This is a genomic window from Caballeronia zhejiangensis (genome assembly GCF_000698575.1).
Lineage (GTDB): Bacteria > Pseudomonadota > Gammaproteobacteria > Burkholderiales > Burkholderiaceae > Caballeronia > Caballeronia zhejiangensis.
On the sequence record NZ_JFHD01000001.1, the window covers coordinates 457,037 to 571,353 of the forward strand.

General features: G+C 63.4%; 115 protein-coding genes and 1 pseudogene (3 of these 116 only partly in view). 55 read left to right on the forward strand and 61 right to left on the reverse strand.

Features of this window, described 5'->3' with window-relative positions; all coding sequences use genetic code 11:
- Positions 1-2, forward strand: a 2-nt sliver of a protein-coding gene (locus tag BG60_RS02030) for an isochorismatase family protein (protein WP_034470174.1). 574 nt of this gene lie to the left of the window's left edge; just 2 of its 576 coding nucleotides fall inside the window; its start codon lies beyond the left edge, outside the window; only part of the stop codon is in view: it crosses the left edge, with 2 bases visible at positions 1-2.
- Positions 1-976, forward strand: the 3' portion of a protein-coding gene (locus BG60_RS02035; protein WP_008346605.1) for a GlxA family transcriptional regulator. 2 nt of this gene lie to the left of the window's left edge; only the last 976 of its 978 coding nucleotides appear in the window; the start codon is cut by the window's left edge — 1 of its three bases falls inside, at position 1; it ends in the stop codon at positions 974-976. The genes BG60_RS02030 and BG60_RS02035 overlap by 4 nt, the downstream gene beginning before the upstream one ends.
- A gap of 277 nt (positions 977-1,253) precedes the next feature.
- On the forward strand, positions 1,254-2,684 hold the full coding sequence (gene leuC / locus BG60_RS02040; protein WP_008346606.1) for a 3-isopropylmalate dehydratase large subunit: 1,431 nt from the start codon (positions 1,254-1,256) through the stop codon (positions 2,682-2,684).
- A gap of 1 nt (position 2,685) precedes the next feature.
- A complete protein-coding gene (gene leuD / locus BG60_RS02045) occupies positions 2,686-3,282 on the forward strand; it encodes a 3-isopropylmalate dehydratase small subunit (RefSeq protein ID WP_008346609.1) in 597 nt (198 codons plus the stop codon).
- 36 nt (positions 3,283-3,318) lie between these two features.
- Positions 3,319-4,389, forward strand: coding sequence for a 3-isopropylmalate dehydrogenase (leuB, locus tag BG60_RS02050; RefSeq protein ID WP_008346610.1), 1,071 nt, complete (start codon positions 3,319-3,321; stop codon positions 4,387-4,389).
- Between the two features lie 107 nt (positions 4,390-4,496).
- Complete coding sequence (locus tag BG60_RS02055) at positions 4,497-5,522, forward strand: ABC transporter substrate-binding protein (protein ID WP_008346612.1); 1,026 nt, start codon at positions 4,497-4,499, stop codon at positions 5,520-5,522.
- Positions 5,519-6,373, forward strand: a complete 855-nt coding sequence (locus BG60_RS02060; protein ID WP_008346614.1) for an ABC transporter ATP-binding protein — start codon at positions 5,519-5,521, stop codon at positions 6,371-6,373. Before BG60_RS02055 ends, BG60_RS02060 begins: the two co-directional genes overlap by 4 nt.
- Positions 6,354-7,160, forward strand: a complete 807-nt coding sequence (locus tag BG60_RS02065; RefSeq protein ID WP_008346615.1) for an ABC transporter permease — start codon at positions 6,354-6,356, stop codon at positions 7,158-7,160. Before BG60_RS02060 ends, BG60_RS02065 begins: the two co-directional genes overlap by 20 nt.
- Positions 7,161-7,188: 28 nt before the next feature.
- Complete coding sequence (locus BG60_RS02070; protein WP_008346617.1) at positions 7,189-7,944, forward strand: SDR family NAD(P)-dependent oxidoreductase; 756 nt, start codon at positions 7,189-7,191, stop codon at positions 7,942-7,944.
- A gap of 13 nt (positions 7,945-7,957) precedes the next feature.
- On the forward strand, positions 7,958-8,800 hold the full coding sequence (locus tag BG60_RS02075; RefSeq protein WP_008346620.1) for a fumarylacetoacetate hydrolase family protein: 843 nt from the start codon (positions 7,958-7,960) through the stop codon (positions 8,798-8,800).
- 50 nt (positions 8,801-8,850) lie between these two features.
- Positions 8,851-9,876, forward strand: coding sequence for an ABC transporter substrate-binding protein (locus BG60_RS02080; RefSeq protein WP_008346622.1), 1,026 nt, complete (start codon positions 8,851-8,853; stop codon positions 9,874-9,876).
- Positions 9,877-9,892: 16 nt separating this feature from the next.
- Positions 9,893-10,816, forward strand: a complete 924-nt coding sequence (locus tag BG60_RS02085; RefSeq protein ID WP_008346624.1) for an SMP-30/gluconolactonase/LRE family protein — start codon at positions 9,893-9,895, stop codon at positions 10,814-10,816.
- Here the strand turns inward: BG60_RS02085 and BG60_RS02090 are convergent.
- The 9 genes from BG60_RS02090 to BG60_RS02140 all read right to left on the reverse strand — a co-directional run bounded on the left by BG60_RS02090 (position 10,807) and on the right by BG60_RS02140 (position 20,815).
- Positions 10,807-11,718, reverse strand: coding sequence for a LysR family transcriptional regulator (locus tag BG60_RS02090; RefSeq protein WP_008346626.1), 912 nt, complete (start codon positions 11,716-11,718; stop codon positions 10,807-10,809). The two genes, BG60_RS02085 and BG60_RS02090, sit on opposite strands and share 10 nt — an antisense overlap.
- A 93-nt stretch (positions 11,719-11,811) precedes the next feature.
- Complete coding sequence (locus tag BG60_RS02095; protein ID WP_034470177.1) at positions 11,812-13,059, reverse strand: enolase C-terminal domain-like protein; 1,248 nt, start codon at positions 13,057-13,059, stop codon at positions 11,812-11,814.
- Between the two features lie 3 nt (positions 13,060-13,062).
- On the reverse strand, positions 13,063-14,382 hold the full coding sequence (locus tag BG60_RS02100; RefSeq protein ID WP_008346630.1) for an MFS transporter: 1,320 nt from the start codon (positions 14,380-14,382) through the stop codon (positions 13,063-13,065).
- Positions 14,383-14,395: 13 nt separating this feature from the next.
- Complete coding sequence (locus BG60_RS02105) at positions 14,396-15,163, reverse strand: SDR family oxidoreductase (RefSeq protein ID WP_008346633.1); 768 nt, start codon at positions 15,161-15,163, stop codon at positions 14,396-14,398.
- Between the two features lie 100 nt (positions 15,164-15,263).
- Positions 15,264-16,358: an FCD domain-containing protein gene (locus BG60_RS39470; RefSeq protein ID WP_008346635.1), complete on the reverse strand. Its 1,095-nt coding sequence runs from the start codon at positions 16,356-16,358 to the stop codon at positions 15,264-15,266.
- A gap of 351 nt (positions 16,359-16,709) precedes the next feature.
- Positions 16,710-17,690, reverse strand: coding sequence for a glycosyltransferase family 2 protein (locus BG60_RS02125; RefSeq protein WP_008346637.1), 981 nt, complete (start codon positions 17,688-17,690; stop codon positions 16,710-16,712).
- Positions 17,691-17,911: 221 nt separating this feature from the next.
- Entirely contained in the window at positions 17,912-19,183 is a 1,272-nt protein-coding gene (locus tag BG60_RS02130; RefSeq protein ID WP_008346639.1) for a TRAP transporter large permease, read from the reverse strand.
- A gap of 10 nt (positions 19,184-19,193) precedes the next feature.
- A complete protein-coding gene (locus tag BG60_RS02135) occupies positions 19,194-19,727 on the reverse strand; it encodes a TRAP transporter small permease (RefSeq protein WP_008346641.1) in 534 nt (177 codons plus the stop codon).
- A 53-nt stretch (positions 19,728-19,780) separates the two neighbouring features.
- Positions 19,781-20,815 carry a TRAP transporter substrate-binding protein gene (locus BG60_RS02140; protein WP_008346643.1) on the reverse strand — a complete coding sequence of 345 codons (1,035 nt, stop codon included), beginning with the start codon at positions 20,813-20,815 and terminating at the stop codon, positions 19,781-19,783.
- Between the two features lie 327 nt (positions 20,816-21,142).
- Here BG60_RS02140 and BG60_RS02145 point away from each other — a divergent pair, with 327 nt between their 5' ends.
- From BG60_RS02145 to BG60_RS02175, 7 genes are all read left to right on the forward strand, one after another.
- Positions 21,143-21,568 carry a MaoC family dehydratase gene (locus BG60_RS02145; RefSeq protein WP_033535795.1) on the forward strand — a complete coding sequence of 142 codons (426 nt, stop codon included), beginning with the start codon at positions 21,143-21,145 and terminating at the stop codon, positions 21,566-21,568.
- A gap of 4 nt (positions 21,569-21,572) precedes the next feature.
- Entirely contained in the window at positions 21,573-22,385 is an 813-nt protein-coding gene (locus tag BG60_RS02150) for an enoyl-CoA hydratase/isomerase family protein (RefSeq protein ID WP_008346647.1), read from the forward strand.
- On the forward strand, positions 22,382-23,545 hold the full coding sequence (locus BG60_RS02155; protein WP_008346648.1) for an acyl-CoA dehydrogenase family protein: 1,164 nt from the start codon (positions 22,382-22,384) through the stop codon (positions 23,543-23,545). The genes BG60_RS02150 and BG60_RS02155 overlap by 4 nt, the downstream gene beginning before the upstream one ends.
- Positions 23,546-23,575: 30 nt before the next feature.
- Entirely contained in the window at positions 23,576-24,769 is a 1,194-nt protein-coding gene (locus tag BG60_RS02160) for a CaiB/BaiF CoA transferase family protein (RefSeq protein ID WP_033535816.1), read from the forward strand.
- Positions 24,766-25,239 (forward strand): MaoC family dehydratase, encoded by a 474-nt coding sequence (locus tag BG60_RS02165; protein ID WP_008346652.1) that lies wholly within the window; start codon positions 24,766-24,768, stop codon positions 25,237-25,239. The genes BG60_RS02160 and BG60_RS02165 overlap by 4 nt, the downstream gene beginning before the upstream one ends.
- A 134-nt stretch (positions 25,240-25,373) precedes the next feature.
- A complete protein-coding gene (locus tag BG60_RS02170) occupies positions 25,374-26,270 on the forward strand; it encodes a helix-turn-helix domain-containing protein (RefSeq protein ID WP_008346653.1) in 897 nt (298 codons plus the stop codon).
- A 118-nt stretch (positions 26,271-26,388) separates the two neighbouring features.
- Entirely contained in the window at positions 26,389-27,609 is a 1,221-nt protein-coding gene (locus tag BG60_RS02175; protein WP_235366153.1) for a glycoside hydrolase family 88 protein, read from the forward strand.
- A gap of 102 nt (positions 27,610-27,711) precedes the next feature.
- On the opposite strand, the gene BG60_RS02180 is transcribed toward BG60_RS02175, so the two are convergent.
- The 4 genes from BG60_RS02180 to BG60_RS02195 are packed head-to-tail and all read right to left on the reverse strand — an operon-like array spanning position 27,712 to position 31,699.
- Entirely contained in the window at positions 27,712-28,782 is a 1,071-nt protein-coding gene (locus BG60_RS02180) for an ABC transporter ATP-binding protein (RefSeq protein ID WP_008346656.1), read from the reverse strand.
- A 19-nt stretch (positions 28,783-28,801) separates the two neighbouring features.
- Positions 28,802-29,593, reverse strand: coding sequence for an ABC transporter permease (locus BG60_RS02185; RefSeq protein WP_008346658.1), 792 nt, complete (start codon positions 29,591-29,593; stop codon positions 28,802-28,804).
- A gap of 32 nt (positions 29,594-29,625) precedes the next feature.
- Positions 29,626-30,564: an ABC transporter permease gene (locus BG60_RS02190; RefSeq protein WP_008346659.1), complete on the reverse strand. Its 939-nt coding sequence runs from the start codon at positions 30,562-30,564 to the stop codon at positions 29,626-29,628.
- Between the two features lie 16 nt (positions 30,565-30,580).
- Positions 30,581-31,699 (reverse strand): ABC transporter substrate-binding protein, encoded by a 1,119-nt coding sequence (locus BG60_RS02195; protein WP_008346660.1) that lies wholly within the window; start codon positions 31,697-31,699, stop codon positions 30,581-30,583.
- A 182-nt stretch (positions 31,700-31,881) separates the two neighbouring features.
- Here BG60_RS02195 and BG60_RS02200 point away from each other — a divergent pair, with 182 nt between their 5' ends.
- A complete protein-coding gene (locus BG60_RS02200) occupies positions 31,882-32,661 on the forward strand; it encodes a DeoR/GlpR family DNA-binding transcription regulator (protein ID WP_008346661.1) in 780 nt (259 codons plus the stop codon).
- Between the two features lie 6 nt (positions 32,662-32,667).
- On the opposite strand, the gene BG60_RS02205 is transcribed toward BG60_RS02200, so the two are convergent.
- Positions 32,668-34,335 (reverse strand): Na/Pi cotransporter family protein, encoded by a 1,668-nt coding sequence (locus BG60_RS02205; protein WP_008346662.1) that lies wholly within the window; start codon positions 34,333-34,335, stop codon positions 32,668-32,670.
- Positions 34,336-34,556: 221 nt separating this feature from the next.
- Between BG60_RS02205 and BG60_RS02210 the strand changes: the two genes are divergently transcribed.
- From BG60_RS02210 to BG60_RS02225, 4 genes are all read left to right on the forward strand, one after another.
- Positions 34,557-35,279, forward strand: coding sequence for a sulfite exporter TauE/SafE family protein (locus BG60_RS02210; RefSeq protein ID WP_008346663.1), 723 nt, complete (start codon positions 34,557-34,559; stop codon positions 35,277-35,279).
- Between the two features lie 260 nt (positions 35,280-35,539).
- Complete coding sequence (locus BG60_RS02215) at positions 35,540-36,268, forward strand: YrzE family protein (protein ID WP_008346664.1); 729 nt, start codon at positions 35,540-35,542, stop codon at positions 36,266-36,268.
- 44 nt (positions 36,269-36,312) lie between these two features.
- Positions 36,313-36,774 (forward strand): YsnF/AvaK domain-containing protein, encoded by a 462-nt coding sequence (locus tag BG60_RS02220; RefSeq protein ID WP_008346665.1) that lies wholly within the window; start codon positions 36,313-36,315, stop codon positions 36,772-36,774.
- Positions 36,775-36,863: 89 nt separating this feature from the next.
- A complete protein-coding gene (locus BG60_RS02225; RefSeq protein WP_008346666.1) occupies positions 36,864-37,718 on the forward strand; it encodes a YsnF/AvaK domain-containing protein in 855 nt (284 codons plus the stop codon).
- Positions 37,719-37,791: 73 nt separating this feature from the next.
- On the opposite strand, the gene BG60_RS02230 is transcribed toward BG60_RS02225, so the two are convergent.
- The 11 genes from BG60_RS02230 to BG60_RS02280 all read right to left on the reverse strand — a co-directional run bounded on the left by BG60_RS02230 (position 37,792) and on the right by BG60_RS02280 (position 48,968).
- Entirely contained in the window at positions 37,792-38,487 is a 696-nt protein-coding gene (locus tag BG60_RS02230; protein ID WP_008346667.1) for a GntR family transcriptional regulator, read from the reverse strand.
- Positions 38,488-38,544: 57 nt separating this feature from the next.
- Entirely contained in the window at positions 38,545-38,943 is a 399-nt protein-coding gene (hpxZ, locus tag BG60_RS02235) for an oxalurate catabolism protein HpxZ (RefSeq protein ID WP_008346668.1), read from the reverse strand.
- Positions 38,943-39,602 carry a cysteine hydrolase family protein gene (locus BG60_RS02240; protein WP_033535797.1) on the reverse strand — a complete coding sequence of 220 codons (660 nt, stop codon included), beginning with the start codon at positions 39,600-39,602 and terminating at the stop codon, positions 38,943-38,945. The genes hpxZ and BG60_RS02240 overlap by 1 nt, the downstream gene beginning before the upstream one ends.
- 4 nt (positions 39,603-39,606) lie before the next feature.
- Entirely contained in the window at positions 39,607-40,605 is a 999-nt protein-coding gene (locus BG60_RS02245) for a formamidase (protein ID WP_008346670.1), read from the reverse strand.
- 14 nt (positions 40,606-40,619) lie between these two features.
- Entirely contained in the window at positions 40,620-42,215 is a 1,596-nt protein-coding gene (locus BG60_RS02250) for an ABC transporter ATP-binding protein (RefSeq protein ID WP_008346672.1), read from the reverse strand.
- Between the two features lie 2 nt (positions 42,216-42,217).
- A complete protein-coding gene (gene biuH, locus BG60_RS02255) occupies positions 42,218-42,910 on the reverse strand; it encodes a biuret amidohydrolase (protein ID WP_008346673.1) in 693 nt (230 codons plus the stop codon).
- Between the two features lie 25 nt (positions 42,911-42,935).
- Entirely contained in the window at positions 42,936-43,862 is a 927-nt protein-coding gene (locus BG60_RS02260; protein ID WP_008346674.1) for an ABC transporter permease, read from the reverse strand.
- The gene (locus BG60_RS02265) at positions 43,855-44,970 is read right to left on the reverse strand and encodes an ABC transporter permease (protein ID WP_033535798.1); all 1,116 of its coding nucleotides are present in this window, start codon (positions 44,968-44,970) and stop codon (positions 43,855-43,857) included. Before BG60_RS02265 ends, BG60_RS02260 begins: the two co-directional genes overlap by 8 nt.
- Before the next feature lie 22 nt (positions 44,971-44,992).
- Positions 44,993-46,090, reverse strand: coding sequence for a BMP family ABC transporter substrate-binding protein (locus BG60_RS02270; RefSeq protein ID WP_008346678.1), 1,098 nt, complete (start codon positions 46,088-46,090; stop codon positions 44,993-44,995).
- Positions 46,087-47,919, reverse strand: a complete 1,833-nt coding sequence (gene atzF / locus BG60_RS02275; RefSeq protein ID WP_034470183.1) for an allophanate hydrolase — start codon at positions 47,917-47,919, stop codon at positions 46,087-46,089. The genes BG60_RS02270 and atzF overlap by 4 nt, the downstream gene beginning before the upstream one ends.
- 206 nt (positions 47,920-48,125) lie before the next feature.
- Positions 48,126-48,968, reverse strand: coding sequence for a formate/nitrite transporter family protein (locus BG60_RS02280; RefSeq protein WP_008346682.1), 843 nt, complete (start codon positions 48,966-48,968; stop codon positions 48,126-48,128).
- Positions 48,969-49,113: 145 nt separating this feature from the next.
- Here BG60_RS02280 and BG60_RS02285 point away from each other — a divergent pair, with 145 nt between their 5' ends.
- The 4 genes from BG60_RS02285 to BG60_RS02300 all read left to right on the forward strand — a co-directional run bounded on the left by BG60_RS02285 (position 49,114) and on the right by BG60_RS02300 (position 53,524).
- Positions 49,114-49,401, forward strand: coding sequence for a DUF6566 family protein (locus BG60_RS02285; RefSeq protein WP_008346683.1), 288 nt, complete (start codon positions 49,114-49,116; stop codon positions 49,399-49,401).
- 138 nt (positions 49,402-49,539) lie between these two features.
- Positions 49,540-50,619, forward strand: coding sequence for a glycosyltransferase family 4 protein (locus BG60_RS02290; protein WP_008346685.1), 1,080 nt, complete (start codon positions 49,540-49,542; stop codon positions 50,617-50,619).
- A gap of 40 nt (positions 50,620-50,659) precedes the next feature.
- Positions 50,660-51,715, forward strand: a complete 1,056-nt coding sequence (locus tag BG60_RS02295; RefSeq protein WP_008346687.1) for a glycosyltransferase family 4 protein — start codon at positions 50,660-50,662, stop codon at positions 51,713-51,715.
- Complete coding sequence (locus tag BG60_RS02300; RefSeq protein WP_008346689.1) at positions 51,716-53,524, forward strand: HAD-IIB family hydrolase; 1,809 nt, start codon at positions 51,716-51,718, stop codon at positions 53,522-53,524.
- 51 nt (positions 53,525-53,575) lie between these two features.
- Here the strand turns inward: BG60_RS02300 and BG60_RS02305 are convergent, their stop codons facing one another.
- The 3 genes from BG60_RS02305 to BG60_RS02315 form a co-directional block, all read right to left on the reverse strand.
- Positions 53,576-54,682, reverse strand: coding sequence for an NADH:flavin oxidoreductase/NADH oxidase (locus BG60_RS02305; RefSeq protein ID WP_008346690.1), 1,107 nt, complete (start codon positions 54,680-54,682; stop codon positions 53,576-53,578).
- A gap of 101 nt (positions 54,683-54,783) precedes the next feature.
- Positions 54,784-55,518 carry an LrgB family protein gene (locus BG60_RS02310; RefSeq protein WP_008346692.1) on the reverse strand — a complete coding sequence of 245 codons (735 nt, stop codon included), beginning with the start codon at positions 55,516-55,518 and terminating at the stop codon, positions 54,784-54,786.
- Positions 55,515-55,886: a CidA/LrgA family protein gene (locus BG60_RS02315; protein ID WP_008346694.1), complete on the reverse strand. Its 372-nt coding sequence runs from the start codon at positions 55,884-55,886 to the stop codon at positions 55,515-55,517. The genes BG60_RS02310 and BG60_RS02315 overlap by 4 nt, the downstream gene beginning before the upstream one ends.
- 373 nt (positions 55,887-56,259) lie before the next feature.
- On the opposite strand from BG60_RS02315, the gene BG60_RS02320 reads away from it, so the two are divergent.
- The 4 genes from BG60_RS02320 (at position 56,260) to BG60_RS02335 (ending at position 57,837) form a co-directional block, all read left to right on the forward strand.
- Positions 56,260-56,766, forward strand: a complete 507-nt coding sequence (locus BG60_RS02320) for a ferritin-like domain-containing protein (RefSeq protein WP_008346696.1) — start codon at positions 56,260-56,262, stop codon at positions 56,764-56,766.
- A 61-nt stretch (positions 56,767-56,827) separates the two neighbouring features.
- Positions 56,828-57,337, forward strand: a complete 510-nt coding sequence (locus BG60_RS02325; protein WP_008346698.1) for a hypothetical protein — start codon at positions 56,828-56,830, stop codon at positions 57,335-57,337.
- A gap of 87 nt (positions 57,338-57,424) precedes the next feature.
- The gene (locus BG60_RS02330) at positions 57,425-57,643 is read left to right on the forward strand and encodes a hypothetical protein (protein ID WP_008346700.1); all 219 of its coding nucleotides are present in this window, start codon (positions 57,425-57,427) and stop codon (positions 57,641-57,643) included.
- Positions 57,640-57,837, forward strand: a complete 198-nt coding sequence (locus BG60_RS02335) for a hypothetical protein (RefSeq protein WP_008346702.1) — start codon at positions 57,640-57,642, stop codon at positions 57,835-57,837. The genes BG60_RS02330 and BG60_RS02335 overlap by 4 nt, the downstream gene beginning before the upstream one ends.
- On the opposite strand, the gene BG60_RS38650 is transcribed toward BG60_RS02335, so the two are convergent.
- Positions 57,826-58,245 (reverse strand): hypothetical protein, encoded by a 420-nt coding sequence (locus BG60_RS38650; RefSeq protein ID WP_034470185.1) that lies wholly within the window; start codon positions 58,243-58,245, stop codon positions 57,826-57,828. The genes BG60_RS02335 and BG60_RS38650 overlap by 12 nt on opposite strands.
- Positions 58,246-58,830: 585 nt before the next feature.
- Here BG60_RS38650 and BG60_RS02345 point away from each other — a divergent pair.
- Positions 58,831-61,029, forward strand: a complete 2,199-nt coding sequence (locus BG60_RS02345) for a hybrid sensor histidine kinase/response regulator (RefSeq protein ID WP_034470187.1) — start codon at positions 58,831-58,833, stop codon at positions 61,027-61,029.
- A gap of 85 nt (positions 61,030-61,114) precedes the next feature.
- Here BG60_RS02345 and catA read toward each other — a convergent pair whose 3' ends face one another.
- Positions 61,115-62,050, reverse strand: coding sequence for a catechol 1,2-dioxygenase (gene catA / locus BG60_RS02350; protein WP_008346707.1), 936 nt, complete (start codon positions 62,048-62,050; stop codon positions 61,115-61,117).
- 181 nt (positions 62,051-62,231) lie between these two features.
- On the reverse strand, positions 62,232-63,434 hold the full coding sequence (locus BG60_RS02355) for a porin (protein ID WP_034470189.1): 1,203 nt from the start codon (positions 63,432-63,434) through the stop codon (positions 62,232-62,234).
- Between the two features lie 343 nt (positions 63,435-63,777).
- Here BG60_RS02355 and BG60_RS02360 point away from each other — a divergent pair, with 343 nt between their 5' ends.
- The 7 genes from BG60_RS02360 (at position 63,778) to BG60_RS02390 (ending at position 71,045) form a co-directional block, all read left to right on the forward strand.
- Entirely contained in the window at positions 63,778-65,130 is a 1,353-nt protein-coding gene (locus BG60_RS02360; RefSeq protein WP_081851805.1) for an MFS transporter, read from the forward strand.
- Between the two features lie 32 nt (positions 65,131-65,162).
- Positions 65,163-66,353, forward strand: coding sequence for an acyl-CoA dehydrogenase family protein (locus BG60_RS02365; protein ID WP_008346712.1), 1,191 nt, complete (start codon positions 65,163-65,165; stop codon positions 66,351-66,353).
- Positions 66,354-66,381: 28 nt separating this feature from the next.
- Entirely contained in the window at positions 66,382-66,900 is a 519-nt protein-coding gene (locus tag BG60_RS02370; RefSeq protein ID WP_008346713.1) for a flavin reductase, read from the forward strand.
- Between the two features lie 2 nt (positions 66,901-66,902).
- Positions 66,903-67,577: a hypothetical protein gene (locus tag BG60_RS02375; RefSeq protein WP_008346716.1), complete on the forward strand. Its 675-nt coding sequence runs from the start codon at positions 66,903-66,905 to the stop codon at positions 67,575-67,577.
- A gap of 44 nt (positions 67,578-67,621) precedes the next feature.
- A complete protein-coding gene (locus tag BG60_RS02380) occupies positions 67,622-68,542 on the forward strand; it encodes a LysR family transcriptional regulator (protein WP_033535823.1) in 921 nt (306 codons plus the stop codon).
- A 129-nt stretch (positions 68,543-68,671) separates the two neighbouring features.
- On the forward strand, positions 68,672-69,982 hold the full coding sequence (locus BG60_RS02385; RefSeq protein ID WP_033535799.1) for an MFS transporter: 1,311 nt from the start codon (positions 68,672-68,674) through the stop codon (positions 69,980-69,982).
- 94 nt (positions 69,983-70,076) lie between these two features.
- On the forward strand, positions 70,077-71,045 hold the full coding sequence (locus BG60_RS02390) for a PDR/VanB family oxidoreductase (RefSeq protein WP_008346721.1): 969 nt from the start codon (positions 70,077-70,079) through the stop codon (positions 71,043-71,045).
- 6 nt (positions 71,046-71,051) lie between these two features.
- Here BG60_RS02390 and BG60_RS02395 read toward each other — a convergent pair whose 3' ends face one another.
- On the reverse strand, positions 71,052-71,972 hold the full coding sequence (locus BG60_RS02395) for a LysR family transcriptional regulator (RefSeq protein WP_034470192.1): 921 nt from the start codon (positions 71,970-71,972) through the stop codon (positions 71,052-71,054).
- A 168-nt stretch (positions 71,973-72,140) separates the two neighbouring features.
- On the opposite strand from BG60_RS02395, the gene BG60_RS02400 reads away from it, so the two are divergent.
- The 5 genes from BG60_RS02400 to BG60_RS02420 all read left to right on the forward strand — a co-directional run bounded on the left by BG60_RS02400 (position 72,141) and on the right by BG60_RS02420 (position 76,043).
- On the forward strand, positions 72,141-73,424 hold the full coding sequence (locus BG60_RS02400; protein WP_008346725.1) for an aromatic ring-hydroxylating oxygenase subunit alpha: 1,284 nt from the start codon (positions 72,141-72,143) through the stop codon (positions 73,422-73,424).
- Positions 73,421-73,921 (forward strand): aromatic-ring-hydroxylating dioxygenase subunit beta, encoded by a 501-nt coding sequence (locus BG60_RS02405; protein ID WP_008346726.1) that lies wholly within the window; start codon positions 73,421-73,423, stop codon positions 73,919-73,921. The genes BG60_RS02400 and BG60_RS02405 overlap by 4 nt, the downstream gene beginning before the upstream one ends.
- Before the next feature lie 78 nt (positions 73,922-73,999).
- Positions 74,000-74,374 (forward strand): tautomerase family protein, encoded by a 375-nt coding sequence (locus BG60_RS02410; RefSeq protein ID WP_008346728.1) that lies wholly within the window; start codon positions 74,000-74,002, stop codon positions 74,372-74,374.
- Between the two features lie 14 nt (positions 74,375-74,388).
- A complete protein-coding gene (locus tag BG60_RS02415) occupies positions 74,389-74,904 on the forward strand; it encodes a nuclear transport factor 2 family protein (protein ID WP_008346729.1) in 516 nt (171 codons plus the stop codon).
- On the forward strand, positions 74,901-76,043 hold the full coding sequence (locus BG60_RS02420) for an amidase (protein WP_008346731.1): 1,143 nt from the start codon (positions 74,901-74,903) through the stop codon (positions 76,041-76,043). The genes BG60_RS02415 and BG60_RS02420 overlap by 4 nt, the downstream gene beginning before the upstream one ends.
- 23 nt (positions 76,044-76,066) lie before the next feature.
- Here the strand turns inward: BG60_RS02420 and BG60_RS02425 are convergent, their stop codons facing one another.
- The 8 genes from BG60_RS02425 to BG60_RS02460 all read right to left on the reverse strand — a co-directional run bounded on the left by BG60_RS02425 (position 76,067) and on the right by BG60_RS02460 (position 84,946).
- The gene (locus BG60_RS02425; protein ID WP_008346732.1) at positions 76,067-77,641 is read right to left on the reverse strand and encodes a sensor histidine kinase; all 1,575 of its coding nucleotides are present in this window, start codon (positions 77,639-77,641) and stop codon (positions 76,067-76,069) included.
- 37 nt (positions 77,642-77,678) lie between these two features.
- Complete coding sequence (locus BG60_RS02430) at positions 77,679-78,059, reverse strand: response regulator (protein ID WP_008346733.1); 381 nt, start codon at positions 78,057-78,059, stop codon at positions 77,679-77,681.
- Between the two features lie 81 nt (positions 78,060-78,140).
- Positions 78,141-78,527: a response regulator gene (locus BG60_RS02435; protein ID WP_008346734.1), complete on the reverse strand. Its 387-nt coding sequence runs from the start codon at positions 78,525-78,527 to the stop codon at positions 78,141-78,143.
- Positions 78,528-78,540: 13 nt separating this feature from the next.
- Complete coding sequence (locus tag BG60_RS02440) at positions 78,541-79,980, reverse strand: ATPase domain-containing protein (RefSeq protein ID WP_008346736.1); 1,440 nt, start codon at positions 79,978-79,980, stop codon at positions 78,541-78,543.
- A 168-nt stretch (positions 79,981-80,148) separates the two neighbouring features.
- A complete protein-coding gene (locus BG60_RS02445) occupies positions 80,149-81,819 on the reverse strand; it encodes an ATP-binding protein (RefSeq protein WP_008346738.1) in 1,671 nt (556 codons plus the stop codon).
- Positions 81,816-83,315 (reverse strand): ATPase domain-containing protein, encoded by a 1,500-nt coding sequence (locus BG60_RS02450; RefSeq protein ID WP_008346739.1) that lies wholly within the window; start codon positions 83,313-83,315, stop codon positions 81,816-81,818. The genes BG60_RS02445 and BG60_RS02450 overlap by 4 nt, the downstream gene beginning before the upstream one ends.
- A gap of 115 nt (positions 83,316-83,430) precedes the next feature.
- On the reverse strand, positions 83,431-84,222 hold the full coding sequence (locus BG60_RS02455; protein WP_008346742.1) for an EAL domain-containing protein: 792 nt from the start codon (positions 84,220-84,222) through the stop codon (positions 83,431-83,433).
- Between the two features lie 136 nt (positions 84,223-84,358).
- Positions 84,359-84,946, reverse strand: coding sequence for a nitroreductase family protein (locus BG60_RS02460; protein WP_008346743.1), 588 nt, complete (start codon positions 84,944-84,946; stop codon positions 84,359-84,361).
- Positions 84,947-85,194: 248 nt separating this feature from the next.
- On the opposite strand from BG60_RS02460, the gene BG60_RS02465 reads away from it, so the two are divergent.
- Positions 85,195-85,833, forward strand: coding sequence for an NADPH-dependent FMN reductase (locus BG60_RS02465; protein WP_033535800.1), 639 nt, complete (start codon positions 85,195-85,197; stop codon positions 85,831-85,833).
- Between the two features lie 97 nt (positions 85,834-85,930).
- On the opposite strand, the gene BG60_RS02470 is transcribed toward BG60_RS02465, so the two are convergent.
- A complete protein-coding gene (locus BG60_RS02470; RefSeq protein WP_008346746.1) occupies positions 85,931-87,262 on the reverse strand; it encodes an LLM class flavin-dependent oxidoreductase in 1,332 nt (443 codons plus the stop codon).
- 183 nt (positions 87,263-87,445) lie between these two features.
- Between BG60_RS02470 and BG60_RS02475 the strand changes: the two genes are divergently transcribed.
- Positions 87,446-88,273 (forward strand): MetQ/NlpA family lipoprotein, encoded by an 828-nt coding sequence (locus BG60_RS02475; protein WP_008346747.1) that lies wholly within the window; start codon positions 87,446-87,448, stop codon positions 88,271-88,273.
- Positions 88,274-88,342: 69 nt separating this feature from the next.
- Here BG60_RS02475 and BG60_RS02480 read toward each other — a convergent pair whose 3' ends face one another.
- Positions 88,343-88,984 carry a peroxidase-related enzyme gene (locus BG60_RS02480; protein WP_008346750.1) on the reverse strand — a complete coding sequence of 214 codons (642 nt, stop codon included), beginning with the start codon at positions 88,982-88,984 and terminating at the stop codon, positions 88,343-88,345.
- Between the two features lie 209 nt (positions 88,985-89,193).
- Here BG60_RS02480 and BG60_RS02485 point away from each other — a divergent pair, with 209 nt between their 5' ends.
- Positions 89,194-89,769, forward strand: a complete 576-nt coding sequence (locus tag BG60_RS02485; RefSeq protein ID WP_008346752.1) for a peroxidase-related enzyme — start codon at positions 89,194-89,196, stop codon at positions 89,767-89,769.
- Between the two features lie 34 nt (positions 89,770-89,803).
- Positions 89,804-91,006 carry an acyl-CoA dehydrogenase family protein gene (locus tag BG60_RS02490; RefSeq protein ID WP_008346754.1) on the forward strand — a complete coding sequence of 401 codons (1,203 nt, stop codon included), beginning with the start codon at positions 89,804-89,806 and terminating at the stop codon, positions 91,004-91,006.
- Between the two features lie 83 nt (positions 91,007-91,089).
- Here the strand turns inward: BG60_RS02490 and epsC are convergent, their stop codons facing one another.
- The 5 genes from epsC to BG60_RS02515 all read right to left on the reverse strand — a co-directional run bounded on the left by epsC (position 91,090) and on the right by BG60_RS02515 (position 94,750).
- The gene (gene epsC, locus BG60_RS02495) at positions 91,090-92,025 is read right to left on the reverse strand and encodes a serine O-acetyltransferase EpsC (RefSeq protein ID WP_008346756.1); all 936 of its coding nucleotides are present in this window, start codon (positions 92,023-92,025) and stop codon (positions 91,090-91,092) included.
- Positions 92,026-92,100: 75 nt separating this feature from the next.
- Positions 92,101-92,403: a hypothetical protein gene (locus tag BG60_RS02500; RefSeq protein ID WP_008346758.1), complete on the reverse strand. Its 303-nt coding sequence runs from the start codon at positions 92,401-92,403 to the stop codon at positions 92,101-92,103.
- Positions 92,404-92,456: 53 nt separating this feature from the next.
- A complete protein-coding gene (locus BG60_RS02505; protein WP_008346760.1) occupies positions 92,457-93,188 on the reverse strand; it encodes an amino acid ABC transporter permease in 732 nt (243 codons plus the stop codon).
- A complete protein-coding gene (locus BG60_RS02510; protein WP_008346762.1) occupies positions 93,185-93,916 on the reverse strand; it encodes an amino acid ABC transporter permease in 732 nt (243 codons plus the stop codon). Before BG60_RS02510 ends, BG60_RS02505 begins: the two co-directional genes overlap by 4 nt.
- Positions 93,917-93,928: 12 nt before the next feature.
- On the reverse strand, positions 93,929-94,750 hold the full coding sequence (locus BG60_RS02515; protein ID WP_008346764.1) for an ABC transporter substrate-binding protein: 822 nt from the start codon (positions 94,748-94,750) through the stop codon (positions 93,929-93,931).
- A gap of 266 nt (positions 94,751-95,016) precedes the next feature.
- On the opposite strand from BG60_RS02515, the gene BG60_RS02520 reads away from it, so the two are divergent.
- Complete coding sequence (locus BG60_RS02520; RefSeq protein WP_034470195.1) at positions 95,017-96,003, forward strand: sulfonate ABC transporter substrate-binding protein; 987 nt, start codon at positions 95,017-95,019, stop codon at positions 96,001-96,003.
- Between the two features lie 66 nt (positions 96,004-96,069).
- On the opposite strand, the gene BG60_RS02525 is transcribed toward BG60_RS02520, so the two are convergent.
- The 6 genes and pseudogenes from BG60_RS02525 to BG60_RS39475 all read right to left on the reverse strand — a co-directional run.
- Positions 96,070-97,272, reverse strand: coding sequence for an acyl-CoA dehydrogenase family protein (locus tag BG60_RS02525; protein WP_008346768.1), 1,203 nt, complete (start codon positions 97,270-97,272; stop codon positions 96,070-96,072).
- 34 nt (positions 97,273-97,306) lie between these two features.
- Positions 97,307-98,995 carry an ABC transporter ATP-binding protein gene (locus BG60_RS02530; protein ID WP_008346770.1) on the reverse strand — a complete coding sequence of 563 codons (1,689 nt, stop codon included), beginning with the start codon at positions 98,993-98,995 and terminating at the stop codon, positions 97,307-97,309.
- A gap of 14 nt (positions 98,996-99,009) precedes the next feature.
- Positions 99,010-99,963: an ABC transporter permease gene (locus BG60_RS02535; protein ID WP_008346771.1), complete on the reverse strand. Its 954-nt coding sequence runs from the start codon at positions 99,961-99,963 to the stop codon at positions 99,010-99,012.
- 20 nt (positions 99,964-99,983) lie between these two features.
- Positions 99,984-100,964 carry an ABC transporter permease gene (locus BG60_RS02540; RefSeq protein ID WP_008346772.1) on the reverse strand — a complete coding sequence of 327 codons (981 nt, stop codon included), beginning with the start codon at positions 100,962-100,964 and terminating at the stop codon, positions 99,984-99,986.
- A 12-nt stretch (positions 100,965-100,976) separates the two neighbouring features.
- Complete coding sequence (locus BG60_RS02545) at positions 100,977-102,575, reverse strand: ABC transporter substrate-binding protein (protein WP_008346773.1); 1,599 nt, start codon at positions 102,573-102,575, stop codon at positions 100,977-100,979.
- Positions 102,576-102,742: 167 nt separating this feature from the next.
- Positions 102,743-102,931, reverse strand: a pseudogene (locus BG60_RS39475) (IS5-like element ISCARN85 family transposase); the annotation flags it as partial.
- A 165-nt stretch (positions 102,932-103,096) separates the two neighbouring features.
- On the opposite strand from BG60_RS39475, the gene BG60_RS36245 reads away from it, so the two are divergent.
- The 3 genes from BG60_RS36245 (at position 103,097) to BG60_RS36720 (ending at position 104,715) form a co-directional block, all read left to right on the forward strand.
- Entirely contained in the window at positions 103,097-103,645 is a 549-nt protein-coding gene (locus BG60_RS36245) for a PAAR domain-containing protein (RefSeq protein WP_152563168.1), read from the forward strand.
- Positions 103,645-104,199, forward strand: a complete 555-nt coding sequence (locus BG60_RS02560; protein ID WP_008346776.1) for a M35 family metalloendopeptidase — start codon at positions 103,645-103,647, stop codon at positions 104,197-104,199. Before BG60_RS36245 ends, BG60_RS02560 begins: the two co-directional genes overlap by 1 nt.
- Before the next feature lie 75 nt (positions 104,200-104,274).
- The gene (locus tag BG60_RS36720; protein WP_160172872.1) at positions 104,275-104,715 is read left to right on the forward strand and encodes an OmpA family protein; all 441 of its coding nucleotides are present in this window, start codon (positions 104,275-104,277) and stop codon (positions 104,713-104,715) included.
- A gap of 42 nt (positions 104,716-104,757) precedes the next feature.
- Here the strand turns inward: BG60_RS36720 and BG60_RS02565 are convergent, their stop codons facing one another.
- From BG60_RS02565 to BG60_RS02600, 8 genes are all read right to left on the reverse strand, one after another.
- Positions 104,758-106,095 carry an LLM class flavin-dependent oxidoreductase gene (locus BG60_RS02565; RefSeq protein ID WP_008346778.1) on the reverse strand — a complete coding sequence of 446 codons (1,338 nt, stop codon included), beginning with the start codon at positions 106,093-106,095 and terminating at the stop codon, positions 104,758-104,760.
- 131 nt (positions 106,096-106,226) lie between these two features.
- Positions 106,227-107,180 (reverse strand): aliphatic sulfonate ABC transporter substrate-binding protein, encoded by a 954-nt coding sequence (locus BG60_RS02570; RefSeq protein WP_008346779.1) that lies wholly within the window; start codon positions 107,178-107,180, stop codon positions 106,227-106,229.
- Positions 107,180-108,508, reverse strand: coding sequence for an LLM class flavin-dependent oxidoreductase (locus tag BG60_RS02575; protein WP_008346780.1), 1,329 nt, complete (start codon positions 108,506-108,508; stop codon positions 107,180-107,182). Before BG60_RS02575 ends, BG60_RS02570 begins: the two co-directional genes overlap by 1 nt.
- A 24-nt stretch (positions 108,509-108,532) precedes the next feature.
- Positions 108,533-108,883, reverse strand: a complete 351-nt coding sequence (locus BG60_RS02580) for a DUF3088 domain-containing protein (protein ID WP_033535827.1) — start codon at positions 108,881-108,883, stop codon at positions 108,533-108,535.
- A 165-nt stretch (positions 108,884-109,048) separates the two neighbouring features.
- Positions 109,049-109,270, reverse strand: a complete 222-nt coding sequence (locus tag BG60_RS02585; RefSeq protein ID WP_033535802.1) for a hypothetical protein — start codon at positions 109,268-109,270, stop codon at positions 109,049-109,051.
- Between the two features lie 141 nt (positions 109,271-109,411).
- Entirely contained in the window at positions 109,412-110,005 is a 594-nt protein-coding gene (locus tag BG60_RS02590) for a c-type cytochrome (RefSeq protein WP_008346784.1), read from the reverse strand.
- Between the two features lie 25 nt (positions 110,006-110,030).
- The gene (gene soxC / locus BG60_RS02595; protein ID WP_033535828.1) at positions 110,031-111,251 is read right to left on the reverse strand and encodes a sulfite dehydrogenase; all 1,221 of its coding nucleotides are present in this window, start codon (positions 111,249-111,251) and stop codon (positions 110,031-110,033) included.
- Between the two features lie 243 nt (positions 111,252-111,494).
- The gene (locus BG60_RS02600) at positions 111,495-111,962 is read right to left on the reverse strand and encodes a RidA family protein (protein ID WP_008346786.1); all 468 of its coding nucleotides are present in this window, start codon (positions 111,960-111,962) and stop codon (positions 111,495-111,497) included.
- Positions 111,963-112,250: 288 nt separating this feature from the next.
- Between BG60_RS02600 and BG60_RS02605 the strand changes: the two genes are divergently transcribed.
- Positions 112,251-113,444 carry a porin gene (locus BG60_RS02605; protein ID WP_008346788.1) on the forward strand — a complete coding sequence of 398 codons (1,194 nt, stop codon included), beginning with the start codon at positions 112,251-112,253 and terminating at the stop codon, positions 113,442-113,444.
- Between the two features lie 288 nt (positions 113,445-113,732).
- Positions 113,733-114,317: the start of an arylsulfatase gene (locus BG60_RS02610; protein WP_008346790.1), read on the forward strand. It continues 1,356 nt past the right edge of the window; 585 of the gene's 1,941 nt are visible here — the first part of the coding sequence; it begins with the start codon at positions 113,733-113,735; its stop codon lies off the right edge, out of view.

Below are 114,317 nucleotides of genomic sequence, written 5' to 3' on the forward strand. Positions count from 1 at the left end.
GATTCCGCCGATATCCGTATGGTTCGTGCTGACGCCGCCCGTGCTGATGCTCGACTATGCCGGCCCGGCCGAGGCGATGCGAATGGCGGCCGAAGCCGGCGGGCCTTTCGCGCTGCATCACTGCGGCCCGCTCGAGCGCGCGGCGACGTCGCTCGGCACCTTCATCGACGGTATCGAACCGTTGCCCGACAGGCTGCCGCGGAACAGTCTCGTCATGGTCGTCGGCAGCACGGAGTCGCCGGAGCCGGGCACGAACGCGCCGTTCGATACGGTCGCGCAGTGGCTTCGATGCGCCCCGGCCGAAGACACGCGCATCGCCAGCATCTGTTCCGGCGCGCTCCTGCTTGCGCGCGCGGGGCTGCTTGCGGGACGGCGCTGCACCACGCACTTCGGACTCGTCGATGAACTCGCGCGCGCGGAACCGACGGCGCGCGTGCAATACGACTGCCTGTTCGTCGATGACGGCGACGTGCTGACGAGCGCCGGAATCACCGCGGGTATCGACCTGTCGCTGTATCTGATCGAGCACTATGCGGGAGCCGAGCGCGCCGCCGATATCGCACGCCGTCAGGTGGTCTATCAGCGCCGTGCAGGCGACGACGTGCAGCTTTCGCCGTGGCTTGCGCATCGGAATCACATGCATCCGGCGGTGCATCGCGCGCAGGATGCCATCGCGCAAAACCCTGCGCGCGACTGGAGCGTCGCCGAACTCGCGCGTGCCGCGCATGTGAGCCAGCGGCATCTGAGCCGCCTGTTTGCGGAGCACGCGGGCGTCACCGTACTGGAGTATCAGCAGAGTCTGCGGGTGGCGAGCGCGCAGCGCTTGCTCGCTCAGTCGGACTACAACATCGAGCGCGTGGCGGAGGAGTCCGGTTTCGCATCCGTCCGGGATTTTCGGCGCGTGTGGCGGCGGTATCACGACGTGTCGCCCGCGCGGTTTCGCAGCGGTTCGGAGCTCGAATCTTCTGTCGACTGAACGCATCGGAACCCGCCGCCGGGCATATCTCGCCGCTTCCAGCCTGCCGTTTTGCCGCTGTCCACAGTCGGAATCTGGCAAGCATGGAGCCGGGGCTGCACCTCGACTATCGCGTCGTCCACCGCAGGGGCGGCCCCGGCATCGCGTTTCACGATGGTGCCTTGCCGAAATAGCACGTACAACGCAGTGCGTCTGGCGCATGATGCTCTCACAACACCGACCCGCCGAGCGTACGCAAGCGTTCGCAAACGGCGCATTCACGGAGTGAGACGAAGCGATGCAACTCGAACAAGGAGCGGGTCGCCCGCGCACGCTTTACGACAAGATCTGGGACCGTCACCGGGTCATGTCGCGTGACGACGGACAGGATCTGTTGTTCATCGACCGCCATTTCATTCACGACGTCACCGCGCAGTCCTTCGATCTGTTGCGTCAGCGCGGCCTGACGCCACGCTCCCCCGAGCGCATCTTCGGCACGGCGGATCACTACGTTTCCAGCGTCGCAAACGACCTGTCCGCGGTGGCCGACCCGGAGCGGCGCGGCATGATTCAGGCGCTTCAGCGCGACGCCGCCGAGTCTCGGATCACGCTGTTCGACATGGACGATTCCCGTCGCGGCATCGTTCACGTGGTCGGGCCCGAGCAAGGGTTGAGCTTGCCCGGCATGACCGTCGTCTGCGCCGACAGCCACACATCGACACATGGGGCGATGGGCGCGCTTGCTTTCGGAATCGGCGCGACCGAGGTGGCTCACGTGCTCGCCACGCAATGCCTGTGGCAACGCAAGTCGGGCAACATGCGCGTCACACTCGATGGCAGGCCGGGCACGGGCGTCACCGCCAAGGACCTGATTCTCGCCGTGATCGCCCGGATCGGCGTGGCCGGCGCCGTGGGCCACGTCATCGAGTACGCGGGCTCCGCGATCTCCGGCCTGTCGATGGAAGGCCGGCTGACGCTCTGCAACATGACCATCGAAGCTGGCGGGCGAGCAGGCATGATCGCACCGGACGAAACCACGTTCGCGTACATCGCGGGGCGTCCCTACGCACCCGATGGCGATGCGTGGGACCGCGCGATGTCGCAATGGCGCGACTTGTTCACCGATCCCGGCGCGCCCTTCGATCGGGAAATACACATCGACGTCTCGGACATCGCCCCGATGGTCACGTGGGGCACGACGCCCGAATACGCCTGCGGCATCGACGGACGCGTTCCCGATCCCGCGCGACAAGCCGACCCGGATCGACGCGCGGCGATGTCGAAAGCGCTGAACTACATGGGGTTGCCTCCGAACGCGGCGCTGGAAGGCGTGGCGATCGACAGGGTGTTCATCGGATCGTGCACGAACGGGCGCATAGAGGATTTGCGCAGCGCGGCGGAGGTGGCGCGCGGCCGTCGCATCGCATCTCGCGTCGAGGCGTGGGTCGTGCCGGGCTCGCACGAGGTACGGGCTCAGGCCGAGGCGGAAGGACTGGACCGCGTGTTCAAGGAAGCCGGTTTTCAGTGGCGTTATCCCGGCTGCTCGATGTGCCTTGCAACCAACGGCGATATCGCCGCGCCCGGGCAGCGTTGCGCTTCCACTTCGAATCGCAATTTCGTGGGCCGTCAGGGACCTGGGGTGCGCACGCATCTGATGAGTCCGGCCATGGCTGCTGCCGCTGCCGTGACAGGGCGTCTGACCGATGTGCGCCGTCTCCTGGAAGCATGAAATGGAAAGCCTGATTCACCTCGATGCGGTCGCCGTCCCGATCGCCGGCATCGATTGCGACACGGACCAGATCCTGCCCGCGCGCTTCCTGCAAAAACCCCGCTCCGACGATTTCGGCCAGTTCCTCTTTCGTGCGCTGCGCTTCGGTCCGGATGGCGCCGAGAAGCCTGAGTTCGTGCTCAACCAGGCGTCGTTTCGCGAGGCGCGCATCGTGGTGGCGAACCACAATTTCGGTTGCGGCTCTTCGCGGGAGCACGCGGTCTGGGCGCTGTATGACTACGGAATCCGGGCGGTGATCGCCCCGAGCTTCGGCGATATCTTCTTCATCAACTGCCTGAAGAACGGGCTGCTTCCGATCGTGCTGCCGGAGAGCGTCGTGCTTCCGCTCCTGGAAAGCCTCGGCGGCAGGGCAGTCAGCCGGATCTCCATTGACGTGCCCGCGCAGACCGTGACGTTACCCGATGGCGCTTCGCATCCTTTCGATATGGAGCCCTTCGCGAAGGAATGCCTGCTGCGCGGCATGGACGAGATCGATTACACGCTTTCGCATCGAGACCGCATCGATGCATTCGAGCGCAATCGTGCCGATGCCTATTGAGGCGCGCGCTTTCCAAAACGACCTGGAGGAGTTCAGATGAAGATTGCAGTCATGCCCGGTGATGGCATCGGTCCGGAAGTAGTGGCGCAGGCGCTCAAGGTGCTGCAAGTCGTGGCGCCCCATGCAGAGACCCAGGAGGCGCATATCGGCGAGGCCGGCATCCGGGCGCACGGCGTACCCCTTCCGCAGCCCACGCTCGACGTGGCGCGCAAGGCCGACGCCATCCTGTTCGGTGCGGTAGGCGTCGCGGACGAAGCAGGGATACCCCGCGAGCGTCGTCCCGGAACGGGTCTCCTGCAGTTGCGCGAAGCGCTCACGCTGTACGCGAACTTCCGTCCGGCCTATATGTTCCCGGAACTGATCGGCGCTTCGACCTTGCGGCCGGAAGTCGTCGATGGACTCGACATCGTGATCGTTCGCGAGCTGAACGGCGATGCCTATTTCGGTCAGCCGCGCGGCTTCGAGACCAACGAGGCAGGCGAGCGCGTCGGCTTCAACACGATGCGCTATTCGGAATCGGAAGTCGAACGCGTCGCGCACGCGGCTTTCCGCGCCGCTCGTCGACGTCACCACAAGCTGTGCTCGGTGGACAAGGCCAACGTGCTGGAGGCGAGTCAATTGTGGCGCGAAACTGTCACGCGCGTCGGGCGGGACTATCCGGACGTCGAACTGAGCCATCTCTTCGTCGACGCCGCCGCCATGATGCTGATGCGCCGGCCCAAGCAGTTCGATGTCATCGTCACGGGCAACTTGTTCGGCGATATTCTGTCGGACGCCGCGGCCATGCTGACCGGATCGATCGGCATGCTGCCGTCGGCTTCGCTGGGCTACGACCGCAAAGGGCTGTACGAGCCCGTGCATGGGTCGGCGCCGGACATTGCAGGCAAGGACATCGCCAATCCGCTTGCTGCCATCCTGTCGCTCGCGATGATGCTGCGCGAGAGCTTCGAGATGGAAGACGCCGCCGAGCGCGTCGAACAGGCCGTGCGGGCCGTGCTGTCCGCCGGCTACAGAACCGCCGATATCCATCAGGAAGGTACGCAAAGCGTCGGCACCCGTGACATGGGCGATGCAGTGGTCGAAGCCTTGCAGAAAGAAGTCGTTTAGGGCGGATCGCGGCCTGGACCGGCTGGCAGCGCGGCGTCACGATCACGCAAGGCCAGCCTTGCAGGGCAGTTTTCGCACCCACATCCCTTGAAAGGGAGGAGACAACCATGAAGCTGAAACTCGCAGTTGCACTGTGCGCAGCCGTGGGACTCGTTTGCGCATCGGCCACGGCAGTGGCGAAGGACACGCCTGAGAAGCCCGAGCTGCATATCGCGGCGGCGTCGACGGGCATCACATACCTGCCGATGCTCGTCGCCAAGCAGCGCGGCTATTTCAAGGACGAGGGGCTCGACGTAACCATCGCCGCATTCTCGGGCGGCTCGAAGACGCTGGAGGCCTTGTTGGGCGGCAGCTCCGATATGGTGGCGGGCGCGTACTCGAACACGATCACCATGGCGACGAAGGGTCAGCACCTCGTCGTGGTGGCCGCACAAGTGATTTGCCCGGGATGGATCTTCGGCGTATCGCAGAAACACGAGACCGACGTCAAGTCGCCCAAGGATTTGAAGGGCATGCGAATCGGCGTGAGCGCGCCAGGCTCCAGCACGCACATGGCGGTCAACTACATCCTGCACAAGGCGGGGCTGCAGCCTTCGGACGTATCGATCATCGGGGTGGGGCAGGCGGCCGGCGCCGTTGCGGCGGTGCGTGCGGGGCAAATCGATGCGCTTATCGTCAACGATCCCAGTGCCACGATCCTGACGAAAGACGGCAGCCTGAGACCGCTCGAGAACATGCGTACTGCGGACGGCAACGTGAAGGTGTTCGGGGCGGACTATCCCGAGTCGAGCGTATTCGCGACGCAGGACTTCATCGACAAGAATCCGAAGACGGTTCAGGCAGTCGCCAATGCGATCGTGCGCGCGGAAAAGTGGATCGCCACGGCGACGCCGCAACAGGTCGCCGACAACGTGCCGCCGCAGTTTCTGGGCGACAACAAGGCGCTCTACGCCGAGGCCTTCACGAACAGCCGACGCTGCATCGCGCAGAACGGGGAAATCACGGCCAAGGGCGCCCAAACGGTGCATGAAGTGCTTGCGGCCTTCGACCCGGCGGTGGCCTCGGCCAAGATCGACCTCGCCACGACCTACGACAATCGATTTGTCAGAAAGGCGGCAGAGGTCCAGCCATGAGCACCGCCGCGTATAGCGTCCCGCTCGACAGCGGACCGGCGGAAGCGCGCGAAGCGTTACGCTTCGACAACGTGACCTGCACTTTTGCCGGCAACGGCAAGAGAGCGCAGACCTACACCGCGGTTTCCGGCGGAAGCCTGACGATACGAGACGGCGAGTTCGTCTCGATCGTCGGTCCTACGGGTTGCGGCAAGTCGACACTGTTGAACGTCGCCGCCGGGCTTACCCGGCCTTCGTCGGGCAGCCTGAGCGTGTTCGGCAAGAAACTGACTCACGGTCTCAACACGCAGGCCGCCTACCTGTTCCAGGTCGATGCGCTCATGCCGTGGAAGACCGCCGAAGAGAACATTGCCATCGGCCTGATCTTTCGCGGGATGCCGCGCGAGGAAGCCTTGAGCGTCGCCCGCGGCTGGCTCGAGCGAGTAGGGCTGCAAGGTCATGGGAAGAAATATCCGCATCAGATGTCGGGCGGCATGCGCAAGCGGGCCGGTCTCGCGCAAGCCCTGGCGCTCAATCCCCGCATCATTCTGATGGACGAACCGTTCAGCGCGCTCGATATCCAGACTCGTCATCTGATGGAAAACGAGCTGTTACGGCTGTGGTCGAACGACCGCAAGTCCGTGATGTTCGTGACTCACGATCTCGAAGAGGCGATCTCGCTTTCCGACCGGGTCATCGTGCTATCGGCGGGACCGGGTACACGACCTATCGCTGAGTTCGAGATCGATCTCGAGCGGCCGCGCGAGATGTCGGAGATCCGCATGACGCAGCGTTTCCTTCAACTGCACACCCAGATATGGGACGTGCTTAGAGGCGAGGTTCTGAAAAGCTATGCGCGCAATCGAGTTTAGTCCAGGCAATCGCTTCACCGTTCTGGCGACGCGGCTCGCAATCCTGCTCGGCGTCCTGTTCATCTGGTGGCTCGGCACGTATCAGAAATGGCTGTCGCCGTTCTTCTTCGGCGATCCGGTAGGCGTGGCGCGTCGCATCGTCGAGTGGTTCGTCACGGGCTCGGTGTTTCGCCATCTGTACACGACGCTGCTCGAAACGATGCTTGCGTTCGCAATCGGCACGGTTCTGGGTTTGGGATGCGGTCTCTGGCTTGCCCTTAGCCCGTTTCTGGCGGTCGTGTTCGATCCGTTCATCAAAGCGATGAACTCCATGCCGCGCCTGATTTTCGCGCCGATTTTCGCGCTTTGGTTCGGGCTGGGCATCTGGTCGAAAGTCGCCTTGGGCGTGACGCTCGTCTTCTTCGTGGTCTTTTTCAACGTGTTCCAGGGTGTGCGCGAAGTGAGCCCGACCGTGCTCTCCAATACGCGGATGCTCGGGGCGAACTCGCGTCAACTGATGAGGCATGTGTATCTGCCATCGGCGACGAGCTGGGTGTTTTCGAGCCTGCACAACGCGATCGGCATCGCGTTCGTCGGCAGCGTGGTGGGCGAGTATCTGGGCTCGGAGAAAGGCGTTGGCTATCTGATTCTGCTGGCCGAAGGCGTGTTCGATATCAACTCGGTCATCGCGGGGATTCTGGTGCTGACCGTGTTCGCGCTAGTGCTCGATACGGCCGTATCGATGATCGAAGACTATCTGCTGCGCTGGCGCCCCGTGGCCGGACAGACCGTTGCCGCCAGCGCGTGAATGCGCGATCCAACCTGAAGGGACTAAATTGCAGACGAACACAATCAATCTGGCGGACCGCGTCGCTGTCGTGACGGGCGGCGCCCAAGGCATCGGTCTCGAAGTCGGCCGCCGGCTGCTCGAGTCCGGTGCGCGACTCGTGGTCTGGGACGTGAATCCTGCTGGCATCGAGCAGGCCCGTACTCAACTGCGCCGGCACGACGTTCACTTCGAGCGCGTCGACATTGCCGATTACGCGAGCGTGCAAGCGGCTGTCGCGGCGACGCTGGAATCGATGGGACGTATCGATATCCTCGTCAACAACGCGGCGATCGTCGGCCCGAATGCGCCTCTGATCGACTATCCGATCGATATCTGGAAGCAGGTCATGGAGATCGACGTGAACGGCACGTTCCATTGCTGCCGTGCGGTGGTCCCGGAAATGGTCCGTCAGAACTACGGCCGTATCGTCAATCTCGCTTCGGTCGCCGGCAAGGAAGGCAATCCGAATGCGGCGGCCTACAGCTCGGCGAAGGCCGCGGTCATCGCAATGACGAAGTCGCTGGGAAAGGAGCTGGCACGTCACGACATCGCGGTCAATTGCGTGACACCGGCCGTTGCGCGCACGCCCGGCGCGATGGAGCAGGCGCCCGAGCATATCGAGTACATGCTGGGCAAGATTCCGCGGGGCCGTTTCCTCGAACTGAATGAAGCCGCGGCGATGATCGCGTGGCTCGTCAGCGAAGAAAATTCCTTCACCACCGGAGCGGTTTTCGATCTGTCCGGCGGTCGCGCCACCTACTGAAGCGAGCATACATATGAAGCTGTTGCGCTACGGTTCACCGGGCGAAGAGAAGCCGGGCCTTCTCGATGCCGATGGACATATCCGTGACCTGTCGAACCATGTTGCCGATATCGCCGGCGACGCTCTGCTGCCGGATAGCCTCGCACGCCTGAAAGCGCTGGACATTGCGTCGTTGCCGCGCGTGGAAGGCAATCCGCGTCTGGGCCCCTGCGTGGGCGGCACGCGCAAGTTCATCTGCATCGGCCTGAATTATTCCGACCACGCAGCGGAAACCGGCGCCACGGTGCCGCCGGAGCCGATCATCTTCATGAAGGCCACGAGTGCGATCGTCGGTCCGAACGACTCGATCGAGATTCCGCGCGACTCGCTCAAGACCGACTGGGAAGTCGAGTTGGGCGTGGTCATCGGCACGACGGCCAAGTATGTCGGCGAGGCCGATGCGATGAACCATGTCGCGGGCTATTGCGTCATCAACGATGTGTCCGAGCGCGCGTTTCAGGCGGAGCGTCAGGGCCAATGGACCAAGGGCAAGTCGGCGGATACGTTCGGTCCGACCGGGCCCTGGCTCGTCACCGCGGACGAAATTCCCGACCCGCAGACGCTGCCGATGTGGCTGGAAGTCAACGGACATCGCTATCAGAACGGCAGTACGGTCACCATGGTGTATGGCGTGCGATATCTGGTTTCATACCTGTCGCAGTTCATGTCATTGCAGCCGGGCGACATTATTTCCACGGGCACGCCGCCCGGAGTCGGCCTGGGGCAGAAGCCTCCGGTCTATCTGAAAGCGGGCGATATCGTGACGCTGGGCATCGAGGGCCTCGGGCAGCAGCGCCAGAACGTCGTGCAGGGTTGAACGCTTCGCGGCACGGTCGCGCGAGAAATATTCGACGGAGACAAACTATCGTGACAGCGCTTTGGCGTCAGGTTTCCATTGCATTGGCAATCTTCGCTGCCGTCTCGACTGCATCGGCCGCGAGCGGCGCGCCTGTGCCGGAGAAGCCGAAGCTGCATCTGGCGGCGGCGGGCGTCGGCTTTCCTTACCTGCCGTTCGTCATTGCGGACAGCCGGGGCTACTTCAAACGGGCCGGGCTGGATGTCGAAATCGGCGTGTTCAGCGGAGGCGCCAAGGCTCTGCAGGCGATGATGGGCGGAAGTGCCGACATCGTGGCAGGCGCCTACTCCAATACGATAACCATGGCCGCCAAGGGGCAGAAGCTGGTCTCGTTCGTGACGCTGGCCTCGTGCCCCGGATGGGTGTTCGGTGCGACGCGCGCGAGCCACGACAAGGTCAAGACTTATGCGGACCTGAAAGGCATGCGTATCGGCGTGAGTTCGCCCGGATCGAGCTTTCATATGGGCGTGAACTATCTGCTGAGCAAGTCCGGCTTGAAGCCCGGCGACGTGTCGATCATCGGCGTGGGTTCATCTGCCGGAGCGATCGCTGCGGCGCGCAGCGGTCAGATCGACGCGTTGATGAGCAACGACCCGGTCGCCACCGTTCTGCAGGGCAGCGGCGATCTGTTTCCGTTGGCCGTGATGCGAGACCCGGCCGGCACGCGCGCGACACTGGGCGGCGACTATCCGGAAGCGGCCATGTACACGACGAGAGATTTTCTCGTCAAGTATCCGAATACCGTGCAAGCGGTGACGAATGCGATCGTCGAGGCCGAGCGCTGGATGGCGCATGCAACGCCCGAACAGGTCGCCGCCGCCGTGCCGCAGCAATATGCGCTGGCCGAAAAGGATGTCTTCGCTCGTGCGTACGCCAACATGCGAAGCTGCATTTCGCGCGACGGCCTGATGACGGACGCCGCCGCGCATACCGTACACGATGTCCTGACCGCATTCGATCCCGAAATCGGCAAAGCATCGATCGACCTGAAGACCACATACGACAACCGTTTCGTCGAGAATGCGGACAAGCGTTGAACCGAGGAGACCAGACATGGAGAGCGACATCCGCATCCTGGCGGAGGGCCTGATGTTCCCCGAGGGACCGGTGGCGATGGCCGATGGCTCGGTCGTGCTGGTCGAAATCGAGCGCGAGACGATCAGCCGCGTATCCGTCGACGGCAGCGTGAGCGTCGTTGCGGAAACAGGCGGAGGGCCGAACGGTCTCGCTGTGGGTCCGGACGGCGCTTTCTACATCTGCAACAACGGGGGATTCCTGTTCCGTACCGTTGCCGGGCTCAATCGCACTCGGCCGGGTATCCATCCAGGCTATACGAGTGGGCGGATCGAACGGTTCGACCCGCGCACGGGCACGCTGACGACGCTCTACGAGCGCTGCGGCGATCATCCGCTGTGCGGGCCGAACGACATCGTGTTCGACCACGAAGGCGGCTTTTACTTCACTGATTTCGGCAAGAACCGGCTGCGCGATCGCGATCACGCGGGTCTTTATTACGCGCGAGCCGACGGGTCGATGATCGTCGAAGTCGCGTATCCGCTTACTACCGCGAACGGCGTCGGTCTGTCGCCCGACGATCGCGTGGTCTACGTCGCCGAAACAGAAACGGCGCGCTTATGGGCGTTCGACCTGGAGGAACCCGGCCGGGCGCGCAAGCATCCGTATCCATCGCCGCACGGCGGACGTCTCGTGTGCGGGCTTCCGGGCTACCAGCGATTCGACAGCCTGGCCGTGGACGCGGCAGGAAACATTTGCGTAGCGACGCTCGTCACGGGTTGCATCACCGTGGTCGCGCCGACCGGCGAGGTGATGCGGCAAGTCATGGTCCCCGACGGCATGGTGACGAACATCTGCTTCGGAGGCGCCGACATGAAGACAGCGTATGTCACGATGTCCGGCACCGGGCGTCTGGGTGTGCTGTCGTGGCCGGAACCCGGATTGAGGCTAGCTTATTCGTGATTGCCGGGCTGCTGCTGCGCGCTTGCGAGCAGGTGTTTGAGGAAGAGCTGGACGGGTGCGGGAAGAGACTCCGCCTCACGCACGCAGATTTTCCAGTGCCGCTCGGCCCACGGTTCGTCCAGCAGGACAGCAACCAGCGGCGCCGAGCTGACGTAGCGCTCGGCGTGATGCTCGGGCACGAGTCCCACGCCAAGGCGCGCTTCGACCATGCTGCGCACCGGCTCGAAGCCATTGACCCGGATAGACAGCTTGAGCGGATGGTCGAGGTCTGCCGCCGCGCGCAACACCAGCGAATTCAGATAGCTTCCTTCCTGAGGCCCCACGAGCGGATATCGCGCCACCTCGCGAAACTTGAGACGGCCGGCACGGCCCAGCGGATGATCGGGCGGCATGATGACCACGAGGCGGTCGCTTCGGTACGGATAGACCTGCAGGCCGGCAGTTACCGTGGTGCCGCCGAATACGCCGATATCGGCAGTGTTTTCGGAAACGGCGCGCACGACAGCAGGGCTCAGGCTCTCCTGAAGGTCGATGCGCAAAGCTGGATGGAGATCCAGGAAATCGCGGATATCCTTGGCGATGTACTGGACGATGGTGGAGAGGCTGGCGTGTAGCCGGATCTGACCGCGAACGCCTTCCGCGTGGTCGAGCAATTCGCTTTCCATCTGCTGGATGTCGCGCAGCAGCGTCCGTGCGTGTTGCAGCAGTGCTGCCGCCGCGACGGTCAATTCCAGCCCCTTGTTGCTACGCACGAACAACGCCGTCTTGAGGATGTCTTCGAGCTGCGACATGCGCTTGCTGAGCGCCGAAGCCGCGATGTTCTCGAATTCCGCAGCCCGCGCGATGCTGCCGTGTTCGCAGACGGCGACGAAAAGCTTCAGCGATTGGAGGTCGAAGCGCAAGTGAATCTCCGGGGACGCGATCGCTCGCGCCGCGACGTTTTCATGACGCGAGAATAGCCATGGAGCCGGCAGGAAGTCAATCGAGCGCAGCCGTCAGGGTGTCTGCAACCCGCCGTCCATCAAGCGCGTCTGCGTCCATAGCGTGACGTTACGCTCGCACGGATACTTCGCCGCTTCACGCTCATCGAGATCGACGCCCAAGCCCGGCTTTTCGTTGGCATGAACGAAGCCGTTGCGAAACTGAGGAAGTCCCGGGAACACATCGAGCAGTGCCTCACGCGGACCTTTCAGTTCCTGAATCACGAAGTTCGGCGGCTCGGTGCCCGACCATTCCTGCACGCCGAAATTACGCGACGCAAGGTCGATATGAATGTTCGCTGCGTGCGCGAGCGGCGACATGTCGCCCGGACCATGCCAGGCTGTCCGCACGCCGAATTGCTCGGCGAAGATCTGCAGTTTTCGCGCCGCGGTGATGCCGCCGATCTGACTCAGATGCACGCGAATGAAGTCGATCAACCGCTCCGTAATCAGAAAGCGCCATTCATACGGATTGTTGAATAGCTCGCCTTGCGCCAGCGGCGTCGTGGTTTTCTCGCGCAACTGGCGCATCCATTCGCCTTCTTCGAGCGCGATCGCATCTTCGAGAAAGAACAACTCGAAAGGCTCGAGCTCGCGCGCGAAGCGAATCGCCTCCACCGGCTTCAGACGCTCATGCACGTCGTGGCACAACGCGACATCGAAGCCGATCTTGCTGCGGATGCCATCGAACAGCTTGAGCGTGTCGCGAATGTACTTGCGGCTGTCGAGGTAAATGCCGTCCGCAGCGCCTTCCGGCGCATTCGATGGCGCGCGGCCGAATGCGCCGCCGCCGTATCCGCCGCTTTGACAGCGAACATGCGTGATGCCCTGCTCGCGATATCGCTGAATGTTGTCGCAGAGTTCGTTGAGATCGCGGCCATCCGCATGACGATAGATCGGCACGCCTTCGCGCACCTTGCCGCCGAACAACTGATACAGCGGCATGTTCGCCTGCTTGCCCTTGATGTCCCACAACGCCATATCGATGCCCGAGATCCCGTTGTTTTCGATCGGTCCATTGCGCCAGTACGCGTTCTGATGCATCAATTGCCAGAGCTCTTCGATCGCCTCGGCATCGCGCCCGATCAGCAAGGGCCGCATGTATTCTTCGATCAGGCACTTGACCGCGAGATGCCGGTACGCGAAGGTCGCGCAGCCGAGCCCATACAAGCCGGGCTGATTCGTCTCGACCCTGACGACGATGAGATTGATGCCTTCAGGCGCGGTCAGGATGACCTTGACGTCGGTGATGAGCGTTGCCATGAGTTATTTCACGAGAAGCGAAGTCACGGAATCGGACTTGCTGCCCGTGCCTCCCTTGGGTGTCGAGCGCTGGCCGGTCTGCGCGGGCACCAGCATCATGAGGACGACCGACGCGAGCAGCGCCGCGGCCATGAACACATACGATGCGGAAGGACTGCCCGTCGCACCGTTCAGATAGCCGACGAGCCACGCGCCGAGGAAGGCGCCGAGCGCACCGCACGCGTTGATGAGACCGATCGCGCCGCCGAGCACATTGCTCGGAATCAGCTCGGGGACGAGCGCGAAGAACGGTCCGTAAGGCGCGTACATCGTGGCGCCCGCGATCACGAGCAACGTGAACGACAGCCAGAAATTCGACGTGCCGACGAGATACGAACCCACGAACGCGACCGTGCCGATCAACAATAACGGCCACACGAAGAGCTTTCGATTGCGCGTTTTATCGGACAGATACGATGCGAGCAGCATCAAAACGATGGCCGCGAGATACGGCACGGCGGAGAGCCAGCCGACCGAGACGATATCGATCGTTTTCGACGCCGACTTCAGAATCGACGGCAGCCACATGATGAAGCCGTACACGCCGATACTCCACAACGCGTGAATGGCGCAGCACTTGAGCACGATGGACGAACGGAACGCCGCCTTGTAGTCCCGCACCGGCGCGATATGCGCCTGCTCGGACTTGAGGATGGCATCGAAATCGGCTTTCTCCTTGTCGCTCATCCAAGGGGCATCGGCGGGACGATCCTTTACCGTGAACCACCACACGATGGCCCACAGAATCGCGGGCACGCCTTCGATCACGAACATTTCGCGCCAGCCGAAGTTGCGAATGAGATAGCCCGACACGATCGACATCCACAACACCGTGACCGGATTGCCGAGAATGAGGAACGTATTCGCGCGTGAGCGTTCCGTGCGCGTGAACCATCGGCTGATGTACATGAGCATGGACGGCATCACCGCCGCTTCGACGATGCCGAGGATGAAGCGCAGCGCCATCAACGTCGGAATGTTGCTCACCATGCCGGTCGCGGCGGCGCATAGGCCCCACAAGATGAGGCTCGCGAAGATCAGCTTCTTGACGCTGTTCTTCTGTGCGTAGATCGCGCCGGGCACTTGAAACAGGCAGTATCCGAGGAAGAACAGCGAGCCGATCAGCGACGAGGTCGCCGACGTGATGCCCAGATCCTTGTCGATGCCCGCGGCCGCCGCAAAGCCGTAGTTCGCGCGATCCAGATAAGCGAGGCTGTACGTGATGAAGATGATCGGCATGAGATGCCACCATCTTTGCGGTGCGACCGTTTTGATGTTGTCCATGATGTCTCCGATGTCAGAGTACGGCGAGCCAGCCGCCATCGACGTAAATGATTTGCCCGTTCACATAGCTCGATGCAGCCGACGCGAGGTACACCGCCGTACCGACGAGCTCTTCCGGTTTGCCCCAGCGTTGCGACGGATTGCTGTTCTTGACCCACTTGTCGAAGTCCGCGTTATCCACGAGCGCCTGGTTCATGTCCGTCAGGATGTAGCCGGGGCCGATCGCGTTCGCCTGAATATCGAATGACGCCCATTCGGCGCTCATGGCGCGCGTGAGCATCTTGATGCCGCCTTTTGCGGCCGTGTAAGGCGCAACGGTCGCGCGCGCGCCTTCGCTCGTAAGCGAACCGATGTTGATGATCTTGCCGCCGCGCTTGCGCTCGATCATGCGACGCGCGGCTTCCTTCGCGACGATGAATGCGCTCGTCAGATTGGTATCGATCACGCGTTGCCAGTCGGCGAGCGCGAGCTCGATCATCGGCTTGCGGAACTGAATGCCCGCGTTATTCACGACGATATCCACTTCGATGCCCTCCGCATCCCACGCGGCGAACGCAGCGGCAACCGACGCTTCATCGGTGACGTCGAATGCGCGGCCGCGTGCGTCGAAGCCTTGTGCCTGCAGACGGCCGACAGCGGCATCGACGGTTTCGGCTTTCGTGCCGTTGACGATAACGCGCGCACCCGCCCTCGCCAGTCCTTCCACGAGCGCGTAGCCAATGCCGCGTGCCGAACCCGTGACGAGGGCCGTTCGGCCATTGAGATCGAACAACTTGTTCATGCGTGTTCCTTATGTGATGCGGTCGAAACGTCGACGCGAGCGCGTCCGCGCAGCCTCTTTGGCGAGGCTGCGTTCCTGGTTGCCAAACGATGATGTATTGCTATGAAGGCGTGTCGTTCACGGTGCGGGCAAGCGCCGCGCGATCGTCGAAGTCCTTTTCCGCGCGTTCGATCAGCGTGAGCACGGCTTGCTCCGCCGCATGTGCGTCGCCTTGTTCGATCGCGATGCACAACGCTTCGTGCATCGGCAGCGAGCGGGCGGGGCCGCCCTCGATCTCCGAGCTCAACTCAAAGCTCGTGCGCAGAATTGCGGAGAGCGCGTTTTGCATCTGCTGAACAAACTGGTTGTGGCATGCCGTGAGAATCGCACCGTGGAACGCGAGGTCCGCCGGCACGTATTCGCCTTGTCCTGCAACGGCGCGCTCCATCGCCTTGAATGCGCGACGCAACGCGATGCGGTCCTCAGGCGTCGCGCGCTTCGCCGCGAGCTTCGCGGCATTCGGCTCGCGTTCGGGCGTGGTCGCGTGTTGCCGCGCTCGCACTGGCAGTTGTTCGGCTCTGCTGCCTGAGTCCGTGGCGAATTCCGAGTGCCAGTCGCACGGGTGTCCGAAAGGCGCGCTGATGCGCGTGCGCGCGTGCGTCGACAAATCGCCGAGGGATTCCACCGCGTGACGCCTGAGATAGCCGGGCGCGGCGACGAGCACACGCTCGAAGCGCCCGACGATCCTGTACGCGTTGCCCGAATCGGGGAGCGCCGCCGCCGCCAGCACCGAGACGTCGAACTGTTGGTGCACGAGATCCGGGATGCCCGGCAGCAACTTCAGATCGACACTCACCTGCGGATGCGCGCGCCGGTATTCCACCACGGCCGACATCAACTGCGCGAGACCCAGGTCCGGCGAAGCATGCACGCGCAGGCGTCCACGCGGGACGGTGGCGGCGTCGCTTGCCTCGGCTTCGGCGCTGTCGATCTGAGCGAGGATCTCCTTGCACTTCTGGTAGTAACGTTCGCCGCTATCGGTGAGGGACACGCGGCGGGTGGTGCGCTGCAAGAGCCGCGTGCGCAAGCTGTCTTCGAGCGAAACGACCGCGCGTGAGACGATTCCGACGCTGCAATCCATGCTTTTCGCGACGCCGCTGAAACTGCCGGTCTCGGCGACGCGCGAGAACACACGCATGCTGAAGAGCTTGTCCATGTCGGCTTTGTCTCCGGGCTGAAATTCAGGCGCGCTCCTGCCGCGCGATGGACTCACAATACGTTCGCAACGCGCTCGACGCCATCAGTCGTGGATACAGTCAGGTCATCCTTGCGTATAGGGTGAAGACAGATCAACTTGAACTCGAAACGCTGCAGGTGTGGCATATGTACTTTGCTCAAGGACGACATTTGAACTTGGGACCTACACTTAAAACTCTGATAATAAAGCTTATGTAAAGTCAGTTAGAAAGGCGGCAGACGAAAGCTGCCGCACACACCGCCGAGGCGCCATGAAGAAAACCGGGATGAGCAGCGACGCTCGCACGGCCCTGCGAGATCGATCCGCCGCCTAGTGCCCGAATCGTCGCACGAAACGATAGAAGATCCACGGATGAATCTTCAGCATCGCCATGACCAGCGACAGCTTCGGCCGATGGTCCGAAACCATGCCGAGCAAGTGCCTGAGACGAAGCCTCTGCGCGACGCTATCCAGAATAGGCTCGGCTGACCGATACGTCGGCGCCTTGATCGCTGCCTGAAACGCGATGGTCCGAAAGCCATAGACATATTTCAGCCTGAAGAAAAGCTTCCGGTAATTTCTTATCGGCATGGACGCCGTGCTCTTCTCTACCCGATCCATGATCGCAAAGATGTCAATGATCTTCGGATTGAATCGTGTCGAGATGCCCGATTCGCGATACATGTACGAATACAAGGTATCAGGCATGAGACGAACGACGCTGGCTTTACCGAGCGTCTGGACCGAAACACAAATATCCTCGTAGATCAGCCCCGTCGGATGCTCGATCGCGAGGAAGATCGAGCGGCGTACTAACTTGTTGAAGCAATACGCCTGCAACGTCAAGTCGAGAATTTTCTCTACGGCTTCAACACCGCTCATGACGGTATCGCCGGCTTCGACGCGATAATTGATCTTGCCGTCCGGGCTAATATTCTCGGCGGCAAAAATTACGATGTCCGCATTGAGCTTCTCCGCTTCTTCGGCGACCCGGCGTATGAGATCGTGATGAACGTGGTCATCGCTGTCCACGCAGAGCACATATTCGCCGCTCGCGGCGAGTGCCGCAATCCTGCGAGTCTCTGCGAGCCCCTTGTTTTCAGCGTTTTTGATGAACTTCCAGCGAATTCTGCTTTGCTGTTCGAGGATGCGTAAGGTCATTTCCCCGGAGCGGTCAGGACTGCTGTCGTCGACGGCGATGATTTCGAAATCGGTGGAAGTCTGCGACAGTAGTGAGTCGAGGCATTCTTCGATATACGGCTCGACTTTGTACACGGGCACCAGCACACTGATTTTCGGCGGTTCTGACATGAAGTTTCGTCCCTATAACTGCACGTGAGTGCTTTATTCAGGAAAACGACTAGTGCCAGAGGAGTTTACCCGATGAGCGGCGTGAATGTGCGGCTTTGGGCGAAGACAGATCGGAGGCTCGAACGTCTCACGTGCCGAGAAGTCGCCTGCACCACGCGCGCGCATGATGTGAAAAAGGGCGCTTTCGCGCCCTTCTTATCCGATGAAGGGCAAATGCTCGCTTACTTCGCCCCCAGCAAATGCGGCAAAAACTGCGGGATATGCGGGAAGAAGATGATCAGCAGCAGGTCGATCACCAGCGCGAAGATGAAGGGAAGAATCGCGCGTGTCGCCTTCTCTACCGACACGCCGCCGATCGAAGCCGCCGTGAAGAGACAGAAACCTATCGGCGGCAGATTGATGCCGATGGCCGAGTTGATCAGCACGATCACGCCGAACACGACCGGATCGATGTGCATCTGCACGACGAGCGGCAGGAACACCGGAATCACGACGGCAATGCTCGAGATCGTTTCCAGCACGGTATGCGCGGCGATGAGAAACAGGTTGATGAGGATCAGCAGCACGATCGCGCTCGTGGTGATCGCGAGAAAACTATTCGCGACGTGCAGCGGAATCTGCGCTTCGATCAGATAGCGCCCAAGCACGAACGCGAGCCCGAGCAGGAACGAGACACGCGTGGTGTTCACTGAAGTTCGCACCAGAATGTCCTTGAAATGCGAGAGCTTCAGCGTCCGAAAGATAAACGCGCTCACCAGCGTCACATAGACGGCCGCGACCACGCCCGCCTCCACCGGCGTGAAGATGCCGCCGAGGATGCCGCCCAGAATGATGACCGGCGTGAGCAGCGCCCAGAACGCTTCGCGGAAGGTCGTCCACAGCTTGCGCCCATCGAACGGCTCGACGGCGCTGTAGCCCTTCTTCACCGCGGTCACGTAATTGACGATCATGAACGACGCGACCACCAGCAGCATCGGAATGATGCCGGCGATGAACATCGTGCCGACCGACACGTTGGCCGTATAGGCATAGACGAGCATGCTCATCGACACGGGCGAGAGCAGCCCGAGCGAGCCCGCCGCCGATTGCAACGCCACCGCGAACGCGCGGTTATAGCCCTTCTTCACCATGCCGGGAATCATCACCGAGCCGATGGCTGCCGTGTCGGCCGTCGCCGAGCCGGAAAGGTCCGCGAAGAACATGCTCGCAACGATCGTCACCTGACCGATGCCGCCGCGCATGAAGCCCACCAGTGCCTGCGAAAATTCGATGATGCGCTTCGACACGCCGCCCGAATCCATGATCGCGCCCGTCAGCATGAAGAACGGAATGGCGAGCAGGCCGACGTTGTTGAGGTTCGAAAAAAGCTGCTGCGGAATCACGAGCAGCGACGTGCCGTTGATCGACAGCGCGAGCGTCGCCGCAATGCCGATGCAGATGGCCACCGGCACGCCGAGCCCGAGCAGCCCTGCTCCAAATGCGATTGCCCACATGATGTTTTTCCTAGAGATGTTCGGACACGCCCTCGACGAGCGTGGCGTCGGTCTGCGTCTGCGGCGCGAGATGCGAGACCGCGATCCGCACCAGCGAATGAAACGCGAGCAGCGCGCCGCACACCGGAATCGAGAGATACGGATAGACCATCGAGATCGGAATCGACGCGGCGGTTTCGGTGCCCATCAGCGCGAGCATGTCCGTGCCGTACAAGACGAACACCGCGCCGAGCGCCAGGATCGCGCAGTCGGTGAAGTCCTTGAGCAGCGGCGCGAACGCAGCCGGCACGCGATCGGCCAGCACGCGCACTTCCGGATGCGCGCGCAGCTTCACGCCGGCCGCGGCGCCGAGGCACGTCAGCCACACGAACAGATACGCCGACACTTCGTCGGACCACGACAGCGAATCGTGCAGCACGAAGCGGAAGATCACCCCGAGCCCCGCGACGATCACCGCCCCGAGCAAAAGGCAGCTACAGACGAACAGATTGATCTTCAGCACGATGCCGTCAACGAACATCAAGCCGCGCGCGAGCTTTTCCATGCGTGTCGCCTCCCGTGGTGCCTGGGTTGTGCGGTGGCCGTCGTTCGCATCCGTCATTTCGATGCGACCGCCGGCGCCTGCTTGGCCGAATTGATCTCCTGATACAGCGCCGGGCCGTCCGGAATCTTGCCGATCAGTTCGTCGCGCGCGGTCTTGGTCGCTTGCGCCCACGGCGCGGTATCGACCGTCGTGACCTGAATGCCCTTCGCTTTCATCGCGGCGATCGCGGCGTCGTATTCGCGCTTGTACTCCTTGAGATCGAAGTCCGCCGCGATCTTCGCCGAGTCCTGGAACGCCTTCTGATCGGCGGGCGAAAGCTTGTCCCACGCGCTCTTGCTCATCGCCAGCACGACCGGCAGATAGTTCACATGCGTCACGTAGAAGTGCTTGGCGACGTCGGAGAACTTGTCCTGAACGAACTGCTCGGGCGAAGTATCGGCGCCATCGACGAGACCTTGCGACAGCGCGAGAAACAACTGGTTGTAGGCGAGCGGCGTCGGATTCGCGCCGAGTGCCTTGTAGCCCGCGATATAGCCGGGACTCTGCATCACGCGCACCTTGAGGTCCTTCATGTCCGCGAGCGACGTGACCGGACGTTTGGTCGTGAACAGGTTGCGTTCGCCGACCGCGAGCCACGTCAGGCCGATCATGTTAACCGGCTTCATCATGTCGAGATACTTACGCCCGACCGGGCCTTGCAGCACGCCGTTCGCCTCGTCCATGCTGGAGAAGAGATACGGCATATCGAAGATCTGCCACTGCTTGATCGTGTTGTCGATCGGCGCCTGCGCGGAGATCATCAACTCCTGCGTGCCGGTGCGCAGCGCTTGCGTCATCTGCACTTCGCCGCCGAGCTGCGATTGCGGGAACAGTTGAATCTCGATGTGACCGTGCGTGCGCGCGGCGACTTCCTTCGCGAACACCTGCGCGGTCAACTGATAGTGATTGTCCGGCGCCAGCGTGTGACCGAGCTTCATCACGACCTTGTCCTGCGCGCTCGCGCCAGACGACGCCGCCACGCACATCGCGGCGAGCGCCGCGCTCATCGCCATGCGCAGCATGCTCTGCGCTCTGAAAAGCGAACTCATGTTGTCTCCTTGCTCGATATGGATACCGCCCGGCGAGTGCGCCGCATCGTTCGGTGCGAGTGCCCGGTGCGAATGCGGAGCCGGCGGGTTGACGCAAGTATTTGTGATCGCGGCGAGGGTGCGTTAGGACCAGTCGTCGAATTTCTTGGACTTTTTTACGCTGCCCTTTCGCATCGCCGGGTCCGATGCAAAAAAGTCCAAAAGATCGCGCGAACCGTCCTACCGGTTGCCTGTAACGCGTCTTTAAAGTGACTTCCAAGCCGGCGATGCAACATCAGCACGCATCGTTCAGCGTTAACCCCAACTCATCCGAGAAGAAACATCGACATGGCCAAACGCCCTCATATGGATTGCTATGCAATCGGCGACACCGCCGATTTCGCCAAGACCGTCTCCGAATACGATATCTACGGCTTTGCCGGCATCGTCGGCGATTTCTACGCCGTGCATCTCAACGAGGAATACGCGAAGGGCACGCGCTTCGAAAAGCGCATCGCGCAGGGCTGCCTGTCGGTCGGCTTCCTTTCCACGGTGATGGGATACATGGCGGCGAAAGCGCCGAGCCCCGGCGCCGTATCGTATCGCTACGACATCACCTTTAACGCGCCGGTGTTCATCGGCGACACGGTGAGCGCGCGTCTCACGCTCGAAGAAAAGGATGAAGAGCGCAACGTGTGCATCTTCGCCGCCGACGTGACGCGCCAGGACGGCGTGGTCGTGGCATCGGGCAAGACCTATCTGAAAGTGCTGTGACGCCATGACGAACGACACGCTTCCCGTTCTCGCGTCGCAGCATGGCGCGCTGCGCCTCCTGACGCTCAATCGCGCCGACAAGCTCAACGCGTTCACGCCCGACATGCTCGCGGCGCTCGAAGCCGAAATCGCCGATGCGCTCGCCGACGACGCGACGCGCGTGATCGCGCTCACCGGCAGCGGCGCAAAGGCGTTCGCCGCGGGCAACGACATCGAGCGGCTCGTGTCGCTCGACGGCGTCTCTGCTTATCGCGACATGGTGGCCGGACAGCGCGCGCTGTTGCGTCTGCATGAAAGCGCGAAGCCGACCATCGCGATGGTCAACGGCTACGCGCTCGGCGGCGGCTTCGAACTGGCGCTCGCGTGCGACTTCATCGTGGCATCGAGCGAGGCGAGCTTCGCATTTCCCGAGATCACCCTGAACACCATGCCCGGCTGGGGCGGCACGCAACTCGCCGTCGCCAAGATGGGGCTCGCGTGCGCGAAACGCTTCGTGATGAGCGGCAGGCGCTTTTCCGCGCGCGAATGCGAGGCGTTCGGCTTCATCCACGAAATCGCCGCGCCCGCGAAACTGTTCGACGCCGTGCGCGCGCTGGCCGACACCCTCGCCTCCTACGATCCGTTCGCGGCCGAGATGGCGAAGCGCGCGCTGAATCGCGCGAGCGACATGCCCTTGTCCGCCGGACTCGACTTCGAGGCCGCGCAATACGCGGTGAATTTTTCGAGCGAAGGCGCGCGCGCGGGCCTGCGCCACTTCGTGGAACGCAAACGCGCACGCCGCGCCGCGCGAGCCGACACCGCACCGGTCACGCCATGACGACAACCTTCAATCAACCTCACTGGCTCGGCGAAGAGCACACGATGATGCGCGAGGCCGTGCGCCGTTTCGCCGAGAAGGAAATCGCACCGCAATCGGAGACGCTCTGGGAGCAGGAAGCGTTTCCCTACGCGATCTGGCGGCAGGCCGGCGAACTCGGCTTCACGGGCTTGCCGTATCCCGATGAATTCGGCGGCGGTGGCGGTGACTGGCTGTCGTTCGTGATCGTGCTCGAAGAACTCGCGCGCGTGGACTGCGCCGTCGCCAATGCGCTCATGGCGAACTCGACCATCGCGAGCCTGTTGAACAACTACGGCACGCCGCAGCAGAAAGCGCGTTTCTTGCGCCCGATTCTCGACGGCACGCAGATCGGCGCGATCGGATTGTCCGAGCCCGACGCCGGTTCCGATGCGGCGAATATCGGCACGCGCGCGGTCTTCGACGGCGAACGCTGGATCATCGACGGTGCGAAGACGTTCATCAGCAATTCGGGTACGGAGATCGGCGGGCCGACCGTGATCGCGGCTGTCACCGGCACGCGACCCGACGGCCGCAAGGAGATCTCCAACTTCATCGTGCCGCAAGGAACGCCCGGCTATGGCAAGGGCAGAAAGCTGCGCAAGATCGGCTGGCGCGCATCGATCACGCACGAACTGTTCTTCGAGCAATGCGCGATTCCCGCCGATCAACTGCTGGGCGAACGCGGCGCGGGCTTGCGTCAGACGCTCGCGCAGATCAGCACGGGGCGCATTCTGATCGGCGCGCTCGCGCTCGGCATCCTGCAGGGCTCGCTGGATCGCTCGGTCGCGTACATGAAGGAGCGCCGCGCGTTCGGACGCGCGATCGCCGAGTTCCAGGCGCTGCAATTCAAGATCGCCGACATGGCGGCCGATGCGCACGCCGCGCGTCTGATGCTCTACGACGCCGCCGCGTCGAAAGATGCCGGCGCGCCCTTCGATGTGCAGGCGTCGCAAGCCAAGCTGTTCGCCACCGAGCACGCGATGAAAGCCGCGCATCAGGCATTGCAGATTCACGGCGGCTACGGCGTCATGGCCGAGTTTCCCGTCGCGCGCGCATTCGGCGATGCGAAGGTGCTGGAGATCGTCGAAGGCACGTCGGAAATACAACGCATGATCATCGCGCGCACGCTGCTCGCGTGATCGCGCGCTGAAACCGAGAGGAGAATGTTCATGCTGGAAGGCATCAAGGTGCTGAGTTTCACGCATTTCCTGCAAGGCCCCGCCGCCGTGCAGATGCTCGCCGATGTCGGCGCGAATGTCATCAAGGTCGAACCGCCCGGCGGCGCGTTCGAACGTAGCTGGACCGGCGCGGACGCGTTCATCGAAGGCGTGAGCGTGTTCTTTCTGCTCGGCAACCGCAATCAGCGCAGCATCTCGCTCGATCTGCGCGACGAAGCCGCGCGCGAGATCGTGTGGCGTCTGATACGCGAAGCCGACGTGCTCGTCGAGAACTATCGTCCCGGCGTGCTCGACAAGATGGGCTTCGGCTACGCGCAGGTGCACGAAGTCAATCCGCGTCTCGTGTATTGCTCGTGTACCGGCTACGGTTCGTCCGGGCCTTATCTGAAACGTCCGGGCCAGGATCTGCTCTTGCAGGCGATGAGCGGACTGACCATGCTGTCCGGCGATGCCGAATCGCCGCCCACGCCGGTCGGTTCCGCCATCGTCGATCAGCATGCCGCCGTGCTCGCCGCATTCGGCGTGGTGGCCGCGTTGCAGGCGCGCGAGCGCACGGGCGTCGGCACGCGCATCGAGAGCAATCTGCTCAACGCCGCGCTCGATCTGCAAATCGAGCCGTTCACGTATTACATGAACAAGGGGCCGTTGTGGGCACGCACGCATCCGCCGATGGGCAGCCGTTTTCATCCCGCGCCGTATGGCGTGTACCGGACGCGTGACGGTTATATCGCGATGTCGCTCACGCCGACGCAGAAGCTCGCGAATGCGCTGTCGTGTCCCGCGCTCGCCGAATTCACGCATCCGAAGGACAACGTGCGAAGGCGCGACGAGATCAATCGCCTTGTCTATGACACGCTGAAAACGCGCACGACCGAGGACTGGATGCGCACCTTCGAGGAACACGATATCTGGTTCGCGCCCGTCAACGACTACGAGCAGGTGGAGCAGGACCCGCAAGTCGCGCACAACGAAATGATCCTGTCGTTCGATCACGAGGAAGCGGGACCGGTGCGCGTGCTCGCGCATCCTGTGCGCTACGACGGCGCGGCGCCGCCCTTGCGGCGGCATCCGCCGAAACAGGGACAACATACCCGCGAAGTGCTCGCGGAACTGGGCTACACGCCGCAGGAAATCGACGGCTATGTCGAACGCGGCATCGCATTGACATCGAGGAGAGAAGCATGAGCGCACAACCGAACAACTGGCCGGCGCTCTTGCGCTTCGACGACGTCGAGATCGGCCGTACGCAGGTGAACGTGCACACGGTCACCGAGGCCGAAGTGGACGCGTTCGGGCACCTGTCCGGCGATCTGAACCCGCTGCACATGCAGCACGCCTTCGCCGAATGCTCGCCGTTCGGACGGCGCGTCGTGCATGGCCTGTTGACGGCCGCGCTGGTGTCGGCGGCGCACACCGAACTGACAGGGCCGGGCTTCGTGTATGTCGGACAGGAGCTGCGTTTTCTGGGGCCGGTGTATATCGGCGATACGGTGACGATCAGCGTATGCGTCGTCGAAAAGAAGCCCGCGAAACACATTCTCGTGATGGACACGACCGTGCGCAATCAACAAGGGCACGTCGTGCTGAGCGGACTTTCCGCGCTGAAGGAACTGCGCTTCGATCATGCGCTGATGGCGCGCAGCGCGGCGGCGTGACATCGCCGCGCGGGCCGCATGGTGTAAATGCCAGTTAACCGGCGGGCGCGGGCACGGCTACACTCGTGCAGTTGCCCGCGCAGCGCGGGCATGCAGGCGGGCGCGAAGACACTCGCCGCCGACGGAGGAGACAGTTGGATACCGCATGTTGCTGTCACGTTCCGGTGATCCGGATCGAGGACTACGAATACGGCGCACACGTCAAGACGCCGGACTTTCATCTCGCGCCGATCGAGGCGCTCAAGTCGACGCTGGTCTATCCGCATCGGCACGACTTCTATCACATGATGTGGGTGCTCGCGGGCAGCGGCTCGCATGTGATCGATTCGGTGCGCTACGACGTGCGTCCCAACACGCTCTACTTCATGGCGCCGGGACAGATTCACGATCTGGATCTTTCGGCCGACACGCTCGGCTATTCGCTCAGCTTTTCGTCGGAGTTTTTCGCGTTCCGCGTGCAGAACCGCCATACCGAAACCGAAGTGCCCGTCTACAACTTCGAGCAGCTCGCGCCGTGCGTCAATCTGAGCGACGCGCAGGTGCGCGAACTGGCGCGCGTGATGGACGGCATTCGCCATGAGTATCAGGCGGAACAGGTCGGCTACACCGACGCGATCTGGGCCTACTTGCACGTTTTCCTGATCAAGGTCGCGCGCATGTGCGACGCCGCCGCCATGCGAGATGCCGCCGCGACGCGCAGCGTGCTGCTGTCGCGCCGCTTCAAGAGTCTGCTGGAAAAGCATTTTCGCTCGGTCAACGAGGCGGCCGATTACGCGCGCCTGCTCAACGTCACGGAGCGCGCGCTCAACGAGGCGACGCGTCAGGCGCTCGGCAGCACCGCGCCCAAGCTGATCCGCGAGCGCGTGATGCTGGAGGCCAAACGGCTGCTGCTGCACTCCGAAGTGAATGTCGCGGAGATCGCCGCGATGCTCTCGTTCGACGATCCCGCCTACTTCAGCCGATGCTTTCGCAAGCACACGGGCCGCTCGCCGATCGACTATCGGCGCAGCCTCGACAAGCTGCACATCTGAGCGTCGTCGTGCGCCGCTTCGGTGCGGAAATGTCCAACAGTTCATGCGTTTCATCCTAACGCGCTCGCGCGGGCGCTTCTTAGAATCGTCCTGCGAATGACGAACTCAAGGAGACGCCGTGTCGAACGCAATGAACCCGCTGTCACTCAGCGAGAACCAGGCAAAGCTGTTTCGCGAAACACTCGATAAAACCGCGCAGAAGGTCGCTTCCGACGAGCTGACCTTCGGCGTCGAATTCCCGCAAGTCACCGGTCCCGATGGTCAATGGGTGCGTCTGCCCGCGTCGCTCTCTGCGGGCTACGACGGCGACGCATGGAGCCACGGCAACTGGTTCTGCGGCTTCTGGGTCGGCTTGCTGCTGAGTTCGTATCTGCACACCGGCGAGGCGCGCTTTCTCGAATGGGCGCGTGCCCGCATGCTGCTCGTGCGCCAGCGCGCGCAGGATCCGAACACGCATGACATCGGCTTTATCTTCGATAGCAGCGCGGTGCCGGGGCATCACATCACCGGCGACGCGTGGTTCGCCGATATCGCGCTCGAAGCCGCGGACAAGCTGCGCGCCCGGCTCGTGACCACGCGCGGCGGCGCCTATCTCGCGTCCTGGGGGCCGATCTCCGATCCGCGCGGCCGCAGCGCCTCCGCGATCGACACGATGGCCAATCTGTCGCTGCTCTACTGGGCCGCCAATCACGCCGACGACGGCAGCTACCGGCACGCCGCGGACGCACACGCCGAGATGACCGCGCGCGCCTTCGTGCGCGTCGACGACTCGACCTATCACGCCGTCGAATACGACGTGGAGAGCGGCGCGCGCAAACGCGGCTACACGTTCCAGGGCGCGTTCGACGAATCCGCATGGAGCCGCGGCCAGGCCTGGGCGATCTACGGATATGTGAACTCCGCGCGGGAAACCGGCAAGCGCGGCTATCTGGACCTCGCCGAGCGTCTCGCCGATTACTACCTGCGCCGCCTCGAAGGGCGTCAGGTGCCGCCGTGGGACTTCGATGCGACCGGCCGCGACGCCGAGATCAAGGACACGGCCGCTGCCGCCGTGGTGGCGTCGGCGTTGCTGGAGATGGCACGCGTGCATCCCGATGCGCACGCTGCGGGCAAATGGCAAGGCCACGGCCTCGCGATGCTCGAAGCGCTCTGCCGCGACGAATTCACACGCGACGGTCAGCACGGGCTGCTGCATAACTCGTGTTACTCGAAGCCGCACAATATCGGCGTCGACGGTGCGACCATGTTCGGCGACTTCTACTTCGTCGAGGCGCTATGCCGCGCCGTGCATCCCGGCAAGCTGCGCCCGCTCGACGACACGCGCATTGCGCTCGCCTGAGGGTGTCACGAAGCCATCGCCGGCAACGCGGCGCGCGCAATCGATAACCCGCGCGCGCCGGATTACCGATCTGCGTGGGCAACTGCTCCTCGCATTGCAAAGCTAGCGCGCATTTTCATCGAGCACGAGAAGGTTGTCGTGAGAAAACCCGAGCGCTACCGGCTGCCCGCGCTCCGGCAGGGTCCTGTTGGGATCGTTGAAGACATCGAGCGATACGACCGCGTTGCTGACCCGCGCACGAATGCGCACCACGGCGCCGAGAAAGCTGATCTGCTCGACGGTGGCCGCGAGCGAATTCCGTCCGTTCGACGGCGGCTCCAGGATGATCGCTTCGGGGCGCAGCGCCAGCAATCGTTCCTTGCCGGCATCATCCGGCGGCAGTGGGCGCGACGTCACGAGCTCCTGACCATCGACCGCGATGCGCCCGCTTCCGGGATCGATCACGCGCCCGGCGAGAATGTTCAGCGTCCCGACGAACGATGCGACGAAGCGCGTGCGCGGAAAATTGTAGATGTCGAGCGGCGAGCCGATCTGTTCCACGCGCCCGTCGTTCATCACGACGATGCGGTCGGAGATCGACAACGCCTCTTCCTGATCGTGCGTGACGAAAATCGATGTAATGCCGAGCTCGCGCTGCAGCGCCCGAATGTCCTCGCGTAATGACACGCGGATTTTCGCGTCGAGCGCGGACAGCGGTTCGTCGAGCAACAGCACCTGCGGCTTGCTCGCGAGCGCGCGCGCCAGCGCCACGCGCTGTTGCTGTCCGCCCGACAATTGCCACGGATAACGCGCGGCGAGTTGCGGCAGCTTGATGAGTTCGAGCATCTCGGCGACGCGCGCGTCGATCTCCTTCTGCGAACGCTTCGCGACCTTCAACGCGAAGCCGATGTTCTGCGCCACCGTCATGTTCGGGAAAAGCGCATAGGCCTGAAACACCATGCCGACGGCGCGGTCGCGCGTACGCATGTGCGTGACGTTGCGTCCATTCAGACGGATCGTGCCGCGCGTGGGCGTTTCGAATCCGGCGATCATGCGCAGCACCGTCGTCTTGCCGCAACCCGACGGACCGAGAAACGTGATGAATTCGCCCTGCTCGATCGTCATGTCGAACCGATGCAGCGCGACGTTCGGCCCGAACGTTTTGTGAAGATCGTCGATTTCGAGAAATGGCATAAGTCGCGGCCTCGTCGGCTCAGGTTTTATGGCCGGCCAGTGCGCGCGCCGATCCGAACACCTGGATCAGGCCCATCGATGCCCATGTGACGACGAACGCGATGATCGCCAGCGCCGAGGGCTCGTATGCGCGATTCGCGCCGATCAGTTGCAGATAAGGTCCGAACGCCGGACGGTCCAGCAGGCTCGCGATCGTGAATTCGCCGATCACGACGGCGAACGTCAGGAACGCGCCGGACAGAATGCCCGAGCGCACGTTGGGAAAGATCACGCGGAAAAGGATCGTCGTCCAGCCGGCGCCGAGACATTCGGCGGCTTCGGTCAGCGAGCGGACGTCGACGGCGCGCATGCCCGCATCGACGGCGCGGTACATGTACGGTAACGACAGCGTGACGTAGCCGAAGACGAGCAGCAGATCGGTCGCGCGCTCGTTGCTGGTGAGCGGCAGGATGGAACTGCTGTTATAGATGCGCAGATAACCGAACACGATCACGATGGCCGGTATCACGAGCGGCAGCAAAGTGATGAACTCTACGACGGGCCGCAGCTTCGGCAGACGCAATTGCACCCAGTACGCGGTCGGCACGACGAGCAGCACGCCGATCACGATGGTGAGCAGGCCCATGAGCACCGAGTAGCCGAACGAAGCCTGAAAACGCGGATCGCCGAGAACGACGCGATACGCGTCGAAGCTGTAAGCGTCGCGGCGCATCCGCAGGCTGAATTCGAAGGTGGCGGCGAGCGGAATCACAAAATACATCGTGCCGACGATCATCGCGATCCAGGCGCCCGCGCGCGATTGCGTCTTCATGCGCGTCTTCATGCGCGTCTTCATGTGCGTCTTCATGCGCGTCCCCTTTCGGCCCTCGCGCGCAACCAGATGTAGCCGCCGTTCGACAAGCCCGTGACCACGATCATGCCGAGCGCGAGCGCATAGCCGAGGTTCTGGTTATGCAGCACGTCGCCGCGAATCTGCGCATACAGCAGAATCGGCACGATGTTGAGCGAGCTGCCCGTCAGCGCATAGGCCGTGGCCACTGCGCCGAACGCGTTGGCGAAGAGCAGCAGCGCCGCGCCGAGCACGCTCGGCCACAGGACCGGCAAACCGACGTATCGCCAGTACTGCGCGGCCGTGCCGCCGAGACAGTCGCACGCTTCGCGCCACTCGCGTTTGAGACCGTCGAGCGCGGGCGTGATGATGAGGACCATCAACGGAATCTGGAAGTACAGGTAGGTAATGGTCAGCCCGACGAAGCTGAGGATGCTGAAGCCGGTCGAATACAGATTGACGCCGAGGTATTTGCGCGCCAGCACCGTGACGAGGCCCACGCGTCCCAACGTGCAGATGAATGCGAACGCGAGCGGCACGCCCGCGAAGTTGGACGCGACGCCCGAGAACGTCATGAGCGTCGGACGGATCCACGCCGGCAGCCGGCCATGCACCGCTGCCCAGGCGAGCAACGCGCCGAACAGCGTCCCGCCGGCGGCGGATGCCACGCTCACCTTCACGCTGATCCAGTAGGCATCGAGCACGGCGGGCTGAAACAGTTCGCGAAGATTCGCCAGCGTGAAGCGTCCCTGCGCATCCTGAAACGCGCCGATCATCAGAAAGGTGGTGGGCAACAACAGAAACAGCAGCGCGAACGCAAAGAATGGCGCGACGCCCGCATACGTGAGCCAGCCCGCGCCGCGGCTCGCGCGGGCGGGGCCGGACTGCGGCGCGGGCGCGGCCGGCGTCAGCAGATCCGGGCCCGAAGCGCCTGGCTGCGGAGATGCGCTCATTCCGGCGAACTCGCGGCTACTTCACGTTCGCGCCGACGACCTGATCCCAGCCTTTGGTGACGGCGTCCTTCGTGGCGTTTTGCTGTTCGAGCGTCGGGAACACGGCGTTGCTGTAAGCCGATGCCGGCGGCAGTTTGGCAAGCAGCGCCTGCGGCACTTTCTTCTGCGCGACCAGCTCGTTATAGCGCATCGGATGGCAGTATCCGGCCAGCCAGCCGAGTTGCCCTTCGTCGGAGTAAAGGAATTCCATCCACAATTTCGCGGCGTTCGGATGCGGTGCGTAGGCGCTGATCGCCTGCACATAGACGCCCGCGACGACACCCGTCTTCGGCACGATCACCTGCACTTTCGGATTGCCTTTGAGCGTGTCGCGATCGGCAAGCGCGTTGTAATCCCAGCGCACGATGATCGGCGTCGTCCCCTGCGCGAGCGACGCGGCCTTGCCGATCACCGGCACGAAGTTGCCGCTCTTGTTCAGATCGGCGAAGAACTTGAGGCCCGCCTGGTCGGCCTTCGACGCGTCGCCCTTCGTCTGCGAAAGGCCCGCCGCATGGACAGCCTGAATCGCCTGATTGGCCGAACGCGGGTCGCCCGCGAGCGAGACCGCGTTGCGATAGTCTGACTTGAGCAGATCGCCCCAATCGGACGGCGGCTTGTCGATCATGTCCGCGTTGACTTCGAACGCGAGCACGCCGTAGTAGTCGCCGTACCAGTAGCCTTCCGCATCCTTCGACGCAGCCGGGATCGAATCCCACGTCGACACCTTGTAAGGCTGCAACAAGCCTTCCTTCTTCGCGGACGGACCGAACGACAGGCCGACATCGATCACATCCGGCGCTTGCGGACCCTTGTTGCCCTTGTTGGCCTTGATCGCTTCGATCTCGTCGCCCGAGCCCGCATCCGGATTCAGCTCGTTGACGTGGATGCCGTACTTCCTCTGGAACGTGTCGATCAGCGCGCCGTATCCGCACCAGTCGTGCGGCAACGCGATCGTGGTCAACTGTCCTTCCTGCTTCGCGGCGGCCACGAGCGCCTCGGATGGCGCGGCCGATGCGGCGTCGATGCCGCCCGCCGCGAGTCCCGCTGCCGTGGAGATCGAAAGGAGACGGCCCGCCCAGATACGCTTCATCGTCATCGCTGTTCCCGAAAGGAAGGTAGTGCGTTGAAGAGAACCGCCGATTGCTGATGCAGGCTAGTTTCAAATCCTCAAATTTGCAAGCTGCCAAAAAAGTACAACTTTCGCTTATGACGGATGTAAGCTGAACAACAGCGTGCCAGCGCAATTCTCATTGTTGCTTCCACCATCGAGCATTCCCTATGTGGCAGAAAGACCGTCATCAGCGCATACGCGCGCTCCTGTCGATGCTCGGCCGTGTCTCGAACGAGAGGATCATGGCGGAGCTTTCCGTGTCGCGCGAAACGGTGCGCCGCGACTTGCTCGATCTGGAGCAGGCGGGTGCGCTGCGGCGCGTGCATGGCGGCGCCGTCCCGTCGAGCGACGAGGCGCCCATCGCCGAACGCGCCCGCGCGAACGTGCGCGCGAAGTCGGCCATCGCGCGGGCGGCAATCGGCATCGTTCACGCCGGGCAAACCGTATTCGTCGATGCCGGAACCACGACCGCCATCCTCGCGGACGAGCTTGCGAAGCTCGCCAATCTCACCATCGTCACGAATTCGGTCGATGTCGCGCTGCGGTTGCGCGGCACATCGGGACCGCATGAGCGCGTGCGCGCGATGAACGAAGTCATCCTGCTCGGCGGCATGCTCAGCGAGCGCGCGGCGGCCACGACGGGCGCGACGACCGTGCTCGACATCCGGCGATACCGCGCCGATCTGGCGATGCTCTCGCCTGTCGGCATCGATCAGCGGCACGGGGCGAGCAACTTCGATCGTGCAGAAGCCGAGATTGCCCGGGCGATGGTCGAGAATGCGGACCGCGTCGCGATCCTCGCCGATCACAGCAAGATCGGCCAGCGCAGCCGCATCACGTTTTGCGCGCCTCGCGACATCGACGTTCTCGTGACCGATCGCAAGTCCGGCGAGGCCGCGGATTTGCGCGCGCTCAAGAAGACAGTGGGCGACCTGGTGCTTGCGTGAGCTGCGTCATTCCTTGACGTGCAGCGTGTCGAGCGAGCGCTTGCGCAGACGCGTGTCATGCAGCGCGCCCGCCGCATCGAGCACGGGATACGCCGTCGAACAGAAGAGCGAGTTCAGCCGTTTCATATTGCCGATGAGATCCAGGTGCAGCGCGCTGGTTTCCACGCTGCGCGAGCTTTGTCCCGCCAGCCGGTCCAGATGCTTGTGCGAGTAGGCGCGCTCCAGATCGCGAAAGCGTTCCTTCTCGGCCAGCAACTGCTCGGCGCATCGCAGATCGTTGTTGAGAAACACCGACAATCCGAGCCGCAGGTTACTGATGAGCCGCGCATGCAGATCGTCGAGTTCGCCCAGGCCCTGTTCCGAGAACGCGAGCCGTTGCGAGATTTTCTTCTCTTCGATATCACTGACGATTCGCTCGATGATGTCTCCCGCATGCTCGAGATTGATCGTCAGCGAAATGATGTCCGTCCAGCGACGGCTTTCCGCCTCGTCGAGCTGCTCGCGGGAGATCAGCGTCAGATAGCTTTTCACTTCCGCGTAGAGCTGGTCGACGTCGTCGTCCATGCGCATGGTTTCGCGGGCGACGGCGAGATCGTTGCGTCTCAGCAGATCGGCGACGTTATCGAGCATGACGCGCACGATGTCGCCGATGCGAAGCACTTCACGCGAAGCATTCGCCAGCGCGAGGCTCGGCGTCACGAGGCCTGCCGGATCCAGGTACAGCGGGCGCAACTCGCCGGTCGCGACCGTGCGATCCGGCAGCAAACGCCGGCTGATCGCAGCGACCCGTTCGACGAGGGCGAGACACGCGCAGCAGCGCACGGTGTTGTAGATCACATGGAAACCGACTACGGCTTCGCGCGGATTGGCGATCAGAACCGGCAATCCGCGTGCGAGCAGCGATGCGAAAGGCAGAATGATGATCGCGCCGGCCAGTTTGAATGCGAAGCTGCCAGCGGAAAGACGCCGTGCTGCCGCGTTCTGCGGCAGCGCGTTCAAGAGCGCCAGGAGCCCGCTGCCCAGATTCGCGCCGACGACGAGGCACAAGGCGACCTTCAGCGAGATGACGCCCGACGACGCCAGTGTCGCCGTCAACAGGACTGCGGCGAGGCTCGAATACGAGAGCATCGCGAAGCCCGCGCCCACGAGCGCGTCGAGCATCGTGTCGCCTGTGAGCGCGCCGAACATGACCCTGACGCCGGCGCCCTGCATCATCGGCTGAGCCGCTTCGACGATGAGATGCAGCGCCAGCAGAATCAATCCGAGTCCGATGATGGTTCGGCCCACCTGCCCCGCCCGCGTCTGCTTGCGGGTCAGGAAAAGCGGCACGCCGAACAGGATCAGGATCGGCGAAAGCCATGACAGGTCGAGCGTCAGCACTCGCGCCATTAACGCGGTGCCGACATCCGCGCCGAGCAGAACCGTTAGCCCGGCCGCGAGCGGCACCAGTCCCTGCGCGGCGAACGATGTAATGATGACGGCTGTGGCGTTGCTACTCTGCACGAGGCTCGTCACGCCGATGCCCGCCAGAAACGCGCGCGTCTTGCTGCCGGTGCTACGGCCCAGAATGGCGCGGAGATCGGCGCCGAGCACGCGGAGAATGCCGGTGCGAACGATATGTGAGCCCCAAACCAGGAGGGCGACGCCAGAGAGCAGATTGAGAAGAACCAGCACGGCGAATCGATTTCCTTTGAATGGACGTGACGCTGACGCCAGGCTGTCGAAAATTGGATTGTGACAATAGTGTTACACAGTTCCCACGGCAATTGAGTGAAGTCAATCTTCCATGCAATGCGGCGTTGCGTGCATGCCGCAACTCGCGCATCCGCTTGGAACCAGCGTCTCGCGGGTTTCGCGTCCGCAGCTAGAATCGGCGCTGGCGCATGGAGACCTCGATGGGATACCTGATCGTATTGAGCGTGGGTTGGATGGCGGGTGTTTTGAGCGGCGTGATCGGCACCGGCTCGTCGATGCTGTTGATGCCCGTGCTCGTGCTCATCTACGGCCCGCAGCAGGCCGTTCCGATCATGGCCATCGCCGCGATCATGGGCAATCTCGGCAAGGTCCTGTCCTGGTGGCGCGAGATCGACTGGAAAGCTTCCATTGCCTATGGCGCGACAGCCGCGCCCGGCGCGATATTAGGGGTTCACACGCTGCTTGCGCTCCCGCCGCACGCGGTCGAGCTCGCGCTTGGTCTCTTCTTTATCGCGATGGTGCCCACGCGCCGATGGCTCGCCCGCCGGGCCATGCGCCTCTCGCTCTTCCAGCTCGCGCTGATTGGCGCACCGGTCGGCTTCCTGACGGGCATCGTCGTTTCGACCGGACCGATCACCGTGCCGGTTTTCATGAACTACGGCCTTGTGAAGGGCGCGTTTCTCGCGACCGAAGCTACCGGTTCGCTGATCGTCTACGGTGCGAAAGTCGCGGCCTTTCAGCAGTTCGGCGCCCTGCCCGCTCAAGTGGTCGCTCAAGGGTTGATTACCGGCGCGGCGATCATGGCAGGCACGTTTTGCGCGCGCGGGATCGTCGCGCGCATGTCCGCTAACACCTTCCGGTTCATCGTCGATGCGCTGATGGTGTCGTCGGGTGTGTCATTGCTATGGGCCGCAGTCCGCTGAAGTGAAGGCGTCGCCGTGAACCAGCGCCTGCGCCCGATGCAAATCCCATCGCATTCCCGCAAGTCATACGTCTCTCGTGCTCTGCTCCACTGACGCACGCTTCCCTCCCGCCGCGAAGTGACGCCCCGAGCAGGCGGATCCATCGTTCAGACGGCGTCTGAATCACTCGCATTTACGCGCCGATTCAAAACTTGCGCGCGGCACAGCGCTTGCGCATCAGTGCCGCGCGCATCGACGCCGCAACTCTTCCTGGAGACATCATGAAACTGCTTACTACTCAAGAAGGCCTGCCGCGCCTGTCGTGGGGTTCGATCATCGCGGGCGTCATCCTTTCGATGATCGTCTATCTCATCATGAGCGTGCTCGGCACGGCGATCGGCGCATCGCTCCTGTCGCCGTTGTCGAAGCCCGATACGTTGCACGGCTTCGGTTTCGGCTCGGGCGTATGGGTAATCGTCACGACCGTGCTCGCGGTTTTCGTCGGCTCCTATTACGCCGGACGCTGCGCGCCCGTCCTCGGATGGCTCCACGGTCTGCTGTCATGGGCGGTGATGACGCTGCTCGTCGTGTTCGGCATGACCTCGCTGATTACGGGCGCGGTGAGCACGGCCGGCAGCATCGTCGCAACCACCGCGCAAGTCGGCGCACAAGCCGGCGCGACCGCCGCGAATCAGGCGGGCGGGAACAAGCAGCTCATCGACTCCGCGAAGCAGCAAGTGCAGGCGGCGATGGCATCGGCGGCGTCGGCTGCATCCTCTCCGGATGCCGAACAGAACGCGCGCCAGGCCGCCGACACCGCCGCGCGTGGCGTCGCTCGCGCAAGCTGGTTCTCGTTCGCGGCGCTCGTCGTCGGCGCGATCATCGCGATCGTTTCGGGCGGCGCGGGCTTTCGTCATCAGCCGCCGGTCGAGGAAGGCGGCGGCTCCGCGCTGGATCGCAAGAACGCGGCCCCTCGCAATCGCACCGTGCAGGCAGGCGCCCGCCTTTGAGCGCGCCCGGCCGACGACCTGACCACGCTTCAACGGAGACGCCGATGAGCGCCGATGACAAGCCCACGACCCCGAACGCGACGAACGCGGACTCGTCCGGCACGTCCGACGAGCTCCGGCTTTCCGCCGTGCAGGAAGAATTGTCCGTCGACGTGAAGCGGACGGAGACCGGCGCCGTGCGCGTTCGCAAGGTGGTGCATGAAGAGATGCAGCCGGTCAGCATGCGCCTGAGCGCCGAAGAGGTGGAAGTCAGGCGCGTGGCCGTGAATCGTCCGGTCGAGGAACGTGCCGAGCCGCGTCGCGAAGGCGACACGCTCATCATTCCTGTGTACGAATACGTGCCGGTCGTTCGCATGCAGCTCACGTTGAAAGAAGAGGTGCATGTGACGACGCGAGAGACGCAACAGGACGTCGTCCACCAGGTTCTTCTGAACTCCGAAGAATTGGTGGTTGAACGCCGCGAAGGCACGAGCGGCAAGTGGAAGCCCGATCCGGATGCCGGCTAGATTCACCCGCACCCGAGGCGGGAACGGCCGTTGCGCATATGGACCGGCGCACCTCTCGATACCCGAATCACTCTCACGGAGATAATGCAATGAGCCAGACCATCATCGGTGTATTCAATACGCTTCAGGACGCGGAACTTGCTCAGACGCGCCTCGAAACGGAAGGCGTCGCCCGCACGAATATGAACGTGCATGCGAACGATATGAGCGCGTCCACGTCCGTGTCCGGCGATGCCACCGACCGTCCCGCCGGCGAGCATCACGAAGGCGCGATGGCGCGCATCGAGCACTTCTTCAAGAACCTGTTCGGCGATCACGATCAGCCCGAGGAAATCGGCCACTATCACGAAGCGGTGCGTCGCGGCGGCGCGCTGTTGACGGTGGATGTGATCGACGAATCGTCGATCGAACGCGTGCGCGACGCGCTCTATGCAGCCGGCGCCATCGACATCGACACGCGCGTCGAGCAATGGCGCAGCACGGGCTATAGCGGCTATGACCGCAATGCGCCGGCTTATACGGCCGATGAGATCGCCGCTGAACGGCAGGCCTTTCCCGTCGTGAAGGAATCCGTCGAAGTCGGCAAGCGCGAAGTGCAGACGGGCGGCGTGCGCGTCTATTCGCGGGTGACCGAAACGCCGGTGAGCGAATCGGTGAATCTGCGTGAAGAACACGCGAACATCGAGCGTCGGCCGGTGGATCGTCCGGCGACGGTGGCGGATCTTAAGGAAGGCTTCGTCGAGATCAGGGAAACGGCCGAGCAGCCCGTCGTGGCGAAGACGGCGCGCGTGGTCGAGGAAGTGGTCGTCGGCAAGGAAGAAACGAACCGCACCGAAACCATTCACGACACGGTGCGCGGTACCGAAGTGGAAGTCGAGCGGACGGCGGGCAACCGGGACGTAGCCGACGGCGCGGTTCCGCCGGCGAAAAAGACGCCGCTGTAACGCGTAGTGAGATCGGCCGCTCCCTGCGGAGCGGCTGATTCCGCACGTCTGCGTCCGCTACATTCCCGTTCGCTCAGTCGACGAAAGGCAGCTTGCGGTCGCGCGCTTCCGTCAGCATGGAAACGGTGATCTTGCGCACTTCCAGCTTGCTTTGCGTGATATGCGCGCGCAGCAGCATCGCCGCTTCGCCGCACTTGCCGCGATCGATGAAGCGCAGCATTTTCGCGTGCTCGTCGTAAGTTGCGCTAGTGCGATGCGGCTTCAAGAAATCCAGCCGCCGCACGATGCGGATGCGCTCCGTCACTTCGTTATGCACGCGCAGCATCTCGCCGTTGCCGCTTGCGCGCACGAGTCCGCGGTGAAAGTCCTCGTCCAGGCGAAACATCGCGACGGGATCGCTTTCCTGCGCATCGGGCGAAACGCACCACACCGACTTGAGCGCATCCACTTCCGGATGCGGTGGCGCGCTGCTCGCGAGTTTGTCGAGCGATGCGGTCTCCAGCACGATTCGCAAGTCATACAACTGATCGAGCTGCGCGAAGTTGATCTCCGACACCTTCCAGCCACGCCTGAAACCGACTTCGAGATAGCCTTCGCGCAGCAGGCGGAACAGCGCGTCGCGCATCGGCGTACGCGACACCCCGTAGTATTGCGCGATGTCGGTCTCCGAGAAGCGGTCGCCGGGAAACAGGCGAAAGCTGAAGATGTCCTGCTTCAACTGCTGATAAACCTGCTCGGCAAGCGGATTGGCGCTCTGAATGGCGCGCACGGCACTGCGCTCCGTGAGTTTGGGCGAGTTGATTCGATGTCTCCGTGTAATGCCTCTTCAGGGCGTTTCGATCAGGCTCACGTGCGCCGCGACGATGGTCCACCCCGCGAACGCATTCGATGCATTGCCGATGCGCGCCCACGTCTGCATCTGACGTCCGAGCAAAGGCGTGGCATCGCTCGTGAATTCGGTGCTGACCGAAGCGTAATCCGTGCCGAAAGTCGTGACCACCGTTCGATGCAAACGCCGCGAACGCGGCACCGGCGCGCACGTCTCGCGCCAGCGGCGAATTTCATCGCCGCCATGCTGCACTTCGGCGATGCCGTATCGTACCGTTTCCGGCGCGTGCCAGAAGAGCGCGTTCATGGTAGCCACATCGTTATCGACGAGCGCCTTCTCATAGGCGATGAACGCGCGCTCGACTTCAGCCACCGTTTCCGGACGATTCAGTTCCATCAATTCTCCAGCACATCGGCGAGCGTGGCCGTCCATCCGACGATGCCGCCCTGCGAGCGAATCATCTCGATGGTCGCAGTCTTGAACGACGGTATGTAGCTCGCCGTCGCGTCTTCTATCAGCACGCATTCGTAGCCGCGATCGTTCGCTTCGCGCATGCTCGTCTGCACGCATACTTCGGTCGTGACGCCTGCGAACACGAGATGCGTGATGCCGCATCGCGCAAGCTCTTCGCCGAGGCGCGTTGCGTAAAAGGCGCCTTTGCCGGGCTTGTCGATGACGATCTCGCCCGTAATGGGCGCGACCGCATCGACGATGGCGTTGCCCGGTTCGCCGCGAACGAGAATGCGGCCCATCGGTCCCATATCGCCGATGCGCGCTCGTGGCGCGCCGCGCAGCCGCTTCGCATCCGGACAATCGGAGAGATCGGGCGCGTGCGATTCGCGCGTATGCACGACGAGCCAGCCGCGATCGCGCGCATGTTCGATCAGCTGCGCGACGGTCGGCACGATCGACGTCAGCAGCGACACATCGTTGCCGAGCGCTTCGCCGAAGCCGCCCGGCTCCACGAAGTCGCGCTGCATGTCGATGACGATCAACGCCGTATGCGCTACATCGAACGTGAACGGAGACGGTCGGGCGCGGGTCAGGGTAGGCATGGCGTCAGCCCTCGTATCGGCGTTCGGGTTTCGAAAAACCGCATGACGTCCCGTCTTTCACGACGACTTCGTCCTCCCACGGCAGACGATATTCGCCACGCACCATGTCCTGCATGAACGTGTAAGGACAATCCTGCGCGCCGCCCTTCACGGCGACATAGCCGCGATGTCCGAACTGATAGATGTTGTTTTCGACGCCCCAGTGAATGCGGGCTTCGCGCACGAGATCGGGGCGCATTTCACAGGTGATGATCTCATCCGGGCGATGACTGCCTTCGACCAACACCGTGCCGTCGAAATCGCAGAACATGCCTTCGCCCATCGAGTCGAACGTGCCGTCGCTGCCGCACAGACACACGCTCGCGGTCTGCGCGAGATTCTGGAATGCGTTCGACTGATTGGTGATTTGCCAGGCATGGCGAATGGGCGCGGTATAGCCCGCAGTGCGCAAGATGATTTCCGCGCCCTTGTAAGCGGCTTCGCGCGCCATCTCCGGAAACATGCCGTCATGACAGATGATGAGCGAGAGCTTCGCGCCCTTCGGCCCGATGCACACCGGCACGCCGAGATTGCCCGGCTCCCACGGCTCGACCGGCACCCACGGATGCATCTTGCGATAGTAGAGTCGCACCTCGCCCCGATCGTCGATGATGATCCCGCTGTTATAGGGATTGCCGCCTGGATTGCGCTCCATGATGGAGAAGCATCCCCAGATGCGATGCTCGATGCACGCCGCCTTGAACGCGGCCACTTCGGGACCGTCGAGCGAGCACATGATGGCATCGTTCGTATCCATCGACAGGCCGTGCAGCATGTATTCGGGAAACACGACCAGATCCATCGACGGATTGTTGCGGCGCGCCTTGCCGATCAGTTCGACGATGCGCCGTGTCTGCGCGGCCAGTTGCTCCGGGGTGGCGACAGCCGGATTCTGCAACTGCACGAGACCCACGACGATGCCTTGCGGCGACTTGTTCAATCCACCGAGACCGCTCGAACTCATTCTTCCTTGCTCCTTTATGCGTGAACGGCGAGCGGCTCTGACGCAGCGCGCGTGGCGCTTTCGACATGACCCGCCATGTGTCTTCCCAACGCGACGCGATCCGCGCCGCTCGCAGCCGTTTCGTGTACCAGCCGCCCTTCCGCGATCACCGCGATGCGATCCGCCAGTTCCAGCAGTTCATCGAGGTCTTCGCTGACGAGCAGCACTGCGGCGCCTGCATCGCGTGCGGCGAGAATGCGCGCGTGGATGTCCGCGACCGATGCGAAGTCGAGTCCGAATACGGGATTCGCGACGATCAGCACATCCACCGCTTGCCCGAGCTCGCGCGCGAGCACGGCGCGCTGCACGTTGCCGCCCGACAACGTGCCGATGGCGCGCGCCGGCACCGGCGGTTTCACGTTGAATTCGGCGATGAGACGTTCGGCGCGTCCGCGCATCGCACGGCGATCGAGACGCCAGCCGTGACGCTTCATCGGCGCACGGTCGAAGTCGCGCAAGGCGAGGTTGTCCGCGATGCTCATGTTCGCGACGCACGCATTGCGCAGCGGTTCTTCGGGGAGCGCAAATACGCGCAGCCGCGTCATCTCTTCACGCGTCGCGCGGTATGGCTCGCCATGCATGCGCATTTCACCGCTTTGCACGCGGCGCTGGCCGACGAGCGCTTCGATCAGTTCCTTCTGCCCGTTGCCCGATACGCCCGCGATGCCGAGTATCTCGCCCGACTTCACGCTGAGCGAAACATCGCGCACCGCCCGATGTCCACGATCATCGACGACGTTGAGACTGGACAGCGCGAGACGCACGGGCGAAGCCGCATCGAGCGGCTTGCGTCCGGGCTGCATTCCGGCGAGTTCGGGATCGTCCTGCTTCGCGGATTCACCGCCCATCATCGACGCGGCGAGCTTGTCGCGGCTCGTATCCGCGACCGCGCTCGTCCCGACGAGCTTGCCCTTGCGCAACACTGTGACGTCGTCGGCATACGCCATCACTTCACGGAACTTGTGCGTGATCATCAACACGGTCAGCTCGCCGCGCGTGGCGAGATCGCGCATCAGGCCAAGCACTTCGTCTGCTTCCTGCGGCGTGAGCACGGACGTGGGTTCATCGAGAATGAGGAAACGCTGCTGCAAATAAAGCTGTTTCAGAATCTCGAGCTTCTGCTTTTCTCCTGCGGCGAGACCGGCGACGGGCGCATCGAGAGGCAGACGAAAGGGCATCGAACGCATGAAGGCATCGAGCGCGGCACGTTCCTTCGGCCAGTCGATCTTCCACGGCAATCGCCCGCGCGCCAGCAGCAAATTTTCTTCGACCGACAAGCCCGCCGCCAGCGTGAAATGCTGATACACCATGCCGATGCCGAGCGCCTGTGCATCGCGCGGCGACGCGATTCTCACCTGCCGCGCATCCGCGATGATCTCGCCGTGATCGAGCACGCCATAACCGACGAGCCCTTTCACGAGCGTACTCTTGCCCGCGCCGTTTTCGCCGAGCAGCGCATGCACGGTGCCCGCGCGCACTTTGAGCGTCACGTCGTCGAGCGCGGTGAAAGCGCCGAAACGCTTCGTCGCGCCGAGCACTTCCACGCTCATCGCTTTGGTCGGTGCGTTCATGGTCAGCGTCCCAGCGTCGCGAGCAAAGCCTTCGAATCCGATACCGTGCCGAATACGCCGCCCTGCATCAGCACCATGTTCAGCGCGGCGTCGTGATTGCCCTGATCGGTCGCGCCGCAACAATCCGCGAGAATGGTGCATTCGAAGCCGCGATCGTTCGCTTCGCGCATCGTCGTGTGAACGCAGACATCGGTCGTGATGCCCGTGAGCACCAGATTCACGATGCCGCGCGTGCGCAATACCATTTCGAGGTCCGTTGCGCAGAACGAGCCTTTGCCTGGCTTGTCGATGACGATCTCGCCTTCGATCGGCTTCAGTTCATCGATGATTTCCCAGCCCGGTTCGCCGCGCACGAGTATCTTGCCGCAGGGTCCTTCATCGCCGATGCCGATGCCGTTCGTGCCCGCGCGACGGCTTCTCCATCGCTTGTTGGCGGGCAAATCCGACAGATCGGGCCGGTGCCCTTCGCGCGTATGAATGATCGTGAAGCCTTGCTCGCGCATCAGCGTGAGCACGTTCCTGATCGGTTCGATGGGCGCGCGCGTCATCGAGAGGTCATAGCCCATCTTGTCGACATAACCGCCGATGCCGCAAAAGTCCGTCTGCATGTCGATGATGACGAGCGCGGTGTTCTCCGGCCGCAGATTGCCGTCGTAGGGCCACGGATAGGGACGTGCTTCGATGAAGCGGCTCATGTGTTCGACTCCATGAAAATAGGGTTCAACGCGTGAGACTCAGTTCGCCGGGCGCACCCGCGAGCGTGCGGTCGGGACGGCAATTGACGATCATGATGACGAGCGTGAGGACGTAAGGCGCCGCATTGAAAAGGTAGTAACCGCTCGTCACGCCGATCGCCTGCAACGCGGGTCCGAGCGCGCCCGCTGCGCCGAAGATCAGCGCGGCCCACAGGCATCGCAACGGCTGCCAGCGCGCGAAGATGACGAGCGCGACGGCCATCAGGCCTTGTCCGCTCGACAAGCCTTCGTTCCAGCTTCCGGGGTACACCAGCGACAGATACGCGCCGCCTACGCCCGCGAAGAAGCCGCCGACCGTCGTCGCGAGAATGCGAACGCGCGTGATCGGATAACCCATCGCGCGGGCGCTTTCCGCGTTCTCGCCGACGAGACGCAAAGCCATGCCCCAACGCGTATGTCGCAAGCCCCATTGCAACGCGAACGCCAGCGCGACGCCGATGATGAAGAGCGGATTGACATGCAACGCGTTATGCAACTGCGGCGACGAAGCCCAAGCACCGAGATCGATCGATGACAACATCGGCGCTTGCGGCTCGATGAACGGCTTGCCGAGATAGAACGCGAGGCCGGTGCCGACCAGCATCAGCGCGATGCCGAACGCGATGTCCGACACGCGCGGCAACGAGCACACGAGACCGTGCAGGCAGCCGAGCAGCAACCCCGCGCAGCCGGCCGCGAGCACGCCGAGCCACGGCGAGCCGGACAGATACGCGGCCGCATAACCGGTCATCGCGCCGGATACGAGAATGCCTTCGAGGCCGAGATTGACGCGCCCGCCCTTCTCCGTCAGACATTCGCCGATGCTCACGAACAAATACGGCGTGCTCACGCGGATGGCGCCCGCGAACAACGACAGCAGCAGCACCGCGACGGGTGAATGTGCGTCAAACATGAGTGCCCTCCAGTCGAACCGACGAGCGCGCGACGGTCATCGCCTGCAGCCTGATGCGCCACGCCGCGAGACGACCGCCCATCGCTTCCCACGCGAGCAGGTTGGCAAAGAGCAGACCTTGCAGGACGAGCGTGGTGGCATCGGGCAGACCCAGGCGGCGTTGCAGAAGCGAACCGCTCGCTTCGATACCGCCGACGAGCACCGCGCACAGAATGATCGCCAACGGGTTCTGACGCGCCGCGAACGCCACGAGAATCCCCGCATAGCCGTAACCCGCCAGCAGCGATGCGTTCGCGCTGCCCTGCACCGCCGCGACTTCGAACATGCCCGCGAGACCGGCCGCCGCGCCGCCCATCGCGCAGGCCGCGATCGCGAGCTTGTTCACCGGCAGCCCGACGAGCTTCGCCGCATGGTTGTTGCCGCCCGCGATGCGCATTGCGAAGCCTTTGGTGCTGTGGCGCACGAAGACCCATGCCGCGACGCACGCGAGCGCCCCCCAGAACAAGCCCCAATGCACATCGAGACCCGGCAACGAACCGATCGAGAAGGCATCGGGAACGGGCGGCGTCGAAGGCTTGTTGAGACTCGCGGGATCGCGCAACGGTCCTTCGACGAGATGCTTGAACAATGCAATCGCGATATACGACATCAACAGACTGCTGATCGTCTCGTTGACGCCGCGCCGTTGCCGCATTGCGCCGACCGCGCCGATCCACACGCCGCCCGCGATCATGCCGGTGAGCGCCATCAACGGAGCGACGACGAACCACGGCATCGCGGCAGGCACGACCGTCGCCACGACCGCCGATGCGAGTCCGCCGAGCGCGAGCGCGCCTTCGCCACCGATCACGATCAGCCCGACCTGCGCAGGCAGCGCGACGCACAACGCGGTGAGCATCAGCGGCGCGGCGCGCAGCAACGTGCTCTGCCACGCGAACGACGAGCCGAATGCGCCTTGCGCGATCAGCACGAGCGCATCGTTGGCGGGCTGGCCCTGCACGAGCAGGAATAGCGAGAACAGCACCAGCGTGCCGATGAGCGCGCACAACGTCGGCAAAGCGGGCAATGCGCCCAGCGCCACGCGCGGTAATAGAGGATAGGAACGCATGCCGGCTCCGCGAAGGAATGAATCAGATCTGCCCGACGACGCCCGCGACGAGATAGTTCATGCTTTCCAGCTTGATATCCGTCTGCGCGTAAGCCGTGCCCGATGCGATGGCACTGCCGCCCTTGTTGTCCTTCATCGGGCCTTTGAAGATCACGTAATCGCCCGCGGCCATCTTCGTCTTGATGGCGTCGGCATTGGACTTCGCATCGGCCGTGACTTTCGCGCCGTAGGGCGACATCTTCACGAAGCCTTCCTTCAGGCCGCCGCGCAGAATGTTGGGCTGCGGCTTGCTGGTCTGCGCATCCGTGACGAGTTCCTTGAAAGGCGTCGCCCAATCCCACTCCGCGCCCGTCAGATAACCCTTCGGCGCAAGCGCGGCCTGACTCGCGTGATAGCCGCAACTCATCGCGCCGCGCTTCTCCGCCGTTTCGATGACGACCTTCGGACCGTCGACGTGACAGGTCAGCACATCGCATCCCTGATCGACGAGACTGTTGGCCGCTTCGGCTTCCTTGACCGGCATCGACCAGTCGCCGGTGAAGATGACGTGCGTGGTGATAGACGGATCCACCGATTGCGCGCCGAGCGTGAACGCATTGATATTGCGCAGCACTTGTGGAATCGGCTTGGCGGCGACGAAACCGAGCTTCTTGCTCTTGCTCACGTGTCCCGCGACGACGCCGTTGAGGTACTGACATTCATCGATATAGCCGAAGTAGCTCGCGATATTCGGCGGATTGCCCTGCTTCCACAAACCGCCGCAATGCGCGAAGCGGACCTTCGGATACTTCGCGGCCATCTTCAGCACATGCGGATCGAAATAGCCGAACGAAGTCGCGAAGATGAGCGTCGCGCCGTCCTGTTCGATCATCGCTTCCATCGTCTTTTGCACGGCCACGGTCTCGGGCACGTTCTCTTCCTCGACCACTTTCACGCCCGGCATCTTCTTGATGATCGCGGCGGCCTGAGCCTGCGCCTGGTTATAGCCGTAATCGCCCTTCGCGCCGACATAGATCACGCCGACGGTGAGATTGCTTGCGCCGAAGGCGAGATCGAAGGGCAGCGCGCTGCCGAGCGCGAGCGCGCCCGCGCCTTGGATGAACTGGCGGCGATTGGTCATGATGTAGCTTCCTGTTTGAGTTGATCGCTGGATGAAGAGACGAGGCTGTGCCGATACGCGCGCCAGCCGCCGAAGGAAGTGATGTCGCGTGCGCCGCTGTCCGGCGCGACGGCGGCCGGTTCGCAGATGAAGCCTTTGACGATGCGGCCATCGGCGGTCGTGACCGTGCCGATACCGAGCGGCGCGGGAATCGCCGCGACGAATGCGCCGAAGGTCCGCATAGGCATCTCCCATATCTCGATGGCGATCGCGGCACCCTCGTTTTCGGTGCGCACGAGTCCGGGCTTCGGCGGCTGCGTATCGGCTAATGCGTAGAGCGTGTAGTGCGGCGACGTCATCGCTTCTTCGATGAACCGCGCGCCCGCCTGCTTCATCTGCCATTCGAGCGGCATGCCGCGCAGATGTGCGCCGACTACGGCGAGCTCGATGCTTGGCTCCTGGATCGGCAGCGGATCGATGCTGGCATCGGAAAGTGCCTGAATCTTCGCGCCCAATGCCGCGAGTCTCCGATCCGCGCCCGCTGGCCCAATGAGCGTGATGCCCGCGGGCAAGCCGTCGGCGCGCGGCGGTCCCGGCACGGCGAGCGCGCACAGGTCGAGCAGATTGACGAAGTTCGTATAGACGCCGAGACGGCTGTTCACTTCGACCGGGTTCGCCTGCACTTGCGCGATGGTCGGATGCGTCGGCGTCGTCGGAACGATCAGGATATCGAAACGTTCGAACAACGCTTCCGCCTCACGCTTCAGCAGCGTGAGTTCGTATTGCGCGTTGAATGCGTCGGCGGCGGAGAATGCGTCGGCCTTGCCGATCACTTTCGCTACGGTCGGATCGATGTCATCGCGGTTCGTGACGAAGAAATCGCCCAGCGCCGCGCGGCGTTCCGCGACCCACGGACCGTCGTACAGCAACGCGGCCGCGCGTTGCATCGGTGCGAAGGGAAACGTCGCGGGTTCGAGTTGCAGACGATCCAGCGTCGCCGCGAAGGCGTCGGCCGCGTGCGTGTCGCCGAAGAATTCCAGCGTGTCGGGAATCGCGACGCGCGGCGCATCCGGCAGCAAGCCGCGCGCTGCGACGCGGCGCGAATAACCGTCGAGCGCATCGAAAGTGACCATCTGCTGCAGCACGATCCAGGCATCGGCGACGTCGTGCGCGAAGATCGATAGCGTATCGAGACTCTTGCACGCGGGCACGACCCCGCGCTTGCTGACGAGCCCCAGCGACGGCTTCAATCCGACGATGCCGTTGAAACCCGCCGGCACGCGGCCCGAACCGGCGGTATCGGTGCCGAGCGAAAACGCGACGATGCCCTGCGCCACCGTCACCGCCGAACCGGAACTCGATCCGCCCGACACATATTCCGGATGACTAACTTGTCGCACGGCGCCATGCGGCGAGCGCGTGCCGACGAGACCGGTCGCGAACTGATCGAGATTCGTCTTGCCGATGAGCATCGCGCCCGCATCGATCAAGCGCTGCACGGCGAACGCCGTTTCGCCGGGCGTATAGGCGAACGCCGGACATGCGGCGGTCGTCGGCAAGCCCGCAATGTCGATGTTGTCCTTCACCGCGAACGGCACGCCGAATAAAGGCTTGCGCTCGAAGATCGCGGGTCCGGCTTCGGCGAGCTCGCGTGCAAGCGACGCTGCCGTCGTTTGCAGATCCGCTGCCGGAACGACGAGCGTCCATGCTTCCGGGCGATCACTCGCTTCGATGCGAGCAAGCGTCGCTACGGCGATTAGCTGCGGGTCGGTATCGCCGCGCGCGTACGCATCGAGAAGTGCGCGAACGGTGAGCGGTGCGTGATCGTCGGCAGATGCGGTCGCGTTCATGAGTTCAATCTTGAATACAAGTTGAACGCACAATGCACTGTCCGTGCCAGTGACAGATTCCGCCGTTAAATCAACGATTTGGCATCAGCGTCGCGACTTGCGGCGACCGGGCGTGATCCACGCCGGTTCAGCAATGACCCAGCCGTGTGCGATAAATCCCGCTGACGGTGCAGCGGTCCACGGCTCCGGTGGCGACAGAGTCCGCGTTACTGCGTGTCGCCGATTTCCGGCGCGATGGCCGCATGGTTGACGATCGCGACCATCGATATCCCGCCGATCATGTTCCCGAGAAGCGTCGGCAGCAGGAACACGCCGAAGTAATCGCCGATGCTCGCGGCGTGCGTCATCACGGCATACGCGGCCTCGGCCGAACTGGCGATGACGTGCGTCAGCTTGCTCACGCCGACGGTGTAAGTCACGAGCAGGATGGTGAGCAGGCGCGCGGACCGCGCGCTCGGCAAGAGCCAGACCATCAGCGCGATCAGCCAGCCGGCGAAGACGGCGCGCACCAGCGTCACGCCGAAGCCGGCGCTGAAAGGCGCACGCGCGACCTCCGCGAGCGCCGCGTTGACGTCGGGATCGAACACGTCCTTGAACTGCAGAAGCGCGGCGAATACTGCGGTGCCGACGAGATTGGATAACAACACGATCGACCATAGGCGCAGCGTTTTACCCACTGTGCGCAAGTCACGCCGCGTGAGCACGGGCAGCACCGCTGTCAGCGTGCTCTCGGTGAAAAGCTGCTGACGCCCGAGGATGACGAACACGAAGCCGATCGTATATCCCAGGCTTGCAATCAGATGCTGCGATTTGGATGCAGGCAGCTCGCTTTGCAGAATCGCCTGAACGAGAAAGGAGAAACCCATCGAAAGACCCGCCGCGAGCCCGGACCATATGAGCGCCGAGGCCGTGCGCTCCATCGCGGTTTCGCCCTCTTCGCGCACGATTTCGTGGATGACGAGCGCATGCGGCGTCGAATGATCCGCGGCTTGCTCGCGCTGATCGTGGTCGAGGTGGGGCGACTCGGCGCCTGCTTGCGATTCGGACATTGACTCTTCTCCTGAGGCCGCTGCTGCGTGCGTCGTGCACGATGCGATGCGTGCTTACAGCAGATTCGATGCCTGTCGGGCATAGGGCCTGCTGCTGCGACCTCGTTCACCCGAAACAACCGATCCAACCGATACAAGACCGACGATGAAAACCGAGACCTTTTCCCTTGGCGGCTACGACGTCGAGGTATCGACGAAACAAACGCCAACCGGCGACTGGACACCCGAGCTGCGCGTCACCCGCAACGGACGGCCGGTCGCTCTGCCTCGAGTCGAGACGGTCGAACCCAACTGGCTGACGAGCGCGGAAGCGCTGCGCGGCGGCGTCGAGCAGGCGCGCCGGCTGATCGATCGATATCTCGCCGGCCACGACAATCAGCACACCGGCGGCGCAATCGGCCATCCGGCGAAGCCCGGCGTCCAGGACAAATGATCTGAATCGCGGCGGCGACGTGCCTGCTTCGAGCGCGACCCGCGATCGTCGCGCGTGTGGCCCTTCGATTGCTCGGCGAGCTTATCCGTCATCCGCAAGCAATCGGGCTTGCAGCGAACGGCCCGCAAGGACCGCAAAATGAAGATCGCACAAGTTGCACCGCTCTATGAAAGCGTTCCCCCCAAAGCCTATGGCGCGACCGAACGCGTCGTTTCCGCGCTGACGGAACAACTCGTCGCGTGGGGTCACGACGTCACATTGTTCGCTGCGGGCGACTCCAAGACCCAGGCGCGCCTTCGCGCGACACATCCGGTGGGACTCTGGCGTGACGAACGCGTGTGGGATACGACGAGCCATCATCTGCGTCAGCTCGACGCCGTCGTACGCCGCTCCGCGCAGTTCGACCTCGTTCACTTCCACGGCGAGCCGTTTCATCTGCCATTGCAGCGGTATATGTCGTGTCCGTCGCTTACGACCGTGCACGGCCGACTGCTCGTGCCCGATCACGGTCCGCTCTACGGGGCTTATCCCGATGCGCCGCTCGTTTCCATCTCGGACAGCCAGCGCAAGGACACACCGCACGCCAACTGGATCGGCACCGTGCATCATGGCCTGCCGCTCGATGCCATGCGCTTCTCTCCGAACGGCGGCGACTATCTGCTTTTCGTGGGCCGCATGATGCCCGAGAAGGGAATCGAGCGCGCCGTCGAGATCGCGCGGCGCGCGGGGCTGCCGCTCAAGATCGCCGCGGCCGTGCATCCCGGCGAACGCGCGTGGTTCAGGGAAGAGATTTATCCGATGCTGGAGGCCTCGCAATCGTTCGTCGAATATCTCGGCGAAGTGGGCGGCGAGACGCGCCTCGAACTCTTCTCCCACGCGCGTGCGTTGATGTTTCCGATCGGCTGGGAGGAGCCCTTCGGCCTCGTGCTCATCGAGGCGATGGCTTCCGGCACGCCCGCGATCGCTTTCCGGCGCGGTGCGGTGCCGGAGATCGTCGAGCATGGCGTGACGGGTTTCATCGTCGACGATGTCGAACAGGCCGTGCGTGCAGTGCAGAAACTCGGCACCATTCGTCGCAACGATTGCCGGCGCAGCTTCGAGCGGCGCTTCAGCGCCGAGCGCATGACGCGCGATTACCTCGCGATTTATCGCACGCTGCTCGCGGATCCAGCGCGAGGCGGCGAGGAATGGGCACCCGGCGACCCGATGCAGGCATGACGATTGCCGTTCCCGGTTGCATTCACTCGCGTAATTGGCCATGCGCATCGCTCAGGTTTCCACTCTTTATGAGAGCGTGCCGCCGCGACGTTACGGCGGCATAGAGCGCGTCGTGTCCTGGCTCACGGAAGAACTCGTGAAGATGGGACACGACGTCACGCTCTTTGCAAGCGCCGACTCGCGCACACGCGCGAAGCTCGTCGCGAGTTCGGACTGCGCCGTGAGACTGCTCGAAGACACCGCCGATCCGCAAGCCTTCCACTTCGCGATGCTCGAGGACGTCGTGCGCGCGTCCGGCGATTTCGACATCGTGCATTTTCATACGGACTACATGAGCTTTCCGTACGCGCGCCGGCTCGATGCCGCGCACGTTACGACGCTTCACTGGCGGCTCGACGTGCCCGGCCTCGACGCGCTTTACCGGCGTTTCGCCGATGTGCCGCTCGTGTCCATCTCCGATGCGCAGCGCGAGCCGATGCCGTGGGCCGGCTGGACCGCGACCGTGCATCACGGCATGCCCGCGGCGTTGCTGCCGTTTCAGGCGCGGGCGGAACGGCATCTCGCGTTCGTCGGACGTATCGCGCCATCGAAGGGACCGGACGCGGCCATCCGCATCGCGCGGCGGGCGAACGTGCCGCTCAGGATCGCGGCGAAGATCGACGAAGCGGATCGCCCCTACTTCATTCGCGATGTCGAACCGCTCATCGAGGCGCCGCACGTCGAATTCGTCGGCGAACTCGACGATCACGGCAAGCGCGGACTGCTCGGCCATGCCCGCGCGATGCTCTTTCCGATCGCCTGGCCGGAGCCCTTCGGCATCGCGATGATCGAAGCGCTCGCGTGCGGCACGCCGGTCATCGCGTTCGGGCGCGGTTCGGTGCCGGAGATCATCGAGCATGGCGTGAGCGGGTTCATCGTGCGCGACGAGGACGAGGCGGTCGAAGCCGTCGCGCGATTGCCGGAGATCGACCGGCGCGCATGCCGCGCGCGCTTCGAGCAGTTTTTCACGGCGGAGCGCATGGCGCGTGCTTATGTCGAGGTCTACGAGCGGCTCGTGCGCGAGCGCACCGCGCGGCTCACATTGACGGAGGTTTGAATGCGCTGCATGGTGCTTGCAAGCGATTACGACGGCACGCTGGCGCAGCATGGCCGCGTCGATGAAGCGACGTGGCGCGCCGTCGACCGGCTGCGCGAATCCGGCCGCCATATGGTGCTCGTCACCGGCCGCGAACTCGACGATCTGCTGAGTCTGTGCGACGGCATCGACCGGTTTTCGTATGTGGTCGCGGAGAACGGCGGCGTGCTCTATCACCCGGCGACGCGCGAACGCACGCTTCTGGCGCCGCCGCCGCCCGCCGCGTTCGTCGAAGCGATGCGGCAACGCGGCGTGAAGCACCTGAGCGTGAGCGAGACGCTCGTCGCCACATCGCGCCCGTACGACGAACAGGCGCACGAAGCGATCCGCGAACTCGGCCTCGATCTGCACGTCGTGTTCAACGGCGACGCGGTGATGATTCTCGCGCCCGGCATCAGCAAGGCGACGGGGCTCGATGCCGCCCTCGATGCGATGGCGTTCTCGCCGCGCAATGCCGTCGGCGTCGGCGATGCGCAGAACGATCATCCGCTGCTGGACGCGTGCGAGTTCGGCGCCGCGGTCGGCAACGCGCTCGATGTGCTGAAGGCGCACGCGGATATCTGTCTCGAAGGCGTCGCCGGGGCGGGCGTCGCGGAACTCATCGACAAGATTCTGGCCGACGACCTCGCACACCTGAGCCGACGCGACGCGCGGCACAACCTGCTGATCGGGCATCGCACCGTAAGCGGCGATGGCGGCGATGAAGACACCGCCGAAACGCTCGAACAGCAAGGCACCGTCGCGCTGCTCGCCGGGCAGTCGGGCGGCGGCAAGTCGACCTTGTTGACCGGACTCATGGAGCGTCTGTGCGCGGCGGGATATCAGTTCTGCGCGCTCGATCCGGAAGGCGATTTCGACAATCTCGAAAAGACGCTCGCCATCGGCAATGCGGAGCACGCGCCCAAAGGCGACGACATCATGAAGTTGCTGCGCCAGCCGCGCCAGCCTGTCGTCGCGAATCTGATGCACGTTGCGTTCGCCGAGCGGCCTTCGTACTGCGCCGAACTGCTCGCCGAGCTGCAATCGACCCGCGCGCTCAACGGGCGACCGCACTGGATATTGTTCGACGAGGCGCATCAGCTTTTCCCGAACGCCGCGAACGCCGCCGACGAAACCCTGCCGGAGCAACTCGGCCCGGCCATCTTCGCGACGGTGCATCCGAACGCGATCTCGCAGCGCGTGCTCGAACGCGTCAACGTGTTCATCGGCGCAGGTCCCGGCGCCTGGGAAGCGCTCGAGGAGTTCGCGCGCGCCGCGGGCATCGCGATGCCGCGCCGGCTATCGGGCGCGCCCGAAGTCGGTCAGGCGCTCGTCTGGCGGCGCGAGCCGCTCAGCGGCGACGCCTGGGGCGATCCGCGCATCGTTCGCGTGGAGCCGGCCAAAACGCAGCGTCGCCGTCATGTGCGCAAATATGCGGCGGGCATGCTTATCCCCGAGCGCAGTTTCTACTTTCGCGGGCCGGAGAATCGGCTCAAGCTGCGCGCGCACAACCTCACGCTTTTCCTCGAACTGGCCGATGGCGTCGATGAAGACACATGGCTCTTTCATCTGCGGCGCGGCGACTATTCGACATGGTTCCGCGATGTAATCGGCGACGCCGAACTCGCCGACGAAACCGCCGCCGTCGAGCGCGAACATCGGGATTCCGCCGAGGAGAGCCTCGCTGCGATCACCCGTCTCGTGCAGGTGCGCTATACGCAGCCCGAGAATCCGGTGTTGCCGAACGTGCTCGCGCCCGGCGCGAAGGGCGGCGAACGAACGCCGCCATGAGAACCGGCTTGCAAGCGTCGCTCCCTTCGAGCGCGCGACCGCATCGCACGATCAGTCTTCTTCGAAGAGATGCCGGTACTGATGCGGCTGCGAGCGCAGATACTGCTTCGGCGCGCGCACCTGTGCGCCCAGCTCCGCCGCGGCGTGCCACGGCCAGCGCGGGTCGTACAGGGCCGTGCGCGCGAGCGCGATCATGTCGGCATCGCCGGTTCCGACGATGGCCTCCGCCTGTTCGATGCCCGTGATCAGCCCGACCGCGATGACCGGCATCCCGACCGCCTGCTTCACGGCGCGCGCGAGCGGCACCTGATAGCTCGGCCCGACCGGAATCTTCTGCGCCGGATGAAGCCCGCCGCTCGATACGTGAACGGCATCGCAGCCGCGCGCTTCGAGCGCTTTGGCGAATGCGACGGTCTGCTCGATGTCCCAGCCGCCTTCGACCCAATCGGTGCCGGACACGCGGATCGTCACCGGCCGCTCGGCGGGAAATGCGGCGCGCACGGCGTCGAACACTTCGAGCGGAAAACGCATGCGGTTCTCGAGCGAACCGCCGTATTCATCGTCGCGCCGGTTCGACAACGGCGACAAGAACTGATGCAGCAAGTAGCCATGCGCCGCGTGGATCTGAATGAGATCGATGCCGAGACGCGCCGCGCGCGTGGCGGCCGCCGTGAACGCATCGCGGATGCGCGCGAGTCCGGCCGCATCGAGCGCGACCGGCGGCGCTTCGCCGTCCTCATAGGCGACGCTCGAAGGCGCTTCGGTCTGCCAGCCATGCGCGTGATCGGCTGAAATCTGGGCGCCGCCTTCCCACGGCACATCGGTCGATGCCTTGCGTCCCGCGTGACTCAACTGGATCGCGACCGGCATGTCCGACCATCGCCGGATGCCGTCGAGCGTGCGCTTCAGCGCCGCTTCGGTTTCGTCGTTCCAGAGACCGACATCCGCATATGTGATGCGTCCCTCCGGCAGCACGGCCGTTGCTTCGATGGTGAGCAAGGCCGCGCCGGACAGCGCGAGCTGACCGAGATGAATCAGATGCCAGTCGTTCATGCAGCCGTCTTCGGCGGAGTACTGGCACATCGGCGCGATCACGATGCGATTGGCGAGGGTCAGATTGCGCAAGCGCGCAGGTTGGAACAGTGCAGGCTGTGACATGGACAGGTTCCTTGGCGGTTGTGACGTCGCGAGGGGCGCGACCCATGCCGTCGTCGCCAGCAATGGCTATTCCGTCGACATTCAAGCCGGGCGCGCGGACATCACAGCAGCTTCGACAACACAGGCAGCAGAACGGGCACGACGAACGCGGTAAACACGCCGTTCAGCCCCATGCCGAGGCCGGCGAACGCGCCCATCTCTTCGCTGACCTGAAAGGCGCGCGCCGTGCCGATGCCATGCGACGCCACGCCGAGCGCGAAGCCGCGCGCCTCGACGTCGGAAACGCGCAGCACATTGAGGATACCCCGCGCGGTGACGGCGCCGAACACGCCCGTCGTGATGACGAGCACCGCCGTCAGCGAAGGCACGCCGCCGATCTCCTTCGCCACGGCCATCGCGATGGGCGTCGTCGCGGACTTCGGCGCGAGCGATGCAATCGACTGACGCGACGCCCCGAGCAAGGCCGCCACGGACACGGCGGATACGATCGCGGTCAGCGAGCCGGCGGCGAGACTCACGAGAATCGGCCACGCGAGTCGCTTCAGATTCGCCCACTGCCGATAAAGCGGCAACGCCAGCGCGACCGTGGCCGGCCCGAGCAGAAAATGCACGAACTGCGCGCCGTCGAAATACGTTTCGTAGGCCGTGCCGCTCGTCTTGAGCACCACGACGACGATGGCCACCGAAATCAGCACCGGATTGGCGAGCGGATTGAAGCGGCACGCCGCGTAGATGCGCTGCGCGATGAGGTACGCGAGCAGCGTGATGGTAAGGCCGAGCAGCGGCGTGGCCGCCAGATAGACCCAGATCGCTCCGAAGTGCGGCACCGGGATCATGTGCGGTCTCCGTGTTCATGGGCGACGCGGCGGCGGCCGCGCAGCATCGCACGCATGACGAGCGCGGTGACGGCGATCGCGAGTGTGGTACTGACTGCAACGGAGAACACGACGGCAAGCACGTCGCCGCGCAGCGCATGCGCCGACACCATGATGCCGACGCCCGCCGGCACGAACAGCAGAGACAGGTGCCGGAGCAGTTCGAGCGCCGTGGGTTCGAGCGTGGCCGCGGCGGCCGGACGCAATGCGCAGTATCCGGCGAGCAGAAGCATGCCGATGACCGGGCCGGGCACCGGCAGGCTGAAGAGATAGGAAAGCCCTTCTCCGAGACACTGGAAAACGAGCAATGTAGCAATTGCGGCGAGCATGGGAAAAACTCCTGGTGCGTGCGATGTTCATGCCTTCTTTCGGCAGCGGACGAAGCGTACCCGAGATGCTCGGGAAGCGCGTGACTCGCCCGCACATCGGGCACGGGCTGGTCGATCCATCTGCCCCGCTCGATGCGACTTTGTGCAAAAAAAAGGCCCGCCTGAAAACGGCGGGCTGAAGCCACGGAAGATAACGCGCCATTCAAGGCGCGCTTGAAGTATCGCGCTTTATTTTCATGTCGCAACAGTACGAAGGGCATCCTAACTATTCGTCGTCATGCCACGAACATGCGCGGCATGACGATTGCGAGTCATCGGGCAGCGCGAAGCGCGATTGCTTCGCTCATCCGTTCACATCGATCCGGGAGACACCATGGCTCAACCGACCGAACACCTGCTCGACTGGCTTCGCGACGCGCACGCGATGGAACAGCAAGCCGAGCAAATGCTGCGCGCGCAGTCCGGGCGCCTCGAGCACTATCCGCAACTGAAGGCGCGTATCGATCAGCATCTGGAAGAAACGCTGGACCAGCAGAAGATCGTCGCCGCGTGCATCGAGCGGCTCGGCGGCAGCACATCGACGGTCAAGGATCTTGCCGCCAAGATGATGGCCTTCGCGCAAGCGGCGGGCGGCATGACGATGACCGACGAAGTCGTGAAAGGCGCCATCATGAGCTATGTATTCGAGAACATGGAGATCGCGTCCTACACCTCGCTAATTGCGGCAGCGACGCGCTGCGGCGATGCCGAAACCCGGGCCGCGTGCGAACGGATCCTGCCTCAGGAGCAGGCAATGGCGCAATGGCTGCTCGAACACATCCCTTCCATCTCGACCGAATATCTCGACCGCTCGGCATCCGGTCAGGAAGCGAAGAAATAAGCCTTGCATAAGGCTTCGACATGTTCGTTCATCCAGTCGTCATACCTAGCCGGAACACACCATGAGCCAGTATCCCGCGACCGACAACCAGCAAGCGAAGGGCCACTCGCTTGCCCGTGGACTCGCATTCTTCAGTCTCGCATTGGGAACCGCCCAACTGCTTGCGCCCCGTACCGTCGCACGCATGTCCGGCCTGCGCGTCAGCCCTGGCCTCGTCAGGCTGTATGGGCTGAGAGAGATTGCCTGCGGCATCGGCATACTTTCGTCGCGCGATCCGTCTCCGTATCTGATGGCGCGCATCGGCGGCGACGCGCTCGATCTGATGACCGTGGCGACGGCGCCACGCGAACGCCGGCAAGGCGCGCACACGCGTGCGCTCGGCGCCTTGCTCAACGTCGCGGGCGTCACCGCGCTCGATGCGCGCGCGGTGACTTCGCTGTCCGATGACCGGGCGCGGCAGCGCAGCGAACGCTCGGAGCATTACGCCCAGCTTTATCTTGACCGCACGGGCTTTCCGCGTCCGGCGGACGAGATGCGCGGCGCAGCGCGAAGCGATGGCAACGGCGCCTGAGTGCGGAGTCGGCAATGCATGCGCTCGTCACGCTGATGGAATAACGCTTGCTCGATCTCACTACCTTCAGCCAATCGAGCGATCACGATGACCCACTTCTTCTTGCCTGCATCGCAGTACACAGCGCGTCTGCCGCTGCTTCAATGGCTGTCGGCTCCCGACGAGGATGCCGACGACGATCTCGACGACGTCCTCGACGAAACCGGCGAGATCACCAACCGCAGCAATGGCAAGAGCGGCACCGATACCACGGCGGAACCCGATCCCAAGCCGGACAACCATCAGGCATCGACGAGGCAATCATGACCGACGAACAGACGCCGCAGCATATCGAAGGGCAGCCGGTGCCGGGACACACCGAGAACATCCCGGCGAACCCGAAGGAGCCGGCGCCGCGCGGCCCCAACGAGGATCGCGCGCCGGACGCCGGTCCCGCTACCAAGCCGGGAACACCGCCGGGCACGCAAAGCGAAGGCGACCGCCTGAAGTCACCCGACTGACATCGGCGCTGCCGGTCGAACGCAGCGCCATTTGACTCGATAAGTCCATGAGGAGCACGCCATGAACCGAACCATCACGATCAGGGCCATGTTGATCGCCGCAGTGACGGCGTCCCTTTGCTTTACGTCGGGCTGCAACCGCAATACGAGCGGCGGAAGCACCGCGGCAAGCGACAGCGCAGGGTCATCCGCGCCGGCTGCCGCCAGCTTCCCGGCGACCGCCGCCAGCGACGCACCCGCCGGTGCGAGCCAGTAAGCGAACAGGTACGACTGGCGAGGCGGCGCCGCGCCGCGCATTGCCAGATCGGCTTCGCCCGCGCCGGGGTTGACCGGCTTCGCCGTCGGTTGGATGCGGTGCGGGTAAGTCGTCGATTGCGGGGTAATTGCATCGGCATCCGAAATATTCACATCGCGAGAACGTCGCCGCCCTCTTCCAGTCGATTACCCGATACCCTATTCTCCCGGTGCCATCGACATATCGGGCGTACCCGCCGACGTGGAACGCGCTTTGGCATCCGTCGAATTTACCTCTCTCGGCATGTCCCCCGGAACTCGATTCCAAGGGCTCGATACCGGCTCACTGTGATACGTCATGCCCGACGTGGCGGCACCGTGAGATCCGCCGCTGCCATTTCCACCGTTGCCATTACCACCTGCAACTGCCGAGCTTGCAGCTAACAACGTCGCGATGGAAACCGACAACGCAAGGGTTCTACGGACATCGAGTCGGTGGAGCATGGGAGTTCTCCAATCTTGTTCAAATTCAAGTAAGTATTACGGCGTCGGCCACAAATCTAGCGACGTATCAGTCAATACGAACGCTCGCCAAACAAAGACGCAGGGCTTCAAGAAAATCGTGCGAGCAAAAAAAGATTCCATGACGCCGTATCTATCCGGCCCTTAAACACGTCGACGACCGCCGCGCCAACGGTAAGTTTGACGTCGTACGAACATCTGAATAGACTTCGCCTTCGCGCCCCGCCCCGAAGTCCCATGATTGCCCATCAGGAAACATCTGTCCCGGACAGCACTGCGCTCGATATCCCCGTTCCGCCACGCGACTTTGGCGTGACCCGGCGCATGCTGCTCGCCGTGCTTGCAGCATCAATCATCACACCATTGCTTTTTCTCGCCACGTACGGTTATTTCGGTTTTCAAACCAGAATCGCGGATTCGACTGAAGGAATCGACAGACTCTCGCGAGTTGCCGAGGAGCAGGCCGTAAAAGTCCTCGACGTGAATCAGGAGGTATCGCTTCGAATAATGGCCTTTCTCGGTGACGACGGGGATGTCCCACTTCGCGCGCGACAGCAATCTGTTCATCGCTTTCTGAGGCAAACCGCCGAGCGGGTGCCATCGGTTTTCTCGATTGCTGTCTTTGGCCGGAAAGGAAATTTGCTTGCCAGCAGCAGCACCTATCCGGTCGGCCTTCAATCGATTGGAGACCGCTCGGATATCTGGTCTGCACGCCATGCCGCTTCTGCGGCAGTTGGCATGCTGCGGCCCGAACAAATATCCGACCCGGCTCGGGACGTTTTCGATGTGACGTTCCCTCGATACGACTCGAGTGGCCAGTATCTCGGTGTCTTGGCCATATCCCTTCGACGCGATTATTTCTCGTCGTTCTACGACCGGCTGACCGCACATGACCGGGCTTTGACGGTGGGCCTTTTCCGAAGCGACGGTACTACGCTCGTTCGATTTCCCGAGCCAAAAGCGCGACGCGCACCGACAAGCAGTCAACCCTTGCTGGAAGCTATTCAGGCTAATCGGCAAAGCGGACGTCTCAAGGGTTTCTCGACGCTCGACGGCGTCGAGAAGCTCCTGGTGTATCGAGAGGTCGGCTCATACCCGCTTTACGTGACCTCCGGAATCCCGGTCTCGACGGTTACATACAGATGGTTGCGACACGACGGTCTTATCGCCATCGCGACGCTGGTTCCATGCGTAGGCATCTGGTTTCTGGTCGTGTTCAGTTTGAGCCGTCTGAAACGTGAACGAACGGCGTGGGACAGATGGAAAGCCGAGTTCGGGATGCGCGTTTCCGCGGAAGCAACAAGCCGTCAGATGAAGCGTATGGGCGCACTCGGCAATCTCGTGGCAAACGTCGCGCATGACTTCAACAATCTCCTCATGGTGGTCAAGGCGAACATGGAACTGGCCCGTCGCAAGCACTTCAACGGACTGGAGAAAGAAGTCATCGCAGTGGAACGGGCTTCCGCTTCGGCGGAGGTCCTGGCAAGGCGGCTACTCAGCGTCGCTCGCAAGCAACCGCTGCGTGAGGAGTTCGTGGATGTCAAAGATTGGCTCGAACGGGAAGCCTCTCTGATTCAGATGTCGCTCAATGAGCGCATCCGCTTTCACATCAGGTCTTCTGACGAAATCTGGCCAATCTACGTTGACCAAACCGAACTTCAATCGGCGCTGATAAACCTTGCGGTGAATGCCAGGGATGCAATGCCCGGCGGCGGCGACTTTACCATTCGCACCAGGAACATCACGCTCGATACTTCGAAAGGAAGCCTGAAGCCCGGTGACTATGTTGTCATCGCTTGTTCCGATACCGGCGTCGGCATGCCGGCATCAGTGATGCAACGCGCCTTCGAGCCGCTTTTTACGACCAAAGCCGCGAACGCTGGCACGGGGCTCGGCCTTGCGCAGGTCATCGCGATGTGCGAGCAGGCGCGCGGAACAGCACGCATCGAGAGCGAGGAAGGTAAAGGAACGACCGTGTCGCTCATTCTTCCCCGTGGCTCCGGGCAGGCCGAAGCCAAAGCCAAAGCGACGACCGTGTCTCCCTCACCACCCGTCACGGTGACGGAGGCGACCAAGGGTTCCATTTTGCTGGTCGAAGACAACGAGGAAGTGGCCGCGGGACTTTCGGCCGTACTGGAGGTGTTCGGCTGGCAATCCCGACACGAACTCACCGGAGATGCAGCGCTAGGTCTGCTGGAGGACGGCGCGAAGTTCCATCTCATTCTCTCCGACATTCAAATGCCTGGGCTCAACAACGGAATCGATGTTGCGGAAAAAGTGCGGCGGAAATGGCCGAAGCAGGCTATTGCGCTGATGACCGGCTATGCCGACGAGTTCGAACGAGCAAAAAACGCCGGTGTAACGATTCTTTCCAAGCCCTTCAACATCGACGACCTTCAGGCTTTGCTGCAGAGCGTAGCACCCGCGATCAGGTGATTCGTCACTCTCGCCCATCGCCGCCAACGCGATGAACATCGTCGCTGCCGCAGCAAATGGAAGCGGAGTCAGCCGCTTCGCCGACTTAAGCCGTCACCGCCGTGCGCTGACGACTGACAAGCTGATTGTCCTTGCCTTCGACGAGGCGAGTCAGCGCGATATCGAACTGAATTTCCTTGTAAGCGTCCGCCTTTAGACCGAGCGCAAAGCCGCCCTTCTTTTCGACGACATGAGGAATCAATTCCTCGCGCGTGGCATACGCGAAGTCATCCCAAATGAGCGGATCGCCCTCGATGTTGATCTGCGTGGTCAGCTTGCGGAAGTTATCGCTCGTCACGAAGAAATGAACGTGTGCAGGACGATTGCCATGCCGTGCAAGCGCGTTCAGCAATTCTTGCGTCGAACCGTGAGGCGGGCATCCATAGCCTACGGGCATGAGCGTGCGGAACTCGTACTTGCCGTCTTGTCCTGTTCTCACCGCGCCACGCAAGTTGAAGTCACTCTGTGCGCCGGTCGGATCGAAATGCGAGTAGAAGCCTTTCGAGTTTGCATGCCAGCACTCCACGACGGCATCCGCGACAGGCTTGCCGTCGGGACCGGTTACGGTGCCGCGAATGACAAGCGGCCCGGCGTCATCGTCCGGATTGAGGTCGATCTTCGCCACACCATCGCGCAACGGTGCGCCCGCCACATACAGCGGACCTTCGATGGTGCGCGGTGTGCCGCCGTGAATGTCCGCGTGACGGTCCTGCGCATCCATGCGAATGTCGAGAAACTTCTCGAGACCGAGACCCGCCGCGAGCAAGGCCGTTTCCCCGTTGCGACCGAGCCGGTTGAAGTAGTTCACGCCTGCCCAGATTTCATCGGGCGTCATATCGAGGTCGTCGATGGCCTTGAACAGGTCGCTTAGCAGCCGATGCGTGATCTGCTTCGCACGTGCATTGCCGTTATCGCTGCCGAGATTGGCGGCGGCCGAAAGCAGGCCCTGAACTTCCTTCGTATCGAATACTTTGACGCTCACGATGTTGTCTCCATAGGTATGGGGGGTACGACACAGGTATTCCGTTCCGCGGTACCACGCGCGGACTCACGCGTCGTCTCGACGACAAATTAGGCCGCACCCGCATATCCGTCAAATAGATCAAATGTGGTTGATGCCATCCGTGAAATGGATGACATCCCGGCGCGAATGTCGGCTGGCTTCAAAACTTGTGGCGGATGCCCACGCGGACCGTGCTTTGACGATCGCTCGTCGACGGCGTGAGGTTGTTGATCGCCGCAACCGCCGCTGTGCCGGTGGAATCGATGCCGGATGCCTTCTGGTACACGCCGATCAGATAGACATCGGTGCGCTTAGACAGGAAGTAATCGGCGCCGAGGGCGCCTTGGTAATACTTGGCGCCGGGATTGTTGCCGGTGGCCGAATCGACGTCACCGCCCTTCGTGTAGTCGAATGCCGCGCCGAGCAGGAGCGCCGGCGTGAGCTGATACCTGAAGTTGACTTCGACGTTATTGAAGTTCGCATTGCCGGAATAGCCGCGCGGATTGGGACCGGAGTTCGCGGTATCGCCGAGGTTCTTGAACTGCACGTTGGAATACGTTGCACCTACCGTGGCCGCGCCGAATCCATAAGCAGCGCCCGCCGCGACCACCTGATAGGTACGAGCCGATGCATAGCCGCTATAGACGGGCGAAGAGATGAAGTTCGCGCTCGCAGCGGGCGGCGTGCTTGCGCCGTTGTCGCCGAAGAAGCCGACGTTCGGATTGCGCGCGTTCAGGTAACCGACGCCCAACGTCAGCGGGCCGTTCGCATAGCCCGCACCGAGCGACCACAATTGGTTGCGCGAGACCGCACCCGCGACGCCGCCCAGGCTGTAGACGCCGCCGAAGGTAACGCCGTAGTAAGCCTTACTGACGAACTTGATCGCGTTGTTCACGCGATACGCGTTGTTGAGGTTATCCAGATCGCCTGGATGCGCGCCGATATATCCCGCCCACTGGGTACCGGACTCGAACGGGCCCACATAATCCACGACCGAATCGTATTGCCGCCCGAGCAACACGGTGCCGTAAGCACTGGACAAGCCCACGTACGCCTGCCGGCCGAACATCAGACCTTGCGTGCTGCCGCGGTTCTTCTGCGCAAGCGAGCCGTTATTCAGGTCGAAGCCGTTCTCGAGTACGAACAGCGCAGCAAGCCCGCCGCCAAGCTCTTCCCTGCCCCTCAATCCCCAGCGGCTGGCCTGCATGACGCCGCTCGACAGGTTGTAGAGATTGTGGCCGCCGGCGTTCGATGTCCAGTTGAAGCCATCGTCGACGATGCCGTACAGCGTCACCGCGCTTTGTGCGTGCGCCGTGCCTGCAACTGCAAGCAGCGCCAGAGAAGTTCCCAAGGCGAGTTTCATACGTGCGTGTTCCATGCGAGTCGTTCTGTTGATTGACGCAATGAAGGCTCATTGCGGTGATGAATGCGATGCGCCACGCAGTCTGCGGCCGCTCGTTTCACGCGGCAAATAAGCCAAAAGCATGACCGGCGATAAGCGCGATCGATATGTCATGCGAGGCAAGGGCTATTCCGTACGACATGCAACGGCACATGCACCAGATTCATGTCGCGCATTTTTGTCTCGAATTTGACCGCGATTATCGAGGCTCATATCGTGGGCCCATCGCATCGCATCGATACGACTCGCACCGCTTCTTGAGCATCAGGGAAGCGGGAACCATCACCTCATGTCTTCCCCAACCATGAACCCTGAAGCTCTGAATTCCGACCTGAGCGCGCTCGCTCAAACCCGATCGGCTCGTCGCCCAAGCAACGTGCGCCGTGCAGTCACGACGGCAGTGCTCGGCCAGATCCTCGAGTGGTATGACTTCTTTCTGTACGGCACCGCCGCCGCGCTCGTCTTCGGCAAGCTGTTCTTTCCGGTCGGCACCGATCCGCTCACGGGCACCATCGCCGCATTCGGCGGCTTCACGGTCGGCTTCATCGCGCGACCCATCGGCGGCGTGCTATGCGGACATATCGGCGACCGTTACGGCCGCAAGGTCGTGATGATGCTGACCCTTCTCACGATGGGCACCGCCACGGTCCTGATGGGCGTTTTGCCGACCTATCAGCAGGTCGGCATTGCGGCGCCCGCGATGCTCGTTCTGTTGCGCATTCTTCAGGGACTGGCCGCCGGCGGCGAATGGAGCGGCAGTATCCTGCTGATCCACGAGAACGCGCCGCAATCGAAGCGCGGCGCGCTCGCGGCGTGGAGCCCGTGTGGCGCGGCACTCGGCTTCGTCCTGTCCACCGGTGCGTTCCTGCTGGTGCAGAACTTGCCGGCGGGCGACTTTCAGAGCTGGGGATGGCGCCTTCCGTTTCTCGCGAGCGCCGCACTCGTTCTTCTCGGCTTGTGGATGCGCCGCTCCGTCGGAGAAAGTGCCGCATTCGCCGAAGTCAAGGCGACGCGCCACGAAAGCCGGATGCCTGTCATCGAAGTGCTGCGCCAATGTCCGCGCGAAGTGCTGACCGTGTTCGGCCTGCGCTTCGGCGAGGGCGCGGCGTCCTACCTCTTCTTCGCATTTTCGATCGCCTACGGGCAGTTTCTGGGCATCAAGTCGAGTTGGGTTCTGAGCGGCCTGTGCATTTCGATGCTGCTGATGATCCCCGTTTCGCTCTTCTTCGGCTGGGTGACCGACAAGGTCGGACGCAAGCCGGTGTATCTCGCCGGCGCAATCGCCATCGTACTGGTCGCGTGGCCGTACTTCGCGCTGCTCGGCTCGGGCGAGTACTGGAAGGTGGTTGCGGCGCTCGTCCTCGCGAACAGCATCACGCTCGGCATTCTCGAAGGCGCGCAGCCCGCGTTCATCAGCGAGATGTTGCCGGTGCACCTGCGTTTCTCGGGACTCGGCATTGGCCGGGAAGTCTCTTCCGTACTCGGCGGCGGCCTCTCGCCGATGATCGCCACCGCGTTGCTCGCCCACTATCACAGCGCCGTGCCAGTCGCCATTTATCTGGGCGTACTCGGCCTGATCACCGTCGTCGCCACGCTGCTCGCACGCGAGACGTATCCCAAAGCGATGCGCGCCGCTGCACGCCGTCAGCCCGAATGACATCGACACACATCGACCGAGAGGTATCACCTATGCAAGCCCTTCGAAGCGAAGCCATCATCGATTCGCAAAACGACTATCCCGAGTACGCCGGACCGCTGCACCTCGATACGCTGATCGAGGAAGTCGAGCGCCGCCGCGACGAGTTCGACGCCCTGTCCCACGTGCCGCGCGATATGGTCGGCAAGATGAAGCGCGCGGGGATTTTCCGCGCGAGCACGCCCAAACGTTTCGGCGGCGATGCGCTGCCGCCCGCGCGCTTCCTCGAGATGCTCGAACGTATCGCGATCGCGGACGGATCGGCCGCCTGGGTCGCGGCGTTCGGCTCCGCGAACACGTACCTGGCTTCACTGCCTGTGGAGACCCAGGCGCGAATCTATGCGGCCGGTCCCGATCAGGTCTTCGCGGGCGGCTTGTATCCGCTGCAAAAGGCCGAGCGCGCGCCCGGCGGATTCCTCGTGTCGGGACAGTGGCGCTTTGCGAGCGGCTGCAAGGGCGCGGACTGGATCGGCGTGGGAATCGGCGGGGCGCCGGCCGGCACCGACGACAAGAACGCCGGCAAGCCTTTTACTGCGGTTTTCCCGGCGAGCGAAGTGGAGATCGTCGATAACTGGAACGTGGTCGGCATGCAGGGCACGGGCAGCCATGATCTGCGCCTGAAGGACAAATACGTCGAGGAACAATGGACCTTCGTGCGCGGCGGCACGCCGCTGATCGATGAACCGCTGTACCGGTATCCCGCCGTCGCGTATCAGGCGCAGGTGCATGCGGCAGTGAACATCGGCCTGGCGCGCGCGGCGCTCGACCTGCTGGCGGGGATGTCCGGCGTGACGAAAACCACGACCGGTGCGCCGCGTCTCGCCGATCGCGCCTACTATCGTTCCGGGCTCGCGCAGGCGGAAGCACAACTGCGCAGCGCGCGGGCGTTCTTCTTCGAGTGCGCGGAAGCATCGTGGCGCACGGTGCTCGCGGGCGACCCGGTGTTGCCTGCCGAAGCAAACTTGCTGCGTCTGTCGGCGACGCACGCCGCCCACACCTGCGCCGATATCGTGATGCAGGCGTACAAGATGGCGGGCATCGGCGCGATCTATCGCGAGAACCGGATGCAGCGTCTGGTACGCGATTCGATCGTCGTCACGCAACACGCCTTTCTCGGCGAAGGCAATTACGACGCATCGGGCGCGATCTTCGTCGGCATTCCGCCCGTTACGCCGTATCCCTGAACCCGCGAATCCTGAAAGGACATCTGCCATGACACACGATCAAGCGCGCACACAGTTTCGCAACGCGATGGCCTCGCTCGGCGCCGCCGTCAACGTCATTACCACCGACGGCCCGCACGGACGCTGCGGTATCACGGCAAGCGCCGTGTGCTCCGTGACCGATACGCCACCCACGATGCTCGTCTGCATCAATCAGTCGAGTTACGTTCACGATGTGTTGCTTGCTAACGGCCGGGCGTGCATCAACGTGCTGGGCGCGCACGCGCAGGAACTGGCGCGCGCGTTCGCGGGCATGGACGGAGGCTCGATGGACGAACGCTTTGCGCGCTGCGGTTCGCGGCCTGGCGCATTGCAACTTCCCGTGCTCGACGATGCAATCGCGAGTCTCGAAGGCCGTATCGTCGACAGCAAGCAGGTCGGTTCGCATTCAGTGCTTTTCGTACAGGTAGAACACATCGGCTCGCGCGAAGACGGCGATGGGCTTGTGTACTTCGGCCGGCAGTTTCATCGGCTCGCGCGCGCGGCTGCTTCCTGCGAGGCGGCGTAAGTATGCAAATCTGCCTGTTTCTGATCGATGCGGGCGGGCAGCGCCCGCTGGTCGATATTGCGCCATTGCAGCGCATCGACGGCTTGCGCAGTCTGGTCGTGCACGAGCCGATATCGCAACACGTCGATCCGCGCATTCCGCCCGCGGCCGATGCGCCATCGTGCGTGCTTCAACTGTATTTCGATGAACTCGCCGCGCTCGAAGCTGCCGCGAGACTCGATGGCCCGATCCATCGCGCGCTTCGAGAACCTTTGATCGCCGGGCGCTTCATGCAGCAAGTCATGGCCGTGCGCGCGCTGGCCTCGCACGCGCCATCCACCCAAGCGCGCATTCAGCGCTGCACCTATCTCGTCGCGTACGAAGGGCCGGCCGAGGACTTCGACACATGGCTCGCGCATTACCTGCGGCATCACGCGCCGTTGATGTCCACCTTGCCGCGATTGCGCGAGCTGGAGATCTACACGCGCATCGATTGCACCATCGGCCTGCCTTGCACGCGCGCGAGTGCGATGCAACGCAACAAGGTCGTCTTCGACGATGCGTCCGCGCTCGCCGACGCACTCGCCTCGCCGGTGCGCGAATCGATGCGGCGCGATTTCCATACCTTGCCGCCCTATCGCGGAGCCACGCCGCATTTTGCAATGCACAGCACATACGGTAATCTCGCCACACATTGATGGCCGCATGGCGCGACCAGCGCTCGTTCGTGAGTCAACCGTGTATGACGAAGCTCAACTCCGGTATCGCCGATCTCAATCTGCTGCGCGTGTTCCTCGCCATCTGGGATTTGCGCAGCCTGACCGCCGCCGGCGAACGTCTCGAACTGACGCAGCCCGCGGTCAGTCATGCGCTACGGCGCTTGCGCACGATCTTCGGTGATCCGCTTTTCGTGCGCACGCCCGCCGGCATGGTGCCGACCGATGCCGCGCATCGGCTGTATCCGCCGCTCGCGCAGGCGTTGTCGATCATCAACGAGGCGGTCCAGCAACTCGCCAGCTTCGATCCCGCGACCGCCCGGCGCGTGTTTCGCATTTCGATGTCGGACATGTCGGAATTCTTTTTTCTGCCGCCGCTCGTCGCGCTGCTCGACCGCGAGGCGCGCGGCATTCGAATCGAAGCGGTCAATGTTCCGGTGGAATCCGTAAGCAGCGCCATGCGCGCCGGAGAAATCGATCTTGCGCTCGGCTATGTGCCGGGTCTCGACGCGGGATGCGTGAGCGAGACGCTATTCGTCGACGAGCATGTATGCGTCGTGCGCGCCAATCATCCGTTACGCAAGTCGCGGCCGACACGCGACGACCTGACCGCCTTGCGCTACGTCTACGCGAGCACCAACGCGACGGGCCATCGCATGGTCGAGCAATGGCTCGACGAGCTGAATTTCAAGCGCGATGTCGCGGTCCGGCTGCCGCATTTCGTCGTGGCGCCCGAAATCGTGATGAACACGGACCTTGCCGTGCTCTTCCCCAAGAGCATCGCGCTGCGCTTCAATCGTAGTAAGGCCTTTCGCATTCTGCCATTGCCTTTTGCGCTGCCGCCCATCGAGATTCAGGTGCACTCGCACACGCAATTCACGAGCGATCCGGGCGTAGCGTGGCTGCGCAATACGATCCATTCGATGTTTCGCCAGCCCGACGCGTGACGCTCATTTGCTGCGCTGATATCACGCGTTCTTTTCGGCGAATTTGACCGGGGTGAGTGTCGCCACGACACTGTTTGTCATGCGAAGCCTCTAGAAGGCTGCAGCCCTTCTCATTCAATGCGAGCAGACATGGCAACAGTTCATACCTCGACCGCCGAAACCAGCGCAGCAATGCCGGATCGCACGCTCAGACGTATCGTCATTGCGTCGGTCGCGGGCAACGCGATGGAGTGGTACGACTTCTTCGTCTACGGAACGGCGGCCGCACTCGTGTTCGGCAGTTTGTTTTTTCCGGCCAATGCGGACCCGCTGATCGGCACGCTCGGCGCGTTCGCGGCATTCGCGATGGGCTTCGTCGCACGGCCGCTCGGCGGTATCGTGTTCGGCCATATCGGCGACCGTTATGGACGGCGCGCGTCGCTCGTCTGGACATTGCTCATCATGGGCTTCGCGACGTTCGGCATCGGCCTGTTGCCGACTTACGATCACGTCGGTCTGTGGGCGCCTGTTGCGCTCGTCGCACTTCGCCTGCTGCAAGGCATCGCGTCCGGCGGCGAATGGGGCGGCGGCGTACTGATGATCAGCGAGAACGCGCCGCCTGAAAAGCGCGGCTATTACGCGGCGTGGAGTCAGCTCGGCGTCGGCGGCGGTTTCGTTCTTTCCTCGGCGGCGTTTCTCGCGGTGCAGGCCTTGCCGCACGATCAGTTCATCTCGTGGGGATGGCGCCTGCCGTTTCTCGCGAGCATCGTGATCTTCGCGCTCGGCGTCTACATTCGTCATAGCCTGCCTGAGAGTCGCGACTTCGAGAACGCGGAAGAAGCGGGCAAGACGTCGCATATGCCGGTGCTCGAAGCGATCAAGCGTCATCCGAAGGAAATACTGATGGCGATGGGCCTGCGCGTCGCGGAGAACGGCGGCGCGTACATCTTTCTCGCGTTTTCGCTGGTGTACGGCAAGTTCATCGGCATTCCGAATTCGACGATGCTCACCGGCGTCATGCTCGCGATGGTCGTCGAAATGATCGCGATGCTGCTGTGGGGCAAGCTCTCCGATCGCATCGGACGCAAGCCCGTGTATATGATCGGCGCCGCATCGCTCGCGGCGATGGCCTTCCCGTTCTTCTGGCTGCTGGACACGCATTCGACGCCGCTCATCTGGCTTGCGCTGGTGCTTGGCACGGCCGTCTGTCACGGCGCGATGATCGGCACCTTGCCTGCGCTCGTCGGCGAATTGTTCAGCACGGAAGTGCGCTACTCGGGCGTTGCGCTCGGGCATGAAGTGGCTTCGATTTTCGCTGGCGGTCTGTCGCCGCTCCTCGCGACCGCGTTGCTTTCGCACTATCACGCGTCCTGGCCCGTCGCGGTGTTTCTCATCGCGCTCAGTCTCGTGACGGTCGTCACGCTGCGCTTCACGCACGAAACGCGTCATCAGTCACATTGATGCGATACACGATTTTTAGCCTATTTTTCTTATTCGGCGTGCGGCTCTAAGATCGATGCATGGTTGTGGGAAACACATCGAAAGGAAGGCGATCATGCAAGCTCAAACCGTGAAAGTCCGAGTCGACGCGTTGCGCGAGGAAGCGCACGGCGTGCGCTCGTTCAGCGTCTCGCGAATCGACGGCGCGCCCTTCGAACCCTATGAGCCCGGCGCGCATATCGATGTGACCGGCCCCTCGGGTGTCACGCGTCAGTACTCGCTCTGCGGCGATCCGGCATGTCTCCGGACGCAGATCTTCGCGGTCAAGAAGGAAGCGCAATCGCGCGGCGGTTCACGCTCGCTTCACGAGGAAGTGACCGTGGGCTCCGAGCTTTCCGTCGGCGCGCCGCGCAGTCTGTTCCAGCTTCACGCGGCCGCAAGCGAGCACATTCTGATCGGCGCGGGCATCGGCATCACGCCCTTGCTGTCGATGGCTTATCGCCTCGTCGCGAGCAATGCGCGCTTCACGCTGCATTACTTCGCGCGCAGCGAGGCGCATGCGGCATTCATGACCTTGCTGACGCGTGCCCCGTTCAACGCGTACGTGAAGCTGCATTTCGGCGTCGAGCGGCACGAGCAGCGCGACAAGCTCGACGAATGTATCCGCGATGCCGGTCCGAACGCACACGTCTACACATGCGGGCCGAGCGCCTTCATGGATGCCGTGGTCGAGACGGCGCAAGCTCGCCTGCCCGCGGACGCGATCCATCTGGAGCGCTTCAAAGCCGAGCCGATTGCCACGGCCGAAGCCTCGTTGGACAGCTTCGAGGTGCAACTCGCAAGCAGCGGACAAACGGTTCGCGTGGACAAGAGCACGTCGATCGTCGATGCGCTCGCCTCCATCGGCATAGAAGTCGATACCTCGTGCGGCGAAGGCGTTTGCGGTACGTGCATGGTGGATGTCGTGAGCGGCGAGCCCGAGCATCGCGATCACTGTTTGAGCAAAGCGGAACGCGCAAGCAACAGCGTGATTTGCTGCTGCGTGTCGCGTTCCCGTTCGCCCGTGCTGGTGCTCGATCTCTGAGCGAAATCACATCGTCTTGAAGCTCGCGAGGGTGTCGGTCATCAGGGCGCGCATCCACGCGTTGCCTTCGTCGTCGTGAAAGTGTTCGTGCCAGTGCATCGTCACGGCCACTCTCGGCAACGGTACAGGCAGCGCGTAAATGTTGAACGCCTCGCCTCTGTTGAGGATATGCGCGAGCTTTTCCGGCAGCGTGGCGAACAGATCCGTTGCAGCCAGCACGCCGGGCACCGCCACGAAATGCGGCAACGCCAGCGCGATATTGCGTCCGACGCCTCGTCCGCGCAGCGCATCGTCGAGCGCGTCATGGCTGTGTTCGAGCGAGCGAACCTGAACGTGCGACGCGGCAAGGAACTGCGCGAGTTTCAGCTTCGTGCCTTCGGGCAGATCGTCGCGCTTGCGGGTCATGCATACATACGACTCCTCGAAGAGCACGCAATGGCGCGTGCGCGGCAATAGCGACGGCAAGTTGCCGATCGCGAAATCCAGCCGGCTCGCGCGCAACGCTTCTTCGATTTCTTCGTCCGGCAACGGCTCGACCACCAGCTTCGCGCGCGGCGCGGCATCGTGCAACGCGGCGCAGATCGCCGGCAGATACGCCATCTCCCCCGCATCCGAGAGCGACAGGCGAAAGGTACGCGTGCTCGTCGCCGGATCGAAACGCTCGGCGTAACGCAACGCCTGGCGCACGGTGTCGAGCGCGCGCCCGACGATTTCGGCCAATTCCAGCGCGACGGGCGTGGGCTGCATGCCCGTGCGCGTGCGGATGAATAGCGCGTCGTCGAACAAGGTGCGTAATCGCCCGAGCGAATAGCTGACCGCCGGTTGAGAGAGCGCGAGACGCTCGCCTGCGCGCGTCAGGCTGCGCTCTTCCACGATAGCCTGGAAAACGCGCAGCAGATTCAGATCGATATGGTCGATGGATGTCATGACGGGCCGTCCGAGATATAGGCCGCACTGATTGAACGACCCGTTTTTAATCGATTTGACGCATGATCCTCGAAAAGCGAGACTGATGTCAACGAGAGGATTTGCCGAGCGCCCAGCCAAGCTCGCGTCAGTCGTTCGATCAGCCACTCAACTTCTCCGAGGAATACGATGAGTACGCCGACCTATCAGACCATCGACACCAGCGCGCTCGCCAGGCGCGCGGAGTCCGATCGCATTGCGCCTTCGCTTTACTACGATCCGGAGTTGTTCGAGGCCGAACTCGAACGCATCTTCTACAAGACGTGGGTGTGGGTTGCGCATGACAGCGAGTTGCCGAAGCCCGGCGACTTCGTGACGACGACCATCGGCCGTCAGCCGGTCATCGTCGTGCGCGACAAGACCGGAACCGTGAACGTGTTGCAGAACCGTTGCCGTCATCGGGGCGCGACCGTCTGCGAAGAGCACAAGGGCAACGCCAAGGGTTTCACATGCCCGTATCACAGCTGGTCCTATGCGCTCGACGGCACGCTGCGCGCCCTGCCCTACGGCGATGGTTATGAAGGCGTGTGCGAGAAAGGCGATCTGCCGCTCAAGAAGCTGCGCGTGGGCGTTTATCAAGGGCTGATTTTTGCGAGCTTCGATGAATCGATCGAACCGCTCGAGGACTTCCTCGGCGGCGCCAAACCGTGGATCGATCTTTTCATGAAGCAGGGCGCGGGCTACCCCATCAAGGCGAATGGCGAGCACAAGTTCAGGTTCAAGGGCAACTGGAAGATCCAGCTCGAGAACACGACGGACCTGTATCACTTTCCCGTCGTCCATAAGTCATGGATGAAGTCCATCGACGATGAAACGGCCGCCGTCATCACGAGCTTCATGACGAGCGACAAGGCGTTCTGCCGATCGCTCGGCAATGGTCACAGCCTTGCCGTGCTGATGCCGGAATTCGTCGATCTCGATCAGGACGACGGCGCGCCGCTGCCCGAACGTTTCAATGAACTCGCCGCGCAACTCGCAGAGAAACACACGCCCGAAGAAGTGCGCCGCATCGTGCGTTCGCTGATGGGCGTCGGCTTCAACCTCAATCTGTTTCCGAACCTCGCGCTTTCGATGGCGTTCTTCCGCGTGCTGCGCCCGATCTCCGCGGTGGAAACGGAAATCCGCCACGTCGCGCTGGGAATGGACGGCGGCCCCGAGGAAGCCAATCGCGCGCGCTTGCGCATGCACGAGCACTTCCAGGGCCCGTTGGGCTTCGGCAGCCCTGACGACGCCGAAGCGTGGGAGCGCGTGCAGCGCGGCTCATACGCCGGCCCTGACGTACCTATCCTCGTGAACCGCGGCCTCAACCGCGAAACGACCGCACCGAACGGTGAGAAGACCGCGCATTCGACCGACGAAACCGGCATGCGCGAAGCCTACAGACAATGGCGCGCGATGATGGAGCAAGCATGATGGACGAACGCAACGCACTCTTCACGGACCAGACCTTGGCGCGCGCGATCGCATTCATCTGGCGGGAAGCGGAACTGCTCGACCGCCGGGACTATCGCGCCTGGCTGGATATGTGGGACCCGAAAGGCCATTACGTCGTGCCGATCGATCCGCGGACGACCGACTACGCGTCCACGCTCAACTACGCATACGATGACCATCACATGCGCGAGTTGCGCGTGCAGCGTATGACGTCCGGCTTTTCGGCGTCGGCCTCCGATGCGGCGCGCACGGTACGCACGGTGTCGCGCTTCACGCTCTCTGGCGACAGCGCGGACCTCGTCGAGGTCAAGTCCTCGCAGATCGTGATTGCCTACAAGCGTGGTCTGTCCACGATCTTTGCTGCCGACCTGACGCACAAGATCGATATGTCGAGCGGCGAGCCGCGTCTGTCGGAGAAGGTGATCCGCCTGATCGACTCGACCGAGGCGCTGAGCGCCATCGGCTTTCTGCTTTGAAGTCATGCGCGCGTCGTGTCGATGTCGGTCGTCCGGCATTGCTTTCAGCGATGCGCGCGCTATCCATTCGCTACGTTCATGCCAACACTCGAAGTCTATTTGCCTCAAGGTCACGCCGACGAACGCAAGGCATCGCTCATTCAAGGGCTCACGCAAGCGACCGTCGACGCGATCGATGCGCCGGCCGAATCCGTGCGCATTCTGCTGTCGGAGTTGCCCGCATCCGACAGCGGCCTCGGCGGCAAAGTCAGCGCGGCGGGATTGCCCGTCATCATCGCGATCCTGATTGCTGGCCGCACGCAGACGCAGAAAGAAGCGCTGATCGCGCATCTGTCGGAGACCGGCGCTTCCGTGCTGAATGTGCCGTTGCAGTCCACGCGCGTGATGATCAAAGACATTCCGAATACCGATTTCGGCCTGGGCGGAAAGACCGCTCGCGCCTTGGGCCGATAAGAATACGTGAAGCCATGACGGACAAAATCATCGAGAGCCTGCAGGCGCGCTTGCGCGTGCTCGAAGCGCAGAACGCGGTGCGCAAGACCATCGCCCGATACATGGCGCTCTGCGATGTGCCGGCACGCGCGCTCGAAGGGGAATCGCTGACGGCACTCTTCAGCGATGACGCCGTGTGGGAAGGCATCGGTCCACAGTATGCGGACAAGTTCGGCCGCTTGGCGGGGCCGAACGCTATCGTCGCGATGCTGCAACGCTACCTGCCGCCCACGCCGCACTTCGCGACCAACGTTCACTTCCTGACGAGCGAGCATATCGAAGTGAACGGCGATACGGCGAAGGGCCGCTGGATCATGTTGCAGGCATCCGGATATGTCGATGCACACGCCGAGCTCATCTCGGCGCGGCTCGATGTGGATTTCACTCCGTCGCCTCACGATGAAGACGTTTGGCTGATTCGCCACTTCCGCACCGAACGCCTTTTCGACGCGCCCTGGCAACTCAACCCCGCGCGAGGAGTCCGTGCATGAGCGCCTTTTTGCAGCAATTCGATCTCGCGACGCATGCCGCCGCCGATGCACCGACCATCGCGATCAAGGACAGTATCGACATAGCCGGCTATCCGACGACCGCGGCCAGCCGCGCACTCGCCGATGCGCCGCCCGCACCGCGCCACGCGCAAGTCGTGCAGCGGCTGCTCGATGCGGGCTGGCGCATTACAGCCAAGGCGAACATGCACGAACTGGCGTTCGGCATGACAGGCCTCAACGACTTCAGCGGCACGCCCGTCAATCCCCAAGATCCGGCGCGCATTCCCGGCGGATCGTCGAGCGGCTCGGCATCGGCGGTGGGGCTCGGGCTCGTCGATGCCGCCCTCGGCACCGATACCGGCGGCTCCGTGCGTTGCCCCGCGGCATGCTGCGGCGTGATCGGCCTGAAGCCGACTTTCGGGCGCGTGTCGCGTGAAGGTGTCGCGCCGCGCCAGACGTCGCTCGACTGTGTCGGCCCGTTTGCACGGGAGATGAACACGGTCATCGACGTAATGCTCGCAATCGATCCGTCATTTCAGGGCGGCCGTGCGCGCCGCGACGTGACAGCGATACGCGTCGCGTTGCCCGATGTGCAAGCCGAAGGTCGGATCCGCGACGCGGTGGCGAGCGCGGTCGCGCGCAGCGGACTCGCGTCGCGCGCCGTGCAGCTCGAATCCATTCAGGATGCGTTCACGGCCGGTCTCGCCGTCATCAACGCCGAGACGTGGCGCGCGTTCGGTCATCTCGTCGGCAGCGGAAAGCTTGGCCCGGATATCCTGGCGCGGTTGAGCGCCGCCGCGAACACGCCGGTATCTGAGCTCGATGCAGCCGAGCGCATACGTCGCGACTTCACGGACGAGGTCGATCGCGTGCTGGCGGACGCCGACGTCCTCATTCTTCCGACCATGCCATCGCTGCCGATCACGATCGAGGCCGCGCGCGCGGGCACTCCGGTGATCGCAATGTCGTCGCTTATCCGGCCTTTCAACCTGAGCGGACATCCGGCGCTTACGTTACCGGTTCCGGTTGAAGGGGCCTCGCTCAAGGCGGGATTGCAGATTGTCGGCCGCAAAGGCGATGACGAGACGGTGTGCGCGGTGGCCGCATACCTCGAAGCGATGCTCGCTCCGCATGCGTAACGAGCCGACGAGCCGTGCGCCTCTCAACGCAAGTTCGAGTCGAGCGGCAGACGCACGGTGAAAGTCGCGCCCTGCCCGCGTCCGGCGCTCGCAACATCGACCGTTCCGCCGTGCAGGCTCAGGATGTTCTTGACGAGCCACAGTCCGAGCCCCAGGCCGCCGACGCGTCCGCTCGACTGCGGCGCGATCTGCTGAAAGCGGTCGAAGACGTCCGGCAGCGCATCGGGTGCAATGCCGCGCCCCGTGTCCTGAACGGTCAGCACCGCCTGGCCGTCCGATGTGCTCACGGAAATGGACACGCTGCCCGCGTCCGTGAATTTCACCGCGTTCGTGAGCAGATTCCAGACGACTTGCTCGAGGCGGCTTTCATCCGCCATGACGATGCACGGCTCGACGTGCGGCGTCTGCAATCTCAGGCCCTTGTGCTCCGCGGTCTTGCGGATGTCTTCGACGACGTTGAGCGCGAGCGCACCGATATCCACCGGCTGCAGATGAACCGAGAGCTTGCCGGTAACGACCGCGCCGCTATCGAGCAGATCGTCGACCATATGCGACAGCTGGCGGCCGTTGCGGCGGATCGCTTCGCCCGCCCGCGCGACGTGTGAAGGATCGGCGACGACCTGCAGCAGTTCCGCCCACGAGACGATCGCGTTCAAAGGCGAACGCAACTCGTGACTGACGGCCGCGATGAAATGATCCATTGTCTTGGCGAGCGCTTCGCTGCGCTCGCGCCCCGAACGTTCCTCGCCGGCCGTCGCGGACAGCTCGAGCTCACGTTCCTTGCGCGACGTGATGTCGAGCGTGAAGCCCATCACCGACTGCATGGTGCCGTCGTCCGCGAACTGCCCTGTGCCGCGAATCAGGACCCAGCGCCGGCCACGCGCTCCATCGATGCATCGTTCGCACTCGAAGCTTCGTTTGGCTTGCAGCGCCTGCCAGTGCTCCGCAACCGGATCGGGCTGCTCGATGAACAGCTTTTGCCGATCCAGCCCGGCGATGTCCGGCAAGCCGAGATCTTCGACGCATTGTTCGCTGCAATGCACCGCGCCCGTTCCGACGTCGAGCTCCCATGCGCCCACGCCAGCGAAAGCCAACGCCCGTTCGAACCGAACGCGATGATCGTGCAGGCGCTGCTCGGCTTCTCTCGCAAGAATCTGCCGGAGCCGCGCGTGCGAGCGCAGTCGCGCTTTCTCTCGCCGTTCCGTGCGCGTCGCCAGCGTGTGCATCGTGACGTCATCGAAGCGCAGCAGGATGAGCGGCGGTTCATCGGCGGTCGCGGGAAGATGCGAGACGTGGATCTGCCAGTACCGCGACGGCTGTTCGTGCGTGGCGGCGCGATCCGGCGTGTCCAGGCTGAAAGCGGGCGAGAGGCGGCGCTGACCCGGGTGCAGATTCGCCACGAGCGCGCGGATCAGATGTTCGCATTGCCCCAAAGCCGCTTCGGTCTCGCCGAACATCGCAAGCCATGCCCGGTTCGCGAACACGACTCTCAGGCCCGGATCGAGCATGAGATACGGCTCGATCAAGCGGTCGAAGATCGCCCGGTCGGCCGTGCCGACAGCGCTCGCTTCCGCCGAACGGGAAGTCGAGTCGGTCATCGGAAGAGCCGTGGTGATGTTGCCAGAGGACGCTTCGTCACGATCGATCCTCTCCTTGTCCAAATCCCTGCGTGAGTTCGGCAACGGTCTTCAGGAACTGGTCCATCGAGGCCGGTTTTCTGAGCAAGGCGTTCCAGAGAACGATGCCGCTTGGCCGAGCCACATGGGCGGACGTATGCAGCACGATGGGAATCGCCGCCCATTCCGGCCGCTCGCGAACGGCCCGGCACAATGCCTCTCCGTCCATGCCGGGCATCATCAGGTCTGTGATGAGCAGGTCGGGCACCGAGCGTTGCATCGCGGCAATGGCCTCTCGTCCATCGCGCGCGCGCTCCACCTCGTAGCCGGAATATTCGAGCGCGAAGCTCCACGCTTCGAGCAGATCAGGTTCGTCATCAACGAGAAGGACACGCGTCATGGACCGCTCACAGCCATACAAAAACGGTTGGAATCCCGGCGCGGGACTGAGTCAAATCCTCAGTATCCTGCTTGTTCGTCACTACGGCTGGCCGCGCAATCCGGCGCCGCCTCTTTCAACATGCAATGTCACCAGTTCGATCAGACGATACGGCGGATAAGGCTTTTGCAGTATTGCCGCGAACAACGCCCGATCGGCCGGATCGATCGCGTGCGGGGCGGCGCTGCACAGGACGATCGGAATCCGCCGGAAGTCATCGTCGCCGCTGAGCGCTCGCGCAAGGTCCACGCCTGAACTGACGGGCATCATGAAATCCGTCACCACGAGCGACGGTCTGATGCGCTGGATCGTCTGCAACCCGTCCGCGCCGTTCGAAGCAGCATGCACGACGTGCCCCAAGTCCTGCAGCAGGAACTTCAGGAAATCGGTAACGAGAGGTTCATCGTCCACGACGACAAGATTAGCCATGCGCGCAGCCTGGCTATCGTCCGCTCGCGTCGTCGCCCATTGCGCCTCGCGCCGTGGACATCGTTCCCGTGACGTGCAGCCCATCGCCGAGTCCGGAAATCTGCACTTCCGCGGTCGATGTATCGAAGAGGCTGTCGCGCACCTTGAGCACCGTGATGCTGCGTCGCAAAGGACCACCCGCCGCCTGATGGCGCATCTCGATCACATTGTCGATCTGCGACAGGATTTCCGGCGATGGATTGGTGCGCCACGGCCCCGACAGTTCCTTCGTTTCCCAGGTGCACACCGTCGTCACGCCGATCGCGCGCAGTTCGTTGCTCAACGCGGCGAAGAATTCGACCATGCGATGCGGATCGACGGTCGCGCGTTCGAAACCGGCGAGGCCGTCGATGAACAGACGTTCTGCGCGCGTCGTGCGAACCGCGTCGAGCAGCTCGTAGGCGAGCTTGTCGAGAAGATTTTCGGTGAGCGGGCGCCACAACATGCACAGCGCCTTCTTTTCGACGAGCGTTTGCAGATCGAGACCCAGTGCCTTCGCTTTCGCGTACAGCCGCTCCGGCGTTTCATAGAAACCGAAATGCACGGCAGGCCGCTCGACGGTCGCGCAGTTGAGATAGCCGATTCCGAAGGTCGTCTTGCCGCTGCCGGCTGGCCCCACCACGACGGACATCGAGGCGGCAGGCAAACCGCCGCCGAGCCGTTCGTCGAGCCCGCCCGTACCCGTGGCGACCTTCGTCAACCCGACGGTCTCTTGCGTGGACGGTCGAGCGAGAGCGGCTTCGAGGCGAGGGAATACGGCGATGCCGCGCTCCGAAATTTCATAGAGATGCAAGCCGCTCAGCGCACGGCTGCCGCGCGATTTCGCAACGCGAATGTGCCGTACGGTGCGCGACCCGAACAGGTTCTCCTCGAGGTGCAGCACGCCATCGACCATCGTGTGTTCGGGACTGGATTCGTCGATCCGGGCACTGGTCAGGAAGAGAACCGTGCAACCGGTGAACGCAGCATGACCTTGCAATTCCGCGACGAAGGTCTTGATGTCCAGATTGGTTTCGCTGCTTTCGCGGGCATTGAGCAATCCGTCGAGCACGAGAATGCTGGCCTGCGTGCGCGCGAGCTCGGAGCGCAGCAATGCGACCAGCGCATCGAGTCCCTTCTCGCGAAGCGTGCGAAAAAGACTGAGGTAAGTCAGATCCTTGCCGAGGCGGCTTGCATCGTAGAAACTCAGCGCCGATAGCGACTGGAACAGCCGGTCGTGCGATTCCGCGAGCAGCGTGATGTAGAGAACCTTGTGTCCCTGACGGGCTTGCGCAAAGGCAATCTGATTGGCGAGGATGGTTTTTCCCGCTCCCGGCCGTCCCTGCACGATATAAGACGAGCCCGCTATCAGTCCGCCGTCGCAGATATCGTCAAGTCCCGGAACTTCGCTGCGTAGCCGCGCGAGTTTGTCCATTGCGTCGATCCATTATGTTGGGTGGCAAGCCGGGCATCGCTACCCATTTGCCGCCGCCGTTCCGTACCTGTCGGTTCCGATCCCGCCACTTCAGGTCGGCAGTGTACTCGAAATGACAGGGCAAGACGACGCTCCGGACTTCCCGTCTCGCAGGCGACGTCGAGCGCGTCAGTCTTCTGCGTCGATCATGTCGTTGATTTTCAGCACGAGCTCTTCGATCGCAAACGGCTTCGTCAGCAGGTGCGCGCCCTCTTCGACCCTGCCGTTGCCGAACACCGATTTCTCCGCATATCCCGTCATGAAAAGGACCGGCAAGGCAGGTCGCCTGAACCGCGCCCGGTCCACCATCTCCTTCCCGTTCATGCCCGGCATGCCGATGTCGCTGACCAGGATGTCGATCTCCGCGTTCGAATTGAGGATGTCGAGCCCGGACGGACCGTCGCTGGCTTCGATGACATTGAAACCCGCATCCTTCAGCACTTCGGTGCAGCCCAGGCGAATATCGGCTTCGTCATCGACGACGAGCACCGTGCGCTGCTTCCCGACAGCAGGCAGGACGATCGTCGCCGGCAAATCTTCGGCTTCCGGTGTCGAATCCGTCAGTCGCGGCAGATAGATGCTCACCGTCGTGCCCTTGCCGACCTGCGACTCGATCGACACTTTGCCCCCCGACTGACGCGAAAATCCGTACACCATGGACAAGCCCAGGCCCGTGCCCTGCCCCAAGGGCTTCGTGGTGAAGAACGGATCGAACGCCTTGTCGATGATTTCCGCTGCCATGCCGTATCCCGTGTCGGCGACCGCGATCACGACGTAATCGCCATCGCTCAAACCGTGCAGGCGCGCAAGGCGTCCCTTGAAGGAGACGTTGTTCGTGCGGATCGTCAGCGTGCCGCCCGCGGGCATGGCGTCGCGTGCGTTGATGCACAGGTTGAGCACGGCGTTCTCCAGTTGCACCGGGTCGCTCAACGTCGTGTGGAGGGTTTCTTCGAGCCGCGCATTCACTTCGACGGACGGTCCCAAGGTGCGCCTTATCAGATCGAGCATGCCGTCGATCAGGCGGTTCGGCGAGATCGCCTTGGGGTCGAGCGTTTGTCTGCGTGCGAAGGCAAGCAGCCGATGCGTCAGCGCGCCGGCTCGCTGCGTCGCATCGTGCGCGCTTTGGACGAAGCGTTCGATGTCGGCGAAACGGCCCTGGCGCATGCGCAGCTTGGTCAACTCCATGTTGGTGTTGATGACCTGCAGCAGGTTGTTGAAGTCGTGCGCGATGCCGCCCGTGAGCTGACCGATCGCCTCCATCTTTTGTGCTTGCCGAAGCGTTTCTTCGGCCGTCATCAGCTCTTCGGTGCGCTCGGCGACCCGCCGTTCCAGAAGCTGCGCGGCGTCCTTGAGCTCGTCGAGATGCCGTTTCGTCTGAAGCTGCCGTGCGCGCGCGCGAATCAGACCGCGCGCCACGCTTTGAAGCACTTCCGCGGTCAACGGTCGTGCGAGCAACGTGACATTGCCGAGCGCTTCGAAGAGACGCCAGCGTTGCACCGTGCTCGGACGATCGCCCGGCACGGTCAGAATGCAGATAGGAATGTCCGACCACGGCGGCTGTTTTTCGAGGCAGTCGGCAAAATCGCCCGACGGCGCCAGCTCGGAAAGCGACTCTTCGGTCAACAGCAGCCCCGCGATGCTCATGCCGTCGTTTTGCCGAAGCTGTTTGCAGATATCGGCCAATGTGCCGATTTCGAGCGCATCGATGCCGCCGGCGCGCAGCGTCTCGACGATGATCCGCGCATCCTGTCCGACCGGCGCGAGCACCTGCACCGTCGTCGGCGCTTCGTCACGCATCATGACGCGTCAGCCGGTTGGTCGCCCTCGCCGATCAATTCTTCGCGGGCGCCTTCGTAGGTCGGAACGCCGGTGAAAATGCCGCGCAAGGTTTCGAGCGGTGGCCCGACTTCCACGCCAATCGACGAAAGCTGATATTCGTGGATCGCGTTGTCGTGCAGGCCCGTTCGCTGTTTGATGACCGAAAGTGCGCGCCGCAAACGGCCCGCGGCTTCGAAAAAGCGCAGAAGCAACACGGTGTCGCTGAGGAAACTGAGGTCGATCGGGTTCTGGACATCGCCGACCACGCCCTGTTGAGCGAGCACGATGATCGTCACGACGCCGCGCCGATTCAGATAGGTGAGCAACTCATGCAGATGCAGCACGAGCGAACGCTCTTCCGGCATCGTGCTCAGATACGAATTGATGCTATCGATGACGACCACGCGAGCGTTGCGGTCTTCGACATCGCGGCGCACGGCCCACACGAACTCGCCCGGCGAGAGGCGCGACGGGTTCATCCGCCGCCATGAGAATCGCTCGCTCGCCATGGCCTCGTCCGCGCTCAGGCCCAGGCTGTGGCCGCGTCGCAGGAATGTCTCGTAGGTCTCATCGAACGAGAAGTAGGACGCAAACTCGCCGTTGTTCGCGCTCGACAGCGCATAGCTCAAGGCGATCGACGATTTTCCCGCACCCGATGGACCGATCATCATCGTGGTCGTCCCGCGATCGAGTCCGTGGCCGAGAATGCGATCGAGGTCCGCGAAGCCGCTTTCGAGCGGCGCTCCGCCGGGAAGACTCGCATGTTCGTCGGCGATCAGGCTAGGAAACACGAGCACTTCTCCCGGCACGAGCATGTAGTCATGCCATCCGCTCTGGAAGTTCATGCCGCGCATTTTTGCGACCCGCAGCCGCCTGCGCGCGGCGCCGTAGTCGCGCTCGATCAATTGGAGCGTGATGACGCCGTGGACAAAACTATGAAGTTCTCCGTCCTCTCCGCTCAGAAGGTCGTCGAGAAGGATGGCGGTGACCTCCCTTCCCTGCATGAAGCGCTTGAGTTCGAGCATCTGCCGCCGGTAGGCGAGCTTGTTTTGCGCGAGCATGTGCAACTCCGACACGCTGTCGATGACGACCCTCTCGGCGCCTGTCTCCTCCACGCGGCGGATGATCCGTTCGATGGTCCTGTCGAACTCGACCTCCGACGGAAAGAGCACCGTTTGCTGACGCGATGCGTTGGCCTCGTCCGGTATCAGTTCGAAGATATCGATACCGGACATGTCCCAGCCGTGCGTGGCTGCCGCGCTTCGAAGCTCCTGCTCCGACTCCGAAAAGGTGACATACAGGCACTTCGCAGCTTTCTCGACGCCCGCAATGAGGAAGCGCATGCCGATCGTGGTTTTTCCAGTGCCGGGCGCCCCTTCGACGAGATGCAGCCGATGCGTCGGCAGCCCGCCGCGCAGAACGACATCGAGTTCGGGGATTCCTGTCTTCGTGAGCGGCAGTGGAACGATCTCTGGCATAACCGACCTTTGAGTGGTGTTTTTTACCTCCTAGCAATTTTTCGGCCTTGAAGAGTTTGGTCGCCAAGTCAGCTTGCTTTGCGAAAAGCACGGCTGAAACGGCAATTTCGCGCGCTCAGGACTGGACTGTCCAGTCTTCGGTCGGCGCGGGCAGCGAGCGAAACGCGGGCTTCGCGAAGAAATATCCCTGCATCAGCGTGACGCCCTGCGCGAAGAAGAAGTCCCGCTCGCCACGGGTTTCGATGCCTTCGGCGATCACGCGGATGCCGAGATCGCCGCACATGGACAACACGCCCCGCACGATGCTCTGCCGCACCGAATCCGTGTCGATTCCGCGCACCAGTTCCATGTCGAGTTTGATGAAATCTGGCTGGAATTCGGCGAGCAGCGTGAGCCCGGAGTAGCCGGCGCCGAAATCGTCGATGGCGGTCTGAAAGCCGAAGCGTCTGTACGCACGAAATATCTCGACCAGATGCGAGCGGCTGATGACGCTCTCGCCCTCTACGGTCTCGAAGATGATGCGATCGGTCGCGAACTTGAATTTCTCGGCCGCCTCGAACGTGCTGCGGATACACGCTTCAGGCTGATAAACCGCGTTCGGCATGAAATTGATCGACAGGAATCCGCTCATCTCGAGCGACGCGGCCTGTTCGATCGCCACGGTGCGGCAGCGTTGATCGAAATGGTAGCGATTGGCTTCGTCGACCCGCGCGAGCACCGATCCCGCCGATTCGCCGTTCGGGCCGCGCACCAGCGCCTCATGGGCATACGCGACGCCATTGCGCGTATCGACGATAGGCTGGAACGCGAAGGCCAGATCGATGACGTCGCTATCGGGGACGCGGCAACCCGTGCACTTGTGCGACGCATCGCCGTGCGCGAGCTGGATGGCTGGCTTATCTTTCATGAATTTTTCGGATCGCGCACGCGGCGCACGTTTTGACTAGTCTTTATCGACACGAATCGACATGGGCTTTACACCCCGGACGAGAAACCGTGCGCTGCACAGTCGCGCGCCATGTCGCGGCGCGCTCCCGCTTTACTCAGTTCTTCCACCCGCCGAACTGCGCGATGTCGACCACCGGCAGCCGCTTGCGCGGCGCTTGCTCCCGTTCGGCCAACGCGTCGGACAGCACGCCTACATCGCCATGATGCGCAACCGAGATCACGGCGAGCGGCGTGTAGCGCTCCGCGATGCCGAACGCGTCCCGCAAGGCCTTCGCGTCGAAGCCGCTCATCGAATGGGCGGCGAGGCCGCGCGCATGCGCCTCGAGCAGCAGCGCCAGCGCCGCGGCGCCGGTATCGTAGCTCGCGTTCGGATTGACCTCGCCCTTGGCGTTGAGCGTATCCGCGAGCACCGCGATCAGCACTTGCGCGTTCCGGTTCCACGTCTGGTTGAACGGAACCAGCGTGGCGAAGGCGTCCTCGAATGCGGCAGCGTTCCGGGTCTTCTCGAACACGAGAAAGCGCCAGGGCTGCACGTTATACGCCGATGGCGCCCAGCGCGCCGCTTCGAGCAGCGCAAGCACATCGGCGTGCGCGACGGGCTGTTCGCCATAGGCGCGCGGACTCCATCGTCCGGCGAGCAAAGGATGAATGTCGATATCGGTCGGTGCGGGTCGGTGCGTCATGGATTCTGGCGATCGAAATAAAAAAGGGCTTCCAGCATAAGCCGTGCGGCGCGAACGCGATATGACTTCCCGTGCTGATTAAATCGGCGCCGACGATAAGCCGCCTTCCCGCGCCGCGGGCATGTACACGCATATCCTTAGCTCGATTCGTGCTTTCCGCTTGGCGATCCGGGCGACTATCATGGTCAGTCTTAGCCGCCCGCTGAATAGTCGCTGCGCGCTGTTCCGCCTTATCCGGAGTTGTTATCTTGTCCCGTATCGAACCCATTCGCCGGCCGCTCGTGGTCGGCATCGGCGGCACTACGCGCCCTGCATCGTCCACCGAACGCGCGCTGGGCTTCGCGCTCAAAGGCGCGGAAGAATCCGGCGCTCGCGTGCGCCTGTTCGGCGGCGCATTTCTGCACAGCCTGCCCCACTACGCGCCCGAAACGCGCGATCTCACCGACGCCCAGCGCGAACTGATCGAAGCCGTGCGCGACGCCGATGCGCTCGTCATCGCGACGCCCGGTTATCACGGCGGTATCTCCGGGCTCGTGAAGAACGCGCTCGACACACTCGAAGAACTGCGCAACGACGAGCGCCCTTATCTCGACGGCCGCGCGGTCGGCAGCATCGTCACCGCTTATGGCTGGCAGGCGGCGGGCACGGTGCTGACCTCGCTGCGCTCGATCGTGCATGCGCTGCGCGGCTGGCCGACGCCCTTCGGCGCCGCCGTCAACACGCTGGAAACGCGCTTCGAAAGCGCCGACCATTGTTCCGATCCGAAGGTCGTCGAGCAGTTGTTTACCGTCGGACAGCAGGCGTCGAACTTCGCACTCGCGTTCGCTTCGCACCGGCCGGATGCGTGGCATGCAGTGACTCGCGAAGTGGCGCTCGCACAGCGCTGAGGCAGGCAAGACGTCGAAAGCATACGGTCGATCCGTGCGCTTCGACGATGGACGATGCTTGGTATCCCGACGCACGTTCCGCGCGATGCCGAGCGCATCAGCCGCGCGCGAAGAAACGGTTGGCCGGCCTCGGCAAGCCGAGATGCTCACGCAGTGTCGAACCCTCGTAAGCGCGACGGAAAATGCCGCGCCGCTGCAACTCCGGCACCACCTTGGCGACGACATCATCCAGGCCCGCGGGCAGATACGGGAACATCACGTTGAAGCCGTCGCTGCCTTCCTCGACGAGCCACTGTTCCATTTCGTCGGCGATATCCGTCGCGGTGCCGACCATCTGCAAGCCGGAATAGCCGCCGACACGCTGCGCCAGTTGCCGCACGGTGAGCCCCTCCGCGCGCGCCATGTCGATGACGCGTTCGCGCGCACTTCTGCTCGCGTTGGTTTCGGGAATCTCGGGCAACGGGCCGTCCGGATCGAACGACGAGACATCGTGGCCGAGCGCGATCGACAGCGACGCGAAACCGCTGTCGTCATGCACGAAAGTGTCGAGCAATGCGCGCTTTTCCTGCGCTTCGTCACGCGAGTCGCCCACTACGACGAACGCGCCCGGCAGTATCTTCAGATGCTCGCGCGCGCGGCCTGCGCGCTCCATCCGGCCTTTGACATCGGCATAAAAGCGCTTGCCCGCGGCGAGATTCGGCTGCGCGGTGAAGACGGCATCGGCGGTTTCGGCGGCGAGCTGCCTGCCCGCTTCGGACGATCCCGCCTGCACCACGACCGGCCAGCCCTGCACCGGCCGCGCGATGTTCAGCGGCCCGCGCACCGACAGATATTCGCCCTTGTGATCGAGCACGTGCAGCTTGGCGGGATCGAAGAAGAGGCCGCGTTGCGTGTCCTGCACGAAGGCGTCGTCGGCCCAGCTATCCCAGAGACCGGTAACGACATCGTAGAACTCGTGCGCGCGCCGATAGCGCTCGTCGTGCTCCATGTGTTCGTCGCGGCCGAAATTCAGCGCGGCATCCGGGTTCGACGTGGTGACGAGATTCCAGCCCGCGCGCCCTTCGCTCAGATGATCGAGCGATGCGAACCGCCGCGCGATGTGATACGGCTCGTCGAACGTCGTCGATGCAGTAGCGATCAGGCCGATGCGCTCGGTCACCGAAGCGAGCGCGGACAGCAGCGTGAACGGCTCGAACGATGTCGCCGTGTGGCTGCGCTTGAGCGCGTTGACCGGCATGTTCAGCACGGCAAGATGATCGGCCATGAAGAAGGCATCGAAGCATGCTTTCTCCAGCGTCTGAACGAACCGCTTCAGATGTCGAAAGTTGAAGTTCGCATCGGGATACGCGCCGGGATAGCGCCACGCGCCGGTGTGCAGGCTCACCGGACGCATGAATGCGCCGAGATGGAGTTGTCGGGACTGTGGCATCGCGTCGATGAATGAAGGAGTGGCGAACCGCGTCAACTTACTCCAACTCGCGCAAACACGCTCGATCGCGCTGACCATTTGCAAATCATGCGACGGGACATATCCATAGCGCCCGATATTATTTGCCGCGCACGCGCCGCGCCTCTAGCATCGGCTTCTTTCAACCAGCCTGCCTGTCCATTCGTGAAGATCAAGCATTCATTCAAGACTGTCCTGTTCCCGGTCCTGCTCGCGTGCGCCGTCGTGAGCGCGCAGCCGTCGTTCGCGGCGAACCAGACCGTGCGGGTCGGCATCATGTCCGGCGAGGACGAGGATGTCTGGCGCACCGTCGCGGCCAACGCCGCGAAGCGCGGCATCACGGTCAAGGTCACGACCTTCTCCGACTATACGCAGCCCAACGAGGCGCTCGCGCAGCACGATCTCGACGCCAACTCGTTCCAGCACAAGCCTTATCTCGATGCGCAGATCCAGGCGCGCCATTACGACATCGTGCCGGTCGGCTTCACCTATGTGCAGCCGATCGGCCTCTACTCGCGCAAGGTGAAGTCGGTGGACGCGCTGCCGCAGAACGCGTCGATCGGCGTGCCGAACGACCCGAGCAACGAAGGCCGCGCCCTGCTGCTCCTGCAGGCGAACGGCGTCATCAAGCTGCGCGAGAACGTCGGCCTGCTGCCGACCGCTCGTGACATTGCGAGCAACCCGAAGCATGTGCAGATCAAGGAACTGGACGCGGGTATCGTCGGCCGCGCGATCGGCGATGTCGACGCCGCCGTCGTCAATACCGATTGGGCGATCAAGGCGGGCATCCAGATTCCGCAGGAGCGCATCGCGCAGGAAAAGGTGACGAACAATCCGTATCGCAACTTCATCGCGGTGAACGCGAAAGATGCGCAGGCGCCGTGGGTCAAGGCACTGGTCGAGAGCTATCAGCAGGCGAATGTCGCGTCGTCGATTCTTTCCGTGTATCACGGGGCGACGTTGCCGGCGTGGGAAGACGCGCCGCAGCATTGAACGCGACGGCGAAGCATCGCCGATCATCGGGACGCGGGGCCTGTTTTCGGAAGGAAACAGGCCCCGGCTTCATTGTGTCGCCGGATCGCGGCCCGCAAAGAACTGTTCGTCCGGCACCACATTCAACGCGATGGTCAGCCGGTTCGCATAGTTGAAGAACGCCGATATCTCCAGCACTTCGGTCACCGCCTGCTGCGTGAAGCCGATCGAGCGCAGCCATTGCAGATGCTCATCGCGAATGCTGCCCGGCTCGCGCGTGAGGCGCTCCGCGATCTCCGCGAGCGCCGCCTCCTTCACGGACAGGCGCACATGGCGAAAGCCCTGCGCGATGCGCTGCGCACGCACGGTATCGCCCGAGACGGCCGCCAGCGCCTGCGTGTGATTGAAAACGCAATAGCTGCATTCGTTCACGGCCGACGTGACCACCGCGATCAACTCGCGCTCGGCTGCCGTGAGATGGCTGCGGTGCGGATCGAATAGATGCTCGTAGAACGTGACGAGCCGGTACGCGGTATCGGGGTTGACGGAAAGCGCCGCAAGCCAGTTGGGCACGAAGCCATACTGACGGCGAAACTTCGCGTGGATCGCCGCGACGTGCGGCGGCAAGCGGGCCTCGTCGGGCAAGCCGAAACGGGAAACCGGTTCGCGTATTGCATCGGCATCCGAATTCAGCTGATCGGCGAACGGATCTGAAGGTGCAAGAGTGGACATCGTATGGAGTCTCCTGGCGCTATGTTCGGGCATCCAAATTAACGCACTCGCCGACGCGCGGTGTGACTGATTTTTCATAAGCTAATCGGTGTTTGGACACATCGCGCTCGCCGAATTGCAAATCGCAAATCGATATTGGATCGCACGAAAGATCGCTGCGCATAATGAGCCGCAGCTTCTCTTCACTCCTTCCAGGCGAGGCATGTGACATGGCAGAAGTTCTGAGCACTGAGACGCACGTCATCGGACGGCTCGATGTTCCGACGCACGATGCGCTGAGCGACGATCTCCGGCAACTGGTCGAGCAGCACGGCGGCGACAACTGGATTCGGGCGCTGTCCCTGAATGCCGATACCGCGCGCCGCTTCACGCAGTACTTCGAGAAACTTTTCAGCGCGACGGGCGGACGACTGCCGCTCGACGAGCGCGAGCTGATCGCGGTGATCGTGTCGCGCACGAACGGCTGCGGGCTGTGCGCAATCCATCACGCGCATGCGCTCGGCGAGGCGCTCGGCGACCGCGTGCAGGCCCGGCGCATTGCGCTCGACTATCACCTCGCGGATCTGTCCGCGCGGCAACTGGCGCTCGCCGAAATCGCCGAGACCATCACGACATCGCCGCGCGCGATTACCCGTAAGGACTTCGACCGCCTGCGCACGCTCGGCCTCGACGACGCCGATATCCTCGAAGCGATCGAAACCGCGTCGTGGTTCAACCATACGAACCGCATCTTCATCGCGGCCGGCGTCGTGCCCGACGAGAAGTATTTCTCGGCGCTCGCGTAATGCCGATCCCGCATCCGCACACAGGAGAGTTTCGATGAGCGCCGTACTCGAACCCGTCATCGCGTCGCCCGCGCCGGGCGATGCCTCGCATCTGCTGTCCGACGCGCTGCTCGATGCGATCGGCCAGCGCGCCGCCGGTTATGACCGCGAGAATCGCTTCTTCTCCGACGACCTGCGCGATCTTCACGAAGCCGGTTTCCTGCGCGCCACGGTGCCGATCGAATTCGGCGGACTCGGCCTCACGCTGCCGCAACTGCTGCGCGAGCAGGTGCGGCTCGCGGCCCGCGCGCCATCGACGGCGCTTGCGCTGAACATGCATCTGTACTGGGTCGGCGCGGCGCTGCATCTGTATCGGCGCGGCGACAAGTCCGCGCAATGGATTCTCGAGGAAGCGGGCGCGGGCAAGGTGTTCGCGGCAGGCCATGGCGAGCCGGGCAACGATCTCGGTCTCGCGTGGTCGTCGGTGAAGGCGACGCCGTTGCCGGACGGCGGCTATCGCTTCGACGGCCGCAAGATCTTCACCTCGCTCGCGCCCGCATGGGACTGGCTCGGCGTGCATGGCATCGACGACTCCGATCCACAGGCGCCGAAGATCGTGCATGCATTCATCCGGCGTGACGCGGCGGGACATCGCACGGTGCAGACCTGGGATGCGCTCGGCCTGCGCGCGACACGCAGCGACGATACCTGGCTCGAAGGCGCCATCGCGCCGCGCGACAAGGTGATCCGCGTGCTGCCCGCGGGCATTCCCGACGATCCTTTCGTCGATGGCATTCTCGGCGCGGTGCTGCCCGGTCTCGGCGCGGTCTATTACGGCATCGCGAAGCGCGCGTTCGACATCGCGGTGGAATCGGCGAAGCAGCGTGCATCGCCGGCCATCGGCGGCAAGACTTATGCGTACAAGCCGCTGACGCAGCAGGCGGTCGCGCAGGCGGCCATCGAGCTTGCGAGCATCGAGGCGCTCGTCGAGCGCGCGGCCGAGCGCTGGTGGACGGGTTACGGCGAAAGCGAACCGTGGATCGCGCACTTGCTTGCGGCGAAACAGCATGCCGTCGATGGCGCGTTGCGCGTGGTGAACCTCGCGCTGAAGATCGCAGGCGCGGCTTCACTGTCGCGTCATAGCGAGCTGGAACGGCTGTATCGCGATGTGCGCGCGGGCGCGTTTCATCCGCCGAACGCGGATGCGGCGCATGAAGTCATCGGTCAGGCTTGGCTCGGGGTGCTCGGTCAGGCGTGAGCTTCGCGGCGCATGGTTGACTTTTGCATGCGTTGCGCGCTTGAACTTCTGCATTCAGGCTTGCGCTTCGCGAATCATAGTGCTTACCGCGCAACCTCCACTGCGGACGCACGCGCGCCTTCCTCACCGCTTTGCGAAAGCGCCTGCGTCACCGAAGCACCGGGCGCGACGTCGTGCGTGAGCCATACGTTGCCGCCGATCACCGCGCCGCGTCCGAGCGTCACGCGTCCGAGGATCGTCGCGCCCGCATAGATGACGACATCGTCCTCGACGATCGGATGACGCGCGAGGCCCTTCTCCAGATGACCTTCCGCGTCGCGCGGGAAGCGTTTCGCTCCGAGCGTCACCGCCTGATAGACGCGCACGCGATTGCCGATGACCGCCGTCTCGCCGATCACCACGCCCGTGCCGTGATCGATGAAAAAGCCCGAGCCGATGCGCGCGCCCGGATGAATGTCGATGCCTGTTTCCCCATGCGCGAGTTCCGCGACGATGCGCGCGAGCAGCGGCAACCCGAGCCGGTAGAGCTCGTGCGCGACGCGATGGTGAATCATCACGAGAATGCCGGGATAGCAGAGCAGCACTTCATCGACGCTGCCCGCCGCCGGGTCGCCCTGATAGGCCGCGAGGATGTCGCTGTCGAGCAGACTGCGAATGCGCGGCAGGGTTTTCGCGAACGCGCGTATCGCATCGCTCGCGCGCGTTTCGACGGCGTGATCGTCGCGCGGCAGATGACGCGCCTTGTATTGCAGTTCGAGCTTCGCCTGCACGAGCAGCCCTTGCAGCGCGAAGTCGAGCGCGTGGCCGACGTAGAAGTTTTCGCTTTCCTGTCGCAGGTCGGGCGGTCCGAGCCGCATCGGAAAGAGCGCGCCTTTCAGTGCGCCGATGATGTCGCCAAGCGCCTCGCGTGCGGGAAGCTCGCGCCCGCCCGGTTCGAGCGAGCGCTTCTGGGCTTCGCGCCACTGCTGGCGGACTGTCTGAAGCGATTGGACGATGTCGTCGATGTCGAATACAGCCACAGTGCAGTCCTTTCCATGTAATGGGTCAGCTCGCGTGGGCGCGCGATGCGCGAGCGGTAAATTCGTCGCGCGCGCTCATCGATGGGAGCGAGCGGTCGACGCGCCGCCTGCATCGCAGCGAAACAGCGGCGGTTCGACCGGCGGCTGAAACATGTCGACCGCATTGCCCATGTTGAAGTAGCCCGCCTGCGCGAATAACGCGATGTGTTCAAGCCGCTCCGCGCGGCTCGCCTCTCCGTCGCCGCGCGTAGAAGTGCGCGGCGCTTCGCACCCGCACGCATTCATCGCGCGTCTGGCTTCACGCAGAAAGCGGCGCTCGCGCGACCGTTCGAAACGGTTGGACAGCATGTGCCAGCAAGACGTCAGGATATGCGCCATGACTCGCTACCTTCGAATGACGATGACATCAATCTAGGCCCGCGCGACGCGTTTCACAAACGAGCTTTTCTGCGTTGCATTGCAGGCATCGTGCGGACCCGGCTGCGCTCTGCGGAGCGGCGCGAGAGCAGTGCGTGCGCGAGCGCTTGCAGCGCACCGCACAGCATCAGATAGACGAAGCCGACGAACAGGAAGATCTGCGCCGGATAGACCATCAACCGGTTGTTGAGCTGATTGGCGAGGAACGTGAATTCCGGCACGCCGACGATATAGGCAAGCGACGTATCCTTGATGAGCGAGACCCATTGATTGACGAACGACGGCATCATCACGCGCACGGCCTGCGGCAACACGACTTCGCGCAGCGCCTGCCAGCGCGTGAGGCCGAGCGACATCGCCGCCTGCCACTGCCCGTTGCCGATCGACACGATGCCCGCATGGACCGAATGCGACAGATACGCGCCGCCGATCAGCGCGAGCGCGCATACGACGGTCGCGAGGCCCGGCACATTGACGTGCAGCAGAATCGGCATCAGAAAGAAGGTCCAGAAAATCAGCATCAGCACGGGAATCGCGCGAAAGAACGCAACCAGCGCGGTCAGCAGGATCTGCGCGACGCCGCGTGTCATCGAAAGCGCGATGCCGCCCGCGAGCCCGATGATCGCCGCAAGAATCGCGGAGGAAATGGAAAGCGCGAGCGTCAGCGCAACGCCGCCGAGCGGTCCGGAAGGAAACGCGCCCAGCAGGAGATAGCGCAGCGACGCGAACCAGTCGACCTCGTTCATGCGTGGACTCGCCGCAGCGCGCGCACGCCGGTGCGCTGCCACACGACCAGCGCCGCTTCGATGACCGCGATGGTCAGCACATAGAACACCGTGGCCGTGCCGAATGCCTGAAATGTCCTGAAGGACTCGGTATCGACCTGACGCGACATGTACGAAAGCTCCGCGACGCCTACCGCCATCGTCAGCGACGAGTTCTTCACCACGTTCATGTATTGCCCGGCGAGCGGCGGCGTCGCGATGCGCAGCGCCTGCGGCAGGATCACGTAGCGCAGCGCGGCATAGCGGCTCATGCCGAGCGCGGCCGCCGCCTGCTCTTGCGCCGCACTCACGCCACGCATACCCGCACGAAACTCCTCGCCGATGAACGCCGTCGTGTAGCAGGTCAATCCGATCCAGCCCGCGAACAGCTCGAAACTCGGCCAACGCAAAACGAACGGCCCGAACGTCGCGGCATGCGGCGTGTTGAGCCACGTCATCCATTCGGACGGCAGCAACGCGGCCGCCCCGAAATACCAGAACAGCAACTGGACGAGCAGCGGCGAATTGCGAAAGACGAAGACATACGATGCCGCGACGCGTGCGAGCGCCGCATTGCCCGACGTGCGCGCGACGGCCAGCGCGAAGCCGAGCAGCGTCGCGCAGATCGCCGCGCAGGCGGACAACATCAGCGTGACGGCGAAGCCCTGCTCCAGCCACGCGAGATATTTCGGATCGAGCCAGCTATGCATGATCGACGGCGATCAACCGTTCTTCTGCGGATCGCCGATCTTGAAGAGGCGCGGCAGCGGCGCGGCGCTCTTCGGGCCGAACCACTTGTCGTAGATGCGCGTCGCTTCGCCGTCCGTTTCGAGTTTGGTGAGCGTGCCGTTCACGGCGTCGAGCAGGCGCGTCTCGCCCTTCGGCACGCCGACGCCTTCGTAATCGTTGGAGATCGTGAAGGCCGGAATTTCGTAGCTGGCCTTGTCCGGCACGCGCGCGAGCAACGCAACCAGCTTCGGTCCGTCCTGCGTGATCGCCTGCACGTTGCCCGTGCGCAGCGCGGCGAAAGCGAACGGCGTGTCGTCATAGGCGACGATGGTCGCGTTCGGGAATTTCGCCCGCACCTGCTGTTCGTTCGTCGTTCCCTTGTCCGCGCCGATGCGCAGGCTGTTGATCTGATCGGGCGATTTCAGCACGCCCTTCTTCGCGATGAACTGCGTGCCCGATGCGAAGTACGGCGTGCTGAAATCGACTTCCTTTTTGCGCTCGTCGGTGATCGTGAAGTTGGCGAAGACGAGATCGACCTTGCCCGACTTCAGAAACGCGATGCGGTTGGCCGGATTGGTCGGCTGCACTTCCAGCTTGACGCCCAGGCTCTTCGCCACCGCGCGCGCATAGTCGACATCGAGACCGACGAGCTGATTGTCCTTCGGATCGACGAAGCCGAACGGCGGATTGCTGTCGAACGCCGCGACGCGCAGCACGCCGGCTTTCTTGATGTCGTCGAGCCTGTCCGCATGCGCGGCATTCGAAGCCACTGCCAGCAGTGCAGCGAGCACCGCGCCCCAGGTCCTGATTTTCATTGGCGAGTTCCTTGTTCGTTGCGCCGGTGTGCGTCGCCGGGCGGCGGCACGATGGCGAGGCTGGCACTCTATCGGTGCCGCCGCTTCGACGGAACGAAGTTTTTGTCACGAAGAAAGCAGGCGTGGAGATTTGGCGCGACGCCCGCATTGCCGTCGCGTGCACATGCTTATGACTTCCGTTGCCATAGCGATATGTGCATCGCTACGTTGGTCCGAATGGGCGCTCGTCTTAGCATCGGAAGCTTTCGCCAACCAGAGCTTCCGCCATGTCGAAAACAAAAACCACCGATCGCCGCGCTTTTCTCTCCCTGACCGCGCGGGCCGCGACGGGCGCCGCCGCGCTCGCGGTCACGCCGGCATCGTTCGCCCAGCAAGCCGCGCAAGCGCAGCCGCGCGTGTTGCGCATCGGCAATCAGAAAGGCTATCTGAACCTGCTCAAGGGACGTGCAACGCTGGAGAAGCGTCTGGCTCCGCTCAACGTATCCGTGAGCTGGACGGAGTTCTCCGCGGGTCCGGTGCAGCTCGAAGCGCTCAATGTCGGCTCGATCGATTTCGGCGACGTGGGCGAAGCGCCGCCGATCTTCGCGCAGGCGGCCGGCGCGCCGCTCGCCTACGTCGCCGCCACGCCGACGCGGCCGCATTCCGAAGCCGTGCTGGTGCCGGCGCAATCGTCCGTCAAAACGGTGGCGGATTTGAAAGGCAAGCGTATCGCGTTGAACAAGGGCAGCAATGTCCATTACTTCCTCGTGAAGCTGCTGCGCCAACATGGCCTTCAGTATCGCGACGTCGAACTCGCCTATCTCGCGCCCGCCGACGCGCGCGCCGCCTTCGAGCGCGGCTCGATCGATGCGTGGGTCATTTGGGACCCGTACTTCGCCGCCGCGCAGCAGTCGCTGAATGCGCGCGTCGTGGCGGACGCGAGCGGCGTCGTGGGCAACCGCGCCTACTATTTTTCGTCGCAAGACTATGTGGCGAAGAATGCCGACGTGATCCGGATCGTCATCGAGGAGATCAAGGCCGTCGATCAATGGGGCAAGCAGCATCCGGACGAACTCGCGAGCGAACTCGCGCGGCTTTGGGGCCTGCCCAAACCTGTCGTCGATCTCGCGGTGAGCCGGCAGGTCTTCGGTACGGAAGCCATCACGCGGGCGATCATCGCGGAGCAGCAGCAGATCGCCGACACCTTCGTCGAGCTCGGGCTGGTGCCGAAACATGTCGACGTGCTGAGGGCCGCGCCGCCCGGTCTTGCCTGACGGCCGTCGATGCCTTGCGCGCCGCGCCTGAAAGCCGCGGCATCGTGTAGCGATCCGCGCAAGACGTCAGAACACGCGCCCTTCGGTCAGATGCGTCGTCACGCCGTTGAGCGCGTAATCGCCGATCACGCGCGCCTTATGCATCAGCGGATTGTGGCTGAAGATCGTGCGCAGATTGCGCCAGTGGCGATCGAAGTTATGCGCGCGCGCCGTCGCCGATGCGCCGCCCGCTTCGAACATGCGCTCCGCCGCGCTCAACGCGAGCTTGCTGACGACGATCTGCGTGCGCGCCGTCGCGAGCGCGCCTTCCAGCACGAGCGCGTCGGCGCCGGCATCGCCGTTGCGAATCGCTTGCGACGATCGTTCGAGCACGCGCGCGTTGTCGCGCACGAGCGCATCGATCGCGTGACTGTTCGCGCTCAATTCGCCCACGACCTGCTGAATGAACGCATCCTCGCGCGCCGACGGCGCCGCGCTATGCAGCACGGGGCGTCCGTGTTTCAGCACATAGCGCTCCGCATCCGCGACGACGTTGCGTACGATGCCCGCCGCCACCGCCACCAGATGCAACTGACGCAGCGCGCCACCGTGACGGCCCGTGAGCGTCGTCTGCACGCGCGGCGTGACTTCGTCCGCGTACACGATCAGATCGTCGAACTCGAGACTGCCGCTCGCGGTCATGCGCTGCCCCATGCCGTCCCAGTCGTCGAGCACGCGCAGCCCCTCGCGTTGAACCGGCACGACGGCTATGGCGGCCTCGCCGTGTTCGTCCTGCACGTTCAGGCGCGCGTAGTCGGAGAACGCGGTGCCCGTCGCGTAATACTTGCGGCCGCTCAGACGAAAGTGATCGCCTTCGCGCCGAAGTTGCGTCGTGATTTCGCCGGGGCGCGACGTGCCCGCTTCGGTCGATGCGCCGCCGAAGATCGCGCCTTCCGCCACGCGCTTGATCTGCAATGCATTGAACGGCGTGCGCGGCGCAAGCAGCAGCGCTTCGGTCTGGTCGAAGTGAATGCGCAACGCGTGCGCGACGTTGCTTTCGTGCGCGGCAAGCGTTGCGATCACGTCGAAGACGTCTTCGAGCGAGCCGCCGAGTCCGCCCCATTCGAGCGGAAAGCGCAACGTCCCGAGGCCCGATCGACGAAACAGCGCAAAGGCATCGAACGGCAGTTCGCGGCGCACCTCGCGCGCGGCCGCATCTTCGCCGATGGACTGTGCCAGTTCAGGCAGCGCGGCGAGCGCGGCTTCGAGCTTCTGATTTTTATTCGACATATGACGTGACGTTCCTATGGTATTGATGCGTGCTCTACGCGGCCTGCGCGTCGAATCGTTTGCCGGGAATCGCTTCGAGCAGCGTGCGCGTGTACGCATGCTTCGGCGCGCGCCATATCTCGCGATGATCGCCGCTTTCGACGATGCGCCCGCCATGCATCACATGGACGCGGTCGGCGATATAGCGCACCACCGAGAGATCGTGCGAGATGAAGAGATAAGCGAGCCCGAGGTCGCGTTTCAGCTCGACGAGCAGATTGAGTATCTGCGCCTGAATGGACACATCGAGCGCGGAGACGGGTTCGTCGCAGATCAGCAGCGCGGGCTCGAGCACGAGCGCCCGCGCAATGCCGATGCGCTGCCGCTGACCGCCCGAAAACTCGTGCGGATAGCGATCAAGCGCGGCGCTCGGCAAACCGACGCGATCGAGCATCGCGCTTGCGCGTCGGCGGCGTTCGCGCGCATCGGCGATGCCGTTCACGATCATCACCGTATCGAGGATGTCGCCGACGCGGCGGCGTGGATTCAGCGACGCATACGGGTCCTGAAACACCATCTGCACCTGCGCCCGCAGCGGGCGCAACGCGCGTTCGCTCAGGGGCGCCAGATCGACGCCGCGCAGGCGGATCGCGCCACCCGACGCCGGCACGAGACGCAGGATCGCTTTCGAAAGGGTCGACTTGCCGCAGCCGGATTCGCCGACGAGACCCACGGTTTCGCCGCGCGCGATATCGAACGACACGTCGTCGACGGCGCGCAACGCGCCCCTGCCATGCCGATGCACATAATCGACCGTCAGATGTTGCACCGAGAGCAGCGGCGCGTCGTTGTCGAATCGCGTTTCCGGCGCGCTGACGGGCGCAAGCGGCGTCACGTTGAACGCGGGCTTGTCATCGGCGCCTTGCACGTGACGAATCTCCGGCAGCTTCCAGTCGCGGTAATGCAACTCCGTCGCCACGTTCAGCGATGCGCCCAGCAGCCCGCGCGTGTACGCATGCCGCGGCCGCTCGAAGAGTTGACGCACCGGCGCTTCCTCGACCTTTTCGCCCGCGAGCATCACGGCGACGCGATCCGCATGTTCGGCGACGACGCCGAGATCGTGCGTGATGAGCAGCAGCGACATCGACAGATCGCGCCGCAATTCGGCAAGCAGTTCGAGAATGCGCGCCTGAATCGTGACGTCGAGCGCGGTGGTCGGTTCATCCGCGATCAGCAGACGCGGACGGCATGCGACGGCCATCGCGATCATCACGCGCTGGCGCTGTCCGCCCGACAGCTCGTGCGGATAGTCGAAGACGCGTCGATGCGGCTCCGGAATACGCACGAGATCGAGCAGTTCGACGGCGCGCTTCATCGCCGCTGGCTTCGACAGCGCTTCGTGCCGTCGCAAGGTCTCGACGATCTGCGCGCCGACCGTGAGCACCGGATTGAGCGATGTCATCGGCTCCTGAAAAATCATCGAGATGTCGCGGCCGCGCACATCGCGCATTTCACGCGGGCTCAGCGCGAGCACGTCGCGTCCGTCGAAGCGGACGCTGCCCGTCACGCGGCCCGGCTCCGGCACGAGCCGCATGAGCGACAGCGCGGTCGCCGATTTGCCGCAGCCGGACTCGCCGACGAGCGCGAGCGTCTCGCCTTCGGCTATGTCCAGATCGATGCCGCGCACCGCGCGATGCGCGCCGAAACTCACGCGCAGATCGCGCACTTCAAGAAGATTCGCCACGGACAGGTCTCGGGTCAGGAACGTTCGCGCATGCGCGGGTTGAGTGCGTCGTTGAGGCCGTCGCCGAGCAGATTGAGCGCGAGCACCGCGAGCACGATCGCCGCGCCCGGCACGGCGGTCAAATACCACGCGGTGCGCAACGAATCGCGCCCCGCGCCGATCATGCCGCCCCATGTGACGACGTTCGGGTCGCCCATGCCCAGAAACGACAGCGAAGACTCGATCAGGATCGCGCTCGCGACCATCACCGATGCGGTCACGATCACCGGCGGCAGCGCGTTCGGCAAGATCTCGCCGAAGATGATGCGCGCGTCGGAAAAGCCCTGACTGCGCGCGGCGAGCACGAAGTCCGACGAACGCAGCGTGCGGAACTCGGCGCGCACGATACGCGCGACCGTCGGCCACGAAGCGATGCCGATGGCCAGCGCGATCACCGTCACGTTCGGCCGCCCTATCGCGACGATCACGATCACGAGCAGAAACGACGGCACGGTTTGAAACAGCTCGGTGACGCGCACGAGAAGATCGTCGATGACGCCGCCGAAAAAGCCGCCCATCGCGCCGACGAGCGTGCCGATGACGAGCCCGATCGCCGCCGCCGATGCGCCGATCAGCAGCGACACGCGTGTGCCGTGCGCGATGCCGGCGGCGACATCGCGGCCGAGCGAATCGGTGCCGAGGCGATACAGCGGGTCGCTGCCCGGCCATTCGAAGGGCGCGGCGACCATATCGAGCGGATCGCCGGGAAAAAGATACGGCGCACTCAGCGCAAGCGCGATGAACGCAGTCAGCAGCACGATGCCCGCGAGCGCGGACGGATTGCGCAGCAGCGCGCGCCACACGCCGCGCGAGGCGCGAGCGTAAGGCGCACGTTGAGCGCGCCGCGCGCCGAATAGCGCACCGGCGAGCTGGCGCCGCCACGCCGAGCCGTGGCCGGATGAAGCGAGTTCGGTGGAATCGGAAGCCATGCGTTTTCAGGTTCGATGAGTCAGACGATGCGTGGATCGAGCCACGCCTGCAGCAGATCGACCGTCACGTTGGCGACGATCACGAGCAGCGACGAAAGCAGCAACACGCCGAGCAGCACGCTGAAATCGCGCGCCATGACAGCATCGAGCGCAAGACGCCCGAGGCCCGGCCAACTGAACACGGTTTCCGTGACGGCCGCGCCGCCGAGCAGCGTGCCGAAGTGAATGCCGACCATCGTCGTGAGCGGCATCAGCGCGTTGCGCAGCACATGACGCACGGTGACGCGCAGCGGATGCAGCCCCTTCGCGTGCGCAGTACGCACGAAGTCCTGGCGCTTCACTTCGAGCATCGCGGCGCGCGTGAGACGCGCGTAGATGGCGACGAAGAAAGTCGCGAGCGTCACGGCCGGCAGCAGCACATGTTTCGCGACATCGGCGGCATACGCGAAGCCGTGCAAGGACGCGCCGACGGTGATATCGCCGCCGCTCGGCAGCCAGCCGAGATGCACCGAGAACAGCACGATGGCGAGCAGGCCGATCCAGAAGCCGGGCGTCGAATACAGCACGAGCGCGAGCACGGACAGCACGCGATCCGGCCACTTGCCCGCCCAATGCGCCATGACCGCGCCGAGCACGATGCCCGCGGCGATCGCGAGGGCGAGCGCCGTGCCCATCAGCAGCAAGGTGTTCGGCAGCCGCGACAGAATCAGCTGCATGACGGGCGCGTCGTAACGCGGCGAATAGCCGAGACTGCCGTGCGCGAGATGCGACAGATACGCGCCGAGCTGATGCAGCACCGGCTGATCGAGGCCGAACTTCGCGCGCAATGCCTGCAGCGTTTCGGCGGTCGCGGAGCCCGCTTCGCCCGCGAGCACATCGGCGGCGTCGCCGGGCATCAGCTTCAGCAGGAAGAAGTTCAGGACCACGATGGCGAGCATCGTCGGCAGGGCCTGCCATGCGGTGCGCCGCGCGATGGCGGCGAAGCGCGTGCGTCGGTTCATCGGCGTCCGTCCTCAGGCGCTCAGCCACACATCGGCGAGATTGCCTTCCAGCCCCTGCGCCGACACCGTGTGATTGCGCACGCGCCGGTTCGCGAGCGTGACCATGCGCGGCGCGACGAGATTCAGGATCGGCAGGTCGCGATACACGATTTGCTGAAACTGCTGATAGAGCGCCACGCGCTTCTTCTCATCCGTTTCGATCGATGCCGATTCGAGCAGCGTATCGACTTCCGCATTGCTGTAGTGCGGCGCGTTCGAGAACGGCACGCCGGGCCGGATGTTCTTCGACCAGTAGAGACGCTGCACACCCACGCTCGGATCGAACAACGTATTCACGCCGATGCTCGTGAAGTCGAACTGACGGTCCGCATACACGCGCTTGAGGAACGAAGGCAGATCCTGCGAACGCACGGTCACGTCGATGCCCACACGCGCGAGCGCCGACTTCACGTAATCGGCCTGACGCCGGTACATGTCGCCATAAGGCAGGAAATCGTGCGTCAACTGGAAGCGCGGGCCGCCGTTCTTGCGCGGATAACCCGCGGCATCGAGCAGCTTTTCCGCGTTCGCGATATCGAATGCGTAAGGCGCGAGCTTCGCGTCGTGATACGGCGAGGCGGGCGTGATCGGCGTCGGAGAAATGTCGGCGTAACCGTAGGCGATCGTCTTCTGCACGATCTGCGGATTGATCGCATGGGCGATCGCCTGACGCACGCGCACGTCCTTCAGGATCGGATGCGCGAGATTGAAATCGATCTCCGAGAGCGGTTCCAGAAAGCGATAACCGCGCGTTTCCACGGCGAGCTGCGGCAATTGCGTGAGACGCGGCAGATCCGAAAGCGGCACCGGATTCTCGCCGCCGAGATCGAGCGCGCCGGTTTCGAACGCGGCGGAGCGCGCGGCGGCATCGGGAATCACTTTGAACACGAGCGAATCGATATACGGCTTGCCCGCGTCCCAGTAATCCGGGTTGCGCTCGTAGACGATGCTCGCGCCCCGCGTCCACGACTTGAAGCGGAACGGCCCGGTGCCGATGGGCGCGTTGTTATGCGGGTTCGTCAGCGGATCGCCGTTCGCGTAGAGATGCTTCGGCACGATCGGCGATTCGCCCGCCGACAGCGCCTTCAGCAGATACGGCGCGGGCTTCGACAGTTCGATGATCGCGGTGCGCGCATCGGGCGTCGATACGCGCGTCACGTTGGCGAAGGTGCTGCGCCCGCGCGGATGGATCGACTTCAACAAGTCGATGGAAAACGCCACATCCGCCGATGTGAACGGCTCGCCGTCGTGCCACTTCACGTTCTGGCGCAGCGTGAACGTGTACTTGAGACCGTCCGGGCTCACGTTCCACGCGGTCGCGAGCTGCGCCTTCGGCTTCAGATCGAAGTCATAGGCGAGCAGACCTTCGAGCACCTTCGAACTCGCGACGAGCGCGGGGCCCGTCGTCTGGAAGATCGATACGAGCACGGGCGGCTCGGGATTGATCAACATGTTGAGCGTGCCGCCACGCCTGGGTGCCGCTTCCTGCGCGAAGGCGAGCGAAGACAGGCCGGCGGACGCGAGCGCCGCGCCTGATGAGACCAGAAAATCGCGTCGGTTGAAGCCTGCCATGTGATGCCATTCCTCTCTGTTCGTTGTTCGACGGCCGAATATGACGCGCCGCGGCGATCACGATAAAACGGCTGCGCGCGCGCGTGAACGAACGGTTATGCATATGGAAAGCATGGCGGCGCGAAAAGCATGTGACGTCGGGTGCAATGCCGAGAGGCGTGTTCACACTATCGAAGTGTTTCCACGACGAGGGCGAAGTTGATAAAGCCGATGAACATCAGAATGACTTTGTCGAAGCACGAGAAAATCCGACGAAAGCCCTTCAACCGACGGAACAGCCGCGCCACTTCGTTGCGACGTTCGTACATTATCCGGTCGTACTACCAAGGCTCGACGCGCGTGCTTAACGGAGGAATACGTTGAAGTTTGTAGATTCGAAGATTTTTTTACCAGCATCCCGTTGAACTTTTCCAACGAGTTCGTATGCTGACGTCACTACTTCAACCGAGTGGCGTCTTTCCAAAAGCCTGAAAACATATGCCAAAAAGCATGAATAACGAAACAGGTAGCAGGGCCCAATCATGATGCGCCGGTTTGCTGTGGTCGGCGATAAGCTAAGTAACAACGGTGAGATTTGCGATTACAAAGGGCCCTTTTTCACGTTGAGCGGCCATCAAGCCGGGCTTATCAACGGTGCCGCATATTGTCCCGTCTGCAAGACAACCGGCTATATCGCGAAGGAAGGCGGTCGGCGCCGCATGACGTTAGGTGCAAGCGAGATAGCGCTAGAAAATGATGTCGTCATATGCGACTGTCCGGACCATCCGCGCATCTTCGCAAGACTCGCGGGGGAAGCTTGGTACGAAGATCTTGTCGAGAGTCTCGGGGCCATCCGTCATTGCGCGACTGGAAGTGACAACATCGCTGCCGCGCCTTTGGCGTCCGTGTTCGATGAAGCGTACGTTCTTCGCAGCAAGATGAACGGCAAGCCACTCTCTAACGTGGCGTATCGCCTGATTGGCGAAAGCGGAACGCTCATCGAGGGCGTGACCGACGCAGCCGGCAGGACGCAACGCATCAGGACCAATGCGGCCGAGCGTGTGACGGTCGCGGTGGAGGATGTGAAGTAATGGCAAAGGAGTTGTTCGAAGTTCATTCGTCGATGACTAACACGGTCGAGGGTTCGTCCGTGGATGTGTATGTCAACACGGAGCGCATTTGCCCGAATATGACGAATGCGGAATTCAGAAAGATGTTCGCTGCGGCGCAGGACGAAGCAGTTCAGAAGATTGAAATGCGCCTGGCTGCGTTAGATGTCTGGAGCGCCAGCGAAAAGGCTCGTGTATGGCGATGGTTCGGCCGCAACGACGAGGCCACTCATAGGCGGCTTCGAGATGGACTCACGAAAGTCCTTGAGGTAGTGCGCGGCTTCGGGCCCGAAAACGTAGTGCGAAGTGGGAGCGAAGCAGACCATGCAACAGGCTGCCTTCCGAACTCACGCACGGATGGCGTTGCGGCGCACGTATGCGCCCCGGATACCGCCACGCACACAATGGCAATCGATCTGAGCTTTTGCACGATGCGGCCGTGGAGCGGCACAGGTGACTCGCAGGCATCAACTATCATTCATGAGGCGACTCATTTTCTCGACACGATGGCAACGGCGACCCTCAGTACACGATAACTTTCAGGCTAAAGGAATGGGGGCAGGCGCATCCGGATCTTGCAATAGTGAATGCTGACAGCGTGGCGGGGTACTGTGTCTTTTCTGAAAATTAAGCTCCTGATTCCGGCGCTCTTGCTCGCGTGGTTCGGTTCAGCACTGGCCTGTGATGGCCCACAGAATCAACGTGGAGAAAATATCGATGTTCTCTTCGCGCGAAATTCTGCGTCGCTCAGTGTCAAGGAATTGGCACGGCTCTCGGCATGGTCCGCAGAAATGCGAAAGTTTGAATACGCGGACGTTATTCAAGTGGTCGGCCTCGCGGAATCAATCGAGGTTATGCCGAGGAAGCTGGCAGAACAGCGTGCCCAAAAGGTGTGGAGCGCCATGCAGCAGTTCGGCTTACAAAGTTCGCATTTGTGGGTAACTGGGCGCGTTTATACCGTGCGTGAGCCACGAAGGTTTTCCGAGCCGGGTGGGCAGCGGGTGGAAATCACGTTCGGTCCCGGATGCCCGAACAACTGTTGCACGCGCTAGAGGCGATCGCTACGCCACGCGCACCGCTCCCCCACCACCCGCCTAATGCATGTCGAGCACCGCGCCCTCGGGCACCGACAACCCCAGATGGCTGCGCAAGGTCTTGCCCTCATAGGCGCGACGGAAAATGCCGCGCCGCTGAAGTATCGGCACGACGCCTTCCGTGAAGGCTTCGAGACCATCGGGCAGCACGTCGGGCATCAGATTGAAGCCGTCGGCGGCGCCGTTCCTGAACCAGTGCTCGATGTCATCCGCGACTTGCTCGGGCGTGCCGACGATCACGCGATGTCCGCCGCCGCCCGCCAGCGCACGGATGAGCTCGCGCACCGTGTAGCCATGCGTGCGCGCCTGCGCGAGCGTCGCGTTGAAGAACGTGTGATTGCCGTTGCCGCCATTGGGCAGCGGCAAGTCGTCGGGCAAACGCCTGTCGAGCGAAAGCGAATCGACGGGCACGCCGAGCGTGCCAGCGATGCGGTTCAGGCTGTACTGCACCGGAATCAGATCGACGAGTTCGTCACGGCGTCGCAGCGCCTCGCTTTCCGTCGAACCGATGATCGTCGTCAGTCCCGCGAGCACTTTCACCGCGTTCGCGCCGCGTCCGTAACGCGCCGCGCGCGCGTTGAGATCTTCGCGATATGCACGCGATTCATCGAACGATTGCGAGGCCGAAAACACCGCTTCCGCGTGACGCGCGGCAAGCTCGCGTCCGTCGCCCGATGCGCCCGCCTGCACCAGAACCGGATGACCCTGTGCCGAGCGCGGCAGATTCAGCGCGCCGCGCACGCTGAAGAATCGCCCACGATGATCGGCCGGATGCACCTTGTCGAGATCGACGAAGCGCCCGCTCGATTTGTCCGCGATGAATGCGTCGTCATCCCAGCTATTCCACAGCGTCTTGACGAGCGCCGCGAACTCGTCCGCGCGTGCATAGCGCGTTGCATGGTCGGGGACCGTGTCGTGACCGAAGTTGCGCGCAGACGGCAGGTCCGCGGTCGTCACGATGTTCCAGCCCGCGCGCCCGCCGCTGATCAGATCGAGCGTCGCGAATCGGCGTGCGATGTTATACGGCTCGTTGTAACTCGTCGATGCCGTCGCGATCAGCCCAAGATGCGTGGTCGCGGCTGCAATGCTCGTGAGGAGCATCGTCGGTTCGAGCGCCGTGATAGGGCGCATGTCGAGCTGATCGGAGATCGCGGCGCTATCGGCGAGAAAGATTGCATCGAGACACGCGCGTTCCGCCAGCTGCGCCAGGCGCACATAGTGGCTCACGTCGAGGAATACGTTCGGATCCGAATCCGGCAGACGCCATGCCGACGGCACGAATCCGGAATGAAGCGCGTTGATGTTCAGATGCAGTTGGCGCGGGGCATCGCCGCTCATGGAAAGCTCCACAGAAAGGGATAACTCTCCATCTTGTACGGGCGACGCGAACGACGCCACGAACGAATTCGACGAAGCATATGAAAAGCGGCGCTAAACGGATAAGGCTTGCGTAGCGCGCGCGTCGATCCTTACCTGATCTGCAACACCGCCTGGCGCACATCGATGCGGCGCGGAATCACCTTCGTATCGAAAGCCAGATTCGCCGAGTCCTGCTGCGCGCCAAGGACGTCGTCGGGAATCGGATAGCTCGCGCCCCACTCCAGGCGCGAGATCGCCCGGTTCCATACGGCGAGCGGCACGCCCGTATTGGCGGACAAAAAGCGCGCCGTATCCTGCGGATGCGCGAGGCTGTCGTTCGTCTGACGTGCAAGCTGATCGAACAGCAGACGCAGCGCGGCGGGATACTTTTGCGCGAAGTCGCGCGTCGCGATATAGAAGCCGTATTGCGGCACCGACAGATCCCCGATGGTGAGAATGGTCCGCGCGCCGGTGGTCAGTTCGGTGTCCGCGTAACGCGGATCGGGCACGGCCCACGCATCGATGAAGCCGCGCTCGAACGCCGAGCGCGCATCGCCATAGGACAGGTACGTGAACTGCGCGGCGTTCGGGTCCATGTGGGCATCCTGCATCGCCTTCAGCACGAACAGGTGCCCTTGCGAGCCCTTGGCGAAGGCGATCTTTCTGCCCTTCAGATCGCGCAGGTCCTTCACGGGCGAATCCTTCGGCACGACGATCGCATAGCTTTTGACGAGTCTCGGCGCATACGCCACATACACGACCGATGGCGCCGCGCCCGCCTGCGCCATGATCGGCGGCGTCGAGCCGACCGTGCCTACATCGACGTCGCCCGCATTGATGGCTTCGACGAGCGGCGCGCCATACACGAACTCGTGCCACGAAACCTTGACGTGATGCGAAGCGAAGGCCTGCTCCAGCTTGCCCGATGCCCGCAGCGCGACGAGACCGTCGCCCTTCTGGATTCCGATGTTGATCTGCGCGGGATAGCCCTCGTCAGCGTGCGCAGCAAACGCGGCGGCGAAGCAACCGGCGGCGATGATGGATTTCAGGAAGCGGATCGGCATCAAGACTTGAAATAAGGATTGGCGGGACGTGCGAGACCGTAGTGACCGCGCAGCGTGGCGGCTTCGTACTCGCGCCGGAACAGGCCGCGCCTTTGCAGAATCGGCACGACATGCTCGGTGAAGTGCTCGAGCTGCGCGGGCAGTACGGGCGGCATCACGTTGAAGCCATCGGCGGCACGGCTTTCGGTCCAGTCGGCAATGACATCTGCAATCTGTTCGGGCGTGCCGGACAGCGTGAAATGCCCGCGCGCCGCCGCGAGCTTCCTCAACAGGCTGCGCAAGGTCGGACGCTCGCGCGCCACCAGTTGCGTGATGACTGCCGCGCGGCTTTGCGCGGCCTGCACCGTCGACGGGTCCGGAAAGTCATCGACGGACAGCGGCTGATCGAGCGGCAGCGTCGAGAAATCGTAGCCGCCGAAGCGGTTCGACAGGCGGCCGAGTCCCACGCTGACATCGGTGATCGAGTCGAGTTCGTCGAGCAGAGCGCTGGCTTCGGCTTCGGTCGAACCGATCGCCGCGCTGATGCCCGGCAGGATCACGATGTCCTGCTCCGAGCGGCCCGCGGCCCTCGCGCCCGCCTTGAGCTCGGCATAAAAGTCGATCGCGGATTGCTTCGTCAGATGCGCGGTGAAGACGGCTTCCGCATGGCGCGCGGCGAACGCCTTGCCCGTCGCCGACGAGCCCGCCTGCACCAGCACCGGATGCCCCTGTGGCGGGCGCGGCAGATTCAGCGGCCCCGCCACGCGATGAAACTTCCCGCGATAGCCGATCTTGCGCACGCGCGCCGGATCGAGAAAGCGTCCGCTCGACGCGTCATCGATGATGGCGTCATCGGCCCAGCTATCCCACAGTTGCGTGACGACTTCGAGAAACTCGTGCGCGCGTGCGTAGCGCTCCGCATGCTCGATCTGCTGCTCGTAGCCGAAGTTCGGCCCCGCGCCGCCGACCCACGAGGTCACGATGTTCCAGCCGATGCGCCCGCGCGAAATGTGATCCAGCGAAGCGAACTGACGCGCGAGATTGAACGGCTCGGTGTACGTGGTCGATGCCGTCGCGATCAGCCCGATGCGCGAAGTCGCCTGCGAAAGCGCCGCGAGCGTGGTGATCGGTTCGAGCGCGCCGGACGCGACGAATTGCGCGCCATCGCCGAGCGCGAGGGCATCGGCGAAAAACACGGAATCGAACAGGCTTTGCTCGGCCCTGACGGCGAGATCGCGAAAATAGTCGATATCGGTCAGCGCCTGGCGCGTCGCGCCGGAATGACGCCAGCCTGCTTCATGATGGCCGCGTCCGTGAACGAAGAGATTCAGATGTATAGGTCGGGGCATGAGCGAATAGTCTCGTTTGCCGGATCAGTCATGCACTTTGGGAAAACCGTGGCGCTCTGCGAGCAACGCGAGAATGCGGCGCGTATCGGTGACGAAGCGTTTCTCGCCGACGGTTTGCGCGTCGGACGGCGCGGGGTACGCATCGCCCAGCACCAGCACCGGCAGACTTTGATGCGCCTCGCTCAGTGCTTCGACCGCGGCCTTGCGGGGACGCTCGAAGGGCACGCGGCGGATATCGAGGCGCGCGTTGCGCGCCGGATCGCTTGCGAGCAGACCTTCGATCGGCGCACCGTCCGGGCAGATGAACACTTCGCCCGGGCGCTTCGGATCGGTGAAGCCCGGTTCCAGCAGAATGAGTAGATCGCGTTGGGTCATGGTCGGCGTCATGCGTGGTTGAGAGCCGCCACAGCGTAACCATCCCGCGCGGAGATTGGAACGAATTGGATCTGCTAACCAAATCTGCGGCGCGCATGACGAAAGACGGATCGCGGGCGCCTTCCGGACCGACAGCTCATGCGGCTATCCGATGCTTCCTCGACGTTATCCGCGCTTCTTGCGCGCGCTGCGCTGATCGATCCACAGCCGCGCCCAGCGTGCCGCATAGGCGATCGCATGATCGCGCTCGAAGAAGTAATCGAGCGCATCGAAAGTGAAGCTTGCACCGTGCGCGTACCGGCGATGTTCGATCGTCAGGTTGGCCGCATACAAGCCGCTCGGCATGGCCTGAGCGGAGGGTGCAACCTCATAACCTTTGTATTGCATGGAGCGAGTCCTCGCGGCAAATTCAGGCAACATTGCCCGAACCGCTTCATGCTAGGGGCCGACGAACGCATGGCCAACCAATCCTTTTACGTTTGCAAATCACCGGCCGCATCGATTCGTCATTACGTCATGCTATGCATGTCAAAGGCGTCCCGGTCGCGGGTCCGGAACGAATCCATCGCGATTCGGCATGCGGATGGCGGCAAGCGAATGCGCATCGAGGCGGGCGTCGTCGGGAACGATGCCGTTCTGATTCAGGATCCACGCGCTCACGGCATACACCTCGTCCGCGCTCAGCGATTGCGGCGCGTTATAGGGCATCGCGCGGCGAATGTAATCGAACAGTGTCGTCGCGTATGGCCAGTAGCTTCCGACCGTGCGCACCGGCTTCTCGCTCGCGAGCGTGCCACGCCCGCCGATCAGCCGGTCGCCCAGCACGCCCTCGCCTTTCGCGCCGTGACACGAGGCGCACTTGGCCGCGAAGATCCGCGCACCGGTCACCACGTCGCCGCTGCCCGCGGGCAGGCCGCGACCGTCAGGCGCGACATCGATGTTCCACGCGGCGATGTCCGCCGCGCTCACGGGCGTGCCGATCGTGCCGATCGTGCCGATCGTGCCGACAGCCGCGCGATGCGTTGCATCGTCCAACCCGGCCTGCGACGCGCGCCCGTCCCGCCACGGCCCCGAGCAGGCGGTAAGACACAGCGCCGTCAGACCCACGATCAGCGGGCGCACGGCGCGAAGTTGTCGAGTTGATTCCCTATGCATTTTTCACGCTGCCATCGGCGTCGACGCGCCATTGCTGAATGCCGTTGTAGTGGTAGTTCGAGTTCAGCCCGCGCGCGGCGACGAGCGCCTCGCGCGTCGGCTGGATGTATCCGGTCGAATCCGTTGCCCGCGAGAGGATCGTGGCCGGTTCACCGTTCCACACCCATCCCGCATGAAAGCGCGTGAGCGCGCGATCGCCGGGCGTGCCATCGAGCCGCGCCGCTTGCCATGAACGGCCACCATCGACGGATACTTCGACCTGACGGATCGCACCGCGTCCCGACCAGGCGAGCCCCACGATCGGGTAGTAACCGTGAGTCGTCAACTTGTGCCCGGGCGATGGCCGCGTGATGACCGATTTCGCATCCATCTCGAACACGAACTGGCGCGCGCGACCATCGGCCAGCAAGTTCGTGTATTTCGACGTTTCCTCTCGCGTTTCGAGCGGCGCGTCGACGAGCTTCAGCCTGCGCAGCCACTTCACGTTGGTGTTGCCTTCGAAGCCGGGGACCAGAAGCCGCAGCGGATAGCCGTTCTCCGGCCGCAGCCGCTCGCCGTTCTGCGCATACACGACGAACGCGCGATCCAGCACGCGATCGAGCGGCAGGCTGCGCGTCATCGCGGCTGCATCGGCGCCCTCCGCGAGAATCCAGCGCGGCGCGTGGCCGTCGTTCGCAGCGAGCCCGCCGGCCGCCTCGATCAACGTCGAAAGCCGCACGCCGGTCCACTCGCAGCACGACAGAAGCCCGTGCGTGAGCTGAACGGGCAGCCCGCTCGGCCCTTTCCATTCGCTCGCGGTGTTGCCCGAACATTCGAGAAAGTGCACGCGCGACTCGGAAGGCAGCCGCAGCAAATCGTCCATCGTGAAGAGCTTCGGCTCGCGCACGAGGCCATGAATCACGAGCCGGTGCTGGTCCGGGTCGATATCCGGCACACCGGCGTGATGGCGTTCGTAGACAAGCCCGTTCGGTGTGATCGCGCCGTGCAGATCGGCGAGCGGCGTCAGCGACGAAGCCGCTCCCGGCACCGGCCACGCACGCGCCGCGCGACGCACGACCTCCGATTCGCGCGGGGATGGCAGGCCATAGGGATGATCGAGAATCGGCGCGCCAGGCATGCGCGTCCACGGCTCGACGCTGAGCGGCTGCAAGCGTCCGGACGCCGCATTCGCGTGAGGCGCCACGACTGCCGACAGCGCGAGGCCGCCCAGCATCCGGCGTCGCGGCGACGCGGGAGCGTGTTGCTCCGGCTTCGCGGGATCGCCGGGCCGTGTGGCGGAAAACGATGAGAAACGCGGGATTTTCGGCATGCTCGATGAGTCGGGCAGAGAAGACAGGCAGTCGGGCGCCCGATTATAGGTCGCGGTTTCGGGATGCCCAATCGCGATTGCGACTATGCAAATGACAAGGGTTGCTTAAGCGCCATCGTCTAACGCGCTCCTGCGAATGCGATGACATCATGAGTCGCTCACGCCGACGACGGCGCGCAGGATCACCGGCTGCCCGCCGCGCAACGACACGGCGCCGAACACCGAGCGCGCGTGCACGCCGGCATCGCCCAGAACCTCGACCAGCAGATCCGATGCGCCGTCGAGCACCTTCGCGTGGTCTTCGAAGGCGGCGTCGGCGTTCACGAAGCCCTGCACGTCGAGCACCTGCTTCACGCGTTCGAGCGAGCCGAGTTCATCGCGCAGCACGAGCAGCAGTTCCAGTGCCGCCTCGCGTGCGAACGAAACGCCGTCTTCGAGCGTGAGCGTGTCACCCAGCCTGCCTTTGGACGGCTTACCGTCGATGGCGGCGCCCGCCGACTTGCCCGACACGAACACGAGATCGCCCCAGCGGGTGGCATTGCGATAGTTCGCCTTCGGGTTGCTCGAAGTGCGTTCGGGGTCGATCAGACGGTCGAGTCTTTCGTCAGCGCTCATGGTGCTCCTGTCGGTATGAATGCGTGACATCACGCGCAGCCGCTCATGTTATGCAGCAACGGCCGGCGCGCTAACCAACGAAGCCTCATATCGATATGACCGGCCTCGCGCGGCGCGAAGCGTTCGTTGCGCGCCTGCTCGCGATTTCTGCATCGCTTCTCCGATGTAATCCGGAATCCAAATCAGACGCTCCGACCATTACAAACGAAAAATCCTTTGTTGGACTTCGGTAAGCACGACCGTAGTATCCGGCTTCCTCGAACTCATGGTTAATACCTAAGGAAGCGAATGAAACGAGTCGCACTCGCCGGCGCCGCTGGCTTACTGGCCGCCCTTCCGGGCATCGTTCAGGCACAGAGTTCCGTCACCTTGTACGGGATCATCGACGCCGGCCTCGCCTATACGAACAATCAGCGTGGCGCATCCAATGTGCAGGCGACGAGCGGCAAGCTCAACGGCAGCCGCTGGGGCCTCAAAGGCGTCGAAGATCTGGGCGGCGGCTACAAGGCGCTGTTCGCGCTCGAGAGCGGCTATCGCGTCAACGACGGCACACTCGCTCAAGGCGGACGCGAATTCGGGCGGCAAGCTTATGTGGGCGTGGCGAAGACGGGCATCGGCACGCTGACGCTCGGGCGTCAGTACGATCCGAACACGGATCTCGTTGCGCTCTTCGCGGGGCCGGGATTCTGGTCGCCCGCCACGCACGTCGGCGATAACGACAATCTGAATCAGACCTTCCGCATCAACAATGCCGTGAAGTTCAAGAGCGATACCTTCGCGGGCGTGACTGTCGATGCGCTCTACGGGTTCAGCAATCAGGCGAGCAACGGCGCGGGCGCGGGCTTCGGCAACAACCGCGCTTGGGGCGTATCGGCGAGCTACGCCAGCGGGCCGTTGCAACTCGGCGCGGGCTATTTGCTGCTCGATCATCCGAATGTCGCGTCGAACACGAGCGGCGCGGTCGGCGGTGCATCGACCACGTCCGGCGACGACTACAGCGGCGCCTTCTTCTATGGCCTGAACGGCGGCGTCGCGCGGCAGCAAGTGGCGGTCGCGGGCGGCAACTATGCGATCGGATCGGTCGCGACAGTCGGCTTCGCATGGAGCCACACGCAGCTCGACTACAACGATGGCTCGTCGCGCAAGTTCAACAACTACGATGTGAACGGCCGCTACAACATTACGCCGGCGACGACGCTGATCGGCGTGTACACCTTCACCGATGGCCGCGCCAACAGTCTGCCCGGCACCGGCGGCGCGACACTCAAGCCGCGCTGGCATCAGTTCACGCTCGGCGTCGACTATGTATTGTCGAAGCGCACGGACCTCTATCTCTCCGGCGTCTATCAGCTCGCGGCGGGCGATGCCTCGACGCGCGTCGGCAACGGCTATCAGAAGATCGCGGCTATCGCCGACGCGGGCACGCCGTCGTCGACGAACCGGCAAGTGGCGGCGTTCGGCGGCGTGCGCGTGCGCTTCTGAGCTGCGAAGAACCGCATCGAACCGGTGAAAATCCCGCGGCGAAAGCGCGGAACGACACCCTCGATACGCTGCGCTCACACCGTTTCCCTACGCGCCCACGAATCGGGCGCATCCGGAAGGCACGCTCGAAGCCTCGTGCTTCGAGCGTCGCCGAGCGCATTCGCGCGACGCGCAATCGCGGTTCTTTCAAATCTCTGAAGGCGACAAGCAAAGCAGAAATCGATCTTTGGCGGCCTTGAGCCGGTTGCTAAGATCGCCGCTCGCTTTCAACGGACCGCCATAACGACAATGACCTTGCACCGCTCGATCGCTACCCGCCGCGCCGCCGTTGCGCTCGCCGTCGCCAGCCTCTTCGCGCTGGCATCGTGCGGCTCTTCCAGCGACAGCTCGCCGACGACCGCGCCGGTCGCCGCCGCCAAACGGCCGAACATCCTGTACATCATGGCCGACGATCTCGGCTACTCGGATATCCACGCGTTCGGCGGCGAAATCAACACGCCGAATCTCGATGCGCTCGTCGCATCGGGCCGCATCCTCACGAACCATCACACCGGCACGGTCTGCGCGATCACGCGCGCCATGCTGATCTCAGGCACCGACCACCATCTCGTCGGCGAAGGCACGATGGGCACGCCAACCGACGAACGCAAGGGCCTGCCGGGATACGAAGGCTATCTGAACGACCGGGCGCTCTCGGTCGCGCAGTTGCTGAAGGATGGCGGTTATCACACGTACATGGCGGGCAAGTGGCACATCGGCTCGGGAATCGTAGGCAGCACCACAGGCGGCGGGCAAACGCCGGATCAGTGGGGCTTCGAGCATAGCTATGCGCTGCTCGGCGGCGCCGCGACGAATCACTTCGCGCACGAACCC

Bases quoted from the DNA above. Each gene is read 5' to 3' on its own strand.
- leuC (WP_008346606.1), top strand. From the start codon at position 1,254: ATGCAACTCGAACAAGGAGCGGGTCGCCCGCGCACGCTTTACGACAAG.
- leuD (WP_008346609.1), top strand. From the start codon at position 2,686: ATGGAAAGCCTGATTCACCTCGATGCGGTCGCCGTCCCGATCGCCGGC.
- leuB (WP_008346610.1), top strand. From the start codon at position 3,319: ATGAAGATTGCAGTCATGCCCGGTGATGGCATCGGTCCGGAAGTAGTG.
- BG60_RS02055 (WP_008346612.1), top strand. From the start codon at position 4,497: ATGAAGCTGAAACTCGCAGTTGCACTGTGCGCAGCCGTGGGACTCGTT.
- BG60_RS02060 (WP_008346614.1), top strand. From the start codon at position 5,519: ATGAGCACCGCCGCGTATAGCGTCCCGCTCGACAGCGGACCGGCGGAA.
- BG60_RS02065 (WP_008346615.1), top strand. From the start codon at position 6,354: ATGCGCGCAATCGAGTTTAGTCCAGGCAATCGCTTCACCGTTCTGGCG.
- BG60_RS02075 (WP_008346620.1), top strand. From the start codon at position 7,958: ATGAAGCTGTTGCGCTACGGTTCACCGGGCGAAGAGAAGCCGGGCCTT.
- BG60_RS02085 (WP_008346624.1), top strand. From the start codon at position 9,893: ATGGAGAGCGACATCCGCATCCTGGCGGAGGGCCTGATGTTCCCCGAG.
- BG60_RS02095 (WP_034470177.1), bottom strand. From the start codon at position 13,059: ATGGCAACGCTCATCACCGACGTCAAGGTCATCCTGACCGCGCCTGAA.
- BG60_RS02100 (WP_008346630.1), bottom strand. From the start codon at position 14,382: ATGGACAACATCAAAACGGTCGCACCGCAAAGATGGTGGCATCTCATG.
- BG60_RS02105 (WP_008346633.1), bottom strand. From the start codon at position 15,163: ATGAACAAGTTGTTCGATCTCAATGGCCGAACGGCCCTCGTCACGGGT.
- BG60_RS39470 (WP_008346635.1), bottom strand. From the start codon at position 16,358: ATGGACAAGCTCTTCAGCATGCGTGTGTTCTCGCGCGTCGCCGAGACC.
- BG60_RS02125 (WP_008346637.1), bottom strand. From the start codon at position 17,690: ATGTCAGAACCGCCGAAAATCAGTGTGCTGGTGCCCGTGTACAAAGTC.
- BG60_RS02130 (WP_008346639.1), bottom strand. From the start codon at position 19,183: ATGTGGGCAATCGCATTTGGAGCAGGGCTGCTCGGGCTCGGCGTGCCG.
- BG60_RS02135 (WP_008346641.1), bottom strand. From the start codon at position 19,727: ATGGAAAAGCTCGCGCGCGGCTTGATGTTCGTTGACGGCATCGTGCTG.
- BG60_RS02140 (WP_008346643.1), bottom strand. From the start codon at position 20,815: ATGAGTTCGCTTTTCAGAGCGCAGAGCATGCTGCGCATGGCGATGAGC.
- BG60_RS02145 (WP_033535795.1), top strand. From the start codon at position 21,143: ATGGCCAAACGCCCTCATATGGATTGCTATGCAATCGGCGACACCGCC.
- BG60_RS02150 (WP_008346647.1), top strand. From the start codon at position 21,573: ATGACGAACGACACGCTTCCCGTTCTCGCGTCGCAGCATGGCGCGCTG.
- BG60_RS02155 (WP_008346648.1), top strand. From the start codon at position 22,382: ATGACGACAACCTTCAATCAACCTCACTGGCTCGGCGAAGAGCACACG.
- BG60_RS02160 (WP_033535816.1), top strand. From the start codon at position 23,576: ATGCTGGAAGGCATCAAGGTGCTGAGTTTCACGCATTTCCTGCAAGGC.
- BG60_RS02165 (WP_008346652.1), top strand. From the start codon at position 24,766: ATGAGCGCACAACCGAACAACTGGCCGGCGCTCTTGCGCTTCGACGAC.
- BG60_RS02180 (WP_008346656.1), bottom strand. From the start codon at position 28,782: ATGCCATTTCTCGAAATCGACGATCTTCACAAAACGTTCGGGCCGAAC.
- BG60_RS02185 (WP_008346658.1), bottom strand. From the start codon at position 29,593: ATGAAGACGCAATCGCGCGCGGGCGCCTGGATCGCGATGATCGTCGGC.
- BG60_RS02190 (WP_008346659.1), bottom strand. From the start codon at position 30,564: ATGAGCGCATCTCCGCAGCCAGGCGCTTCGGGCCCGGATCTGCTGACG.
- BG60_RS02195 (WP_008346660.1), bottom strand. From the start codon at position 31,699: ATGACGATGAAGCGTATCTGGGCGGGCCGTCTCCTTTCGATCTCCACG.
- BG60_RS02200 (WP_008346661.1), top strand. From the start codon at position 31,882: ATGTGGCAGAAAGACCGTCATCAGCGCATACGCGCGCTCCTGTCGATG.
- BG60_RS02210 (WP_008346663.1), top strand. From the start codon at position 34,557: ATGGGATACCTGATCGTATTGAGCGTGGGTTGGATGGCGGGTGTTTTG.
- BG60_RS02215 (WP_008346664.1), top strand. From the start codon at position 35,540: ATGAAACTGCTTACTACTCAAGAAGGCCTGCCGCGCCTGTCGTGGGGT.
- BG60_RS02220 (WP_008346665.1), top strand. From the start codon at position 36,313: ATGAGCGCCGATGACAAGCCCACGACCCCGAACGCGACGAACGCGGAC.
- BG60_RS02225 (WP_008346666.1), top strand. From the start codon at position 36,864: ATGAGCCAGACCATCATCGGTGTATTCAATACGCTTCAGGACGCGGAA.
- hpxZ (WP_008346668.1), bottom strand. From the start codon at position 38,943: ATGGAACTGAATCGTCCGGAAACGGTGGCTGAAGTCGAGCGCGCGTTC.
- BG60_RS02240 (WP_033535797.1), bottom strand. From the start codon at position 39,602: ATGCCTACCCTGACCCGCGCCCGACCGTCTCCGTTCACGTTCGATGTA.
- BG60_RS02245 (WP_008346670.1), bottom strand. From the start codon at position 40,605: ATGAGTTCGAGCGGTCTCGGTGGATTGAACAAGTCGCCGCAAGGCATC.
- BG60_RS02250 (WP_008346672.1), bottom strand. From the start codon at position 42,215: ATGAACGCACCGACCAAAGCGATGAGCGTGGAAGTGCTCGGCGCGACG.
- biuH (WP_008346673.1), bottom strand. From the start codon at position 42,910: ATGAGCCGCTTCATCGAAGCACGTCCCTATCCGTGGCCCTACGACGGC.
- BG60_RS02260 (WP_008346674.1), bottom strand. From the start codon at position 43,862: ATGTTTGACGCACATTCACCCGTCGCGGTGCTGCTGCTGTCGTTGTTC.
- BG60_RS02265 (WP_033535798.1), bottom strand. From the start codon at position 44,970: ATGCGTTCCTATCCTCTATTACCGCGCGTGGCGCTGGGCGCATTGCCC.
- BG60_RS02270 (WP_008346678.1), bottom strand. From the start codon at position 46,090: ATGACCAATCGCCGCCAGTTCATCCAAGGCGCGGGCGCGCTCGCGCTC.
- atzF (WP_034470183.1), bottom strand. From the start codon at position 47,919: ATGAACGCGACCGCATCTGCCGACGATCACGCACCGCTCACCGTTCGC.
- BG60_RS02280 (WP_008346682.1), bottom strand. From the start codon at position 48,968: ATGTCCGAATCGCAAGCAGGCGCCGAGTCGCCCCACCTCGACCACGAT.
- BG60_RS02285 (WP_008346683.1), top strand. From the start codon at position 49,114: ATGAAAACCGAGACCTTTTCCCTTGGCGGCTACGACGTCGAGGTATCG.
- BG60_RS02290 (WP_008346685.1), top strand. From the start codon at position 49,540: ATGAAGATCGCACAAGTTGCACCGCTCTATGAAAGCGTTCCCCCCAAA.
- BG60_RS02295 (WP_008346687.1), top strand. From the start codon at position 50,660: ATGCGCATCGCTCAGGTTTCCACTCTTTATGAGAGCGTGCCGCCGCGA.
- BG60_RS02300 (WP_008346689.1), top strand. From the start codon at position 51,716: ATGCGCTGCATGGTGCTTGCAAGCGATTACGACGGCACGCTGGCGCAG.
- BG60_RS02305 (WP_008346690.1), bottom strand. From the start codon at position 54,682: ATGTCACAGCCTGCACTGTTCCAACCTGCGCGCTTGCGCAATCTGACC.
- BG60_RS02310 (WP_008346692.1), bottom strand. From the start codon at position 55,518: ATGATCCCGGTGCCGCACTTCGGAGCGATCTGGGTCTATCTGGCGGCC.
- BG60_RS02315 (WP_008346694.1), bottom strand. From the start codon at position 55,886: ATGCTCGCCGCAATTGCTACATTGCTCGTTTTCCAGTGTCTCGGAGAA.
- BG60_RS02320 (WP_008346696.1), top strand. From the start codon at position 56,260: ATGGCTCAACCGACCGAACACCTGCTCGACTGGCTTCGCGACGCGCAC.
- BG60_RS02325 (WP_008346698.1), top strand. From the start codon at position 56,828: ATGAGCCAGTATCCCGCGACCGACAACCAGCAAGCGAAGGGCCACTCG.
- BG60_RS02330 (WP_008346700.1), top strand. From the start codon at position 57,425: ATGACCCACTTCTTCTTGCCTGCATCGCAGTACACAGCGCGTCTGCCG.
- BG60_RS02335 (WP_008346702.1), top strand. From the start codon at position 57,640: ATGACCGACGAACAGACGCCGCAGCATATCGAAGGGCAGCCGGTGCCG.
- BG60_RS02345 (WP_034470187.1), top strand. From the start codon at position 58,831: ATGATTGCCCATCAGGAAACATCTGTCCCGGACAGCACTGCGCTCGAT.
- BG60_RS02355 (WP_034470189.1), bottom strand. From the start codon at position 63,434: ATGAAACTCGCCTTGGGAACTTCTCTGGCGCTGCTTGCAGTTGCAGGC.
- BG60_RS02360 (WP_081851805.1), top strand. From the start codon at position 63,778: ATGAACCCTGAAGCTCTGAATTCCGACCTGAGCGCGCTCGCTCAAACC.
- BG60_RS02365 (WP_008346712.1), top strand. From the start codon at position 65,163: ATGCAAGCCCTTCGAAGCGAAGCCATCATCGATTCGCAAAACGACTAT.
- BG60_RS02370 (WP_008346713.1), top strand. From the start codon at position 66,382: ATGACACACGATCAAGCGCGCACACAGTTTCGCAACGCGATGGCCTCG.
- BG60_RS02375 (WP_008346716.1), top strand. From the start codon at position 66,903: ATGCAAATCTGCCTGTTTCTGATCGATGCGGGCGGGCAGCGCCCGCTG.
- BG60_RS02380 (WP_033535823.1), top strand. From the start codon at position 67,622: ATGACGAAGCTCAACTCCGGTATCGCCGATCTCAATCTGCTGCGCGTG.
- BG60_RS02385 (WP_033535799.1), top strand. From the start codon at position 68,672: ATGGCAACAGTTCATACCTCGACCGCCGAAACCAGCGCAGCAATGCCG.
- BG60_RS02390 (WP_008346721.1), top strand. From the start codon at position 70,077: ATGCAAGCTCAAACCGTGAAAGTCCGAGTCGACGCGTTGCGCGAGGAA.
- BG60_RS02395 (WP_034470192.1), bottom strand. From the start codon at position 71,972: ATGACATCCATCGACCATATCGATCTGAATCTGCTGCGCGTTTTCCAG.
- BG60_RS02400 (WP_008346725.1), top strand. From the start codon at position 72,141: ATGAGTACGCCGACCTATCAGACCATCGACACCAGCGCGCTCGCCAGG.
- BG60_RS02405 (WP_008346726.1), top strand. From the start codon at position 73,421: ATGATGGACGAACGCAACGCACTCTTCACGGACCAGACCTTGGCGCGC.
- BG60_RS02410 (WP_008346728.1), top strand. From the start codon at position 74,000: ATGCCAACACTCGAAGTCTATTTGCCTCAAGGTCACGCCGACGAACGC.
- BG60_RS02415 (WP_008346729.1), top strand. From the start codon at position 74,389: ATGACGGACAAAATCATCGAGAGCCTGCAGGCGCGCTTGCGCGTGCTC.
- BG60_RS02420 (WP_008346731.1), top strand. From the start codon at position 74,901: ATGAGCGCCTTTTTGCAGCAATTCGATCTCGCGACGCATGCCGCCGCC.
- BG60_RS02425 (WP_008346732.1), bottom strand. From the start codon at position 77,641: ATGACCGACTCGACTTCCCGTTCGGCGGAAGCGAGCGCTGTCGGCACG.
- BG60_RS02430 (WP_008346733.1), bottom strand. From the start codon at position 78,059: ATGACGCGTGTCCTTCTCGTTGATGACGAACCTGATCTGCTCGAAGCG.
- BG60_RS02435 (WP_008346734.1), bottom strand. From the start codon at position 78,527: ATGGCTAATCTTGTCGTCGTGGACGATGAACCTCTCGTTACCGATTTC.
- BG60_RS02440 (WP_008346736.1), bottom strand. From the start codon at position 79,980: ATGGACAAACTCGCGCGGCTACGCAGCGAAGTTCCGGGACTTGACGAT.
- BG60_RS02445 (WP_008346738.1), bottom strand. From the start codon at position 81,819: ATGATGCGTGACGAAGCGCCGACGACGGTGCAGGTGCTCGCGCCGGTC.
- BG60_RS02450 (WP_008346739.1), bottom strand. From the start codon at position 83,315: ATGCCAGAGATCGTTCCACTGCCGCTCACGAAGACAGGAATCCCCGAA.
- BG60_RS02455 (WP_008346742.1), bottom strand. From the start codon at position 84,222: ATGAAAGATAAGCCAGCCATCCAGCTCGCGCACGGCGATGCGTCGCAC.
- BG60_RS02460 (WP_008346743.1), bottom strand. From the start codon at position 84,946: ATGACGCACCGACCCGCACCGACCGATATCGACATTCATCCTTTGCTC.
- BG60_RS02470 (WP_008346746.1), bottom strand. From the start codon at position 87,262: ATGCCACAGTCCCGACAACTCCATCTCGGCGCATTCATGCGTCCGGTG.
- BG60_RS02480 (WP_008346750.1), bottom strand. From the start codon at position 88,984: ATGTCCACTCTTGCACCTTCAGATCCGTTCGCCGATCAGCTGAATTCG.
- BG60_RS02485 (WP_008346752.1), top strand. From the start codon at position 89,194: ATGGCAGAAGTTCTGAGCACTGAGACGCACGTCATCGGACGGCTCGAT.
- BG60_RS02490 (WP_008346754.1), top strand. From the start codon at position 89,804: ATGAGCGCCGTACTCGAACCCGTCATCGCGTCGCCCGCGCCGGGCGAT.
- BG60_RS02500 (WP_008346758.1), bottom strand. From the start codon at position 92,403: ATGGCGCATATCCTGACGTCTTGCTGGCACATGCTGTCCAACCGTTTC.
- BG60_RS02505 (WP_008346760.1), bottom strand. From the start codon at position 93,188: ATGAACGAGGTCGACTGGTTCGCGTCGCTGCGCTATCTCCTGCTGGGC.
- BG60_RS02510 (WP_008346762.1), bottom strand. From the start codon at position 93,916: ATGCATAGCTGGCTCGATCCGAAATATCTCGCGTGGCTGGAGCAGGGC.
- BG60_RS02515 (WP_008346764.1), bottom strand. From the start codon at position 94,750: ATGAAAATCAGGACCTGGGGCGCGGTGCTCGCTGCACTGCTGGCAGTG.
- BG60_RS02520 (WP_034470195.1), top strand. From the start codon at position 95,017: ATGTCGAAAACAAAAACCACCGATCGCCGCGCTTTTCTCTCCCTGACC.
- BG60_RS02525 (WP_008346768.1), bottom strand. From the start codon at position 97,272: ATGTCGAATAAAAATCAGAAGCTCGAAGCCGCGCTCGCCGCGCTGCCT.
- BG60_RS02535 (WP_008346771.1), bottom strand. From the start codon at position 99,963: ATGGCTTCCGATTCCACCGAACTCGCTTCATCCGGCCACGGCTCGGCG.
- BG60_RS02540 (WP_008346772.1), bottom strand. From the start codon at position 100,964: ATGAACCGACGCACGCGCTTCGCCGCCATCGCGCGGCGCACCGCATGG.
- BG60_RS02545 (WP_008346773.1), bottom strand. From the start codon at position 102,575: ATGGCAGGCTTCAACCGACGCGATTTTCTGGTCTCATCAGGCGCGGCG.
- BG60_RS36245 (WP_152563168.1), top strand. From the start codon at position 103,097: ATGATGCGCCGGTTTGCTGTGGTCGGCGATAAGCTAAGTAACAACGGT.
- BG60_RS02560 (WP_008346776.1), top strand. From the start codon at position 103,645: ATGGCAAAGGAGTTGTTCGAAGTTCATTCGTCGATGACTAACACGGTC.
- BG60_RS02565 (WP_008346778.1), bottom strand. From the start codon at position 106,095: ATGAGCGGCGATGCCCCGCGCCAACTGCATCTGAACATCAACGCGCTT.
- BG60_RS02570 (WP_008346779.1), bottom strand. From the start codon at position 107,180: ATGCCGATCCGCTTCCTGAAATCCATCATCGCCGCCGGTTGCTTCGCC.
- BG60_RS02575 (WP_008346780.1), bottom strand. From the start codon at position 108,508: ATGCCCCGACCTATACATCTGAATCTCTTCGTTCACGGACGCGGCCAT.
- BG60_RS02580 (WP_033535827.1), bottom strand. From the start codon at position 108,883: ATGACCCAACGCGATCTACTCATTCTGCTGGAACCGGGCTTCACCGAT.
- BG60_RS02585 (WP_033535802.1), bottom strand. From the start codon at position 109,270: ATGCAATACAAAGGTTATGAGGTTGCACCCTCCGCTCAGGCCATGCCG.
- soxC (WP_033535828.1), bottom strand. From the start codon at position 111,251: ATGCTGGGCGGCCTCGCGCTGTCGGCAGTCGTGGCGCCTCACGCGAAT.
- BG60_RS02600 (WP_008346786.1), bottom strand. From the start codon at position 111,962: ATGAGCGCTGACGAAAGACTCGACCGTCTGATCGACCCCGAACGCACT.
- BG60_RS02605 (WP_008346788.1), top strand. From the start codon at position 112,251: ATGAAACGAGTCGCACTCGCCGGCGCCGCTGGCTTACTGGCCGCCCTT.